Raw genomic sequence first — 114,496 nt, 5'->3', positions numbered from 1 at the left:
CCTTGGCAGCGGCGATCCTTTTCGGGTTCCTATGCCATCTCACCATGATCGGAATGGTGGCAGTCCTCGCAATCTGGACCGCGTGGCTCGCCTGGCAGCGTACGGTGAGGGTCAGCCGTGTCGTTGCGGATCTGGCGTCGATCTTCCTGCCGGCCTTGCTTGCCGTGCTGCCGCTGGCTGCCTGCGTGTTTATCGGCGGCAGGCTGTTCGGCTTCAGTGTCGGTGGTGTTTCGCCGTTCTCGATTGCCGCCTTCGCGCAGGGCTATGGCGGAATGATCCGCTCTCTGTTCGGGCTGCCCCCCTGGTTCGGCGACTGGCCGTATATCGTTGCCGCCTGCGGTCTTGTTGGCCTCTCCGCTGGTGTCTGGTGCGATCGCCGGGCCAGCCTCTATGTCATCGGGATTATCGGACTGCCTTTGCTCATGGCGGCGACACATCTGCCCAATCTCGAGTTTCCGCGCTATTTCATCATCAGCGGAACATTGCTGCTGCTCTGGGCCGGCGAGATGATCGGTCGCGGCTTGGCTGCTCGCGGGACTGCCAGGCTATTTGCGGTGGGAGCACTGGCGATCGTGGTGAGTGGAAGCATTTCGTCGCTGCTCCAATTCTATCAGTACGGACGCGGCTCGTACGCTGCTATGGTCGATGAAATGACCAGGAACGGCGCTGCCGCCTATGCGAGCAACAGTGATTTCCGCACCGCCATGGTCGTCGATTATTTTGCGGCGCGGACGGATCGTCGGGCTTGGCTGGTTCCGGAAAACAGGATGTGCGCCGACCGGCCGGCTTGGCTGATCCTCGAGGGGGATGTGGACAAGCAAGCCGAACATGTTGAACCGACGGCCGCATGCGCTTTGGCGTATGAACGGGCCGACGCGTCGAGACACTGGGGGTTTTCAGGCCTGAGCTGGACGCTCTACCGGCGACAGGATTGAGACAACTTTGCCCTCCTCAAGCACCCTCAGGTGCTGAGCGACGTGGACGCGCGCAGGCTGCAGCCGGTGATCCGAAAGCTGCCGTCAGGCTGTAGTTCGAGCGTGTAGACCGCCTCATAGTCCTTGCCATCCGGGCCGACGATCAGCACCTGCTGGATGATCGAGGTCGGGCTCGTCTCGCGAACCTTGCCGAAGGAGTAGGTCTGCGGTTGGCGCACCGGCGGGTAGCCGTTGGTCACCATGTTCATGAAGGTATCGACAGTTGGAAAGATGCGTTTCACATTTGGTGCGGCAAAGCTGTAGGCCGTCGCTCCGTCGTTGGCGATGAAGGCCTTCAATTGACCATCGATGACCGTTTGCGCCGCCTTGACTTCGGCGTCGCCAGCAAAGGCCTGGGATGCGAAAATGAATGGAACGACTGCGAATGCGAAAAACGCGCGGCGCATGGCCTGTCTCCGTTGTCCCTGAGAAATCGCTGTCCGAGGTACATGATACTATACGCTTTGCAGTGCTCGAGGGTTTCAGCCGAGCGCAAACATTCGGCGCCGCGAGCTGTGTCCAGACCGAGAAAGCATTGTCGAGGCTAGAACAGCCTGAGCGATGGCCGATGCTTGAAAGCCGGGCGGCAGTCTGCCACAAGGGCCGCTCGATTTTACCTAGAGCGTGCGATGTTGGGCAGGACCAGGCAATGAAAGCATTTTTCGTGCAGATAAAGTGCGATCTGGGCAAGGCCTATGACGTTGCCAGCGCCCTGGCCGATGCCGAGATCGCTTCCGAAATCTACTCGACAGCCGGAAACTACGACCTGCTCGCCAAATTCTATGTCGACGACGAGGAAGACATCGGCCACTTCGTCAACGAGAAAGTGCAGATTCTTCCCGGCATCAAAGACACGTTCACGGTCGTCACCTTTCGCGCGTTTTGATCCGCATCCGGCATCTGCCCGGACACGAAGCAAAGCCTGACTACGGCCCTATCGGCACTGCCTTAATTTTAGGCAAGAGCGATATACTGATCGCCGGCGCCCACCAAATCACCGATTGCGCTTGATTTTCTCCAGCGAGGCCAGTGAAATGGCGCCACAGGGGAGTATGCGATTGGCAGCGTTCGATGAAATGCTTCCGGAAGTTTCCGGGCTGAGAAAACCGTATTCGGCTTACGATCGCTGGCTGAAGGAACAGGACCCGGCCAGGCTTAACGAGAAGATGCAGGACGCCGAACGCGTCTTTCGCAAGACCGGCATCACATTCGCCGTTTACGGCGAGCAGGAAGCATCGGAGCGGCTGATACCCTTCGACATCGTTCCGCGCATCATTTCCGGCAACGAATGGCGACGGCTGACGCAAGGCATCGAGCAGCGCGTCCAGGCGCTGAACGCCTTTCTCGACGACATCTACCATCGTCAGGAAATCTTGCGTGCCGGCCGCGTGCCGAAGGAGTTGATCGCCAAGAACGAGGCGTTCCTGCCCGAAATGATCGGGGTGCGGCCGCCGGCCGGCGTCTATACCCATATCATCGGCGTCGACATCGTACGCATCAGCGAGAACGAGTTCTACGTGCTGGAGGACAATGCGCGCACGCCGTCCGGCGTCTCCTACATGCTGGAGAACCGCGAGACGATGATGCAGCTCTTTCCCGAGTTGTTCCAGCAGATCAAGGTGCGGCCGGTGGAGAATTATCCGCAGCTCTTGCGCCAGTCGCTGGCCGCAGTGCGGCCGCAAAGCACCAAGGGCGCGCCGACCATTGCCGTGCTGACGCCGGGCAGCTTCAACTCGGCCTATTTCGAACATGCTTTCCTTGCCGACCAGATGGGGGTGCAACTCGTCGAAGGGCAGGATCTGCGCGTCGTCGATGGCCATGTCGCGATGCGCACGACCGAGGGCTACAAGCAGATCGACGTGCTCTACCGGCGCGTCGACGACTCGTTCCTCGATCCGCTGACCTTCCGCCCGGACTCAGCCCTTGGCGTGCCGGGCATTATGGACGTCTACCGCGCCGGCAATATCACGATCGCCAATGCGCCCGGAACCGGCATTGCCGACGACAAGGCGATCTATTCCTACATGCCCGAAATCGTCGAATTCTACACCGGCCGCAAGGCGATGCTCGGCAACATCCCGACCTGGCGCTGCTCGGAACCGGACAGCCTGAAATATGTGCTGGAGCACATCGACGAACTGGTGATCAAGGAGGTCCACGGGTCCGGCGGTTACGGCATGCTGGTAGGACCTGCGGCGACCAAGAAGGAATGCGAGGATTTTTCCAAAAAGCTCGCGGCAAAACCGTCGAACTACATCGCCCAGCCGACGCTGGCGCTGTCGACCTGTCCGATCCTGACGGACAAGGGGCTGGCGCCGCGCCATGTCGATCTGCGCCCCTATGTGCTGGTGTCCGACCGTATCCAGATCGTGCCCGGTGGACTGACGCGAGTAGCGCTCAAGGAAGGCTCGCTGGTCGTCAATTCCTCGCAAGGCGGCGGCACGAAGGATACTTGGGTGTTGGATGATTAGAGCGAATAGCGAATAGTGAGTAGCGAATAGCGAATAGTGAGTAGCGAATAGGGAAGAGGGCACCAACACGACTATTAACTCTTACAGGGACTTGATTGTTTGGAAGGCGGCCGTTGAATTGGCTGTAGATTGCTATTCGGCAACGAAAGCCTTTCCGAGCAGCGAAGTTTACGGGATGACGTCTCAGATACGGCGATCATCTGTATCGATTGCGGCAAATGTCGCCGAAGGGCACGGGCGAGAAAACACGGGATCGTTCGTTCAATATCTTCGCATAGCGCAAGGTTCTCTCAAAGAGTTGGAAACGCACCTAATCTTGTCTGGAAGGGTAGCGCTGATGATTGAGCAGGACGTATTGCGTTTGCTTGGCCAGGCCGATGAGATCGGGAGAATGCTGCGTTCGATGATCAGGAGTCTGCAACAGAAATCATGAAGCCGATTTTCCCCTATTCGCTATTCGCTATTCGCTACTCACTCAGCATCGAGGCACGTTGACATGCTTCTCGGCCGCACCGCCAACGGGCTCTATTGGATGAACCGCTATATCGAGCGGGCGGAGAACATGGCGCGGTTGGTGGATGCCGGCCTGCGCATGGCGCTCACTCGCACGCAGAATGCTTCGGAGGAGTGGAATTCGGTGCTGCTCAGCGCCGGCTCGGACGCCAGCTTCACGCAGAAATATTCGGACTACACCGCCGCCAATGTCGCCGACTACCTGCTGCGCGATACGTCGAACCCGTCGAGCACGATGTCGTCTATCGAAACGGCTCGTAACAATGCCCGCATGGTGCGCACAGCATTGACGCGTGAAACCTGGGAAAGCATCAACGAAGCCTGGATGTCGCTGAAACGGATGTTGGCCAAGCCGATCGACGAGCGCGACCTGCCCAGCGCGCTCGACGCAATCAAGCGCGAGACGGCGCTGATCCGCGGCTCGTTCTACGGCACCATGCTGCGCAACGAGATCTTCGATTTCTCGCAGCTCGGCACCTATGTCGAACGCGCCGACAACACCGCGCGCATCCTGGACGTGAAGTACTATGTTCTGTTGCCGTCGATCTCCTGGGTCGGCTCGACGCTCGACAACTACCAGTGGGAATCGATCCTGCGCTCGGTGTCGGCGCACCGCTCCTACCGCTGGGTCTATGACGCCGACTACAAGCCGAGCAACATCGCCGACTATCTGATCCTCAATGTCCGCATGCCGCGCTCGCTGACCTTTTGCTACCGCTTCCTGACGGAGCATCTCAAATTCCTGGGTGACGACTATGGTGAGCGCCACGCCTGTCATGCGACGGCCGCCAAGACCCATTCCATGCTGACGGCCGGCTCGATCAAGGATATTTTCGACGCCGGCCTGCACGAATTCCTGGCCAATTTCATCCGCGACAACACCAGGCTCGGCGATGAGATCGCGCAGGATTACAGGTTCTATTGAGCATGATCCCAAAAAACGAAGACCGGTTTTCGGTAAGGCTCATGCTCCAGGGACGAGAGCGATGCGGCTGAAGATCACCCACCGGACCGAATACCGCTACGATGCGCCGGTGCATTATCTGTTGCAGCGTTTGCGGCTGCTCCCGGTGAACGGGCGCACCCAGACGGTGCTGTCCTGGGCGCTGAAGATCGAAGGCGCGCGCGAGGAAGTGCGGTTCACCGACCATTTCGGCAATGATACCCGGCTGTTGAGCGTCGAGGGCGAGCGCGACTTCATCACAGTCGAAGCAGCTGGCGAAGTGGTGACGCGCGATACCGCCGGTGTCTGCGGACCGCATCAGGGTTTCGCGCCGCTCTGGCTGTTCGGCCATGAAACGCCGCTGACGACGATCGGCAGCGGCATTCGTGAGCTTGCTGCCTCGGTGGGCAAGGGCACCGACATCGAAAGGCTGCACCGGCTAATGGCCGTGATCGGCGAGCGTGTCGCTTATACACCCGGCACCACCAACGCGACGACGCCGGCCGAAGAGGCCCTTGCGCTCAAGACCGGCGTTTGCCAGGACCACAGCCATATCTTCGTTGCCGCGGCTCGCGCCATGGATTTCCCGGCGCGCTACGTCAGCGGCTATCTGATGATGGATGCAGCGATCGAGCAGGCGGCAAGCCACGCTTGGGCCGAGGCGCATGTCTCGGGCCTGGGCTGGGTCTCCTTCGATGTCGCCAACGGCATTTCTCCCGACGAGCGCTATGTAAAGGTGGCGATCGGCCGCGATTATCGCGACGCCACGCCGGTATCGGGAATTCGGCTGGGACAGGCGGAAGAACAGCTTGCGGTCACCGTCACCGTGGAGCAGTAATCCCGGCAAGATTGTTGCCAAAGAGATTCGATGACCTATTGCGTCGGCCTGAAGATCGATCGCGGGCTCGTGTTCATGTCGGACACGCGCACCAATGCCGGCATGGATTCGATCTCGACCTTCAGGAAGATGCATGTCTGGGAGGAGCCGGGCGAGCGCGTCATCGTTTTGATGTCGGCCGGCAATCTGGCGACGACCCAGGCCGTAGTCAGCCTGCTCGACGAACGCACCAAGGCAGTGGCGGAGCGCCATGCCACGCTGCTCGAAACGCCCTCCATGTACCAGACAGTCCGGTTGGTCGGAGACACCGTCAAGGAGGTCATCGCCAGTTCGTCGCCGGCCGGCGAAAAGGCGGATTCCTATTTCAACGCCTCCTTCATCCTCGGCGGTCAGATCAAGGGCAGCGCGCCGCGCCTGTTCATGATCTATCCGGAAGGCAATTTCATCGAATCGACCGACGATACGCCGTTCTTCCAGATCGGTGAGACCAAATACGGCAAGCCGATCATCATCCGGGCCTACGAAAAGACGATGAGTTTCGCCGAGACGGTAAAGCTGTTGCTGGTGTCGTTCGATTCGACGCTGAAGTCGAACCTGTCGGTCGGCCTGCCGCTCGACCTGCTGTTCTATGAAAAGGACACTTTCAAGGTCGGCCTCAAAAAGCGAATAAACCATGACGATCAATATTATCGCACGATCTCGGATAGCTGGTCGAACGCGCTGAAGACCGCCTTTGCGAGCTTGCCTGATTTTCCCGAATGAAAACCTTCGTTTTTCGTGCTCTTTGATCGCGGCTCGCTGAGGCGCTACGGAGGCGAAGATGAATAGCAACGAATTCCGCGAATGGTCGCTGCGAGCGGCTGAATGGGGCGCCGACTACAGAAACAGCCTTCGCGAAAGACCGGTGCGGCCGCTTGTCGAGCCGGGCGAAATCTTCAAAAGCATCGATGTCGCGCCGCCGGAAGACGGCGAAACGATGCAGGCAATCTTCGCCGATTTCGAGCAAAAGATCCTGCCGGGCATGACGCACTGGCAGCATCCGCGTTTCTTCGCCTATTTTCCGGCCAATGCGGCCCCGGCCTCCGTCGTGGCCGAGTATCTGGTTTCCGCGATGGCTGCGCAATGCATGCTCTGGCAGACCTCGCCGGCCGCAACCGAGCTCGAGATGCGGGTCGTCGACTGGATGCGGCAGGCGCTTGGTCTGCCGGAGGGATTTTCCGGCGTCATGCAGGATTCGGCTTCATCGGCGACGCTTGCCGCCGTGCTGACCATGCGCGAGCGCGCGCTCGACTGGCAAGGCAACAAGAGCGGCCTGCAAGGCCAGCCGATCGTGCGGGTCTATTCTTCCGACCAAGTCCATACTTCCATAGACCGGGCGATCTGGGTGTCGGGCATCGGCGAGGCGAACCTCGTGCGCATTCCGGTCGCCGGACGCTTTCGCGCCATGCAGACGGCGGCTCTGGAAGCGGCGATCGTCACCGACCGCGAAAACGGCATGCTGCCGGCCGGCATCATCGCCAGCGTCGGCGGCACCAGTACCGGCGGCACCGACGATGTCGCGGCTGTTGGCGCGGTGGCGAAGCGGCACGGGCTCTACCTGCATGTCGATGCCGCATGGGCCGGCTCCGCCATGATCTGCCCCGAGTTCCGGCATTTCTGGGCCGGCGCCGAACATGCGGATTCGATCGTCTTCAATCCGCACAAATGGCTGGGCGCACAGTTCGATTGCTCGATGCAGTTCGTTCGCCAGCCGGAAGACCTCGTGCGTACGCTGGCGATCAAGCCCGAATTCTTGAGAACACATGGCCGCGACGGGGTCATCAATTATTCCGAATGGTCGGTGCCGCTCGGACGGAGGTTCCGCGCGCTGAAACTTTGGTTCCTGCTGCGTGCACATGGCTTGGAATATCTGCGAACCATGATCCGCAATCATGTCGCCTGGAGCGAGAGCCTTGCCGCGCGGCTGGCTCGGGAACCGGATTTCGAGATCGTAACGGAGCCGATGCTGTCGCTGCTCTCGTTCCGGCATCTTACGGCTGCGGGCATCGACTCTGACGAGCACAATTTGCGGTTGGTCAGCGCGATCAACGATGACGGCCGCATCTACCTGACGCAGACTCGGGTGGACGGGCAGGTGGCGATCCGCTTTCAGGTCGGGCAGTTCGAAACGACTGCGGCGGACGTCGATACTGCTTTCGAGGTCATCACTGAGATCGCGCGGGGCCTGAGTTGATAGCCTCGTCGAGATTGCGCCGGAGCTTTTCTCTCTGCAGTCGCCCGATTTTCATTAGCCGGCTCATACCTGTTCATGGCTTTCGTTTTCAGCTATAGACGAGAAAAACGAAAATGAGAGGTTGCTAGATGTATCTGTCGCCGCGTCATTCCGAAATCATCCAGATGGCCAAGGACCACGGCCGCGTACTGGTTGAGGAGCTGGCGACGCATTTCAACGTGACACCGCAGACGATCCGCAAGGACCTCAACGATCTCTGCGACCAGCGGCTTTTGTCCCGCATCCATGGCGGGGCATTGTTCCCGTCCGGCATCGAGAACATGGAATATGAGGCTCGGCGCAAGATCGCCGCCGAGGAGAAGGAAGCGATCGGCCGTGCGGCCGCCCGGCTGATCCCCGACAACGCCTCTCTGTTCATCAATATCGGGACCACGACGGAAGCTGTCAGCAAGTCGCTGCTCGATCACAGCGGCCTGATGGTCATCACCAATAACATCAATGTTGCCAATAGGATGCGCATATATCCTTCGATCGAGGTGGTGATCGCAGGCGGTGTCGTGCGCGGTTCCGACGGCGGTGTGGTCGGCGAGGCAGCGGTCGATTTTATCAGGCAGTTCAAGGTCGATTTTGCGGTGATCGGCGCCTCGGCCATCGACCATGACGGCGCGCTGCTCGACTTCGATTTTCGCGAGGTGAAGGTGGCTCAGGCGATCATCGCCAACGCCCGGCATGTGATCCTGGTGTCGGACCAGACCAAATTCGAGCGCACCGCGCCCGTCCGCATCGGCCATCTGTCGCAGGTCAACACCTTCATCACCGATCGTTGCGACATCCCGTCGGTGCGCAAGATCTGCCAGGAGGCAGAGGTTCAGCTGATCGAAACGTCGCTCTCCTAGAGATGCCGCTGCGGCATCTGCCGCCGATCATATTTCGTTTGACATTCGTTATCATTTCGAAATAATCCCGCCACGGTTTCGCAAAACTCAAAAATGCTGCAATGCGAAATCGAGGGAGGACTTCTTTGGGCGCATCACCGATCCATGACATTTTCGTCATCGGTGGCGGCATCAATGGCTGCGGCATTGCCCGCGATGCCGTTGGGCGTGGCTTTTCGGTCTTCCTTGCCGAGATGAACGATCTGGCCAGCGGAACCTCTTCCGGCTCGACCAAACTGATCCATGGCGGCTTGCGCTATCTCGAATTCTACGAATTCCGCCTGGTGCGCGAAGCGCTGATGGAACGCGAGATCCTGTGGAGGAACGCGCCGCATATCATCTGGCCGATGCGCTTCGTGCTGCCATACGCCAAGGGGCTGCGTCCGGCCTGGCTGATCCGGCTCGGGCTTTTTCTCTACGACCATATTGGCGGGCGCAAATTGCTGCCGCCGACGAAAACGCTGGACATGGCCAAGGATCCGGCCGGCAAGCCGCTGAAGCCGCTTTTTCGAAAGGCGTTCGAATATTCCGACGGTTGGGTCAACGATGCCCGGCTGGTTGTGTTGAACGCCCGTGACGCTGCCGAGCGCGGTGCAACCGTTCGAACCCGAACAAGGGTCGTCAGCGCACGCCGCGAAGGCAATCTCTGGACGGTCAGGCTTGAAAACGTGCGGACCGGCGATACCGAGGAGGTCAAGGCGCGGCTGCTGGTCAATGCCGCCGGCCCGTGGGTCGATCAGGTGCTTTCAGCCACCGTCGGCTTGAACGACGTGCACAATGTCCGCCTCGTGCAAGGCAGCCACATCGTCGTTGGCAAGAAATTCGACGACCCACGCGCCTATTTCTTTCAGAACAAGGACGGGCGCATCATTTTTGCCATCCCATACGAAGACGAGTTCACGCTCATCGGCACCACCGACCGGGACTATCCCGGCGATCCGCACGACGTCAGGATCAGTGATGCCGAGATCGACTATCTCTGCGCTGCGGCAAGCGAATATTTCGCGCAGCCGGTCAATCCGTCGGATATCGTCTGGACCTATTCCGCGGTGCGCCCGCTCTACGACGATGGCGCCTCAAAGGCGCAGGAAGCCACCCGCGACTATGTGCTGAAGGCCGATGGAGGCGAGGGTGCCGCCCCGATCGTCAACGCCTTTGGCGGCAAGATCACGACCTACCGCCGATTGTCGGAATCGATGCTCGAGAAGATCGAGGGTTTTCTCGGCAAGCGCGGCAAACCATGGACGGCAAACGCGCCGCTGCCCGGCGGTGACTTTCCCGTCACCGGCTTCGATGCCGAGGTGGCGAAACTGAAAACGGCGTACCCGTTCCTCGACGCGCGGCTGGCCCGCGGGTTGACTCGGCTCTACGGCACCCGCGCAAGGAAGCTGCTGGGCCTCGCCAAGTCGAACGTCGATCTTGGCCGCAACTTCGGCGCCGATCTCTACGAAGCCGAGGTGCGCTACCTCGTCGAAAACGAATGGGCGATGACCGCCGAGGATGTATTGTGGCGCCGGACCAAGCGCGGCCTGCGTCTCAGCCGTGAGCAGGCGGCAGTGCTCGACGAGTTCATGCGCGGAATAAGCCGGCAGCACGTAGCGGCTGCCGAATAGGGACGGCCGACTGATGCAGAAAGCCTGGGAGGAGGCATCATGCTTGAACTGAGAAACGTGACGAAGACGGTGGGTGCGGCGGAACATATCCGCGACGTCTCGCTGACGCTTCAGCACGGCTCGCTCAACGTCCTGCTCGGGCCGACGCTCTCCGGCAAGACCAGCCTGATGCGGCTGATGGCGGGCCTCGACGTGCCGACCTCCGGCTCGGTCTGGTTCGATGGCAAGGATGTCACCGGCATGCCTGTGCAAAAGCGCAACGTCGCCATGGTCTACCAGCAATTCATCAACTATCCGGCGATGACGGTCTACGAAAACATCGCCTCACCGCTGCGGGTGGCCGGCACGGATCAGGCAACGATCGACAGGGAGGTGCGCAATGCCGCCGCCCTTCTCAAACTCACGCCCTATCTCGATCGCACGCCTCTCAGTCTGTCGGGCGGCCAGCAGCAGCGCACCGCGCTGGCCCGCGCCATCGTCAAGAATGCCAGCCTCGTGCTGCTCGACGAGCCGCTCGCCAACCTAGACTACAAGCTGCGCGAAGAATTACGCGCGGAACTGCCGAAGATATTCGCGGCCGCCGGCACAATCTTCGTTTATGCCACGACCGAGCCGCACGAGGCCTTGCTGCTCGGCGGCAACACGGCGACGCTTTCCGAAGGCAGCATCACCCAGTTCGGGCCGACCATCGAAGTGTTCCGCAAGCCGGTCGATCTGGTGACGGCGAGAACCTTCGCCGATCCGCCGCTCAACACCATCGTGCTTGCCAAGAAGGGCCTGGATTTCCTGCTCGAGGGCGGCGTGAAATTGCCGGTGCCGGCCGAACTCTTCGGCATTGCCGATGCGATCTATACGATCGGCTTCCAGCCTCATCATCTTTCCCTCGATCGGCCCGACGCCGCCGCGGTGCCGGTGCGCGCAAAGGTGACGATCACTGAGATCACGGGATCGGAAAGCTTCATCCATCTCGATTTTGCCGATGCGCGCTGGGTCATGCTGACCCACGGCATTCGCGCCTTCGAGCCGGACGAGGAGGTCGAGGTGTTCATCGACCCGCGCCACATCATGGTCTTCGACGAGCACGGCCGCGCCGTGGCCGCGCCGAGGCTGGCGGCTTAGGAGGAAGCGATGGCGCGCATCGATGTCAATCATATCCGCCACTCTTATCTGCAGAACCCCCGCACGGATGCCGATTTCGCGCTGAAGGAAGTGCACCACACGTTCGAGGATGGCGGCGCCTATGCGCTGCTAGGCCCGTCCGGCTGCGGCAAGACTACGCTGCTCAACATCATTTCGGGATTGCTGCATCCCTCGCACGGCCAGATGCTGTTCAACGGCAGGGACGTGACCAATCTGTCGACCCAAGAACGCAACATTGCCCAGGTCTTCCAGTTCCCGGTGATCTACGACACGATGACCGTCTACGACAATCTGGCGTTCCCGCTGCGCAATCGCGGCGTGCCGGAGGCCGACGTCGACCGCAAGGTGCGCGAGACGCTGGAGATGACCGGGCTGGCCGATATGGCCAAACGAAAGGCGCGCGGACTGACCGCCGATCAGAAGCAGAAAATCTCGCTCGGACGCGGGCTGGTGCGCTCCGACGTCAATGCCATCCTGTTCGACGAGCCTTTGACCGTCATCGACCCGCATATGAAATGGGTGCTGCGCTCGCAGTTGAAGCAGCTTCACCGCCGCTTCGGCTACACCATGGTCTATGTCACGCACGACCAGACCGAGGCGTTGACCTTCGCCGACAGGGTGGTCGTCATGTATGACGGCGAAATCGTGCAGATCGGCACACCGGCGGAGCTGTTCGAGCGCCCGCGCCACACCTTTGTCGGCTATTTCATCGGCTCGCCCGGCATGAATGTCATGCCGGTGGCGATCGACGGCAAGACCGCGAAGCTGGGCTCGCAGCAGATCGAACTGCCGGGCGTGCCCAAGGCGGGCGGCCGCGCCATCGAGCTCGGCATCCGTCCCGAATATGTGCGCCTGGGCAGCCAGGGCATGGCCGTCCGGGTCAGCAAGGTCGAGGACGTCGGCCGCCACAAGGTGGTCCGTGCCAATCTCGAAGGGCGCGAGATCGCCGCCATCATCGGCGAGGACGAGACAGTTCCGGCTGATCCGAAGGTGCGGTTCGACCCGGCCGGCATCAACATCTATGCCGATTCCTGGCGCGTCGAGATGGGAGCCTGAAGTGGAAAAGACCTGGAACAACAGAGCCTGGTTCCTGGTGCTGCCGGTGCTGCTGCTGGTGGCGTTCTCGGCGGTCATACCGCTGATGACGGTTGTCAATTATTCGGTGCAGGACACTTTCGGCAACAACGTCTTCTTCTGGGCCGGCACCGAGTGGTTCGAGGAACTGCTTTCCTCCAGCCGCTTCTGGCAGGCGATGATCCGCAACCTTGTCTTCTCCTTCATCATCCTGGCGATCGAAGTGCCGCTCGGCATCTTCATTGCGCTCAATATGCCGAAGAAGGGTTGGGGCGTGCCTGTTTGCCTTGTTTTGATGGCGTTGCCGCTGCTGATCCCGTGGAACGTCGTCGGCACCATCTGGCAGGTGTTCGGGCGCAACGACATTGGCCTGCTCGGCTATTACGTCAACGCGCTCGGCATCGACTATAATTATGTGCAAGATCCTTATGACGCCTGGGTCACGGTCATCATCATGGACGTCTGGCATTGGACCAGCCTCGTCGTTCTGCTCTGCTATGCCGGCCTGGTCTCGATCCCGGATGCCTTTTATCAGGCGGCCAAGATCGACGGTGCCTCGCGCTGGGCGGTGTTCCGTTACATCCAGCTGCCGAAGATGAACCGCGTGCTGCTGATCGCCGTGCTGCTGCGCTTTATGGATAGCTTCATGATCTACACCGAACCGTTCGTGGTGACCGGCGGCGGACCCGGCAACTCGACGACCTTTCTTTCGATCGATCTCGTCAAGACGGCGCTCGGCCAGTTCGACCTCGGCCCGGCGGCGGCGATGTCGCTGGTCTACTTCCTTATCGTCCTGTTGTTGTCATGGGTGTTCTACACCGTGATGACCAATTACGACGCGGAGCGCTGAGATGAGCCGCGCTGACGAAAGAGCCGACAGAGTGAGCGAGACGACAGCTTCGCAAGGATTAGCCAGCACGCTGCGGCAGGACGAGATCGCACGGCTGATGCGCCGTCGCGGCGAGGAGTCGCGTTGGTGGTGGATCGTGCCGACGCTCTACATCATCGTTCTGCTTTTGCCGATCTACTGGCTCATCAATATGAGCTTCAAGACCAATGGCGAGATCGTCTCGTCGCTGACGCTCTACCCGCACGCACCGACATTGGCGAATTACCGCACCATCTTCACCGACGCGTCCTGGTATTCGGGCTACATCAACTCGATCACCTATGTGGTTATGAACATGGTGATTTCGGTGGCCGCAGCACTGCCTGCTGCCTATGCTTTTTCGCGCTATCGCTTCCTCGGCGACAAGCATCTGTTCTTCTGGCTGCTGACCAACCGCATGGCGCCGCCGGCGGTGTTCGCGCTGCCATTCTTCCAGCTTTATTCGGCCTTCGGCCTTATCGACACCCATATCGCCGTGGCTCTGGCGCATTGCCTGTTCAACGTGCCGCTGGCGGTGTGGATCCTCGAAGGCTTCATGTCGGGGGTGCCGAAGGAGATCGATGAGACCGCCTATATCGACGGCTATTCGTTCCCGCGCTTCTTCATCAAGATCTTCATGCCGCTGATTGCGAGCGGCATCGGCGTGGCGTGCTTCTTCTGCTTCATGTTCTCGTGGGTCGAGCTGCTGATCGCCCGCACGCTGACGACCACGGACGCCAAGCCGATCGCCGCGACCATGACCCGCACCGTTTCGGCCGCCGGCATGGATTGGGGGCTGCTCGCCGCAGCCGGCGTGCTGACGCTGATTCCCGGCGCGCTCGTCATCTGGTTTGTGCGCAACTACATCGCCAAGGGCTTTGCCCTGGGGAGGGTATGATGGAGCAGGTCGACAGAAGCCCATGGTGGTGGGCCGTGCTGTTTCTCGCCCTGGTCGTCGTGGCCTGGGTGGCCCTTCAAATCGATTTCGTGGCAATAACGGTAGGCTTCAGCGATCCGGCCAATATCCGCCTGTGGGGATTTAACCTCTCGTCCAACCTCGATTTTTCGTGGATGGCCTGGACGTGGCCGACCGCGGCCTTCTTTGGAACCATCTTTCTGCTGCTTTGCGGCATGGCGGTGTGGGAATACGTCTCGCCGGGCGGCAATCCGCGCGTCGGCGTGCTGCGCTTCGAAACGACGCGCGGCGACCGCTTGTTCCTGTCGCTGCTTGGCAGTGCCTTTATCCATCTCGCTTGGCTGGGTCTAGTCGGACCCAATCTGTGGTGGGCTCTCGCTCTCTCCGTGGTCTACGCCGCCGGCGTGTTCCGCTACGTATAGAGGGGGAAACTGTTGGAACGGCGGCGTGCCGGCCGCCGATCCAGATCGCACTTTGAACTTAACAGTGGAGGAAATACATGCGACGGCAATTCTTGACATCAACAACTGTGCTTGTCCTGTTGCTCGGGGCAAGCAACGCCTATGCCGGAATGGACGAGGCCAAGGCCTTCCTGGACAAGGAAATCGGCGACCTGTCGACGCTCGACCGCGCCGGCCAGGAAGCCGAAATGCAATGGTTCATCGATGCCGCGAAACCTTTCGCCGGCATGGATATCAAGGTGGTTTCCGAAACCATCGCCACGCATCAGTATGAATCGCAGGTGCTGGCGCCGGCCTTTACAGCCATCACCGGCATCAAGGTTACGCACGACGTCACCCAGGAAGGCGACGTTGTCGAGAAGATCCAGACCCAGATGCAGACCGGCCAGAACCTCTATGACGGCTGGGTCAACGATTCCGATCTGATCGGCACGCACTGGCGCTACCAGCAGGTGCGCAACCTGACCGACTGGATGGCAGGCGACGGCAAGGATGTCACCAATCCGAATCTCGACCTGAAGGATTTCATCGGCACCTCGTTCACCACCGCGCCCGACAAGAAACTCTACCAGCTTCCTGACCAGCAGTTCGCGAACCTCTACTGGTTCCGTTACGACTGGTTCAACGACGAGAAGAACAAGGCGGACTTCAAGGCCAAATACGGCTACGACCTCGGCGTGCCGGTGAATTGGTCGGCCTATGAGGACATTGCAGCGTTCTTCACCGGGCGTGAGATCGACGGCAAGAAGGTCTACGGCCATATGGACTATGGCAAGAAGGACCCGTCGCTCGGCTGGCGGTTCACCGATGCCTGGCTGTCGATGGCCGGCAATGGCGACAAGGGCATTCCGAACGGTCTGCCCGTCGACGAATGGGGCATCAAGGTCGACGAGAATTCGCGTCCGGTCGGTTCCTGCACGGCGCGCGGCGGCGACACCAATGGTCCGGCTTCCGTCTACTCCATCCAGAAGTATCTCGATTGGCTGAAGGCCTATGCACCGGCGGAAGCCCAAGGCATGACCTTCTCCGAATCGGGGCCAGTTCCGGCGCAGGGCGCGGTTGCCCAGCAGATCTTCTGGTACACCGCCTTCACCGCCAGCATGGTCGACGCCAGCGCCAAGGCCGTGCTGAACGACGACGGCACGCCGAAGTGGCGCATGGCGCCGTCGCCGCATGGCGTCTACTGGAAGGACGGCATGAAGCTCGGCTATCAGGACGTCGGTTCCTGGACGCTGATGAAGTCGACGCCGACCGACCGCGCCAAGGCCGCCTGGCTCTACGCGCAGTTCGTCACCTCGAAGACGGTCGACGTGAAGAAGAGCCATGTCGGCCTGACCTTCATCCGCGAGAGCACGATCCACGACAAGAGCTTCACCGAACGTGCGCCAAAGCTCGGCGGCTTGATCGAGTTCTACCGCTCGCCGGCGCGCGTCCAGTGGTCGCCGACCGGCACCAACGTGCCGGACTATCCGAAGCTGGCACAGCTCTGGTGGCAGGCGATCGGCGATGCTTCGTCGGGCGCCAAGAGCCCGCAGGAAGCGATGGACTCGCTCTGCGCCGAGCAGGAAAAGGTGATGAGCCGCATCGAGAAGTCGGGCGTCCAGGGCGATATTGGCCCGAAGATGGCCGAAGAGCATGACCTCGCCTACTGGAACGCCGACGCGGTCAAGAAGGGCAATCTCGCTCCTCAGCTCAAGATCGAGAACGAGAAGGAAAAGCCGGTCACCATCAACTACGACGAGCTGGTGAAGAGCTGGCAGCAATAGGACCGTTTGATGCGGGCGTCCGCGCCCGCATCGCCATGCTCAGGGGAGGCGGCATGTTGCCGTCTCCCCTGTTTGCGTGAACGGCTCCGCGCCGTCTGGCGTCGAGACACCGTAGCACCTTTGAATTCGCTTCGACGGGAGAGAGAATGACCGGATACATCCTTGCAATCGACCAGGGGACGACATCGAGCCGGGCGATCCTGTTCGACGAAAAGATGAAGGTCGTCGCCAGCGGGCAAAAGGAATTCACCCAATATTACCCGGCCTCCGGCTGGGTCGAGCACGATCCCGAGGAGATATGGGCAAGCGTCGTGGAAACGGTGAAGGCCGCGCTGAAGACAGCCGGCCGCAGCGCAGCTGAAATCACCGCGATCGGCATCACCAACCAACGCGAAACCGTCGTCATCTGGGACAAAGAGACCGGCAAACCGATCCACAACGCGATTGTCTGGCAGGACCGCCGCACCGCGCCGCTGTGCCAGAAACTGAAGAAGCTGGGGCTGGAGAAGAAATTCACAAAAAAGACCGGCCTGCTACTCGATCCCTATTTCTCCGGCACCAAGATCGCCTGGATGCTGGACAAGGTGAAGGGCGCCAGAAAACGCGCCGAGAAGGGCGAACTGCTGGCCGGCACCATCGACAGTTTTCTGATTTGGCGCCTGACTGGCGGCAAGGTCCACGCCACTGACGCCACCAATGCCTCGCGCACACTGGTCTACAACATCGAACAAAATGCCTGGGACGACGAGCTGCTGGCCATTCTTGGCATACCTGCAAGAATGCTGCCGCAGGTGAAAGATTGTGCCGATGATTTTGGAATCACAGACAAAAGCCTGTTTGGTGCAGAGATCAGAATCCTCGGTGTGGCCGGCGACCAGCATGCGGCGGCGATCGGCCAGGCCTGTTTCGATCCGGGCATGATGAAATCCACCTACGGCACCGGTTGCTTCGCGCTGCTCAACACCGGCAGCGATCTGGTGCGTTCGAAGAACCGGCTTTTGACCACCATCGCCTATAGGCTGAACGGCAAGACCACCTATGCACTGGAGGGCTCGATCTTTATCGCCGGCGCCGCCGTACAATGGCTGCGCGACGGCATCAAGGTGATCGGCAAGGCCGAGCAGAGCGGCAAATTGGCGGCGGAAGCCGATCCAACGCAGAACGTCTATCTGGTGCCGGCTTTCGTCGGGCTCGGCGCACCGCACTGGGATGCCGAGGCGCGCGGCGCCATCTTCGGGCTGACCCGCAATTCGGGGCCGGCGGAATTTGCCCGCGCGGCACTGGAATCCGTTGCCTTCCAGACCCGCGACCTGCTTGACGCCATGCGAAAGGACTGGAAGGGCGCCTCGGCCAAGACCGTGCTCAGGGTCGATGGCGGCATGGTGGCGTCGGACTGGACCATGCAGCGGCTGGCCGACATTCTCGATGCGCCGGTCGACCGGCCGACAATTCTCGAGACGACGGCGCTTGGTGCGGCTTGGCTGGCCGGCTCGAAGGCGGGTGTCTGGCCGAAGGCCGCGGAATTCGCCAGGAGTTGGGCGCTCGAGCGCCGGTTCAAGCCGGACATGGATGCTTCGACACGTGCCGCCAAGCTGGCAGGTTGGCGCCACGCTGTACGCAGGACGCTCAGTACTCAATAGGCAGGGATGCCACCGGATACGCGCTAATGAAACACCCGCGCCGTTTCGGGCGCGGGCCTGCAGCCTCTAATCTAATGCATGTCGCGCAAACAGCGGTTTTGCGATAGCGCGTCGCATGAGGCCGATCGAACGCGACGCGCTTTAGGACTCAGTAAGGCGACCGGCACTGCCGGCGCGGACCGTAGTTGGGCTGGTAAGTGTTGTCAGAAGCGCGATAGCTCCGATAACGGTCGTAGCACCACTGCACGTGGGCATCGCCACGATAGACACGATTCTGGCTGTTGACGATGGCGCCCGTAATCAGCGCTCCGGTGGCGAAGGCGGCCAGCGGGAACCAGTAGTCACCGTGACGGCGATAGCCGCGACGATATTCGCGATAGCCGCGATGGCCACGCCAATACATGCCATCGTCACGCGCAAAACTGCGCCGGGAGAAATCGCGACGCGAGAAATCGCGGTTGAAACTCCGGTGCCTCCGCCACGGCTCGTACTGGACGGTCTGGACATTCGAGGTGATCCCCTGGGCCGGGGGCGCATAGCTGGGCTGAGCGTTGACTGGCACGATCTCCGCGGCAGCGAATGAGATCGAAAGAGTGGTCGCCAGCAGGCCCGACATGATCCTATTCATGGTCTTCTCCTTGAAACGCATGTCCCTTATCGCGGGAAACGGGCAGGCTGCGCAAATTGTTCCGCCAAAAATCCCAAGTTGCTGATCCGCAAAGGTTCTCCCGATTTGCTGCTTGCCTTTGTCGCCATAGAGGGCGAGCTTCGGCCTTGTGCGAGAGGGAGGCAGTTCCGTCAACGCCGAAGCGCTCCGCAAGGCATGATGACACTGCTGGAAAGCCCGGTGTGCGAGCCGTCTTTTTCCGGTTGACCGGCAGAGGCACTCTCCCTATGTTCCGCGCAATTTCGAGGGCGGCCTTTCTGAGCCCGCGGGAGCGCGTAGCTCAGCCGGTAGAGCAACTGACTTTTAATCAGTAGGTCATGGGTTCGAATCCCATCGCGCTCACCAAAATCCAGATGTACGGCCCGGAGACATGGGTAACAGTTTGTACCTAAGAAATGGGTGACAACCTCGTGCCGAACGCATGCGGTGGCCTTAACCACCCGCCCCATCGTCCATCATCGTGCCGGTGAGCGCCTCATAGGCTCTGCTGCACAGCTGCGAATGCGGACAATCCTTCACGATAAGCGCCGGCACCACCGTGAGAACCGCTGCGGCAAGGATTTGCGGGCAAAGACCGACGGCGCTTACCTTTCTGCCGAACACGCCGGCCAGGAAAAAGTAGAGACCCTGGGCCATGCAGGCTGCCGTCAGAATGCCCAGAAGCGTGCTCGTCCCTCTTGCGAAGGGCGTTGTATAGCTGTCGGGAAAACCCAGCGTGCCGAGATCCATCGACCATTGCAGCGCCAGCACGACGCTCAATGCCGCCCAAACGAAGGCCGTCTTACGAGTGAACAGCGTCCGCTTTGGTTTGTTGCTTAGATCGGTCATGAAATCACGTCTGAATGCGCGCCGGGACATGCGCAAGCTCCCGGTCAAATCAGCGAGACACTACCGCCGGCATGGCGTTCGAGCCGGCCGGCGAGGTCGAGCTCCAGCAGCACCATGAACACTTGGGCGGGATGCAGGCCGGTGTGGCGGATGATCTCGTCGACTGCTACCGGCGTCGGGCCGAGTGCCTCGACGACGCGGTCGCGGTCATCCTCACGCGGCGGCGGCGTTGCCGAAAAGTCGGGCGGCTCTTCAAGCGGCGATGTCCTTGGCGCCCAGGCGCCGACCAGCGGCCCGATCGCACTGGTGACATCGGCAGCCTCGGTGACAAGGGTGGCGCCGTCCTTGAGCAGGCCATTGGCGCCGGCGGCGCGCGGATCGAGCGGCGAACCGGGAACGGCGAAGACCAGTCGGCCCATCTCACCGGCAAGCCGGGCGCTGATCAGTGAGCCGGAGCGCTGTGCCGCCTCGACCACCACCAATCCCAATGCAGCGCCAGCGACAAGCCTGTTGCGGCGTGGAAAATCCTGTGCGCGCGGCTGCCAGCCAAATGGCATTTCGGAGATGATGGCGCCACCGCGCTCGGCGATCTCGTCGCACAGCCCGGCATTTTCGGGCGGGTAGGGCAAATCGAGGCCGCCGGCGAGCACGCCGATCGTGCCGGTCGAAAGGCTGCCCTGGTGGGCGGCCGTATCGATGCCGCGCGCCAAGCCGGAGACGATGCCATAGCCGTCGCGGCCGAGATCCGCCGCCAGCATCCGCGCCATCTTGATGCCGGCCAGCGAGGCGTTGCGGGCGCCGACGATGGCGATCGCGGGCAAGCGGAAAACCGCACTATTGCCCCTGACCGCGAGCAACGGCGGCGGATGGTCCATGCTCTTCATCAGCGGCGGATAATCCGCCTCGCCGATGCCGACGAAGCGGGCGCCCGCACGCCTTGCTGTCTCCAGCTCCGCCTCGGCTTCTCCAATGGACTGGATGCGGACGATTTTTTTGGCGCCGCCCGAAATCATCAGTTCGGGCAGCATCGCAAGTGCTGCTTCGGCCGAACCGAACCGGTTGATCAGGTCGCGAAAGGAAGCTGGGCCGACATTCGGCGTGCGGATCAGGCGAAGCCAGCTCAGCCGCTGCCGGTCGCTGAGGCGCGGCCCGGCGGCGGGCTCGCTCACTCCTTGGCCCCGATCTTACCCTCGGTGCCGGCAAGCAGCCGCGCAATGTTGGCGCGGTGCTTTATGATGACGATCAGGCTCATCGCCGCGAAAAGCCCGGCAATCTGCGGCGTGCTCAGGAAGTACAAGGCCACTGGCACGACCACAGCTGCCGTCAGTGCCGCCAGCGAGGAGTAGCGGAACAGGAAAGCCACCGCCAGCCAGACAACGGCGAAGATCACCGCTACCTGCCAGGCAAGGCCGATCAGCACGCCGAGGTAAGTGGCGACACCCTTGCCGCCCTTGAAGCCGAGCCAGACCGGAAAGAGGTGGCCTAGAAAAGCACCGAAGCCGGCCCAGGGCCCGAGCTCAGGTGCAAAGCGGCCGGCGATCAGCACAGCCGCGGTGCCCTTAAGGGCGTCGAGCAGCAGGGTGGCCGCCGCCAGACCCTTGTTGCCGGTGCGCAGCACATTGGTGGCGCCGATGTTGCCGGAGCCGATGTTGCGCACGTCGCCGAGGCCGGCGGCACGGGTGATCAGCAGCCCGAAGGGGATCGAGCCGAGAAGATAGCCGAACACCAATGCCAAGACGGGACTGTAAGCCATTGTTCCCCCCGAACTTTCCTTGGCTGAGCGGATTTCAAGGCGCGATGCCTGTTCCGTCCTAGGCCGAAAACACTGTGCGGCCCGCCACCATCGTTTGCAAGACCTTGCCTTGCAGCCGCGCGCCTTCGAAACAGGTGTTTTTCGAGCGCGAGCGGATGCCGCTCTCGCTGACGATCCATGGCTCGTCCAGATCGACGAGTGCAAGGTCGGCCAAAGCCCCCGGTTTCAGCGTGCCGCCGGGCAGGCTGAACAATCTTGCCGGCGCGGTGGATAAGGTCTCGACCAGCCGGAGCAGCGTCACGTCGCCATTGTGATAGAGCCGCAGTGCCGCGCCCAGCAGCGTTTCCAGTCCGATGGCGCCGGCCGCAGCATCGGCGAAGGGCAGGCGCTTGGTGTCGACGTCCTGCGGGTCGTGCGAGGAGACGATGAGGTCGATGGTGCCGTCCTTGACCGCCTCGATCATCGCCAGCCGGTCTTCCTCGGCGCGCAGCGGCGGCGTCAGCCGGAAGAAGGTGCGGTACTCGCCGACATCATTCTCGTTGAGCGACAGATTGTGGATCGACACGCCTGCTGTGACGTTGGCGCCGTCGGCTTTTGCGCGCGCTACCGCGTCTGCCGCCATAGCCGTCGAGATCTTGGCAGCGTGATAGGAGCCGCCGGTCAGGCGAGCCAGCGCGAGATCGCGCTCCAGGGGGATTGATTCGGCCTCGCGAGGAATGCCGGCAAGGCCAAGCCAGCTTGCGTAAAGGCCTTCGTTCATCACGCCGGCCGAGGCGAGATCGGCGTCCTGGGTTTCATGCGCGATGACGCCGTCGAAATCGCGCGCGTAGGTCAGCGCGCGACGCATCACCAGCGCGCTGGCGATAGAATGCCGGCCGTCGGTGAAGGCGACCGCTCCAGCCTCGCGCAATAGGCCGAATTCGGTCATCTCGCGGCCTTCCAGCCCCTTGGTGATCGCTGCCGCCGGAAAGATGTTGACGATTGCCGTGTCCTTGGCGGTGCGCAGCACAAACTCGACCAGTGCGACATTGTCGATCACCGGGTCGGTATCGGGCATCATGACGATTGAGGTGACGCCGCCCGCCGCCGCAGCAATGCTCGCCGATGCGATGGTTTCGCGGTGTTCGCCGCCCGGTTCGCCGATGAAGACACGTGCATCGATCAGGCCGGGGATGATCGCGTTACCAGCGCACTCGATGATCGTGGCGTCTTCGGGCGCGCCCTGGTTCAAGGCCGCCTTGCCGGCGGCAACGATTTTGCGCCCTTCGACGATGACGGTGCCTATCTCGTCGATGCCGCGCGATGGGTCGACGATGCGGGCGCGGCTGAAGACCGTTATGCTCATGCGCCGCGGCCCTCGTGGTTTCGACGGGGGTCGAGCAGCGCTTCCATCACCGCCATGCGCACGGCGACGCCCATCTCAACCTGTTCCTGGATAACGCTTTGCGGGCCGTCGGCGATCTCGGAGGCGATCTCGACGCCGCGGTTCATCGGGCCGGGATGCATGACCAGCGCACCGTCCTTGGCCGCTTTCAGCTTCTCGGCGTCGAGCCCGAAATAGCGGAAATATTCGCGCACCGAGGGTACGAAAGCGCCTTCCATGCGTTCGCGCTGCAGGCGCAACATCATCACCACGTCGGCGTCCTTCAGGCCTTCGGCCATCGAGCGGGTGACGATGACGCCCATCTTCTCGATGCCGGCGGGCAAAAGCGTCGAAGGGGCTACGACCCGTACCTGGGCACCGAGCGCGTTGAGCAGAATGATATTGGAGCGCGCCACGCGCGAATGCAGGATGTCACCGCAGATCGCCACGATGAGCTTCGACAACGGACCCTTGGCGCGGCGGATGGTCAGCGCGTCGAGCAGCGCCTGCGTTGGATGTTCATGAGCGCCGTCGCCGGCATTGACCACCGAGCAGCCGACCTTTTGAGCAAGAAGTGCCGCCGCGCCCGCCGATTGGTGGCGGATGATCAATATGTCGGGGCGCATGGCGTTCAGCGTCATCGCGGTATCGATCAGCGTCTCGCCCTTCTTCACCGACGAGCTTGCCACCGACATGTTCATGACGTCGGCGCCGAGCCGTTTGCCGGCCAGCTCGAACGACGATTGCGTACGGGTCGAGGCTTCGTAGAAGAGATTGATCTGGGTGCGGCCGCGCAGCGTCGATGTCTTCTTGTCCGATTGCCGCGAGATGGCAACGGCCCGGTCCGCCCGGTCGAGCAGAAGCTCGATGTCGGCGGGGGAAAGATCGCGGATGCCCAGAAGATGGCGGTGGGGATAAAGTGGCAGGGACGATGCGTCGGTCATCTCAAGTCGCTGCTATAGGGGGGAGGCTCCGCGGCTGCAAGCACAGGCTTGGGATTGGATCGGTTCTCCCCGGTATTTTCGTCGCGCGCCGCCGGCCATAGGCTATAAACCGCGATGACTTTGGATTCGCAGACTTCAGGTGATAAGGACGAAGCGTGACCGACGACGTGACCAACCAGCCGCCGCCGCTGGCCGGCGGCAACGCCTGGCGGGGCGATCCGTTGCTGATCCAGCTTGCCGAGCGCTTTTCCGATCCGGTGCGCAAGGACCTCGACGGGCTTGGCCGTTTCGTTTTGACGCATGAGGCGCAGGAGCTGGCCCGTCTTGCCAATGTCGAGACGCCGAAGCTCAGGACCCATGACCGCCAGGGCCGGCGCATCGACCAGGTAGAGTTCCACCCCGCCTATCACGCGCTGATGCGCCGCTCGGTCGCCAACGGGCTGCATTCGTCGGTCTGGGAGAATGGCGACGCCGAGATCGGCCGCCGCCACCAGGTGCGCGCCGCGCGCTTTTACCTCACGGCTGAGCTCGAAACCGGGCATCTTTGCCCGATCACCATGACCAGCGCTTCGCTGGCAGCGCTGATGGCCAGCCCGAAACTGTTTCGCGAATGGGCGCCTCGGGTGACGACGCGCAAATACGATCAGGGCCAAAAGCCGCCGGTCGAAAAAGCCGGGCTGACGCTCGGCATGGGCATGACCGAGAAGCAAGGCGGTACCGATGTTCGTGCCAACGTCACCAAGGCCGAGCGCGCCGGCAGCGGTTTTTATCGCCTGACCGGCCACAAATGGTTCATGTCGGCGCCGATGTCGGATGCCTTCCTGGTGCTCGGACAGGCGCCGGAGGGACTGTCGTGCTTTCTGGTTCCCCGCTTGCTTGGCGACGGATCCGGCAACGGCTTCCGCTTTCAGCGGCTGAAGGACAAGCTCGGCAACCGCTCCAATGCGTCCTCCGAGGTGGAATTCGTCAATGCCATCGGCGAGATGGTTGGCGAGCCCGGCGCCGGCGTGAAGACGATCATGGACATGGTGACCCTGACGCGGCTCGACTGTGCCGTCGCCTCCTCGGCGATCATGCGGGCCGGACTGGCCGAGGCCGTCCACCACACGCGCCACCGCCAGGTGTTCGGAACCAATCTGATCGAGCAGCCGCTGATGCAGCGTGTGTTGGCCGACATGGCGCTCGACGTTGCCGCCGCTACCGCGCTGTCGTTCCGGCTGGCGCGCTCCTTCGACGAGGCGGCCGGCGACCGCGGCGAGGCGGCCTTCGCCCGCGCCATGACGCCGGTCGTCAAATACTGGGTCTGCAAGATTGCGCCGCCGCTGCTCTATGAGGCGATGGAATGCCTCGGCGGCAATGGCTATGTCGAGGAGGGGCCGCTCGCCCGCTACTATCGCGAAGCTCCGGTCAACGCGATCTGGGAGGGTTCAGGCAACGTCATGGCGCTCGACGTGTTGCGAGTGCTCGGCCGCGCGCCAGGCCTGTTTGATGACGTGCTGGCCGGCATCGACCGCGATCTCGGCGCTGGCGGACGCGGCACCGTCGGCGTGCTCAAGGCAGCAATGCAGGTCGCTGCAACCGACGAGGGCTCAGCGCGGCTGTTGACCGAGCAATTGGCATTGTCGGCGGCGGCGGCAGAGCTTCGCAGGCTGGGGGCAGGGCGGATCGCCGACGCCTTCGTCGAGACGCGCCTCGCCGGCCAGTGGCGCAACACCTATGGAATGCTCGATTCGCGCCACGATGCGCGGATGATCATCGACACGCTCTACCCGCCGATCAACTAGTGCCGTCGCCCGGGTCGCAGCCGCTTTTTTTCGCGCGCCCTGTGGATGATCGTTAACCTTAACAAATGGTTTCCATTGCGGCGGCCGGTGGCAAAGCCCAGTGTTATGGTTAAGGCAAGGACTGTTCGGCTGAGCGGTCTTTGTCCTGCGAAGCAGGAGCGTCATGCGGCATATTTTGAGCTCTTTTCTGGCATTGCATTGGGCGGCCGTTTTCGCCCTGCTGGCGTTCATCTGCATCGATGGGAATCGTGGCGTCGCGGCGGCCCTTGGCGTGCTCGGCGTTCCCGTCCAGAACACTCGCTTTGCCGATCTTGAAAACGCCGTCGTCGTGGCGCCGCTCGCCGTGGCATTGCTTGTCGTCGCGGTGCTGTTCTGCTGGGCCTTTGTTGAAGCATTGACCAGCGACGCCACCAACCCGGACCCAGCCGACAGTGTTGTGCGGATCGCCTTCATCTCGGCCTCGGGCGTGCTGTCGTTGATCGTCATCGGCGGCGCTGCGCAAGGCATCAATGGGCTGTTCATGGTTGTCGCCGTGCAATTGGCGGCACTTCTGGCGTCATATGTCGCGATGCTCGCCGAGCGGCGCTCAGCCGCTGCCGCGGCAGTTCCAGTGACCGGCGAAATCCGCGCGGCCGCGCATATCATGGCCAAGGCAGCGGCGTACAATTCCTCGCTTGCGCGCATTTCGGGCCGGCCGGATTCGAGGGACGATCGCTGATGCGCACCTTGTTCGCGCTGTGGGCGGCTCCGCTCCTCCTGTTCTGGGGCTGGTTCTTTCTGTCGCTCAACGACATCAATTTCGGCTATGTCATGCTGAGCCGCCAATTGCACGATCTCGTTTTCCAGCTTTATGGGCAGATGCTCGGCGTCGATCCGGCGCTCATCCCGGGCATGGTGGCGAAGGCTTGCGTCTTCGACGGCCTACTGCTGATGGCGTTCTGGGCATTTCGCCGCCGCAAGGCGATCGGCAGCTGGATCAAGGCAACGCGCAATCGCTATTTCGACCAGGCATCGACTCCGAGCGCCTGAAGCCGGTCGAGAACACCCTGCAGGATGAAGGCCGCCGCCGCTGAATCGATCTTGCCGGCGCGTTTCTTGCGGGAAAAATCCATCTCGATCAGTGTCCGCTCGGCCGCCACCGTCGACAGCCTTTCGTCCCAAAAGACGAACGGCAGATCGGTCAATCCAGCCATGTTGCGGACGAAAGCGCGGGATTTTTGGGCGCGTGGGCCTTCCGAGCCGTCCATGTTGATGGGGAGGCCGATCACCACTGCGCCGGCATTTTCCTTCTGCAGCAGAGCGAGCAGCACCGCGGCATCGAGCGAGAATTTCTTGCGCATGATGACAGGGCGCGGGTGCGCGAAGGACAAGCCGCGGTCCGAAACCGCCACGCCGATCGTCTTGTCGCCGAGGTCAAGCCCAGCCAGGGTCTTGCCGCCGCCGAGCCGGCCCGGCAACTCCTCGATCGTGATGATGCCCAACGGCTTTTCCTTTGACCGCGACGCCGCACTTCCTATACGCGCAACATATGCCGCGGCACTTTAATTTCGCCGTCGGCGTTCTAGCCTCTACCGAAGCAAAAATCGAGGAAGGCATTGATGAAACTTACCTGGTACGGACACTCGGCATTCCGCGTCGAAATCGAAGGCGCGAAAATCCTCATCGACCCGTATCTGGTCGGCAATCCGTCATGGACAGGCGGCTGGGAAGAGCCGGCCGAAGGGGTCACGCACGTGTTGCTTACCCATGGCCACAGCGACCACATCAGCGGCGCCGTCGAAGTGCTCAAGAAAAGCGGCGCGATGCTTGTCGCCAATTTCGAGATTTGCATGTACCTGGTCGGCAAAGGCGTCAGTGACAAGCAAATCAATCCCGGCAATATCGGCGGTACCGTCGATTGCGGCGGCTTCACCACCACTTTCGTTCAGGCTCTGCATTCATCGTCCTTTCTAGGCGAGAGCGGCCAGAACACCTATCTCGGCAATCCGGGCGGGCTCGTCCTGCACTTCCCCGAGGATAAGACGCTCTACCATATGGGCGACACAGACATCTTTTCCGATATGGCGCTGATCAACGAGTTGCATGAGCCGAAGATCGGCATCGTGCCGATCGGCGACCGCTTCACCATGGGTGGCGCGGTGGCAGCTCTTGCCTGCCAGCGTTTCTTCAAGTTCGAGACGGTCGTTCCCGCTCACTTCGGCACATTTCCGATGATAGATCAGACCGCCGACAAGTTTGTGGCCGGGCTGGACGGATCGGGTGTGAAAGTGGCGTTGCCGAAGATCGGCGAGACGATTACGCTGTAGGAATAGCGAACCGGAATGACGACATGGGTCTGAGAAACTCTCTTTGCATTTCTATGCTGGTTGCCGCATCGCCGGCGCTGGCCGCCGAGGATTTCATCGAGGGCATCTATCTGCAATCGGAGGATCTCTGCGCGCAGGCCAAAAAGGATACGCTGCAGACGGTGATCGAGGGCGGCAATATCGTACTGTCGGCAAACGGACTGGAAAGCATCGAATATAACTGCGAGTTCCTGCAGATCACCAAGGCGGCACGCTCGCCAAGCTGGGCGGTGACCGCCATCTGCCAGGAGCCGGGCTACGTCTTTCCGGATGTTCTCTCACTGACTCAGATGAACGCGAAGCAGATCGACCTGGTTTCGGTTCGGCCTGCCGCGGACGAAAGCGAGCAGAGCGGCAACGGCGGCAGCTATTTCCTCTGCGACGGCGTGGCAATGCCGTAGGGCAGTTGTCGGCACGATGCATGTTGCGCGGCACGCGCTGCGCCGCTATAGCGCTGGTTTTCCCCGAGGCACAAACATGTCCGTTGATATTAAAACCGTGAAGCGCGTCGCGCACCTTGCCCGCATTGCGGTGAGCGAGGAGGATGCAGAGCGCATGACCGGCGAATTGAACGCCATTTTGGGCTTTGTCGAGCAGTTGAACGAGGTCGATGTTTCCGGCGTCGAGCCGATGACCTCGGTCACGCCGATGGCAATGAAGAAGCGCCAGGACGTCGTCACCGACGGCAGCAAGGCAGCCGACATCGTCGCCAACGCGCCGGCAACCGAAGAGAACTTCTTTCTCGTGCCAAAGGTCGTGGAGTAGCTGGCCGATGGGAATCGAGATCGCCGCGGAGACGCCGCTGCAGGACGATGTGCGTGGGCTGGTCGAGGAGCTCAACGCCACATTGCTGGAGTTGACGCCGCCGGAGCATTGCTACCATTTGACGGTCGAGCAGATGGCGGACCGCGAGACGACCGTCTTCATCGCCCGCGACGACGGCCTTGCCATCGGTTGCGGCGCGCTGAAGCGCCACGACGCTGTCGTCGGCGAGGTCAAGCGTATGTATACGCGGCCTTCGCATCGCGGCCGCAAGATCGGTGCGATGATCGTCGAGCGGATCGAGGGCTTGGCGCGCCAAGAAGGGCTGAAGCGTCTGGTGCTGGAGACGGGCGACCGTCATCCCGCCGCCTGGACCGTCTACGAACGCGCCGGTTTTTCGCGCTGGGGGCCGGTGCTGAATTACCCCAATTCCGAGTGGTCGGTGTTTTACGAAAAGAGCCTTGCCTGATGAGCGACCTGACCCAACTGACGATTTCGCAGGCCCGCGCCAAATTGCGCTCCAGGGAGATCACCGCCACCGAAGTCACCGAGGCTTATCTGTCGGCGATCGAGCGAGCCAATCCTGCGCTCAATGCCTATATCGTGGTCACCGGCGACAAAGCGCGCGACATGGCCAAGGCCTCCGACGCGAAACTGGCCAAGGGCGAGGGCGGGTCCCTCGAGGGTATCCCGCTCGGCATCAAGGATCTGTTCGGCACCGAAGGCGTCCACACCCAGGCCTGCAGCCACGTGCTTGACGGGTTCAAGCCGCGCTACGAATCGACTATCACCGCCAATCTGTGGGCGGATGGCGCCGTCATGCTCGGCAAGCTCAACATGGACGAGTTCGCCATGGGCTCGTCCAACGAGACCTCGTATTACGGGCCTGTCATCAACCCGTGGCGGCGTTCGCGGCTCGACACGGTGGTAATGCCGACGACACATCAGGGCGAGGGCGGCTTCGTTTCGGCGGGCGGCACCAGGACCGCGCGCACGTTGGACAATGCCCAGCTGGTGCCGGGCGGTTCGTCCGGTGGCTCGGCATCAGCCGTCTCGGCCTTCCTGTGCGCCGGCGCTACCGCCACCGACACCGGCGGCTCGATCCGCCAGCCCGCCGCCTTCACCGGCACGGTCGGCATTAAGCCGACCTATGGCCGCTGCTCGCGTTGGGGCGTCGTCGCCTTCGCCTCGTCGCTCGACCAGGCCGGGCCGATCGCGCGCGACGTGCGCGATGCCGCGATCCTGTTGAAGTCGATGGCTTCGGTCGACCCGAAGGACACGACCTCCGTCGACCTGCCGGTGCCGGATTACGAGGCCGCGATCGGCCGCTCGATCAAGGGGATGAAGGTCGGCATCCCCAAGGAATACCGTGTCGACGGCATGCCCGAGGAGATCGAGGCGTTGTGGCAGAAGGGCATTGCCTGGCTGAGGGATGCCGGCGCCGAGATTGTCGACATCTCGCTGCCGCACACGAAATACGCGCTGCCGGCCTATTACATTGTTGCGCCCGCCGAAGCCTCGTCCAACCTCGCCCGTTACGACGGCGTCCGCTATGGATTGCGCGTGCCCGGCAAGGACATTGTCGACATGTATGAAAAGACCCGCGCCGCCGGCTTCGGGCGTGAGGTCAAGCGCCGCATCATGATCGGCACCTATGTGCTTTCCGCTGGCTACTACGATGCCTACTATCTGCAGGCGCAGAAGGTTCGTAACCTGATCAAGCGCGATTTCGAAAATGTGTTTGTCGCAGGTGTCGACGTCATCCTGACGCCGGCAACGCCGTCCGCCGCCTTCGGCATCGCAGACGAAGACATGGCCGCCGACCCGGTCAAGATGTATCTCAACGACATCTTTACGGTGACGGTGAACATGGCCGGCTTGCCCGGCATCGCGGTTCCGGCCGGGCTCGACGCCAAGGGGCTGCCACTCGGCCTGCAGCTGATCGGCCGGCCTTTCGACGAGGAAACGCTGTTCCAGACCGCCCATGTCATCGAACAGGCGGCCGGCACATTTCAGCCGGAAAAATGGTGGTAGGATCGTTTCTCATCTGAGGGGGTGAGGGATGTTCTTCTATGTCTCCAAGGTCCTGTGGCTCTTCGTCCAGCCGCTTAATCTCGCGATCATCCTGCTGCTGGCTGGATTGCTTGCGGCATTGGTCGGGCGCAAAAGGCTATTTGCCACCGGCAGCGTGCTGGCCTTCCTTGTCCTGGCAATGTCAGCATGGACCTCGCTCGGCGCAGTGATGCTCAATCCGCTCGAGGAGCGTTTCCCTAAGCCACCCCTGCCGGAAAGGGTTGACGGAATCGTTGTGCTCGGCGGCGGTATGGACGGCGCCATCAATTTCGTTCGCGGCGGTTATGAACTCAACGCCAGTGGCGATCGAATTGTCGAGGCAGCCGTGCTGGCGCGGCGTTTTCCGACAGCGAGAGTCGTCATTTCAGGCGGCCCCGTTGCAATAATCGGTGAGGACGAAGGCGACTCAACCACGGCGCCACGCGTACTCACTGCGCTCGGCGTGGCGGCCGATCGTCTGATCCTGGAAGACAAGTCACGCAACACCTACGAGAATGCCGTCTTCACCAAGCGGCTGATTACGCCGAAACCCGGCGAGATCTGGCTGCTGGTGACCTCAGCCTTCCACATGCCGCGCGCCAAGGCGCTGTTCGACAGAGCCGGCTTCCCGACGGTTCCATGGCCGGTCGACTACCGCACCTCCGGTAAGGAAGGTATCAGCCTGTTCCGCAAATCTACCAACGAAGCGCTGCAGACCACGACCATCGCGATTCGCGAATGGATCGGGCTCGTCGCCTATTGGCTGTCGGGCCGCATTGATCAGCCTTTTCCCGGGCCGGGCGGCTGACCGAGCACCGCCTGCCGCGCCGCCGAGAAAAATTGGCGGCGCACCAGCACCGCCAGAAGCAGCAGCGTCGATAGCACGAAAACGGCGGGATCGACGAACCAGCCAAGATAACCGATCGAGAAGAACACGCCGCGCAGCCCGGAATTGAAATGCTTCCCGGCCAGCATGTTCATGCGGGCCGCGCGCCACACCGCCGTTTCGGTGACCGGATTGCGCGACGCCTCGCCATGCGGAATCGGCACCGCGCCGATCAGGATCGAGCAATAGTTGAACAGCCGGTAAGCCCAGCCGAACTTGAAGAAGGAAAAGGCCAGGATCAGAACCAGCCCGAACACCTTCGTCTGGAAGGCGGCGCGTGAGGATGTGGCGCCAAACGGCAGGTCGCTCAGCACAGTGAGAACCTGATCGGAAGCGCCGAGCAAGGCAAAACAGCCGCCGATCGCAATCAGCGAACTGGAGGCAAAGAAGGCGGTCCCCTGTTGCAGGCCGCTCATGATGGCGGTGTCGACGATGCGGATCTCGCGTTCGGCCATGGTCCTCATCCAGGCCTCGCGCTGCGCGTTCATCGCCCTCGTCAGCGACATGCGGCTGACCAGCATTCCGTCGGCGGCGAGCGTATGCAGCACCCACGCGGCGAGGAAGAACCCCAGCGCTGCAAGGTCGGCCGTCGATAGATGAAAGGAATCGCTCATGCGGTGCTTTTACCACAAGCCGAGGCAACGCTTCGATGGCCGAAGCCGGAATGTCGCTGCCGGAGCAAACAAGGTCGGCAGGCGCAGCGCCGCAATCTTCAAAACAGCGGAAAACATCATGGGAATTCCTATATATAGAGCTCAACAGGGTCCCAGGAGAAAACGCCCACGTGTTCCTTTCGGTTTTCGACCTGTTCAAGATCGGCATCGGCCCATCGAGTTCGCACACGATGGGGCCGATGACGGCTGCGCGGCGGTTTCTCGACGAGATTGCGGGAGACGACTGGCCGCGTCCGGCCGGCGCCAGGGTCGACCGAATCGCGGCCAGCCTGCATGGCTCGCTCGCCTATACCGGCATCGGCCATGGCTCCGATCGCGCCGTGGTGCTCGGCCTCGCCGGCCAGACGCCGCAGACGGTGGATCCTGACCACGCCGACGGCATCGCCGCTCGCATCGCCGCCGAGAAGCGGATTTCGCCGCCCGGCCATCCGTCCTATCGTTTCGACCCGGCAACGGATCTGGTGCTGGATCGCAAGACGCCGCTGCCGGGTCACGCCAATGGCATGGCGTTTTCTGCCTATGATGCCGGAGACCGGTTGCTGCTGAGGCGCGTCTACTATTCGATCGGCGGCGGCTTTGTCGTTTCCGAGGAAGAATTGCAGCGGATGAAGGCGAGGGGCTCGGCGACAACCGAAGGCAAGAAGGTTCCATATCCGTTCAAGAACGCCGTCGAAATGCTCTCAATGGCAGCGAAAAGTGGCCTTTCGATCGCCGAGATGAAGCGCGTCAACGAGGAGACGCAGATGTCGCGCGAGGAGCTCGACGCCGGCCTCGACGGCATCTGGAGCGCCATGAAGGGATGCATCGAGCGCGGCCTGTCGCAAGACGGCATCATGCCCGGCGGACTGAAGGTGCGCCGCCGTGCCCGGATGCTGCACGACAAGTTGCAGGAGCAATGGCAGCAGAACCGGCCCAACCCGCTGCTCGCCAATGACTGGCTGTCGATCTATGCAATGGCGGTCAACGAGGAGAACGCCGCCGGCGGCCGTGTCGTCACCGCGCCAACCAATGGGGCGGCCGGCACTCTGCCCGCGGTGTTGCGCTATTGGCTGCATTTCCATCCCGAAGCCGACCAGCCGAGTATCCGCGATTTCCTGCTGACGGCGGCGGCCGTTGGCGGCATCATCAAGACCAATGCTTCGATCTCGGGGGCCGAGGTAGGCTGCCAGGGCGAGGTCGGTTCGGCTTCGGCGATGGCTGCGGCGGGATTGTGCGCCGTCATGGGCGGCACGCCCGAGCAGGTCGAGAACGCTGCCGAAATCGCGCTGGAACATCATCTCGGCATGACCTGCGATCCGGTCGGCGGCCTGGTGCAGGTGCCGTGCATCGAGCGCAACGCGCTTGGCGCTGTCAAGGCGGTGACCGCCGCTTCGCTGGCCATCAAGGGCGATGGCGTTCATTTCGTGCCGCTCGATGCGGCGATCGAGACGATGCGCCAGACCGGCCTCGACATGAACGAAAAGTACAAGGAAACCAGCCTTGGCGGATTGGCCGTCAATGTCGTGGAGTGCTGAGCGCCAGTCTGGCGGCCTGGACCACCACTGTGGAGAAGTCGATCAGGCCGTTGACGCGTTCGCGTGCTGGGCTAAACCTTAAACGATGTCTCTCAATCTCATAAAGCTTTGCGTCGGCTGTGACAGCGTCGAGGATCTGGAAGAGTGGATTGCCTTCCGCCTCGACGAGCGGCGCCGCGCCGGCGAACCGGCCGAACACTACCACACCACCCGCATGGTGCCGACGCGCGGCGCCGAGATCACCGACGGCGGCTCGCTCTACTGGGTGGTCAAGGGCAATGTCCAATGCCGTCAGCTGATCACCGAAATCCGGCCCTTCACCGATGACGATGGCATCGGCCGCTGCCATCTGATCCTCGATCCCGAGGTCGTGCGCACCGACTGGCAGCCGCGCCGTGCATTCCAAGGGTGGCGCTACCTGAAGCCTGCGGACGCGCCGGCCGATCTCGGCAAGGGCAAAGCCGGGCTGATCGAAATGCCGCCGAAGCTCAGGCGTGAGCTTGCCGATCTTGGCCTACTCTGACGCCAAGAACCGTAACGCCAAGGGCACCGGCCGAACGCTTGTCCGCAGTTGCCATCATCACCGGTCCTGCAGGTCGCCTGATCTGGGCTTGCAAGCTGGGGAACAACGCCACATCTTGAATGTCATGAGCGACAAGAAGCAGCCCGTGCCTGCAAAGGCCAATCCTGCGCCGGTCGAGTCCCAATCGAGCACCGGCGAGATCGACGCCTTTCTCCGTCAGGCAAGGACGCTCGCTGCATCCGCCACCGGTTCAGGCAGGCTGATCCTGTCCCTCGACGCTACGATGAGCCGCCAGCCGACCTGGGATCTCGCCTGTGCGCTGCAGGCCGAGATGTTCGACGCCGTCGGCAAGGCTGGGGTGCTCAAGGTTCAACTGGTCTATTTCCGCGGGCTTGGCGAGTGCCGTTCCTCCGCATTCGTCACCGATACCGAAGCTCTGAAGCAGCTGATGACGCGCATCGACTGCCGTAGCGGCCACACCCAGATCGGCAAGGTGCTCGCCCATGCGCTGAAACAGACGGCGGCGGCCAAGGTCAACGCGCTGGTCTATATCGGCGATGCGATGGAAGAAAACATAGATGATCTGGCCGAAAAGGCCGGTAGCCTAGGTCTGCACGGCGTTCCTGTCTTCGTTTTTCAGGAAGGCCATGATGCCGGTGCAGAAAAGGCGTTCAAGGAAATTGCACGGCTGTCCAAAGGGGCCTGGTTCCGGTTTGATCGGCGGGCTGCCGCGACCTTGGCCGGCCTGCTTTCGTCCGTCGCCGTGTTTGCGACCGGCGGTCTGAAAGCACTGGAGGACCGGGGCAGGCCGGAGGACCGGCTGATGATCGAGCATCTACGGGGCGGCGGAAACTGATGGGCGCGATTATCGCTTTTGTAGCATTGCTTCTGGTGCTTCTCGGCATGCTCACCATCTTCCTGCGCGCCGATCCGGGGAAGCTTGCAGGCGGCATGAGGACCCTTGGACCCGTGCTGCTCGGGCTGGTCGGCGTTGCCGTGCTGCTGGTCGGGCGCGAGGGCCTCGGCGGCTTGATCCTGTCGGCCGCGCTCGCCTGGTATGGCTCCATGCGCATGAATCAGCCGGCCGCAAAACTGGCACCGGGCAAGCGTTCGACGGTGCGTACCGCGGCGCTTGAGATGGAACTCGATCACGACACCGGCGGCCTCGAAGGCCTCGTGCTGGCTGGGCGCCATGAAGGCAAGATGCTTGGCTCGATGGGGCTTGCCGAATTGCAGCAACTTTATCGCGAGCTCTCCGGCGATCCGGAGAGCCGCCAGCTGCTAGAGACGTATCTTGACGGCAGATTTCCCATCTGGCGCAAAGACGCTGATGCGAATGGTGGCGAAGGGCTGGGTGTTGCGCCAGGTTCGGGCGCCATGACTAAGGAGGAGGCCTACAAGATCCTTGGTCTTGAAGCGGGGGCTGCCGCGGCGGATGTCCGCAAGGCGCACCGCCGCCTGATGCAGCGCCTGCACCCCGATATCGGTGGCACGTCTTTCCTGGCGGCGCGGATCAACGAAGCCAAGGACGTCTTGCTCTCCAATCACAACTAGTCTCCTTCGACGCAGAACTTTCGGGAAAGATATCGTTTCGCGCCCTTACTGCTGGACGGCGTAGCACTCGATCTTCTTCTTTTTCAAAGCGTTACAAGCCTTCCAGGCGGCGGTCTTCGAACCAAAACCACCGAACCGGGCGCGGTAATAGGTGACGCCGTCCTTGTCGAAGGCGACGGTGAAACCGGAGGCATCGGCCAGAACGGAGGGCACCTGCTTCGTCGCCTTGTCGAGGAAAGCCTTTGCTTCGGATTGCTTTGGCGAAGAGGCGACCTGTATTGCCCAGCCGGATGGCACCGACGCCGTGCTGACCGGATCGACCTCTGCAGCCGGTTCGGCATAGGCTGCGGCGACCCGGGCCGTCGCCACATCGTCCGCTGTCGCCACGGCCGCCGTCTTGACCTTTCTGGTCTGAACGACCGGAGTGGTTTCTTCAACGACGGGAGCATTTTCCTCGACGAGGGAGGCAACGGCATCGTCGTCCGGCTTACTATCCGGCGTCGGCGCGTCATGCTTCGGCAGAAGCACCTTGGCCAGGGCTGAAATCGGATTGCCGCCACCGGCTTTGGCAATCAGCATGCCGCCGCCGCGCGACGACGCCTTCGGCATGTAGGCATTGATCAACCCGGCCATCTGGCTGTCGCGGCTGCCGCCGGACCTGCCGCCCATGACCACCGCTACGATGCGCCGGTCGCCATCCGATACCGAGGAGACCAGGTTATAGCCGGAGGCGCGGGTATAACCGGTCTTGATGCCGTCGACGCCCTTGATGCGTCCGAGCAGACGGTTATGGCCGTTGATGCGCTGTCGCCCGTAAAGAAAGGAGCGCTGCGAGAAATAGCCGTAATATTGTGGAAAATGCTCTCTCAGGGCGATACCGAGCAGCGCCATGTCGCGCGCCGTCGTGAACTGCCCGGGATCAGGCAAGCCGTTGGCGTTGCGGAAAACGGTTCCCCGCATGCCCAGCGCCCGCGCCTTGGCGGTCATCATGCGGGCGAAATTGGCCTCATTGCCGCCGAGCATCTCGCCAAGCGCAGTTGCGGAATCGTTTGCCGATTTGGTCACCATCGACAGGATGGCGGTCTCGACCGTGACCGAGCCGCCGCGCTTGACGCCGAGCTTTGTTGGCGGTTCGGCAGCGGCATTGGCCGAGAACACGACCGGAGAATTCCTGCTGATCCTGCCCTTCGCCAATGCCTCGAACGTCAGATAGAGCGTCATCATCTTGGTAAGCGAGGCCGGATAGCGCCGGCCATCGGCATCCGACGAATAAAGCACCTTGCCGGACTTGGCATCGATGACGATGGCCGCCGACTTGGCCGCCATGGATGAAGCCGCGTCCGCGACGACGAAGCTCATCGCCATAGCGAGAATCATGATCGTTTTGAGGGGGGACGCGGATTTGGAAACGAAGCCCGACAACGCCTTACGCACTGATAGTTCCTTTGAATTTCCGTTGCCTTGGAGGCGGCAAAGGGTCCTGCCTCACCTCGGGCCACGCTAACGCGGGCAGCGTTACCAATCCGTTTATGGTAACCGCCGCGTTCACCATTTTCTGCGGGATTGAGCCTCTCTTTATTCGAATCTTAGCGATTGCCGGCGGCTCACGATGCGCATTGCCGCGGAAATCTTGACTTTTTGTGCACTGCACAATATATTTACACGCATTGCACAACGCGGCCCGGACAAGGCGCGTCCATCGTCCAAAGGCAACCGTTCAAGGGAATGCGTGAAATGACCCAGACCTATGAAGATTTCAGCAAATACGGCAAGGAATTTGCCGACACCGGATTGAAGAGCTTTGCATCGCTGTCCAAGGGTGCGCAGGCCATCGCCACCGAGGCGGGCGAGTACACCAAGAAAAGTTTTGAGGCCGGCAGCGCCGTTGTCGAGAAGCTCTTCTCCGCCAAGTCGCTGGATAAGGCGATCGAAATCCAGTCCGACTACGCCAAGCAGTCCTATGAGAGCTTCGTCACCGAGGCCACCAAGCTTGGCGATCTCTATGCCGAACTCGCCAAGGAAGCCTACAAGCCGTTCGAATCGATTGTCGCCAAGGCGAAGTAAATTCGACGAACGTTCCAAGCCGGCCCTTGGGCCTCAAAAGACAGACCCGGTCGCGAACGCGCGGCCGGGTTTTTTCATGCCAGCTCGAAATCGGGGTCCTTGCGGTCTTCACGATTTGAAAAATCGGTCAAGTTTGGCCACCTAGCCATATTGTCAGCTAAACAGAAGGGCTTAAAATCGTCCATCGAGCACCTACATGTCGAGCATGCATGAGGATTCGAAAGAGGCAGGACTACGTGACTACAGGTTTGACTGCCACGGGCTACGTGGTGCGAATGCAGAACGGCAGCAACGGCAATGAGGCCGGTCGCGGCACGGCCGTCATCACGCGCACAAAAACCAAGACCAAGAAGCCCAGTCTGTATCGGGTCCTCATCCTTAACGACGACTACACACCCATGGAGTTCGTGGTTCACGTGCTGGAGCGTTTTTTCCAGAAGGATCGCGAAGCCGCCACACGCATAATGCTTCATGTTCACAATCATGGGGTGGGCGAGTGCGGGGTCTATACATTCGAGGTGGCCGAGACCAAAGTGTCTCAGGTCATGGATTTCGCCCGACAGAATCAGCATCCGCTGCAATGCGTGATGGAGAAGAAGTGAGGTAACATGCCGGCTTTCTCCCAAGGCCTGGAAAAGGCGCTTCACCAAGCGCTGACGCTCGCCAATGAGCGGCACCATGAATATGCAACCCTTGAACATTTGCTGCTCGCCCTGATCGACGACACCGAGGCGGCCGCAGTCATGCGTGCCTGCAACGTCGATCTCGACGAGTTGAAGCATACGGTTCTCACCTATATCGACACCGAGCTCGACAATCTCGTCACCGGCTACGATGAAGATTCCAAGCCGACGGCCGGTTTTCAGCGCGTCATCCAGCGCGCGGTGATCCATGTGCAGTCGTCAGGCCGCGAGGAGGTGTCCGGCGCCAACGTGCTCGTCGCCATCTTCGCCGAGCGCGAGAGCCACGCCGCTTATTTCCTGCAGGAACAGCAGATGACCCGCTACGACGCGGTCAACTACATCTCGCATGGCATTGCCAAGCGCCCAGGCGCTTCCGAGACGCGGACGCCGCGCGGCGCCGACGACGAGCAAGGCAGCCAGGGCGGAGCTGAGCCGCAAGAAGAAGGCGGCAAGAAGAAGCAGCAGCAGGACGCGCTGACTGCCTATTGCGTCAACCTGAACAACAAGGCCAAGGCTGGCAAGATCGATCCGCTGATCGGTCGCGAGAGCGAGATCAACCGGACTATCCAGGTGCTGTGCCGCCGGTCCAAGAACAACCCGCTCTATGTCGGCGATCCCGGCGTCGGCAAGACGGCGATCGCCGAAGGCCTCGCCAAGCGCATCGTCGAGGGCGACGTTCCCGAAGTGCTGCACAATGCCACCATCTTCGCGCTCGACATGGGCACGCTGCTGGCCGGCACCCGTTATCGCGGCGATTTCGAGGAGCGGCTGAAGCAGGTCGTCAAGGAGCTCGAGGACTATCCCGGCGCCGTGCTGTTCATCGATGAGATCCACACCGTGATCGGGGCAGGAGCCACCTCTGGCGGCGCCATGGATGCGTCGAACCTGTTGAAGCCGGCGCTGTCGTCCGGCGCGATCCGCTGCATCGGCTCGACCACCTACAAGGAGTTCCGGCAGTTCTTCGAGAAGGACCGCGCGCTGGTGCGGCGATTCCAGAAGATCGACGTCAACGAGCCGACCGTCGAGGACGCCATCGAGATCATGAAGGGACTGAAGCCCTATTTCGAGGAGTTCCACAAGGTTCGCTACACGAGTGAAGCGATCAAGGCTTCGGTCGAGCTCTCGGCGCGTTACATCAACGACCGCAAGCTGCCGGACAAGGCGATCGACGTGATCGACGAGACCGGCGCCTCGCAGATGCTGGTGCCCGAAGCCAAGCGCAAGAAGACCATCGGCATCAAGGAGATCGAAGCGACGATCGCCACGATGGCGCGCATCCCGCCGAAGACGGTTTCCGCCGACGACGAGAAGGTGCTGCAAGGTCTCGACATCGAGTTGAAGCGCGTCGTCTATGGCCAGGACACCGCGATCACCGCGCTGACTTCGGCCATCAAGCTGGCGCGGGCCGGCCTGCGGGAACCGGAAAAGCCGATCGGCTCGTACCTGTTCTCCGGTCCGACCGGTGTCGGCAAGACGGAAGTGGCCAAGCAGCTCGCCGCCTCGCTCGGCGTGGAGCTGATCCGCTTCGACATGTCGGAATATATGGAACGCCACACCGTTTCGCGGCTGATCGGCGCGCCTCCCGGCTATGTCGGCTTCGACCAGGGCGGCCTTCTGACCGACGGCGTCGACCAGCATCCGCATTGCGTGCTGTTGCTGGACGAAGTCGAAAAGGCGCATCCGGACCTGTTCAACATCCTGTTGCAGGTCATGGATCACGGCAAGCTGACCGACCATAACGGTAAGCAGATCGACTTCCGCAATGTCATCCTGATCATGACCACCAATGCGGGCGCATCCGACGCGCAGCGCGCGGCGATCGGTTTCGGTTCGACCAAACGCGAAGGCGACGATGTCGAAGCGATCAACCGGCTGTTCACGCCGGAGTTCCGCAACCGTCTCGATGCGATCATTCCGTTCGGCTCGCTGCCGGTGCCGGTCATCCATCAGGTGGTGCAGAAGTTCGTCATGCAGCTGGAAGCGCAGCTTTCCGAACGCGGCGTGACCTTCGACCTGTCGCAGGATGCAATCGCCTGGCTGGCCGACAAGGGCTATGACGAGCGCATGGGTGCGCGGCCACTTGGCCGTGTCATTCAGGAGCACATCAAGAAGCCGCTGGCCGACGAGGTGCTGTTCGGCAAGCTCAAGAAGGGCGGCACGGTGCGTGTCACCGTCGAGAAGAAGGAAACCGGCGAGACCGGCCTGAAGCTCGAATCGCTCGCCGACGAGGCGCCGGTGAAGCCGAAGAAGGAAGAGCCGGACGACGTGCCGAAAGCCAAGAAGGCGGTGGCGAAAAAGCCCGCCGGGAAAAAGGCGGTGGCGCAGAAGTCGGAGCCGAAGGGCAAGGATGGCGGCAAGCGCAGCCTGGTGCCGCAACTGCCGCGTAAGAACTGACAATCCTGCAAGTAAAAAAGCCCCGGCAACGGGGCTTTTTTCATGAAGCTTGTGGTCGAGTGTCGGCCGAGCGGCTTCGCCCCGATTCAGTTTGCCAGCGCCGTCCGTATCTTGCCGGCGTTCTCAGCCAGGACTTCAGGCTGTTCCATCTGTCCGCTGTGCGGCTTCAAGGGGATGCCTTCGAAGCGCGGAATGACATGGACATGGAGGTGGTAGACGGTCTGGCCCGAAGCTGGTTCGTTGAACTGCATGACCGTGACGCCATCGGCATCGAAGGCCTTCTTTACTGCCCGCGCAACTTTCTGCACGTGAGCGAAGAGGGGGCCAAGCACCGCCGGATCCGCGTCGAGCAGGTTGCGCGACGGCGCTTTCGGCACGACCAGCGTGTGACCCGGTCCTTGCGGCATCACATCCATGAAGACGATGACCGCATCATCCTCGTAGACGCGGTGCGAAGGGATTTCTCCGCGCAGGATTTTTGCGAAAATGTTGCTGCTGTCGTAGGTTGCTTCGGCCATGGCGCACGCTCCGGTTCTTGGCTCGCGGTCTCGTGTAGCGAAGCTGTTGCGGGCGGGCAAGACGATCGGTCGACATCGGCCATGCAGGCTCGAACGTGGTTGAGCGATCGGGCGGGTTTTGCTACTCCGCCATGTCCTTGCGGAACGGGGTGTGCTCTTCCAGATATTCGCTCATCCGCTCGACTTCGCGCCGCTCGCGCTGGAGGTAGTCGGCCACTGCAATGCGCAGACCTGGATGGGCGATGTAGTGCGCCGAATGCATCGTCACCGGCCGGTAGCCGCGCGCCAGCTTGTGCTCGCCCTGCGCACCGGCTTCAACCACCTTCAGCTTTCGCGAGATGGCGAAATCGATCGCCTGATGGTAGCAGACCTCGAAATGCAGGAACGGGTGGTCCTCGATGCAGCCCCAATTGCGGCCGTAGAGCGCGTCTGAACCGATGAAGTTGATGGCGCCGGCTATGTAGCGCCCGTTGCGTTTGGCCATCACCAGCAGGATGTCGTCGGCCATGCGCTCGCCGATCAAGGAGAAGAAATCGCGGTTGAGGTAGGGCCGGCCCCATTTCCTGCTGCCGGTATCCATGTAGAACGCGTAAAAGTCGTCCCAGGCTTTTTCGGTCAGATCCTTGCCGGTCAGCCAGTCGATCGAGATGCCGTCGGCAAGCGCCTCACGCCGCTCCTTTTTCATCGCCTTGCGCTTGCGCGAGGCCAACGTCGAGAGAAAATCGTCGTAGCTCGAAAAGCCTTCGTTGAAGAAGTGAAACTGCTGGTCGGTGCGATGCAGGAAGCCGGCTGCGGCCAAGATCTGGACATCATCCTCCGGCGCGAAGGTGACATGCGCGGAAGACACGCCGAGCTTATCCGTCACCGCCTTTAGGCCGGCCGCAAGGCCGGCCTTGACGGTGGGGCTGTCCTCGCGCTTGCCGACCAGCAGGCGAGGGCCGGTGACGGGTGTGAACGGCACCGCGCATTGCAGCTTCGGATAGTAGCGCCCGCCGGCGCGTTCGAATGCGTCCGACCAGCCATGGTCGAAGACATATTCGCCCTGGCTGTGCGACTTCAGATAGCAGGGGACCGCACCGAGCAGCTTGCCTTGCGCGGTTTCCAGCCTGAGATGATGACCCTGCCAGCCGGTGCGTCGAACGGCGCAGCCGGAATCTTCTAGCGCGCTCAAAAAAGCGAATGAAACAAGCGGGTTGTAGGCGTTTTCTGCCTCGCCCCGCGTAGTGCCACCAAGGCTGTCCCATTCCGCGCTGGTGAAGGCGCCGATGCCCGCGGCGATGCGGATCGACAGCTCCGCATTCGCCGTTTGTCTGTCGCAGTCGTCCCCTTGATCCATGTGGCTTACTTAAGCTCGCTGCGAACCCATACAAGCCCGTTCAAGCAAGCCGCACAAGATCGGGCTCGAATCCTTCGAACGTCATCTGGTCGGCATATTTGAAGGTCAGGTCGACGGCAGATTGGTCATGCACTGTCCAGGTGATCACCGGCATGCCGAGCCTTTCACGTACGAACGACACGAACCGGTTCGGCAGGTCGCCGGCGGCGTAGGAGATAAAGGCGATGTCATGCGCCAGCATGGCGAAATGCGCCTCGATCAGATGGTTGTCGTTGCCGTAGGCGGTTAACCCGCCGGGTATGCCGGGTGCATGTTTCGGGAACTCGCGGATCAGCCAATGGTCGAACGACATGATCGCGGTCTTGCCCTTATAGCGCTTGAGCATCTTGCCGACGCCTTCGACCAGGCCTTCGTCGTGTCCGGCAGCGCCTTTCAGCTCGACAACCATCGGCACACGCTCGTCGACCAGATTAAGCGCCTGCTGCAGCGTCGGCAAATGGTCGGCGGTGCCGCCGACCTTCAGCGCCGTGATCTCAGCAGCCGTACGCTGCCAGACGAAGCCGTCCTCGCCGGTCAGCCGCCGCAGATCGCCATCGTGGATGATGACGGGGACGCCGTCGGATGACAGGTGCACGTCGCACTCGATCGCATAGCCGCGCTCGGCTGCCGCGGCGAAGGCGGAAAGAGTGTTCTCCCAGCGCGCCTTGTTCATGTCGTGGAGGCCGCGATGGGCGACGGGCCGGGCAGTCAGCCAGGAAAGGTCGGTCATGGTCGCAGTCCCGGTCATTCGACTTCGAAGATCGCTTCGATTTCCACTGCGGCATTAAGCGGCAGGGAGGGGGTGCCGACGGCGGAGCGGGCGTGCTTGCCGCGGTCGCCGAGCACGGCGACGAGAAAATCCGAGGCGCCGTTGGCGACCAGATGCTGTTCGACAAAATCCGATGCCGAGGCGACGAAGACGGTGATCTTCACCAGGCGGCGGATCTTGTCGAGATCGCCAAGTGCCGCCTGGGCCTGCGCCAATATGTTGATCGCACAGTATTTTGCGGCTTCCTTTCCGGTCGCGGTGTCGACATCGCGGCCAAGCAGCCCGCTCGCCTGGAGCTTGCCCTCCTTGAGCGGCAACTGCCCGGCGGTGAACAGCAGATTGCCGGTCCTGCAATAGGGAACGTAGTTGGCGGCGGGCGCAGCGGCAGCCGGCAGCGTCACGCCGAGATCGCTTAGCCGCTTTTCGATTGTTTCGCTCATGCTATTTCCCTATTGCTTGAAGGTGCCGCGCAGGCCGGGCCGAAATTGCTATTTTTGCCTCGCTTCCGCCACGACTTTTTTTAAGCTGGACCATCTTTCCATGCGGCCTGCCATTAGCCGCGATGATCGGAGCACCCCATGCGCGCAACGCGCCTCGCATTCAACGCCGTTCTTCTGACAGCGGCTTCCTGGGCGGCTCCCGCTTTTGCGGTGCCGGCGCTGCAGGCGCACCGTGCCGTCTATGATATCACCCTGGACAAGGCGTCGGATCGCTCGGGGATCACCGGCATATCGGGCCGTATGGTCTACGAGTTCAATGGCTCGCCTTGCGAGGGCTACACGGTAAAGTTCCGCCTGGTCACCCAGATCGTCACCAACGACAATACTAGGCTGACCGACCAGCAGATGACCACCTTCGAGGATGCCGAAGGCAAGACCTTCTCCTTCGTCAACAAGTCCTTTGTCGACCAGAACCTCGACAAGGAGGTCAAGGGGACGGCAACGAAGGAGGCCAATGGTCTCAAGGTCGAAATCGACAAGCCCGAGAAGAACAGCCTGGAACTCGCCGCGACCCAGTTCCCGACCCAGCAAATGGTTGAAATGATCGGCAAGGCGGAAAAGGGCGAGCGTTTTTACGAAACCAACCTGTTCGACGGCTCGGAGGATGCCAACAAGGTGATGACCACCACCGTCGTCGTCGGCAAGCAAGCCAATGCCGACAAGACTGATCCGGAAGTGCCGGCGCTGGCCAAGCTCGCCAGCGACAAATACTGGCCGGTTGACATCGCCTATTTCGACGATACCGACAAAGGCGGCGAGGAAGTGCCGGAATACCGGATCAGCTTCAAGCTGCACGAGAACGGCATCACGCGCGGTCTCGTAATGGACTATGGCGAGTTCTCGATGACCGGCAAGCTGGTCAATCTGTCGCTGTTCGATCAGCCAAAGACCTGCCCGTCGAAATAGGCTCGAACCGACGGCAAGCTGCTGCCGGCTGCTCTCCGCGATAGTGGCGCTTGATCTTGCGGGCATGTTGCACCGACTTGAGCATGCCGCAATTGCATATCAACGTCTTACGACGGTAAGCGCCGCGGGGGGAGCAGGTTGAGCAGGATCGACGTTTTTGTGGCGCCGCGGCCCAATGCGACGCTGATCAAGGCCATGACATTCGTCAACCGCATTGTCATGCTGCACGGCATTCCGGGGCTTCGCGACCTGTTGCCGTTCAACCGTCTGGCCGGTCTGCGCGGCGTCGCCAATGTCCGCCACATCGATTTTCCGGAGGACGACCGGCAAAGGTTGAAGGCTTGTTGCGGCGCGGGCAAGGCGACGTTCATCACGCCCAACCATCCGGAGTTCTTTACCGACTGGATGATCGACAAGGAGGTCGTCTCGCGGGTAAGCCCGCTGGCGGCATCCTGGGCCACGCACGGCGTCGTCAACGGGCTTGGCCGGCTGATGCAGAAATTCTGGCTGGCCAACAATCTAATCGCCCAAATCCCGGGCAATAGCGGGGCCGCCAAGGAACATTCGGTGGCCTGGGCGCTGAAAGGGCACGGCGTTCTCCTGCATCCCGAAGGCGGCGTCGGCTGGCATGCCAACATCGTTGCCCCGCTGCTGCCGGGCGCGGTCGAGATGGGGCTCGAAGCGCTGAAGCGCGGCCGCCTGACGGATCCGGATTTCAAAGTTTGGATCGCGCCCGTGATCTGGAAGCTCGCTTTCACGGGGAATGTCGAGGCAGCGCTGGCAAAGGAGTGCGCCTACGTCGAGCGCAGCCTGAAGATCGAACGCCATGCCGCCGATTCGCTGCCGGAGCGCGTCCATCATATCTATGCGACATTGCTGTCGCGCGATGAGGCTGCATATGGCCTGCGGTCCGATGAGCGGGTTTCGTATGACGCACGTCAGAAGGACCTGCTCGTGGAACTCGGCCGTCGCCTTGCTGAACTTGTCTCGGTCGGCGCCGGCACGCTCGACAGTGCCGAGCTTTTGCGCCGGTCGCGCCGCTGGCTGCGAGAAAACACGGATGATACCGGAAGCCGGAAGCAGGTCCGAACGCTGGCGGATACGATCCAGCGCTTGCGGCGTGTCGGGCCCTGGGCTTCAGCCAATCCGCGCATCACGCAGGAGGAGATCGCCGAACACTTGAAGCGGATCCGCAACGATTATTGCAAGGGTACACTGCGCGATACGATCGACCGTTTCGTGCCGCAGCCGGCAGGCCCACGCCGCGCCCATATCCGGGTGCCGGACCCTTTAGGCTTGCACGCCTATAAAGGCTCCGTCGAGGCGGCACTCGTCGAACTGCACGACCGCATGCAGGAGACCATCACCAGCACCATAGCGCAACTCCAGGCCGGCGGCGGCTTCATTTTCTATGCTAATCCCTTCTATCATCGTTAGCGGCGTGTTGGTCGGCGCAAGATGAAGGAGTGCGGCAAGCCCCATGGCGGTCTATGTCGATGCGGCGATCTGGAAATGGGTCGGCCACCGCTGGTGTCATCTGCTGGCAGACGACACCGACGAGCTGCATCGCTTCGCCGCGCAGCTCGGCATCAAGCGCTCGTCCTACCAAGGGCCGCCGAAGACATCGGCGCCGCATTATGACATAACCGGGTTCGAGCGCGACCGCGCGGTGCGGCTCGGCGCCATCGAGTGCAGCCGCGAGGAGATCGTCGCTGTTTTCCGGCGTGTGCGCGTGCCGAGGGGGAAGATGCGACGATGACATTGACGGCATTTTTGGCTTACTGCGCCGCGATCACATTTGCCGCCGCCACGCCTGGTCCGGCGATGTTCACGGTTATCGCCAATGGCGTCTCGCTTGGCTTCGTTCGCGCTTTCCTGGCTGGTCTCGGCATCGCCGCAGGCGACGCGGTGCTGGTCACCTTGGCACTGCTCGGTCTCGTGGCGCTGGTACAGGCCTTCGAATGGGTTTTTTTAATCCTGAAGTATGCGGGTGCTGCCTATCTGGTGTTTCTCGGCATCCGGATGTGGCGATCGGCCGCCGCGCGATCGCATGGACAGCACGCAACCCAGGCAAGACTGTCTCGATCGTTTTTCCTCGGTATCTCCATCGCATTGGGCAATCCCAAGGCGATCCTGTTCCACGCCTCTATAATGCCGCTGATTCTTGACCTCAATACGATGACCTTCGCCGATGGGCTGCTCGTGGTTGCGGTCGTGATCTGCGTCAACATCGTCACCATGGGCTTCTACTCAGCGCTCTCCGGGCGGGCTTCGAGCTGGTTCAAGACGCCAAGGCGCATGCGGCTGATGAACAGGTTTGCCGGCGGCGCCATGATAGGCACCGGTGCGCTGATCGCCGCACGCTGAGCCGCAAGACGCCACAGCGCTTGCGTTTGTCGCGCATCCCCTCTATATGCGCGCACATTCCACACACGGACTTTGGTGTCTGCCCGGGAGAAATCCGGCGGAAACCTCCGGTGGCGTTCGAGGACCAAGTCCAAAAAATGCCTGTGTCCGTGGAGGCTAACCGGAAAGGAAATAAGAATGGCTCTGCCTGATTTCAGCATGCGCCAGCTATTGGAAGCTGGCATTCACTTCGGCCACCAGACCCACCGCTGGAACCCGAAAATGGCGCCCTATATCTACGGCGCCCGCAACAACATCCACATCATCGACCTCTCGCAGACGGTGCCTTTGCTGCACCAGGCGCTGAAGCAGGTTTCCGACACTGTTGCCAAGGGCGGCCGCGTGCTGTTCGTCGGCACCAAGCGCCAGGCCTCCGACATCGTCGCCGATGCCGCGCAGCGCTCGGCTCAGTACTATGTTAACTCGCGCTGGCTCGGCGGCATGCTGACCAACTGGAAGACGATCTCGAATTCCATCCAGCGCCTGCGCAAGCTCGACGAGATGCTGGCCGGCGAGGCTCAGGGCCTGACCAAGAAGGAGCGCCTCAACCTCGACCGCGAGCGTGAGAAGCTCGACAAGGCGCTGGGCGGCATCAAGGATATGGGTTCGACGCCCGATTTGATGTTCGTGATCGATACCAACAAGGAAGCGATCGCCATCCTCGAGGCCAAGCGTCTCGGCATCCCGGTCGTTGCAATCATCGATTCCAACTGCGACCCGGACAAGATCGACTTCCCGATCCCCGGCAATGACGATGCGGCCCGCGCCATCCAGCTCTATTGCGATCTGATTGCCAAGGCTGCGATCGACGGCATCGCCCGCCAGCAGGGCGCACTCGGCGTCGACATCGGCGCATCGGTCGAGGCTCCGGTCGAGCCGGCGCTCGAACCGACCCCGGCCGCCGAGAGCCCGGCAACCCAGACCCCGGAAGCATAATAGCGAAGGCCGGCTGCGGCCTTCATCTTTCCAATATGTTGGCGCGGTAAGCGCTACCGGCACCAGGCGCATCATCGAAACTCGATGGTGCGTCGGTGCATTTAGACAAAGAGGCGACAATGAGCATTTCGGCTGCACAGGTCAAAGAACTCCGCGACTTGACCGGCGCGGGCATGATGGACTGCAAGGCGGCGTTGAACGAGACCAACGGCAACATGGAAGAAGCCATCGACTGGCTGCGCAAGAAGGGCATTTCCAAGGCCGACAAGAAGGCTGGCCGTACTGCTGCCGAAGGCCTGATCGGCGTCGATTCCGGCGTCCGCGAGGCAGCGATCGTCGAGGTCAATTCCGAGACGGATTTCGTTGCGCGCAATGCTGCGTTCCAGGAGATCGTCGCCAATGTCGCGAAGGTCGCGCTTGCCTATGGCGGCAAGACCGAGGCCGTTGCCGCTGCTCCCTATCCGGGCTCGGGCAAGTCGGTCACCGAGACCATCAAGGACGCAGTCGGCACCATCGGCGAGAATCTGGGCTTCCGCCGCTCGGCCAAGCTCACCGTCGAGCACGGCGCTGTCGCAACCTACGTCCACAATGCGGTTGCCGACGGCCTTGGCAAGCTCGGCGTGCTGGTCGCCATCGAGACGACAGGCAACGCGCAGGCCGCCAACGCCTTTGCCCGCCAAGTCGCCATGCATGTCGCCGCCACCAACCCGATGGCCTTGACCACCGAAGAGCTCGATCCGGCCGCGGTCGAGCGCGAGAAGGCGATCTTCGCCGACCAGGCGCGCCAGTCCGGCAAGCCGGAAGCGATCATCGAGAAGATGGTCGAGGGCCGTTTGCGCAAGTTCTACGAAGAGGTCGTGCTGCTCAAGCAGGCTTTCGTGCTCAATCCCGACATCACCGTCGAGAAGGCGCTGAAGGATGCCGAAAGCGAGATCGGCGCGCCAGCCAAAATCGCCGCCTATCTGCGCTTCGCGCTCGGTGAGGGCATCGAGAAGGAAGAGACCGATTTCGCGGCGGAAGTCGCGGCAGCGGTCAAGAAGTAAACTGTTGGGTTGAAAGGCTTTTTCGGCCGGGTGTCCGCGAGGATGCCCGGCCGATTTCTTGCGCGGTGTCGATAAAGGCGCGGAGCTTCGGGGCCATCGCGGCGCGGCGCGGGAAATAGAGGAACAGTCCCGGTTCCTCGATCGATGCCTCGCCAAGGACTTCGACCAGCCGGCCTGCCTCGATGTCGGGCTTGACAAGCGGCTCGAACAGATATGCGAGGCCGATGCCGGCAAGGGCCATGTCTTTTGCCGACAGCGGTTCGCTGACGACGACGCTGCCGCGCGTCTCGACGCCGATATCCTTGCCCTGGTCTGACAGATCCCAACGGTAGAGCGCACGTGATCGCAACAGCCGATAGCCGATGCAGTTGCGGGTGGAGAGATCAGCAATTGTTCGCGGCTTTCCGTGGCGGCCGATGTAGGCCGGAGAGGCGACAATGGTCGTCCGGAACGGCTGAGTCAGCCGCACCGTCACCATATCCTCGGCGATCATCTCGCCCAGCCGGATGCCGGCGTCGAAACCCTCGCCGACGATATCGCTCAGACGTTCGTCGGTGACGATCTCCACCGTCACGTCAGGGTAACGTTCCGCCATCGCCGTCAGGATGGGCATCAGCGCCAGAGGCAGCGCCAAACGCGGCGCGTTGATCCTGAGCAGTCCGCTTGCCCGGCCTTTGACAGAGCGGATGCGTTCGATCCGGTCGGCAATGTCTTCCAGCGCCGGCTCCGCCGCAGCGACGAGGGCGGTGCCAGCCTCGGTCAGCGAGACGCTGCGTGTGGTGCGGGCAAACAACGGCTGGCCGATTCGCTCCTCCACCAGCCGCACCGCATGGCTGACCGCTGACGGGCTCATGCCGAGCTCGGCGGCCGCCGAGGCGAAGCCGCCACGCCGCGCGACGGCAACGATTATAGGTAGGTGGCTAAGCAGATCGCGATCCATTCATGCATGGTATCGCATAGTCCATTCGGATAATGCAATCTTATCGGATAGGGAAGAAGAACGCATCTTTGGCTGCATCACACGGCAATCGCCGAGCAGCCAAGGAGACGTCCAATGACCGACCTCAAGTCCGAACGAACCCGTAATCTCGAGACAGTGCGTAAATTCTTTGACCTGATGCACCGCAAGGACATTGAGGCATGGGGCAACCTTTGGGCTGAAGATGGCCGAATCCTTGTCTTCTACCCGCCGGCAGGATTTGGAAGCAGCATCGATGGTAAGGCCGCGATCCTGGCGGCCTTCCGAGGCCTCTTCGGCAATTTCGAATCCTTCGACTCCCAGCTGACAGCCGTCTATCCGGCAGCGGATTCGGACGCGATCGTCGTTGAGTACAAGAACCGCGCGATGCTGATTGGCGGCTCTGAATACACCAACAGCAATATCGCGATCTTCCGCTTCGAGAGCGGTCTGATCAGCGCCTACCACGACTATTTCGATCCGCGTCGGTTCCAGGTGGTGGTCGATGCGCTGGCCAAGGCCTGACTGCATATCCCAGGCAAGGACCTCAATCCCGTTTTTCAAATTTCAGGAGAAAATCCATGACCATGTCCTACTACACGCTCGGCAACAGCGGGCTGCGTGTCACTCGTCTGGCGCTCGGCACCATGACGTTCGGCACGGAATGGGGCTGGGGCGCGGAGAAGGAAACGGCGCGCGCCTTGGTTGATGCCTATGTCGAAGCCGGTGGCAATTTCTTCGATACCGCCGATCTCTATACCGGTGGCACGGCCGAAACCTGGCTCGGCGAATTCATCGCCGAGCGTGGGCTGCGCGACAAGGCGGTGATCAGTACCAAATTTACCTACAACGCCGAACCGGGTAATCCAAATGCCGGCGGCAACGGCCGTAAGAACATCCTGCGGGCGGTAGACGGTTCGCTGAAGCGGCTCGGCACCGATTACATCGACCTCTACATCCTCCATACCTGGGACAGGCTGACGCCACCGGAGGAGGTGATGCGGACGCTGGACGATCTGGTGCGCGCCGGAAAGATCCGGCATGTCGGTCTGTCCGACGTGCCGGCCTGGTACGCAAGCCGGGCGCAGGCGATCGCCGAGCATCGCGGCTATGAACCGGTTTCGGCGCTTCAGCTCGAATATTCGCTGGCCGAGCGCAACATCGAGCACGAGTTCGTGCCGTTCGGCACGCGCTATGGCGCTGGAATCATGGTCTGGAGTCCGTTGGCCAGCGGCCTGCTCAGCGGAAAATACCGTTTCGATACAATCGTCAAGGATGGTGGCCGGCTGGAGACAATGCGTGGTTCGACCAATCCCGGTTTCCAGAAATTCACCGACCGCAACTGGCAAATCGTCGCCGAACTGGAGAGGGTTGCCGGCCAGCTCGGCCGCAGCATGGCCCAGGTCGCCCTGAACTGGGCGGCAAACAGGCCAGGCATTGCGTCCGTCATCGTCGGCTCCACCAGGCTTGACCAGCTCAAGGACAATCTCGGCGCGCTTGATTTCGACATTCCCGAAGACCTTCGGGCACGGCTCGATGCGGTGAGCCGGCCGGTCACGCCCTTTCCGTATTCGTTCTTCGGCCCTGAAATGCAAGGCGGCTTGACCGGTGGGCAGGCGGTTGGCGACAAGCCGGCAAGCTATCTGCCGGATCTGCTCATGCAAGGCACTTTTGCCGGCGTGAGCTGACGGCTATCCCAGTCCACGATCTCAACTTTCCGGCTCGGGCGCCGCGTCCCCCCGCGGCGCCCTTCGTGTATCGGAACGCCCAGTGTTTCGGGGCGCCACCGAAGCGCGTCACACGCATGATGACGAGGACCAGATGACGGTGAAGCCCCTCTACCGACGTGTCTTGCTGAAAGCGTCGGGCGAAGCGTTGATGGGCGAACAGCATTTCGGCATCGACGTATCGGTGGTCGACCGCATCGCCGCCGACATTGCCGAGGCCCGCGCACTGGGCATCGAGGTCGGTGTCGTCATCGGCGGCGGCAACATCTTTCGCGGCGTCGCGGTTGCATCAAAAGGCGGAGACCGCGTCACCGGCGACCATATGGGCATGCTTGCCACGGTCATCAATTCGCTGGCGCTACGCACCTCGCTCAACAAGATCGGCGTCGACGCCGTGGTGTTGTCGGCGATCGCCATGCCCGAGCTGTGCGAAAGTTTTTCGCAGCGTCAGGCAACCGCCTACATGAACCAGGGCAAGGTCGTCATCTTCGCCGGTGGCACCGGCAATCCGTTTTTCACTACCGATTCGGCTGCAGCCCTTCGCGCCGCCGAGATCGGCGCCGATGCTTTGTTCAAGGGCACTCAGGTCGATGGCGTCTATTCGGCTGATCCCAAGAAGGACCCGAACGCGACACGCTTCGAGCGCATCAGCCATAGCGACGTCATAAAACGCGGGCTTTCGATCATGGATACCGCGGCGATTGCACTTGCGCGCGAAAACAACATTCCGATAATCGTCTATTCGATCCACGAGAAGGGTGGTTTCGGTGATATCCTGCGTGGCGGCGGCCGTTGCACGGTTGTCGCCGACGATTAATCCGGACCGTGAACCCGAAAGAGGGACCAGTTCGCGGATTGAGGCTCGAACAGGGTTTTACCCTCAAGGCAGTGAACCCGGGCTAAACGGGTCGAGGAGACGATGATGAGTGGCGAATACGACGATCTCAAACGGCGCATGGACGGGGCGATCGCCGCGTTCAAGCATGATCTGGCTTCGCTGCGCACCGGCCGCGCGTCGAGCAGCCTGCTCGACGCCATCCAGGTGCAGGCCTACGGCACCGCCATGCCGATCAACCAGGTGGCAACCGTGTCGGTGCCGGAGCCGCGCATGATCTCGGTTTCGGTCTGGGACAAGTCGATGGTCAGTGCCGTCGACCGCGCCATCCGTGAATCCAATCTCGGCTTCAATCCTATCGTAGACGGCACCAATCTCAGGATCCCGTTGCCTGAACTCAACGAGCAGCGCCGCAAGGAGCTTGTCAAGATCTCGCACGGCTATGCCGAGAATGCCCGCGTCGCTGTGCGTCACGTTCGCCGGGACGGCATGGACTTTCTGAAAAAGGCGGAAAAGGACGGCGACATCAGCGAGGACGACCACCGCAAACGGGCCGACCAGGTTCAGAAACTAACCGACGAGACAATCAGCACGATCGACCACCTGCTTTCCGACAAGGAAGCGGAAATCATGCAGGTCTAGGGTCTGGCCACGGCTGGCCCGGAAGCGAGAACATGGCAACGCCCGCGCATGTCGCGATCATCATGGACGGAAACGGACGCTGGGCCAAGGCGCGCGGCTTGCCGCGGCTCGCCGGTCACCGCGCCGGCGTCGAAGCGCTGCGCAAGACGGTGCGCGCCGCCCCTAACCTGGGCATCTCCTTCCTGACCGTCTACGCTTTCTCGTCGGAAAACTGGTCACGGCCGAAATCCGAAGTCAGCGACCTCATGGGCCTGCTGAAGCTTTTCATCCGACGCGATCTCGCCGAGTTGCACCAGAGCGGCGTCCGAATCAGGGTCATCGGTGACAGGGCAGGGCTGCAGCCCGACATAAGAGGCCTGCTCGAGGAAGCCGAAACGCTCACTCTCCGCAACGAGGCGCTGACGCTGGTCATCGCCTTCAATTATGGCGGGCGCGACGAGATCGTCCGCACAGCGCGCAAGCTCGCCGCGGCGGTGGCGCGTGGCGAGATCGACAGCGAAGCGATCACGGCAGAGTCCTTCGCCAACTCGCTCGACACAGAGGGCATCCCGGATCCGGAACTGGTCATCCGCACCAGCGGCGAGCTTCGGCTGTCGAATTTCCTGTTATGGCAGGCCGCCTACAGCGAACTTGTTTTCCTGCCTTGCTACTGGCCCGACTTCAGTCGCGAGCACCTGTCCGATGCACTGCGCGATTTCGCCGGCCGCGAGCGCCGCTTCGGCGGACTTGCCGCCCAAGACGTCGCCTCGGGCTGAGGGATGAGCAACCTTCAGCTCCGCGTCATTTCGGCCGTCGTGCTTGCCATCGTCACGCTCGGCCTGACCTGGCTTGGCGGACTGCCCTTCCGGTTGCTTTGCGCTGCCATGGCGGCGGTGATCTTCTACGAGTGGACGCGGATGAGCCGTCCAGCTGCCCCGACCGGTGTTAATGCTGCGACAGGTCTTGGCTTTCTGCCCGAGGCGCTGATCGTGGTCTTTATCGGTGCCCTCATCGCCGGCCTGTCAGCGTCTTTGCTGCTGCCGCTCGTCGCGGCTCTGGTTGCTGTCGGTGCCATCGCGGCGTCGATGCGCAAGGCAGGACCGTGGGAAGCGTCCGGCCTTGCCTATGCGGCGGTTTCCGGCCTGTCGCTGGCCTTCTTGCGCGACGGCGACCGTTCCGGGCTGCTGGCCATCCTCTTTCTGTTCGCCGTGGTTTGGGCGACCGATATTTTTGCATATTTCGTCGGCCGCTCCGTCGGTGGTCCAAGGCTGGCGCCGTCGATCTCGCCGGGCAAGACGCGGAGCGGGGCGCTCGGGGGGGTGGTCGGCGGCGTGGTGGCCGGGCTGCTTCTGGCCGCTGTAGCCGGAACGGGCAACCTTGTCGTGCTTGGCGTGATCGCACTGGTGCTTTCGATCGTCGCGCAAGCCGGCGACCTGTTCGAATCATGGGTCAAGCGACGCCACGGCCGTAAAGATTCCGGCACGCTGATACCCGGCCATGGCGGCATCATGGATCGGGTCGATGGGCTTGTCGCGGCGGCTTTCGCCCTATACGTCATCGGCTGGATTTCCGCGACCGCCGATCATCCCGCGCAGGGGCTGTTTCCGGTTTGAACGGCATCGTCGGTGGGCCGGTGCGGGGCTGCGCCATGGATTCGCCTGGATTGATGTCACAGTCGCGGCGTGACCTGCGCCGTGGATGAATTTGAGGGCATGAATTGAACGAGATTCTTCACGCGGTTTTCAGCACAGAGGGCTTTGTCCTCGGCACGCTGGTGCCTTTCCTGTTCGTGCTGACCGTGGTCGTTTTCGTCCACGAAATGGGCCACTACCTCGTCGGCCGCTGGTGCGGTATCGGCGCAAAGGCCTTTTCGATCGGTTTCGGCCCTGAAATCATCGGCTTCAACGACAGCCGCGGCACGCGCTGGAAGCTTTGCGCCATACCGCTCGGCGGCTACGTCAAGTTCGTCGGCGACATGAACGCGACGTCGAGCCAACCCAGCTCGGAGGAGATCGAGGCGCTGAGCGACGAAGAACGCAAGGTCGCCTTCCACACGCAGCCGATCTGGAAGCGCGCGGCGACAGTGGTGGCGGGGCCGCTGTTCAACTTCCTGCTGACGATCGCTGTCTTTTCCGTGCTTTTTTCTGTCCATGGCCGTCCCGTGCTGGAGCCGATGGTGGCTGAGGTTACCGTCGGCAGTCCGGCGGCGGCGGCCGGCATCATGCCCGGCGACCGATTCGTCAGCGTCGACGGCAGCAAGGTCGAGACCTTTGCCGACGTCCAGCGTCTGGTCTCCGGCCGTGCCGGCGACAGCATCACCTTCGTCATGCTACGCGGCGGCAAGGAAATCACCGTCACGGCGACGCCGCGCTTGATGGAACAACAGGACGCACTGGGCAACAAGGTCCAGGTGGCCGTGATCGGCGTCGTCAACAACAAGGAACTCGGCCAGCCACGGCTGATCACCTACAGTCCGGCCGGGGCGGTCGGGGCAGCGGTCCAGGAAACCGGACACGTCATTCAGCGCACCGGCCAGTTCCTGCAACGTTTCGTTGTCGGTCGCGAGGACAAGTGCCAGCTGGGCGGCCCTATCAAGATCGCCAAGATGTCGGGTCAGGCGGCAAAGCTCGGCTTTGAATGGCTCGTACAGCTTGTTGCATTCCTGTCAGTCGGGATTGGGATTCTCAACCTTTTGCCGATTCCCCCCCTCGACGGAGGGCATCTTCTGTTCTACGGCGTGGAGGCTGTCATCCGGCGGCCGGTGTCCGAACGGATGATGGAAATGGCTTACCGAAGCGGCCTCATATTGGTGCTCGGCTTCATGGGCTTTGTTTTCTGGAACGATCTGTTTGGGTGCTGAAATCATGAAGGAATTTGGCTTCGGCACGAGCAATGTTGAGACGCCGTTTACCATGCGTGGGGATATGCGTGACGCGAAAGCCACGCCACAGGGTTAAGTAAATACAAATTAACCAGAAGCCTTGCGTGTAGGGAAAATCCGGTTAATACGGTAGGGGAAATTACCGCACGTCCGGTTTTCTCGCCGTGGGGACTTCGAGAAAAGGTACAAAAGCCCGATGAAGGCAGCATCCAAGTTTCTGAGCGCCGCGTCCGCGGTGGCTATGTCCGCCGCTCTGGTTGTACCAGGCGCGCTCGCAGTGCAGTTCGTTGCCACATCGGCCGCCGAGGCGGCTGTCGTCTCCAGAGTCGAAGTCACCGGCAATCAGCGTGTCGACGCGGACACCATCCGCAATTACGTGACGATCAAGCCCGGCAAGGCATTTTCCAGCTCGGACATCGACGATGCGGTCAAGGCGCTGTTCGGCACCGGGCTGTTTTCGGACGTGCAGATCAACCAAGTCGGATCGACGCTGGTCATCAAGGTTTCCGAATACCAGGTCGTCAACCAGGTGCTGTTCCAGGGCAACAAGAAGCTCAAGGACAACGCGCTTGAAGCTGCGGTGCAATTGAAGCCGCGCAGCACCTTCTCGCAACAGCAACTCGACACCGACGTTGAGGCGGTCAAGGCCGCTTACAGGCGTATCGGCCGCGACGACGCCGCCGTGACCACCCAGATCATGGATCTCGGCGACAACCGCGTGAACGTAGTCTTCAACATCAACGAAGGCGGCCGCACCCAGATCGCAGCGATCAATTTCGTCGGCAACAGCGCCTATTCGAGCCGCCGTCTGTCGGACATCATCTCCACCAAGCGCTCGTCCTTCCTTTCCTTCGTGCTGCGCGACGACGTCTATGACGAGGACAAGCTGCGGGCCGACCAAGAGCTGTTGCGCCGCTTCTATTACAATCACGGCTATGCCGACTTCCAGGTCGTCTCGGCTGTCGGCGAACTCGACGACACCACCAACAAATACACCGTCACCATCACGGTGCAGGAGGGCGAGCGTTATACGTTCGGCGATGTCAGTGTCGAAAGCACAATCCCCGAGGTCGACAGCAAGTCGCTTGAATCGGTAGTCCAGACCCACAAGGGCGATGTCTATAACGCCAAGGACGTCGAGGACACGATCATCGCGCTGACCGAGAAAGTCGCCGGTTCGGGCTATGCCTTCGCCCAGGTGACGCCGCGCGGCGATCGCAACTTCGAAAACCACACGATCTCGGTTGTGTATACAATCGACCAGGGCACCAAGGCCTATATCGAGCGCATCGAGATCCGCGGAAACGATCGAACGCGCGACTACGTCATTCGCCGCGAATTCGATGTCAGCGAAGGCGATGCGTTCAACCAGGTTCTCATCCAGCGCGCGAAGAGGCGGCTGGAAGCGCTCGATTATTTTGAGAAAGTCGAGATTTCCACCGTTCCGGGCTCTGAGCCGGACCAGGTCGTGTTGGTGGTCGACGTGGTCGAGAAGTCGACCGGTGAATTTTCGATCGGTGCCGGCTATTCGACTGGTGGCGAAACGTCAGGTCCGTCCGTCGAAGGTTCTATCAGTGAGCGCAATTTCCTCGGTCGCGGCCAATTCATCAAGGTGGCGGCGGGCGGCGGCAAGAACTCGCGCGACTACAGCTTCTCTTTCACCGAACCTTATTTCCTTGGGCGGCGCATCGCGGCCGGCTTCGACATCTACAAGCAGAGCCGAAACTACGACCATTACGACAGCGATACGACGGGCGCGACAGTGCGTTTCGGTCTGCCGATCACCGACAACATCACGACGCAGCTCGCGTACAATATCGCGCAAGAGAAGTACGAGTTCGACGAAGACTGCGACCCAATGGCCGGTTGCAACGTCTCCCAGGCGATCCAAAACGGAGTTAACGAGAGCCCATGGCTCAAGTCGTCGGTCAGCCTCGGCCTGATCTACAACACCATCGACGACATGAAGAACCCGCATGACGGGCTTTATGCCAATGTCAACACCGAAGTGGCCGGCGTCGGCGGCGACGCCAAGTTCATCAAGGTCACGGCGCGCGGCAGCATCTATCAGACGTTGTCCGAACAATTGGATCTGGTAGGCCTCATTTCCGGCGGCGCCGGCCATGTCCAGGGATATGGCGGCGGCGATCTACGTGTCTTCGACCATTTCCAGAGCAGCGACCGTATGATCCGCGGCTTCGAATATGGTGGCATCGGTCCGGTTGCCTTGGACAACCGCAACGACCATCTCGGCGGAACCACTTATTTCAACGCCTCGGCCGAAGCCCAGTTCCCGCTGCCGGTTATCCCGGAAAGCTTCGGCCTCCGCGGGGCAGTGTTTGCCGATGCGGCAACGCTCTACGGCAGCAAGATTGCAAGTGGCCTTGTCGATCCGTCGACAACCGGAATGGAATGGCGCGCTTCTGTCGGTGTCGGCCTGATGTGGGCATCGCCCTTCGGTCCGATCCGCATCGACTATGCGATCCCGGTCAAGAAGGAAAAGACCGACGACGTGCAGGAATTCAACTTCGGTATATCGACCCGCTTCTGATGTGCGGGTAACGATGCTTCCGGCTCGTTTGGATCCGGATGGGCGGTGATCCGACACTACAGCGCAGCGCGTCCTATTGGACACGCAAAGGATGTTGTAGCACTTTGTTTTTGCGCATGATCCTTTCCGAGGATCGACTTCCGATTTCCGGGGTCATGCGCTAGCTGGATATTGCTTCTGGAATGACCGATCCGGTGTTCTTCGCGCCCTCACGCCGGTATACGGCCGGCGAAGTCGCGAATCTGACCGGCTCGACGCTTGTCGATTCCGGTCTCTCCGATGTATCGATCGAGGCTCTGGCGCCCGCCAACGAAGGCGGCGAGAACGCGCTTGTCTTCGTCGATGGGAGGCGCAATTTCGCGCTGATGCAGTCACTGCGGGCGGCAGCGGTTCTCTGCCCCGCCGAATTTGCCGGCAAGGCGCCGGCGGGCATTGCGGTGCTGGTGCATCCGCGCCCGCAGCAGGCTTTCGCAATGGTCGGGCGCCTGCTTTTCCCGGCGGCTGCAACGCCTGGACCGATGACCGGCGAAACCGGTATCTCGCCGCACGCCCATGTCGATCCGACCGCCCATGTCGAGGCCGGTGCGATCATCGAAGCAGGCGCGGTCATCGGACCGCGCGCTGCCATCGGCAGCGGAACCGTCATTGCCCCGCATGCGGTTATCGGTCCTTCCTCTCAGATCGGCCGCGACGGCTATGTCGGTCCAGGTGCAAGCGTGCAATATGCGTTGATCGGCAATCGCGTCATCATCCATGGCGGTGCCAGGATCGGCCAGGATGGCTTCGGTTTCGTTGCCGGCGCCAAGGGTCCGGAGCGGGTTCCGCAGATCGGCCGCGTCATCATTCAGGACGACGTCGAGATCGGCTCGAATACGACCGTCGATCGCGGCGCCATGTCCGACACGATCATCGGCCAGGGCACCAAGATCGACAATCTGGTGCAGATCGCCCACAACGTTCGCATCGGCCGCAATTGCATTATAGCCGGGCTTTCGGGTATTTCCGGTTCCGTGACGGTAGGCGACAACGTCACCATGGGTGGCGGCGTCGGCCTTGCGGATCATTTGACCATCGGGTCCGGGGCCAAGCTTGCCGCAAGAAGCGGGTTTATGAGCAATGTGCCTGCAGGTGAGATTTGGGGAGGATATCCGGCGCAGCCGATGGCGGAAGCCATGCGCGAGATAGCGGCCTTGCGCAGACTTGCACGGACGCGCAAACAGGGTGAGGGGGGAAATGGCTGAGATCGCAGCGGCGACGCTCGAAGCGGTTGACATAATGCGGCTGATGAAGCTCCTGCCGCACCGCTATCCGTTCTTGATGATCGACCGCATTGTCGACATAGATGGCGACGAATCCGCCATCGGCATCAAGAACGTCACCATAAACGAGCCGCATTTCCAAGGTCATTTCCCCGACCAGCCGGTCATGCCCGGCGTGCTCATCATCGAGGCGATGGCGCAGACGGCCGGCGCCATCTGCATCCGCAGCCTCGGTACGGAAAAGCCGTCGTTGGTTTATTTCCTGACCATCGACAACGCCAAGTTCCGCAAGCCGGTCGTTCCAGGCGACCAATTGAAAATTCATGTGAAGAAAATCAAGAAACGCGGCAATCTTCTCAAATTCGCCTGCGAGGCCCTCGTCGATGGCACCAAGGCGGCGGAAGCCGAGATCTCGGCAATGATGGTCGCAAGCGGCTGACAAACGAATGCTAATGAAAATCCAGACAGTCATCCATCCATCGTCGGTCATCGAGGCAGGCGCCCAAATCGGCGAAGGCGCCCGCATCGGACCCTTCTGCTACGTCGGCCCCGACGCCGTGATCGGCGACCGTGTCGAACTGGTCAGCCATGTGTCGGTGATGGGCGCGACCACCATCGGTGCATCGACCAAGGTCTATCCGATGGCGATACTGGGCGGGCCGCCGCAGAACACCAAGCACAAGGGCGGCCGTACCACGCTGGTGATCGGCGAGAACTGCGCGATCCGCGAAGGCGTCACCATGCATCTCGGCACCGATTCCAGCCGCGGCGAAACGACGATCGGCGACAACGGCAATTTCCTCGCCTATGCCCACATTGCACATGACTGCGTGGTCGGCAGGAACGCCACCTTCGCCAATCAAGCGACGTTAGGCGGGCATTGCGAAGTCGGTGACAATGTCTACATCGGCGGCCTTACCGCGGTTCATCAGTTTGTCCGCATCGGCGATAACGCCTTTCTCGGCGGTTGCTCGGCGATCGTCGGCGACGTCATTCCCTACGCCATCGCCGTTGGCAACCGTGCCAGCCTTCGCGGCCTCAACATCATTGGCCTGAAGCGCGCCGGCCTGCCGCGTTCCGAGATCCACTTGCTGCGCAAAGCCTACAACACGATCTTCGATCGCTCTCGGACCGTCGGCGAAAACATCGAGTTCGCCAAGGCGGAATTCGCCTCGTCGCCGACGGCCATGAAGATCGTCGATTTCATCGCTGGCCGCGGCAAGCGGCACTATGCCGTGCCGTCGCTCAAAGGTGGCGACGGCGACGATACCGATGATGAAGACTGAGGGCAGATGACGAAGATTGAGGCTGCCGGAAAGGGCCTTGATCTCGCGCCAGATGCCAAGGTCGGCATCATCGCCGGCGGCGGCAGTCTCCCGGTCGAAATTGCCCGAGCGCTCGCCCGGCAAGGCAAACCTCCCTTCGTCGTCATGGCGGCGGGCGAGGTCGACCGCATAGTCGATTTCGAGCCCTATGAGCAGGCAAGCTTGAGGCTGGAGGACGTCGGCTCGCTGCTGCCGATGCTCAAGCGGCATCACGTTACGCATCTGGTGACCGCGGGACATATTACGCGCCGCCCCAGGCTGAGCGCCATGCGCCTCAATTTGGGCCTGCTCGCCTGGCTACCCAGCCTTCTCGTCGGTGTAACCCGGGGGGACGATACGGTGCTGAAACTGTTCGTGCGCAGGATCGAGCGCAGCGGCATCAAGGTTGTCGGCGCTCACGAGATCGTGCCGGAACTGGTCGCCGCCGAAGGCCCGCTGACCAAGATGGCGCCACGCAAATCCGACTGGCGCGACATCGAGGCGGCGCACGCTGCAGCAAAAGCTATCGGCGCGCTGGATATTGGCCAGGCGGCTGTTGCGGTTGGTGGCCGCGCCATCGCGCTGGAAGGCGTCGAGGGCACAGACGGGCTGCTCGAGCGGACAAAACAATTACGCGGGCACGGCAGGCTGGCTGGCAGGAGCCGTGGTGTTTTGGTCAAATGCGCCAAGCCCGGTCAGGAACTGCGTGCCGATCTGCCCTCCATTGGCCCGCTGACCGTCGAGGCGGCGCATGCCGCCGGACTGGCCGGCATTGCCGTCGAAGCCGGCCGCTCGCTGGTGCTCGAAGGTCCTGCCACCATCGGGCGTGCCAACGCACTCGGCCTGTTCGTGATCGGCCTGCCTGCTGCGGAGCCGGCGCATGGCGAATGAGCAGCCGTTGAAGATAGCCGTCGTCGCCGGCGAGGAGTCCGGCGACCTGCTTGGCGCCGACCTTGTGCAGGCGTTAAAGCGCATGACCGGGCGCGAAGTTCGGCTCGTAGGCATCGGCGGCCGCCATTTGCAGGCGCTCGGTTTGGCGCCATTGTTCGACGGCAGCGAGATCGCGCTGATGGGGCTTAGCGCTATCCTGCGCGACCTGCCGCGCCTGATGCGGCGGATCGGCCAGACGGCAAACGCGATTGTCGATGAAAAGCCCGACTGCCTTATCACCATCGACAGTCCGGATTTCTCGCTGCGCGTCGCCAAGAAGGTGCGCGCCGCCGATCCGACGATCCCGATCGTCCACTATGTCTGCCCGAGCGTATGGGCTTGGCGGCCGGGCAGGGCGGCGGCAATGAAGCCATATGTCGATCACATTCTTTGTATCCTGCCGTTCGAGGTGAAGGAACTCGCTCGCCTGGGCGGGCCGCCCGGCACCTATGTCGGGCATCGCCTTGCACACGATCCGGGCATAGTCAGTGCCGCCAGGGCGCAGGCGCAGCCGCGTGACCTCTCCGCCGACCGTGTGAAAACGTTGCTTGTATTGCCCGGTTCGCGTCGCGGCGAGGTGCGGCGCCTGGTCGGGCCGTTCGGCGAAACGGTATCGATCCTGCGGGCGCGCGGGCACCGCTTGCGCTTGCTGTTGCCGACGGTGCCGCACGTCGCCGACCTGGTCAGGACCTCGGTCGCGAGCTGGAACGAGAAGCCGGAGATCATCCTTGATGCCGAACGCAAATGGCAGACCTTCGGCAAGGCCGATGCGGCGCTGATCGCGTCGGGGACGGTATCGCTGGAACTGGCACTGGCGGGCGTGCCGATGATCTCCTGCTACCGGCTCGATCCGGTCATGCGCATGGCGCAGGGACTGATCAAAGTTTGGAGCGCAGCCTTGCCCAATCTCATCGCCGACCGGCCGGTCGTGCCGGAACACTACAACCAATATGTGCGTCCGCATTATCTGGCGCGCCAGCTGGAGGCGCTATTCTCCGATACCGCCTACCGCGCCTGGCAGAAGGACGGTTTTGCCGACATCGCCGGGCGTATGGCAACCGACAAGCCGTCAGGCGAGATGGCGGCGGGGGTGGTGATGGGTATGGTGAGGAAGTGAGCGAGTAGTGAGTAGCGAATAGGAAATGGTGCTGGCCGTAACAGCCAAGCTGCTTCAGCTACTACTCGCTACTCGCTACCTTCACCGCTTCGCGATCGGCACGTAATCCCGTTCCGGCGCACCGGTATAAAGCTGGCGCGGACGGCCGATCTTCTGGTGCGGGTCCTCGATCATCTCCTTCCACTGCGCAATCCAGCCGACGGTGCGGGCAACCGCGAACAGCACGGTGAACATGGTAGTGGGGAAGCCCAGCGCCTTCAGCGTGATGCCGGAATAGAAATCGACGTTGGGGTAGAGCTTCTTCTCGATGAAATAGGAATCGGTCAGCGCGATCTTTTCCAGCTCCATGGCGATGTCGAGCAGCGGATCGTCCTTGATGCCGAGCTCGCCCAGGACTTCGTGCGCGGTCTTCTGCATGATCTTGGCGCGCGGATCGTAGTTCTTATAAACGCGGTGGCCAAAGCCCATCAATCGGAACGGATCGTTCTTATCCTTGGCGCGCGCAATGAATTCCGGGATGTGATCGACATGGCCGATCTCGCCCAACATGTTCAGGGCTGCCTCGTTGGCTCCGCCATGTGCAGGACCCCACAGGCAGGCGATGCCTGCAGCGATACAGGCAAAGGGATTGGCGCCCGACGAGCCGGCGAGGCGGACGGTCGAGGTCGAGGCGTTCTGCTCGTGGTCGGCGTGCAGGATGAAGATGCGCTCCATGGCGCGCGCCAGCACCGGATTGATCTTGTATTCCTCGCAAGGCACGGCGAAGCACATATGCAGGAAGTTGGCTGCGAAATTCAGTTCGTTCTTCGGATAAATGAACGGCTGGCCGATGTGGTATTTATACGCCATCGCCGCGATCGTCGGCATCTTGGCGATCAGCCGCATAGAGGCGACCATGCGTTGATAAGGGTCCGAGATATCGGTGGAATCGTGATAGAAGGCCGACAGCGCGCCGACCACGCCGCACATCACCGCCATCGGATGCGCATCGCGGCGGAAGCCGGTGAAGAAGCGCGACATCTGCTCATGCACCATGGTGTGGCGCGTCACCCGGTAGTCGAAATCGTCCTTCTGCGCCTTGGTCGGTAGTTCTCCGTAGAGCAAGAGATAGCAGACTTCGAGGAAGTCGCCGTGCTCGGCCAGCTGGTCGATCGGGTAGCCGCGGTGCAAGAGAATACCGGCATCGCCATCGATGAAGGTGATTTCCGATTCGCAGCTCGCCGTCGACGTAAAACCGGGATCGTAGGTAAATACGCCGGTGGTGCTGTAGAGCGAACCGATGTCGATGACATCAGGTCCTACCGAACCACTTCGTATCTTGAATTCATGGGTTTTGCCGTCGAGTTCCAGTTTTGCCGTCGACGCCTGGGTTTTGCCGCCAAATTCCATCTTTGTCGCAGGTTCGGTCATAGCAAACTCCTTTTTGTTTCCTCAGGCCGGCAACGGCAAAATATCTGAACCCAACACGTCAAAAGCGTCGGAATACGCACATTTGCGCCCGCAACTGAATCTGCGCGCCAGATTAGGCCAAGACCCAATGTTGCACTGCGAAACACACCTTTCAATGCCAATCTTCTTGGGCCAGTTTCCTAATCGATTTGATCAGCGATCCGCGCCAGGCTTTCCTCGCGGCCAAGCACGGCCAGCACATCGAAGACGCCGGGCGAGGTGCTTTTGCCGGTGAGCGCGGCGCGCAATGGTTGGGCCACGGCGCCGAGTTTATGGCCGCCGGCCTGCGCATAGTCGCGGATCGCGGCTTCCGCCGAGGCGGCAGACCATTCCGAAACCGTGGCCAGCGCCGCATGAGCGCCCTGCAGGATCGCGCGCGCGTCACCGCTGAGCAGCGCCGCCGCCTTCTCGTCGACCGGCAGCGGCCGCTCGACGAACAGGAATGCAGCCCCTTCAACAAGTTCGACCAGCGTCTTGGCGCGCTCCTTCAGGCCCGGCAAAGCGGCAAGCAATTGGGCCTTGCGTCTGTCGTCGAGGCTAGCTGCGATCGCCGGACCGCCTTCGAGATAGGGCAGAGTGGCGATGAAGATATCGAGCAGCGTCGCGTCGTTCATGCGGCGCATGTGCACGCCGTTCAGCGCCTCGAGCTTGGCGAAGTCGAAACGGGCGGCGCCTTTGTTGACGTCGCCAATGTCGAACCACGCGATCATGTTGGCGATCGACATGATCTCATCGTCGCCGTGGCTCCAGCCAAGCCTCGCCAGATAATTGAGCAGCGCCTCCGGCAGGTAGCCCATGGCGCGATAGGCCTCGACGCCGAGCGCACCGTGACGTTTCGACAGCTTGGCGCCGTCGGCACCGTGGATCAGCGGGATATGCGACATCGACGGCACCTCCCACCCCATGGCATGGTAGATCACCGTCTGGCGGGCGGCGTTGGTCAAATGGTCGTCGCCGCGGATGATGTGGGTGACGCCCATGTCGTGATCGTCGACGACGACGGCATGCATGTAGGTCGGGTTGCCGTCCGAGCGCAGAATAATGAAATCGTCGAGATCCTTGTTGGGAAAGCGCACGTCGCCCTGGACGCGGTCATGCACAACCGTCTCGCCGTCTGTCGGCGCCTTGATGCGGATCGCCCCCTTGGCGCCGGCCGGCGCCTCCGAGGGGTCGCGATCGCGCCAGCGGCCGTCATAGCGGGGAGGCAGCCCCTTGGCCCGTGCGCTCTCGCGCATTGCCTCCAACTCGGCAGGCGTCGCGTAACAATAATAGGCCTTGCCCATGCGAACGAGTTCCTCGGCCACCTCGCGATGGCGCGGCGCACGCTCGAACTGCGACACCGGCTCACCGTCCCATGTCAGGCCAAGCCAGGAAAGCCCGTCGAGGATGGCCGCGGTTGCCGCATCGGTGGAACGCTCGCGGTCGGTGTCCTCGATGCGCAGCAGCATCGTGCCGGCTGTGTGCTTGGCATACAGCCAGTTGAACAGCGCCGTGCGCGCCCCGCCAATATGCAGATAGCCTGTGGGCGAGGGGGCAAAACGGGTGACGACCTTGTCGGGCATGGAACTCTCAGGCAGGCGAAGGAAGTGGGTTGCGGACTTTCGCGCGTTGCGCGTTCATGTAGCATAGGAGGTCGAGGGCGCAAGGGGCAGACCCGATGGCTGTGCGAGGCCGTGGTGCGGGCGAGGGCGAGGACGTTGGCAGCGGCGTCAGCGAACGCTTGCTGTTTGCCGCGCCCGTGCCTGTCCTGCCGGCACCGGCATTGCTGCCGGCTCCACGCTTTGATGCCCCGTCGCTGCCGGCGAGCGACCCAGCAACGGTTCCCGTGCCCGCGGCCGAGCCCATCGTGCGCCTACGCCGGCGTTTCCGCCTCCCGTCACCGTCCCGTATCCGCAACGGCGTAACCTCGGCAGCCGGCCTGGAGCTCGACCGTGGGGTCGCCTTCCTGCTGGTGCCGGTGTTCCTCGCATGCGGGGTGGTCGTATATTTTGCGCTGGCGGTGGAGCCGGCCTTTCCACAGCCGATCGCAATCGTCGCCTTGGCAGCCCTCTGTGCCGTCGCCTCGCGGTCGTGGCCCAGAACCCGCCTGTGCTTCATGGCGGCGTTGCTCTGCGCGCTTGGCGTGCTTGCCGCCAAGGTCGAGACCTGGCGTGTCGGAACGCATATGCTCGGTTCCGAAATCTCAACGCGCCTCACGGGTCGCGTCGTATCGTTCGAGCCCATGGCGAGCGGCCGCATCAGGCTGACGATCGATGTGATCTCAACCGCCAGGCCGACACTGCGCTACATGCCGGAACGGGTCCGCGTTTCGGCGATGAAAATACCGGCTGAGCTGACCGCCGGTTCCGAGATCGCCGGCTATGTGCGGCTGCTGCCGCCGACCGGGCCGGTGCGGCCCGACAGCTATGATTTCTCCTTCGACAGCTATTTCGCCGGTATCGGCGGCAGCGGCTTTTTTCTCGGCAATCCGAAAGTCGTGTCGTCGGGCAGCATGCCGCTTGCCGCGCGGCTTTCTTCCTCGATCGAAGACGCGCGCGAATCCATCGCCGACCATATCCGCAGCCGCATCGGCGGCGCCGAGGGCGAGATTGCTGCTGCGCTGATCGTCGGCGTGCGCGCCGGCATTCCCGAGGAGATCAACGAAGCGATGCGGCGTACAGGCATCTATCACATCATCTCCATCTCGGGGCTGCATATGGCGTTGGTCGCCGGCACCATCATGGCGCTGCTACGCGGCACCTTTGCGTTGTTTCCCGATTTCTCATCGCGACGGCCGGTCAAGAAATATGCCGCGGCCGCCGCGCTTTTTTCGATTGCGGCCTACCTCGTCTTTTCCGGCATTGTGGTGGCGGCCGAACGCAGCTTCATCATGCTGGCGGTGATGCTTATCGCCGTGCTGTTCGACCGGGCCGCGCTCACCATGCGCAACCTGGCGATCTCGGCCATCGCGGTCATTCTGGTGTCGCCGCACGAGGTGGTCGGTCCGAGCTTCCAGATGTCCTTCGCCGCGACGGCGGCCCTTGTCGGCGCCTATGCAGGCTGGTCCGATTACCGCGCCGGCAGGGCCACCACGCCGCCGCCGCGGTTGTCGCCGCTACGCTTTGCCGCTCGAAAGGTCCTGCTGGGCATGGGCGGCCTGGCGATGACCTCGATCATTGCAGGGAGCGCCACGGCGCTTTTCGCCATATGGCATTTCCAGCGCGTGGCGCCGCTCAGCCTGTTCGCCAATCTGGCCATCATGCCTATCGTCTCACTGGTCGTCATGCCCTTCGCCGTCCTCAGTGCGCTGGCGATGCCGTTCGGCGCGGATGGGCCTTTCCTCTACGTGATGGGCAAGGGGCTGACGGCGATGATCGCCCTGTCCGGGTGGATCTCCGAGCGCTCGCCGATCGATGCGGTCGGGCTGATTTCGCTGAGATCTGTCCTTTTGGTGACGATCGCCCTCGTCATTGCCAGCATGGCGACGACCTGGTTGCGGCTCGTGGCCCTTCCTTTTGCGCTCGCCGGCTTGCTGACGACAACGCAGACGCGCGTACCCGATGTATTGATCTCGGAGGACGCACGGCTGGTCGCGCTGCCAATCGGCAGCGGTGAACTCGCGGTCAACCGGGCACGCCCGAATGAGTTCACCATCGACAACTGGAAACGCGCGCTCACATCAGAGGCTATCGTCGCGCCAGAAACACCTGGAAAGAACGATCCGCAATTCGACATTGCCGATCCGGCCGACCTACCGCCGGGCATGCCGTTCATTTGCACGGACGGTCTCTGCCTTGCCAGGCATCCATCCGGCGCGATCATCGCGCAAGCCAAGGACCGCGATACTGCACGGCCAGCCTGCGCCTTTGCCAGCTTGATCGTCATCGACGACGCCACCGCCCATAATCCCTGCTACTACGACCGGCTGGTCCTCGTCGTCACCAAACGGCAACTGGCGCGCGCGGGAAGTGCGGCCGTCTATTTCGATCCACAAGCGGCAACATGCGCCGAAATCCGCTTCGCCGTCGAAAAATCATACCGGCCCTGGCACGTGCAGCGGAAATTTTCACGCACGGCGCGGGGCATGCCGCCATACCGCAGAGCCGACAAGCCAAAAGCCGGCGCCAAGGGCGCAACTCAGTAGCGGCGGATCAACCCGACGAGCTTGCCTTGTACCTTGACCCTGTCTGGCCCGAAGATGCGCGTCTCGTAGGCCGGATTGGCCGCTTCCAGGGCGATCGAGGCGCCTTTGCGGCGGAACCGCTTCAGCGTCGCTTCCTCCTCGTCGACCAGTGCCACCACGATCTCACCAGGGCTCGCCGTATCGGCATTGCGGATGATCACCGTGTCGCCGTCGAAAATGCCAGCCTCGATCATCGAATCGCCTTTGACCTCAAGCGCATAATGCTCGCCGCCCATGATCATGTCCGGCGGCACCGAGATCGAATGCGTCTGGTGCTGGATGGCATCGATCGGCACACCAGCGGCGATGCGGCCCATCACCGGGATAGACACGGCGGCAACGACATCGTCGTCATTGCCGGCTGCAGGGACGCGCGACGATGTCGGCTTGCCCTGCCGAGGACCTTGCCCAAGACTGCCCTGGATGACACTCGGCGAGAACTTGCGTGCCGCATTGAGGCCGGGGGCGATCGAATCGGGCAGGCGCAGCACCTCCAGCGCACGGGCCCGGTTGGGCAAACGGCGAATGAAGCCGCGCTCCTCCAGCGCCGTAATCAGCCGGTGGATTCCCGATTTGGAAGCCAGGTCGAGCGCTTCCTTCATCTCGTCGAAGGAGGGCGGGATACCGCTTTCCTTCAGCCTTTCGTGGATGAACATAAGCAGTTCGTGTTGTTTGCGCGTCAGCATAGCGACCCCCAACAGAATCAGAAAAACAAACCCAGAACAAACACTATCTGTTCCAGTTGTGTTCCGCAACTGTTTAAAGTTTAATGAATGTGTTAGGGCTCGGGAAACGATACCACTCACCAAACCGGAACGCTGCATTTTCACCGCCGCGGGCCTCATCGCCTTGATTCTGCTTTCGTTTTCGGCCTCTGGGTTCCCAGAAGGCGGCACTGGTATCGGCCGTCAGCCGGCAAAGGGGCACGGAATTGAAGCCGTATCGACTGTGCGGTTGGCCAATGCACCGTGAACGAAACGAACTCAAAACGCCAACCTTGGGTTGGCTTGGCTCCTGGTTTCCACCGCGTGGTCAGGCAACTTGTCGCCGGTGGGGCCTTGCTGCGCGATACCAGGTAATGGAGAACCGCTCGTGACCGATGGATGCCGTCGATGCGTGTCCGGCGTAGCGGTGAATCTTGGGGGAGCAGACAAATCATGACAGGAATTCCCGATCTCGTGGCCACAAAGGCGTTGGATGCTGCAGATCCGCTGCGCGCGATGCGCGACCGCTTTGTGCTGCCGCAAGGAGTGATCTATCTCGACGGCAATTCGCTAGGGGCCGCTTCGCGTGCCGCTTTCGATGAATTGAGCAAGGCAGCGACCGAAGAATGGGCGCATGATCTCATCCGCGCCTGGAACACGGCCGGCTGGTTCAACATGCCACTCGAACTCGGCGACCAGCTCGGGCGCCTGATCGGTGCCGCGGCCGGCCAGACGGTGGTCTGCGACACGACATCGGTCAACATCTACAAGCTGCTGCACGCCGCCATGGCCATGCGGCCGGAGCGGCAGGTCATCGTCGCCGAGGGCGACAGTTTTCCGACAGACCTCTATATGGCTGACGGTGTGGTTTCGATGCGAAAAGATACGCTGCTTCGCCTCTCGGGGGTCGACGCGCCGAGCATCGAAGAGCTGATCGACGAAGGCACCGCCGTGGTGCTGGTCAACCACGTCAACTACAAGTCGGGCGAACTGCGCGACATGCCGGCGCTGACGCGCAGGGCCCAGGAGGCCGGGGCGATGATCGTCTGGGATCTCTGCCACACCGCCGGTGCGATGCCAGTCGAGCTCGACAAGGCAAACGCCGATTTTGCCGTTGGTTGCACCTACAAATATCTGAATGGCGGACCGGGCGCGCCTGCCTTCATCTATGCGGCTGAGCGGCATCTTGCCGACATCCAGCAGCCGCTCACCGGCTGGTGGGGCCATGCACGGCCCTTCGCCTTCGAGCCAGGCTATGCGGCCGGCACCGGCATCCGCCGGTTTCTGTGCGGCACCCAGCCGGTCCTGTCGATGCGCACGCTGAAGGGCGCGCTCGACATCTGGAACGATGTCGACATGACGGCGGTGCGCAAGAAGAGCATCGCGCTGGCCGATCTGTTCATCGAGCTTGTCGAGGCAAAGTGCGGCACTTACGGGCTAACGCTCGAAAGCACGCGCGACGGGGAAAAACGCGGCAGCCAGATTTCATTCATGCACGAGCATGGCTACCAGATCATGCATGCGCTGATCGAACGTGGCGTGATCGGCGATTTTCGCGCGCCATCGACCATGCGCTTCGGCTTCACCCCGCTCTATGTCGGCTATGCCGATGTCTGGCAGGCCGTCGAAGTGCTTGAGGACATCCTGCGCACCGGTGCGTGGAAGGATGCGCGCTTCGCCATCAAGGCGGCTGTCACTTGAGATTGATGCGAGAGCTGGAATCGTGAGGCTGGCGACGACGCGCCGCGCGATGCTCACGCTCGTTGCAGGGCCATATTGCCAGGGGAGGGCGCAGGGTGTTCGAACGTCACATTGCCGATTGGGACAACGCCTATGCCAACGGCGCCAACATAGCCGGCAGCGATCGCTGGCCGGCGGCCTGGGTCGAGCCCGCGCGGGTTTTTCGCGACGTGCTTTCGACCGAGGGCCGGGCGCGGCTCGACATGGCCTATGGCGATGGCCCACGCAACCGGCTCGATCTTTTCCTGCCGGCCACCAAGCCCAAGGGGCTCGTGGTGTTCGTCCATGGCGGCTACTGGATGGCATTCGACAAGAGTTTCTGGTCGCATCTTGCCGCTGGCGCTGTTGATCGCGGCTATGCCGTGGCGATGCCGTCCTACACGCTCTGTCCGCAGATGCGCATTGGCGGCATCGTCAAGGAAGTCGGCGCGGCGATCGGCAAGGCGGCGGGGATGGTCGCAGGGCCGCTGATGCTGACCGGACACTCGGCCGGTGGCCATCTTGTTAGCCGGATGGTTACGACGACGACGCCGCTGGCGCCCGAAATTGTCCGGCGCATTCGCCATGTCGTATCGATCTCGGGTGTGCACGATTTGCGCCCGATCATGCGCACCGGCATGAACGAGACGCTGGCGATCGATGAGGCCGAGGCGCAGGCCGAAAGCCCGGTGCTGCTGCGCCCGATGGACAAGGCCCGCCTGACCTGCTGGGCCGGCGGCGGCGAGCGCGCCGAATTCCTGCGCCAGAGCGCGTTGCTGGCCAACATCTGGATCGGCCTGGGTGCCGCGACCAGTTCGGTGGTCGAGCCTGACCGGCATCATTTCAACATCATCGACGGTTTGGCCGATCCAGACCATCCGCTGACCCGGACCTTGATCTCGGAGTGAGGCAGGTTCAGCGTAGCATCAGCACGTCGCAAGCGGCGCCCGCCGCCGCGGCGGGCGTGAACGGCGCACGGACGATCAGCCCGTTGGCATCGGCCAGCATTTTCAGCATCGAGGAATCCTGGATGCTGAACGGCGTCGCCACGAGCGTGCCGGCGTCAGCGCTGACAACAGCCCGCACATAATCCTGCCTGAGATCATTGGCCGGCATGGCAGCACCGAGCCGTGCCTGACGCATATCCTGCTGAAAGGCGCGGCCGCCGAGCCGCGCCAGCAGCGGCTTCAGGAAGAGCTGGGTGCAGACCAGGCTCGCCACCGGATTGCCGGGCAGGCCGATGCAGCGGATGTCGCCCAGCCGCCCGAACATCAGCGGCTTGCCGGGCCGCATGGCGATCTTCCAGAAATCGAGCGTCATGCCTTGCCCGGTCAGCACGTCATGGACGAAGTCGTGGTCACCGACCGAGGCGCCGCCCAGCGTGACGATGACGTTCGCGCCAGCCTTCACGGCCTTTTCCACCAGCGCAGCGATCGCCTCCCTGCGGTCCGGCGCGATGCCAAGGTCGAGCGCGCGCGCACCGACCGACTGTGCGGCGGCGGCGACGCCATAGGCGTTGGAGGAGATGATCTGGTCGGGGCCAAGCTCGCTGCCCGGCGGCAGCAATTCGTCGCCGGTGGCGATGATGGCGACCAGCGGCCGTTTGACCACGCCGACCTCGGGGTGGTTGGCCGATGCCGCCAGCGACAAGGCCGCAGGGTCGAGCAGGCGGCCTTTGTGCAGCAGGACGTCGCCTTTGGCGAAATCGAGCCCGAGGCGGCGGATGTTTCGCCCCTGCACGGTCGGCTCCGTCACTTCGACGACACCGCGGCCGAGATCGCGGACGTTCTCCTGGATGACGATGGTGTCGGCGCCTTCGGGAAGCGGCGCGCCGGTGAAGATACGGACGGCCTGCCCCTGCTGCACCGTCCCGGCAAAGCCGCTTCCGGCCGGCGCCATGCCGACCACCGAAAGCTTTGCTGGTAAGGACGCGATATCAGCCGCCCGCACGGCATAGCCGTCCATGGCGGAGGCGTTGAACGGCGGCTGGGTGCGGAGCGCCACAACCGGCTCCGCCAGCACGCGGTCGGCGGCATCCAGCAGCGCGACGCGTTCGCCCTGCAGTGCAGCTGCGCCGTCCAACAGGCGCTCGAGCGCCTCAGCAACTGGGACCAGCGCCATCAGCGGCCTGCCTCGGTGACCCCATCTTCGGTGATCTTGTAGTCGCCGGATTTGCCGCCGGTCTTTTCAACCAGCCTGATGCCGGAGATGACCATGGCGCGGTCGACCGCCTTGGCCATGTCGTAGATGGTCAGGCAAGCGACCGAGACGGCGCTCAGGGCCTCCATCTCAACGCCGGTTTTGCCGGTGACGCGGGTCAATGCTGTGACCTTCAGGCCGGGCAAAGCTGCGTCCGGCTCGATATCGACAGATATCCTGGTCAGCAGAAGTGGATGGCAGAGCGGGATCAGTTCATGCGTCTTCTTGGCCGCCATGATGCCGGCGATACGCGCGGTACCGAGCACGTCGCCCTTCTTGGCATCGCCGGCGAGGATCATGTCCAGCGTCTCGGGCCGCATCGACACGAAGCCCTCCGCGACTGCCGTGCGCACCGTCTCAGCCTTGTCGCCGACATCGACCATGTTGGCTTCGCCGCGCGCGCCAAGATGGGTGAGGGCGGCCGCCATCCTCAGATCGCCTCTGCCGGGGCCTTGCCCGTCAAAAGCAGGCGCGTTGCAGCGGCCACGTCCTGTTGACGCATCAGGCTCTCACCGACCAGAAAAGTGGCGATGCCGCTCCGCTCCAGCCGGCGGCAATCGTCATGCGAAAAGATACCGCTCTCGCTGACCAGAAGGCGGTCGGCGGGCACCATCGCGACCAGCCGTTCCGAGGTCTCGAGGCTGGTTTCGAAGGTCCGGAGATTGCGGTTGTTGATACCGATCAGCCGCGACGACAGCTGCAGCGCGCGTTCCATCTCAGCCTCGTCATGCACTTCGACCAGCGCGTCCATGCCGAGCCCGAAAGCTGTCGCTTCGAGTTCTCTTGCCAACGCGTCGTCGACGCTGGCCATGATGATCAGTATGGCATCGGCGCCCCATGCCCTGGCCTCGTAGACCTGGTAGGGATCGAACAGGAAATCCTTGCGCAAGGCAGGCAACTCGACGGCAGCGCGCGCATCGCTGAGGAACGCGGGCGCCCCCTGGAAAGAGGGTGCGTCGGTCAGCACCGAAAGACAGGCGGCACCGCCTTCCGCATAGGCCCTGGCCAGCGCCGGCGGATCGAAATCGGCGCGGATCAGGCCTTTGGATGGGCTAGCCTTCTTGATTTCGGCAATCAGCGCGAACCTGCCGGATTGGCGCTTTGCTTCAAGGGCGGAAAGAAAGCCGCGCGGCGCTTCGGCGTCCGTTGCCCGTGCCTTGATCTCGGCAAACGGCACTTGCGCCTTGGCCGCCGCGATCTCGTCGCGCTTGTAAGCCTCGATCTTGCGCAGGATGTCGGACATAGTTCTAACCGTTCGAAATCTCGACCAGCCTGTCGAGCACTTTCAGCGCGCGGCCGCTGTCGATGGCCTGCGCCGCCGTCACCATGCCGTCGGCAAGTGTCGTCGCCTTGCCGGCCACCACCAGCCCGGCGCCGGCATTCATCAGCACCGTGTCGCGAAAGGCGCCGGCGGCGCCGCCCAGCATGTCGCGCAGTGCCTGGGCATTGTGGGCGGCGTCGCCGCCGCGCAACTCGTCCTTGGTGTGACGCTTCAGCCCGACCGCTTCCGGGGTCAGCACAAAGCTGCGGATCTCGCCGCCGGCCAATTCGGCGACCTGCGTCTCGCCGGTGGTGGTGATCTCGTCATAACCGTCGCCATGGACGACCCAGGCATGGTCGGCACCAAGCTCCTTCAACGTTTCTGCCACCGGCATGATCCATTCGGGCAGGAACACGCCGACCATCTGCCGTCTGACACTGGCCGGATTGGAAAGCGGACCCAGCAGGTTGAAGATGGTGCGGGTGCCGAGCTCGACCCGGGTCGGGCCGACATGCTTCATCGCCGGGTGGTGCGCCGGCGCGAACATGAAGCCAACTCCGGCCTCGTGGATGCAGCGGCCGATCGTCTCCGGAGGGATGTCGATCTTGACGCCCAACGCGATCAGAACATCGGCGGCGCCGGTCAGCGAGGACAGTCCGCGATTGCCGTGCTTGGCGACGGGCACGCCGCTGCCGGCGATGACGAAGGCGGATGCGGTCGAAATATTGACGCTGTGCGAATTGTCGCCGCCGGTGCCGACAATGTCGATGGCGCCCTCGGGGGCTTCGACGCGCAGCATCTTGGCGCGCATGGTGGCGACGGCGCCGGCGATCTCGCTGACGGTCTCACCGCGCACCCGCAATGCCATCAGGAAGCCGCCGATCTGGCCGGGGGTGGCGTCACCGGACATGATGATGTCGAAGGCCTCGCGCGCCTCCTCGAAGGAAAGAGCGCTACCGGCGGCGACCTTGGCGATGTGGATCTTCAGCGCGCTCATCTGGCCAGGGCTTGGGTTACGGCCGTCTGATCGATGCGGACGTCATATTGCGTCTGCAACTGCGCCACCAACTGGTCGAGCAGGTCGTCGGACATACCGGAGGTGAAGGATTTCTGCGCGTCCTGGGGTACTGAGTTGGCGTCGGCCCCGGCGGGCTCGAATACCTCGGCAACCTTGAACAGGATCTGTCCGTCGCCCGTGGGCGAGGGGATTAGCCCGGTGCCGCCTTCGCCGACGCCGAACATCGCGGCGGCCCCTTCCTTGCCGAAATCGACGTCGTCAGCATCGCGCTTGACACCGCGCTTGGTCTGCTTTTCGAGCTTGAGCTCACCGGCGATCACCTCGAGCGTGGCGCCGGCCTTGAGACGCTTCTCGAGCTCTTGTGCCTTTGCGGTAAGCCGTTTGGTGGTCTCCGCCGCGGTCCAGTCGGCCACGACCTTCTGGCGGACTTCGTCCAGCGTGCGGTCGCGGGCCGGCGTGATCGCGCTCACGTCGTAGAAGACGAAGCCGTTATCGGCGGTGGTGAGGCCTTCATTGTCGGTTCCGGGTTCGGATTCGAACACCGCCTTGATGAGCGCCGGCGATTCCGGCAGGTCTTTGACGATGCTTTCATCCGGCCTTCGGCCGGTGCGGTCGATGGCGTCGATGGTAACGACCTTCAGCTTCAATTTGGCAGCTGCCTCAGCGAGCGAACTGCCGGAGGCGCGAGTATCCTCGTAATTGTCGTGCACGTCCAGCAAGATGCGACTTGCCTCGCCCAGTGCCAGATCCTTGCGGATCTGCTCGGACACTTCGGCCAGCGGCTTCACCACTTCGGGCTTGATCTCGGTGACGCGCAGCAGAACGGGGCCAAAGGCGCCCTGTACGACCGGGCTGACTTCATTGGCGTTGAGCTTGAAGGCAGCATCGGCAACCGCCTTGTCAGCGATCTTGTCCTTGGCCAGCGTGCCGAGCAGGGTGTCGGCCGGCGTCTTGCCTTCGGCGGCGACGATCTTGTCGAAGGTCGCGCCGGTCCTGAGCGAATCGAGCGCCGCCTTGGCAGCATCAGGCGTCTTGAACACAAGCTGCTCGATGGTGCGCATCTCGGGCGTGGTGTAGCGCGCCTTGTTCTTGTTGTAGTCGTCGCTGACCTGTTGATCGGTCACTGCGCTCAAATCCATGATGTCTTCCGGTTCGAGGCTGACATAGGAGAACTTACGGTATTCCGGCGCGGCGTAGGTTTTCTTGTTCTCCCCGAAATAGGCCGAAAGCACGCTGTCGGACGGCGCTTCTATCGGTTCGACCAGCGATTTCGGCAAGGTCAGGTAGTCGATTGTGCGATCTTCGCCGCGATAGAGCGCGACCGCCTTGAAGAATGTATCCGGGGCTTTGAGGCCATCCGAAACCGCCTCGACGATCTGCTGGCGGACCGCCACCTGGGCGCGGTTTTTCAGATAGTCCTCCGGCCGCATGCCGATCTGCCGGAGCAGGTACTCGAACGTTCGCCTGTCGAAGGTTCCGCCAGGCCCTTTGAACGCCGGGTCTTCGCGGGTCAGTTCGGCCAGCCGGTCCTTGGACAGGCCGAGGCCGAGCTTGCGGGCCTGCTCGTCGAGGACGGCGCCCGAGACGAGTTGCGCCAGCACCTGGTTGTCGATGCCGAGCGCCGTCGCCTGCTCACGGCTGATGCGCTGGCCGAATTGCTGCGACATTACGCTGAGCTGGCGATCGTAGGCGAGGCGGTATTCGTTGATCGAGACCTTGGTGCCTCCGGCCGTAATCACGGCGTCATGGCCGGCAAGACCGCCCATCAGCCGCCCCGAGATGCCCCAGACGGCGAAGCTCAACACCAACAATGACAGCAGCAGTTTCGCGACCCAGGTCCCCGCCGCGCTTCTCAACATACCAAGCATGAGTACTTCCGATTTTTGCGCATTTCGCATGCGCCGAGTCTGAAACAAGCGCAATAGCGCCCTTCCTGCTCACTGTCGATTGCTTTGTGGCCTGATTTTGATAGTGAGAGCCAGCTGGAAATTGCCCGGAGAAACAAATCCCATGACGCCTGGAATCCGCCCGCTCGTCGCCGGCAACTGGAAAATGAACGGGACCAGCGCCTCGCTCAACGAGCTCAGGATGATCGGCAACGGCTTCATGAGCGGGCTCGACGCCGAGACCGAAGCGGTGGTCTGCGTGCCGGCGACCTTGCTTGCGCACGCCGCCGAGATTCTGTCGCGCACGCCGGTCCGGGCCGGTGGTGAGGATTGCCACACCGAGGAAAGCGGCGCCTATACCGGCTGTATTTCGGCGGAGATGCTGAAGGATGCAGGCGCCAGCCATGTCATCGTCGGCCATTCCGAATGCCGTGCTGATCGCAAGGAGAACGATGCCATAGTGCAGGCCAAGGCCTCCGCCGCATGGCGCGCCGGGCTGGTGGCTATCATCTGCATTGGTGAGACAAGAGCCGAACGCGAAGCAGGAGCCACGCTTGACGTGCTGTCGCGCCAGGTTGCGGGCTCGGTACCGCCAAACGCCACGGCGTCCAACAGCGTCATTGCCTATGAGCCGGTATGGGCGATCGGCACCGGCTTGACCCCGACCGCCGCCGACGTCGCCGAGGCGCATGCGCATATCCGTGAAGAACTGGCGCGGAAGCTTGGCAATACGGCGGCCAAGATGCGCATTCTCTACGGCGGCTCGGTCAAGCCGTCCAACGCCGTCGAGTTGCTCGGCGTCAGGAATGTCGACGGCGCGCTGGTCGGCGGCGCCAGCCTGAAGGCAGCGGACTTCCTCGGCATCGCGGAAGCCTATCGAAACATCGCTTGATACCGGGACTGCTTGCTGGATTTGAGCGGACGGCCGGCGCCGGAATCGTTGCAAAGGACGCATTGCTTCCCATATTCCGGCCACGGGCTTGGAAATGCCGTCAAAGCATTGTATTGAGCCGCCTCCAAATCAGCGGCCGCGCAAGGCCTTGCCAGGATAAATTATGGAAACCGTACTGATCGTCGTCCACCTCATGGTCGTGCTCGCGCTTGTCGGCGTGGTGCTGCTGCAGCGCTCCGAAGGCGGCGGTCTCGGCATCGGCGGCGGATCGGGCTTCATGACCGCGCGTGGCGCCGCCAATGCGCTGACGCGGGCGACAGCGATCCTGGCCGCGGCTTTCTTCGTCACTTCGCTGACACTGTCGATCGTTGCGCGCTATGGCGAGAAGCCGATCGACATTCTCGATCGCGTCCCGGCGACCTCGGGCGGGGCAGGCAAGGGCGTACTCAACCAATTGCCCGGCACCACGACGCCGCCTTCAGGCAACACGGCGCCGACCCCGCCGTCCGGCAATGGCGCGGCAACGACGCCTCCGGCAACAGCTCCGGCGACGCCGCCAGCGACAAACGGCGCCACCGCGCCGGCCACGCCGCAGGTCCCCAACCAGTAATCGGGCATCTGATGCCGCGATCTGTTGTCGTTTGAACACAGTCGCGGCAAATGCCACACGATCACGAAGATTCGACCGCGCCCTACGCTTGAGGCGCTTCCGGCTAATCGATTATACATTGCGCGCGGCATTTTCGGCGTCCTTGGGGGGCGCCGGGCGACGCCGTGGGCAACAAGCATTGAACGATCGGATCTTCCCCATGCAGCTTCGCAGCTTCATTTTTGCCGGCCTTTGTGCCGTGCTCAGCCTAGGTGCGCCCGCTTACGCGGCCATGCCGGCGGCAAATTCGGCTCATAAAGCCGCGACAACAACTGACGTCGTCAACGTCGCTGCCAAAAGCGATGCGGCGCAATTGAAGCTTCTCAAGAAGAAGAAAGATCCGACGCCGGACGACCTTGCGCAGATCCACAAGATCGAAACCAAGATCGCAGCCGACAAGGAAGCCGTTCGCGCCAAGGCACTCGAAGCCAGGAAGCTGGCGATGCGCGAGGCGGCGAAAGCCAAGGCCGATGCGGAACGGCAGGCATTCCTTGCCAAGAAGAGCCAGCCGGTCGCGGCGGTCAAGGTGGCTGATGCCAAGCCGGCCAAGAAGAAGACCGTCAACATCATCGAACCGATCGCACCCATTGCGCCGATCCAGTCGGCCGAGCCGATCCCGGCCGAGGCCATGAACGTTGCACTGACCGGCAACAATGGCGAGTTGCGCAGTGAACCGGTCGGGCAGAAGCCGCAGAGCGTCGGGCTGTTCGCGGGACTGTTCGGCGGCACATCCTCTTCGTCGATGTTGCTGCTTCCTGAGACGCGCGCGCTCGACGCCGCGCTCGAAAGGAAGCAGGCCAAGCGCCAGTTCAAGGTCAAGCCGGAATTCGTGCCGCAGGAGGTCGAATTCACCGGCTACAACCCCGGCACCATCGTCATCGACACCAGCGCTCGCCGTCTCTACCTCGTCGAATCATCGTCAACCGCCCGCCGTTATGCCATTGCGGTCGGTCGCGAAGGCCTGCAGTTCAAGGGGACGGTTGCCGTCGGCGACAAGCAGGAATGGCCGCGCTGGATTCCGACGCTGGATATGCAAAAGCGTGAACCCAAGCATTATGGGCAGTACAAGGACGGTATGCCCGGCGGCGGCGACAACCCGCTCGGTGCGCGCGCCATCTATCTTTACGACGGCAAGAAGGACACCCATCTGCGCATCCACGGCACCATTGCGCCGCAGTCGATCGGAACCAGCGCCTCCAATGGCTGCTTCCGCATGATCAACGAGCACGTCATGGACCTCTACCGCCGGGTGAAAGTAGGTACCAAGGTCGTCATCATCTGACGCCTTGACAGATCGTGCAAAAAGGGCCGGCCTCGCCGGCCCTTTTGTTTTGATACGCCAATGACCAGAGCGCCTTCTTGGGAAAAAGCCTTCGCGGCGGTTTTTTCTCTGGCGGAATCAATTCGGCCGCGTTAAGCGATGACTCCCATGGCGCGATATGTATTCATCACAGGCGGCGTGGTTTCCTCGCTTGGAAAAGGCATTGCTGCAGCGGCCCTTGGGGCTCTCTTGCAGGCGCGGGGCTATCGCGCACGCATCAAAAAGCTCGATCCCTATCTCAATGTCGATCCCGGCACGATGTCGCCCTACCAGCACGGCGAAGTCTTCGTGACCGACGACGGCGCCGAGACCGATCTCGATCTTGGCCATTATGAGCGCTTCACAGGCCGCTCGGCCAACCAGCAGGACAACATCACCACCGGCCGCATCTACAAGAACATCATCGAGCGTGAGCGGCGCGGCGACTATCTCGGCGCCACCGTGCAGGTCATTCCGCACGTCACCGACGAGATCAAGAACTTCGTCCTCAACGGCAATGACGACTACGATTTCGTTCTGTGCGAGATCGGTGGCACGGTCGGCGACATCGAGGCGATGCCGTTCCTGGAGGCGATCCGCCAGCTCGGTAACGACCTGCCGCGCAACAACGCCGTCTACGTCCACCTGACCTTGATGCCTTACATTCCGACGGCGGGCGAACTGAAGACCAAGCCGACACAGCATTCGGTCAAGGAGTTGCGCGGCATCGGCATTGCGCCTGATATCCTGCTGGTTCGCGCCGACCGGCCGATCCCCAAGGAAGAGCGCAGAAAACTGTCGCTGTTCTGCAATGTCCGCGAAAGCGCCGTCATCCAGGCGCTGGACGTGCCGCATATCTACGACGTGCCGATGGCCTATCACAATGAAGGGCTGGATTCGGAAGTGCTGGCCGCCTTCGGCATCGATCCGGCGCCGAAGCCGCGCATGGAACGGTGGCAAGCGGTGTCCAACCGCATCCACAATCCGGAAGGCGAAGTGACCATTGCCGTCGTCGGCAAATATACCGGCCTCAAGGATGCCTACAAATCGCTGATCGAGGCGCTGTCGCATGGCGGCCTCGCCAACCGGGTCAAGGTCAAGCTCGACTGGATCGAAAGCGAGATATTCGAGAAGGAAGACCCGGCGCCGTGGCTGGAAAAGGTCCATGGCATTCTCGTCCCTGGCGGTTTTGGCGAGCGCGGCTCGGAGGGCAAGATCCTGGCGGCGAAGTTCGCGCGCGAGCGCAAGGTGCCGTATTTCGGCATCTGCTTCGGCATGCAGATGGCCTGTATAGAGGCGGCGCGTTCGTTGGCCGGCGTCGAGCACGCGTCATCGACCGAGTTCGGTCCGACCGAGGAGCCGGTCGTCGGCTTGATGACCGAATGGCTGAAGGGCAACATGCTGGAAAAGCGCAGGGAAACCGGCGACCTCGGCGGCACCATGCGGCTCGGTGCCTACCAGGCCGACCTCGCCAAGGGATCGAAGATCGCCGAGATCTATGGCGATACGCAGATTTCCGAACGCCATCGCCACCGCTATGAGGTCAATGTCGACTACAAGGAGCGGCTCGAGGATTGCGGCCTGGTGTTTGCCGGCATGTCGCCGGATGGCGTGCTGCCGGAAACGGTCGAATATCCCGACCATCCCTGGTTCATCGGCGTGCAGTATCATCCCGAGTTGAAAAGCCGGCCGCTCGATCCGCACCCGCTGTTTGCCAGCTTCATCGAGGCGGCGGTAGAGCAGTCGCGGCTGGTCTAGACTAGCCGCCGATGCGAACTTACGTCGCGCTGCTCTACAGCATCATCCTGGGCGAGGGGCGGCGGGTCGTCATGTCCGATCTCAAGGCGATGGCCGAAGGCCTGGGCCTGAACAACCCGCGCACACTGGTGGCGACCGGCAATCTGGTCTTCGAGGCGCAGGAGACAGAACTCGCGGCGTTGGAGCAGCGGCTGGAGGCGGCGTTCGCAAAGACTTTTGGCCGCCATGTCGACATCATCGTGCGCCGCGCCGACGGCTGGCTGAGGCTGGCGGCCGGCAATCCGTTCCCAGCCGAATCGGCTAAAGCCGCGGACCAGGTGGCGGTGCGCGTGATGCGGGCGCCTGTTTCCCCCGATGCGGTCTCTGCGCTGCAGGCCTATATCGGCAGGAATGAAAAGCTGCAGGCGGTCGGCGGCGACATCTGGATCGTCTTTTCGCGCGAGACGCAGAGTTCGCGGCTGCTTGCGGCGGTGAGCCACAAACGCCTCGGCATCGGCACGTCGCGCAACTGGAACACCGTGCGCCGCCTGGCCGAGATGGTCGCAGAATGAACGGGGCGGCTTGCGCCGCCCCGAATCCGTTTAGGCCTTGGCCATCTTGGCCCAGGCGCCGAGTGCCATCGTACGCAGCACGTAATAGATGACGCCGGCAATTGCCACGCCGAAAAACCAGCCATAGACGCCCCACCAGGACGGCAGCAGGCTGGTGAAGTTGGGCAGGATCGACGAGAAGACCGCGCCAATACCGGCGGCGATGAAGGCATTGACATGCCAGCCGCCCTGGAAGCGGAATTCGCCATTCTCCCTGTAGAGCGCCTCGACATCGACCTCGCCCTTCCGGATCAGGTAGTAGTCGACCATCATCACGCCGAAGATCGGCCCCATCGTCGCGCCAATGATGTTGACGAAGGAGGCGGCACTGCCTTCCCAGGGCGCGAAGGGATAGAGCACCAGCGCGATCAGCGCCGCGATGTAGCCGCCCTTCTTGAAGTCGATCTGACGTGGAAAGACGTTGGAGAAGTCGAAGGCCGGCGACACGAAGTTTGCCACCACATTGATGCCAAGCGTCGCTACGGCAAAGGTCAGGGCCGCGAGCGCCGCCAGGAACCAGCTGTCGAATTTCGCCGAGATCTGGTCAGGATGCAGCAGCACCTCGCCATAGACGTCGAAGGCGGCGATCGTGGTGACGCCGGCGACCAGCGAGAACAGGATGAGATTGACCGGCAGGCCCCAGATGTTGCCCTTGCGCAGCGATGCCTTGTCCGGCGCATAACGGGCGAAATCGCAGAAGTTGAGGTAGAGCGCTGAGAAATAGGTCACCCAGATCGCCGCCACAGCAAACAGCGAGGTCCAGGAGCCCGGCGTGCCCGGCACGCCCGCGTCCTTGGTCTTTTCCAGCAGCACATCCATCGGGATGTCGCTGGTGAAGGCGAAGGTGCCTGCCTTGATGCAAAGATAGATCGCCAGGATCAGCATCATCACCCACACCGCCGGTCCGGCCCAATCCTGGAAGCGGCGCACCGTTTCCATGCCCCTCTGGATGATCAGGAGCTGCAGCGCCCAGATGACGGCGAAGCAGATCACCTCGAGCCCGGAGTGGCCGAGGAAATGTGTGCTCTGGTTGAAGTCGGCGAACCATTGCGAGCGGATCAGCAGGGCTACGATCGCGCCGGAGGCCGCCGCCGTCTGCGCGCCGTACCAGAAGCAGGCGACGATGGCACGCACCAGCGCCGGTATGTTGGCGCCCCAGATGCCGAAGGAGGCGCGCGCCAGGACCGGGTAGGGCACCCCGGTCTTCACGCCGGCATAGCCGACCATGTTCATCAACGCATAGATGATCAGCGAACCGATACCGATGGCGATGATGAAGTTGACGAAGCCGCCGCAGAACAGGAACAGGCTGGCAGCGAGATAGTAGCCCCACAGGCTGTGGACGTCCGACGTCCAGACGTTGAAGATCGAGAACGGTCCCCAGTTTCGAACCTTCGCCGGAGCGAGATCCTCATTGTACAGGTCCGGTGATGCGCCTTGTATGGTCATAGAGATGTCCTCCCCTTGTTACCGCACGCGCCTCCACGCGTGGCACGCAGGTTAAGCCTGACGCAGGGGAACCGGCAAGCAGACGATTTGCCGGCTTTGGGCTTAAAGATATTCAATGAGAAACGCGCTTATCGACCGGACGCTGCCGTGGCTGCGATATTGAGCTTCGCCCTTGATTCGGTCTCTGCCTTGTTGTCGGCCGGTCGAGCACCGGAGACCGGCGAGACTTCGAAATTGGCCCCGAGCCAGGCTATTGCGCCGGTCACGCCATCGAGGACATAGGTTGCGGCCGTCGGTCCGTTCGGCTTCACGCGGATCGAGATGCCGCCAATTTCGTTGATGGCCTCGAAACCGTGTTCGTCCGATGTGTCGTCTCCGAGGAATATCGGCCGCCGGCCGACAAAGGGCGGAATGTCCATGAAACGCCGGATGGCAGCACCTTTGACGGCTTCCAGAGGCATGAGCTCGACGCCGGCGTTTCCGGGAAGCACCCGATAACCCTTCGGAAGCCGGGCCAATGCCTGTTCGATCAACTGGATTGCCGGCGCAAGCAGTTGCGGCGCTGCTCTTGTATGGACGGCAAGGACCGGACCCTTGCGCTCGACATAGACCTTGCCGCTGCCCAGTTCGGCCTCGATCTCGTCGGCAAGGGCGGCGATGTCGGCAGGCGCGTCGGCGGCATCGATCGGACCGGTCGGCGTCAGCCGGTGCTCCAGCCCATACAGTCCGGCGATCCTCAGCTTCAGCGGATGGAACAGCTTGTCCACGGCGGGGATCGAGCGGCCGGTGATGAAGGCGACCGCACCATCCAGCCGCCGTTCGATGCGTCCAAGCAGACTACGCAATTCCTCGCCGACCGACACCGCGTCTGGATGGGCAGCGTGTTCCAGCAGTGTTCCGTCGATGTCGAGGAAGAGCGCCCATTGCCCTTCCGGCAGGTCCGGCGCCGGCGGTTGTTCAAAGCTTTTCACGACGCTGCCCTCCGTGCCCGTTCGAACATCGAGATGACATTGTTGGTGTTCGATGGCGGCCGCTCGCCAGTTCCGGTCACCCGGTCGAGATCGCCGCGTTTGCGCAGGCGCGCGGCATCCAGCAGCATGCTGCCGGCCCAGCGGTAGACATTGTTGTCTCGGACCATCTCGCGCATCGGCCGCAAACGCTCGCGCTGCTCTTCCGACGTCATCGTCAGCGCCTGCAACAGCGCCTCGCTCATCATGGCCGCGTCGTAGGGGTTGACGATCAGTGCTTCCAGCAATTCGCGCGAGGCGCCGGCGAAGGTGCTGAGCAAAAGCACGCCCTGTTCGTCGTCGCGCGCCGCGACGAATTCCTTGGCGACAAGGTTCATGCCGTCATGCAGGCTGGTGACCATGCAGATGTCGGCGGCGCGATAGACCTCGTAGACCTGCTCCTGCCGATGATGTTCGGCGACCATCAGGATAGGGCTGTATGTCTCGCTGCCATAGCGCCGATTGAGCTCCTCGGCACAGCGGCGGCATTCGTCATGGAGTTGCTGGTAGGCCGGCAATGTCCCCCGGCTCGGCGCCGCGATCTGCAGGAAAACCACCTTGCCTATCCATTCGGGATATCTGGTGAACAGTTCGTCCAAGGCATGGAAGCGATCGAGAATGCCTTTCGTGTAGTCGAGGCGCTCGACGCCAACGCATAGTTTGGTCTCCGCAGACAGGCCGAATCTGTCACGGACGCGGGCGCGGCACTCCTCGACAGACGGCAAACTTGCCAGCAATTGGGCCGGCCATTCTATGGAAATGGGATAGGCGTGGACCAACGTGGTCTGTCCGCCATAGGAGATCGCCGCGTCGGCCCGTTCTATGCGGCTCTCCAGAAAGCGGTCGACACTTTCGGTGAAGTTGTTGGCATGGAACTGGGTATGAAAGCCGATGATCGAACTGCCGAGCAATCCCTCCAGGATCCGCTCACGCCAAGGACAGATACTGAACACTTCCGAATTGGGCCACGGGATGTGCCAGAAGGTGATGATGATGGCGTCCGGCAGGCGCTGACGGATCATGCGCGGCAGCAGCGCGAAGTGGTAGTCCTGCACCAGCACGATCGGCCGCTCGTTGCGTGCTTCGGCAACCACCGTATCGGCGAACTTGCGGTTGACGGCCTCGTAGGCGTCCCAGTCCGAGGCGCGAAAGATCGGGCGGGTGAAGGCGATATGGCAAAGCGGCCATAGGCCCTCGTTGGCGAAGCCCAGATAATAGCCCTGATATTCCTCCTCCGTCAGCCAGACCCTGCGCAGCGTGTAGGACGGATTGCCTGGCGGCACCTGCACCCGGTCGTCCTTGTCGACCGTGAGACGGTCTGCCGTTCCGCCGCCATAGGCGATCCAGGTTCCGGCACAGGCGCGAGTGATGGGCTCGAGTGCCGAAACCAGCCCGCTGGCCGGCACCAGAAGTTGGACCCCGTCATCCTTGATGTTGTGGATGTAAGGTTCGCGGTTGGACACGACGATGACCTGTGCGTCCGGCAGGTCGTCGGCCAGGATCTTACGCAATGTGTCGGGCGACCATGTGACCAGCGCCGCGTCGGCCGACTGGCCGTTCTTTTCGAACTCGCGCAGCACCTTGCGTGCCGCTTCCGATGCGACATCCTCGCTCGGCGTGTATGCGGCCGCCGTTGCGCGGCCGCGGCGCTGGCGGGATATCGATAGGAGAATGGCAAAAGCGGAAAAGCCAAAACTTGCAATCAGCAAAACCCAGAGCAGGTCTACAGTATAATCTGACATGGAATGTGATCTCGCCTCCGGCCGCCGATAGCCGTTTTTATTGGTTTTTCTGGTTCGCTGCCGTGCGAAAACAACAGCGTTCCCACGCCGCCCATTTTTGCAACGCACAAAGAGGCTATCGGTTCCGGACGATTGCGGTGCCTCGCGTCGTTTTCGATGCGCCGCAGCGAGGCGGCGTCAGGTGCGCACGATGAGCGGTACCATCCCCTCATACCGATCGGCGAGAAAGGCGACGACCCGATCGCCGACACGCTGGAATGTGAGGTCGACCACCACCGAGCCGACACCCAGATGCCGCAGTGTCAGCGTGTCGATGCCGATCGGCAGCCTCGGGCGGGTGACCCGGATTTCACCGTCCCAGCCATCGATTTCCAGGCCAAGGCAGGCCTGCATCAACATGAAGGCCGATCCCGCCGACCAGGCCTGCGGCAGGCACGCGACGGGATAGGCGATCGGCGCTTCGCCCGGCGACCTGGTAAAGCCGCAGAACAGTTCCGGCAGCCGCATGTTGAAATGGACAGCCGACTCGAACGTGCCGCTCATCAGCCGCACCACGCTGTCGCGTACGCCATAACGTGCCAGGCCGGCACCGCACATGGCAGTGTCGTGCGGCCAGATCGAACCGTTGTGGTAAGACATGGGATTGAAGAATATCGCATCGTCGGCCAGCGTCCTGACGCCCCAACCCGAGTGGAACGACGCCGAGAGCAGCTGATCGGCGACCAACTGCGCCCGTTCCGGCTCGGGCAGCCCGACATAGAGGAGATGGCCGGCATTCGACGTCCGTACCTTGCAGACCTCGCCGGCACCGTCGATCGCCATGGCGTAGAAATTGAGATCGTCCATCCAGAAATGGCGTTCGACCGCGGTGCGCATGGTTTCGGCGCGTTCGTCCCAATGATCGGCCTTGTCGTCCTCGCCACGGCGGCGGGCGAGCGCTGCCAGACCACGGAACGCAGCAAAGACATAGCCTTGCACCTCCACCAGGGCGATCGGCCCCTTGGGCATGCGACCGTCGGCATGGAAGACCGAATCGAAGCTGTCTTTCCAGCCCTGGTTGGCGAGGCCGGACTCGGCGCCGCGCTGATAGGTAACGAAGCCGGTCGCGCGGCTTATCTCTTCGGTCCATTCGGCCGCAGCACAGAGCGATGGCCACAGGCTGTCGAGGAACGCCATGTCGCCGGTACGATCCGCATAGGCACAAGCGAGATGAATGTAGAGCGGCGTGGTGTCGACACCGCCGTAATAGCGGCCAAACGGGAGCTCCCGCAGTGCCGCCATCTCGCCCTTGCGGGTCTCGTGCATGATCTTGCCCGGCTGTGAATCGCTGAACGGCGACGTTTCGGTTGCCTGATGCTGGGCGAGAAAGGCGAGCACGCCACGCGCCAGCCCGGGATTCAACCACAGCATCTGCAGTGCGGAGATCACCCCGTCGCGGCCAAACGCCGTCGAGAACCAGGGTATGCCGGCATAGGGGTAAGGTCCGGTTGCAAGCTCGGTGGTCAGCAACGCCACGTCCGCGCGCGCGCGCTCGATCCAGTCGTTGAAGACGCGGCCAGAGCTGTGCACCGTCGCGCCGTGGCGGCGTTTGGCGCGCATGCCGAAGCGAGCGCGGGCGGCGGCAGCCCGAAAACGGTCGCGGTCGGGTGTCTCCGCCACTTCCGGGCCGACTTCGATATAGAGGACCTCGCTGCTGCGCTTAGTCACCGCAATCAGGAAATCCGCACGGTTGGTGGTCAAATTGTCCGGGGCTTGCGAGAACGAGATCGCCGACAGGCGCACAAGCTGGTCCAGCCCGTCATATCGAAGCACCACGGACGTCGGACTGGTCTCGGCGGCATGGGCTATCCCGCGCTTGGGCCGGGTCGAGCCGCGCACCTCGAACATGTCACGGAAATCTGCTGCGAAATGCAAGGAAACCCGAATGGCCGACGATTCCTGGCTGTAGTTGGAAAGGGTGATGCGCTCGAACAGCCGGTCCTGCCAAAGCAGCCTGACGCGTTCTATGTGGATCGCGCCCTGCGGAATATCCCGGCCACCGACACTCTGAATCGGCAGATTGGTCAGGTTCGAGGTGAAAAGCACATTGTCCTGGCTGAGCGATGCGCCGAGCAGTGACATTTGCCGGCCACCGACCGTCAACCGAAATTCCGAAAGCACACGCGTGTCGTCTCGGAAAAAGCCGTCGCCGGCGCCGCGGATGTCGCCATAGGCGTCGGCCACCGCGAAGCAGTCGCCTTGCTTGAGGGCGAACAGCCGGTGCGGCTCCCGAGGCGCGACCTCGTCGAGAGAGGCAAGGGCTACGGCGGGATCAAGCTTACGCTCGTCGAGTTGATTCATTCGTCACAAACTCTGTCGTTTCGTTCTCAACTTCCACAATGACGCCGATCAGGACGCTCTCGCTTCACCGGGAGCACCGATCAGGTGCGCATAGGCTGCCACATAGTCGTGGGCCATTCTCGTGGCAGAAAAACGGTTCTCGAATACGGCTCTCACCTGACGCCTGTCGAGGCGTAGCAATTCCGGTATCGAGGCGACCGCAGCGTCGACTGTATCGACAAGGAAACCGGTCACGCCGTGGTCGATGATCTCCGGCAGGGCACCGCAATTCCAGGCGATTACCGGCGTGCCGCAGGCCATCGCCTCTATCGCGGCAAGGCCGAACGGCTCCGGCCAATCGATCGGAAACAGCAGGCCGGCCGCCTTGCCGAGGAATTCCGCCTTTCCGTCCTCTTCGATCTCGCCGATATAGTCGACACGGTCGCCGTCGATCAGCGGCTCGACAGTGTCGTGGAAAAACGCGCGGTCGTCATCGCCGATCTTTGCGGCAAGCTTCAGTTTCAGCCCGGAGCGCAAGGCGATCTCGATGGCACGATCGGGGCGCTTGTCGCGCGACAGCCGGCCCAGGAACGCCAGATACGGCTCGTCCGCATCCGTCTCGAAAGTCGGCTCGTAGATATCGATCGGCAGCCCGTGATGGATGGTCGCCAGCCAATTGGCCTTGGCGAGCCCGGCTCTCTGGCTGCGGGAAATCGAGATCATCGGAAAGCGCGGAAAACGTTCGTAGGCCGGCGCCAGATCGACATAGTCGAGCCTGCCATGCGGTGTTGTCACCGTCCGGTCGGGCATGTGTTCGAAGAAAGGAAAATGCAGGAAGTGGCTGAGATGGAAGTGGATGACGTCGAACTGCTGCGCACGGTTCCTCACCTCGGCAAGCATCGAGAGATGCGCCGCGGTTTCGGATTTGTGGGGACGCGGATCGAGACGCAGCGCACGCTCGCGACACGCCACCAATTTCGCCGACGTCTCGGTATCGCCGCTGGCGAACAGGGTCACGTCATGGCCAAGCTCGACCAATCCTTCGGTCAGATAGGAGACGATGCGCTCCGTCCCTCCATAGAACCGGGGTGGCACGGATTCATGGAGCGGCGCCACATGGGCTATTCTCATGTTTTGGCATTTCCCTCAAAAAAAGACTGCTCGTGGGATCGAAATGCATCAGCCGCGCTAACGTTCCCGTACAACGGCAAGATGTCGCGCAATTGGGACTGCTGGAACTTCTCGTCCAGCCAACATTTTTCACGGCAAGCCTCTTTTGCCGGGAACCAAAGGGCCAGTTCGCGAGTTTAGTGGGGTTCGATCGTACGCATCCGGTCGACGGGGAGGAAACGATGGACCGCTTGCAATTCTTTTCGCCCGTGCGGATTTTGCGCGGACAGGGACAGCCTGTGGAGGAGATCGACAGCGTTGCCGAAGCGATGGCATTCCTGCGAAAATGGCCGGCCGGGCGGCGCGGGCCGGTTTACCAATGTGCGGTGAATTGCTGTGCTGCGGCCATGGCCGGCCGGATGTCGGCCGAGGAAGCGAGAAAGGCTTTTGCCGGCTTCGCCCGGATCACCCGCCTGCTCGAGGGCGATCGGCCGTTGCCGGTGAGCGGCGAGGATCGGCATCGCGCGGATGCGCTGCGACGATAGCGCCAGCTGCCGCTAACCCTCAAAACAAGATATCATTCAGCCGGAACGCCCGATCGGCGACCGACTCGCTTTCGCGAACAGTCGTTTGAACTGGGCTACAGCACCGTTCTCGGCGATGTAATCGCAATAGGCGGCGTAATCGGGGTCGCGTGACAGATGGCGTTCCTCGGTGATGGCGCGAAGTGCATAGACGGCGTTGAGCCCGAGCAGGATGGCGGAGTGCCGCAGCGCTTCAGCGGGTCCCGTAGCGGTGAGGAAAGGGACGGAGACCAGCCACCAGGAGAGGTTTTTCGAAACATAGGCGGGGTGCTTGATCCAGCGATACGGTCCGCAGGTGATGATTCCGCGGTTGGTGAGATTGGAAAATCTCAGGCCAAAGCTCACGGTGGACCAGACAAAAATCAAGACGCAGAAGACGATCGCCGATCCCCAGAAAACCTGGAGCGCCGGTGTGGGCATCACCGCCGTCCAGTTGGCGCCCGTTTCGTAATTCAGGTAGGCACGGGTGGCGGCATTCATGGGTTCATAACAGGCAAGACAAACCAGCCAGCCGAACACAGTGGGCTCGACGGTGCGGATATGGTTGTCGAGGACGCGCAGCGTGAAAATGTAGCCGACGACGGCGACAAGGACATCCACCATGAACAGGAGATCGATTGCAAAAGCGTGCCAGCGCATGATGTCGAATTGATACGGTTGTTCCAGTCCGGCCAGGATCGAACCTAGCGCGGAGCACAGATAGACGAACATCAGCGGCAGGAAGAAGCCTTTGACGATCCAGCCCCGCACATGCTGGCGTATCTGCTCAGTCCTTTGCGGCACGGCGCCGCCGAGGACGAATGCACCGATTTCGGCATATGAATCTTCCGGATCGGTTTGCCGGCGATCGACATAAGCAACATAAAACGGCGCGGCGACGAGCAGCGCCGGCAAGGTGTCGTAGAGAGCTGCCCAGTAGGGGGCGTAAAACTCACGCCGGTATTCCGGCAATATCCAGTAGACTGCGGCGCTCGTCGTGAGCGTGACGATGAAGCCGATGAGTTTGCGCATGACGCGCTCGACTTCAAGCGCTCGCATCGGCTTTGCCTGCAATCCCGTTGAACGCCTTCGAAACGTCTGGAAATAGGCCGTGTCGACCGCGATCATCGCTGCCGCGGTAGCTGCAATGACAGTCATGGCCTGCAAATGCACAGGCCAGCTTCTGTCGACGAGCACCCCGACGGCCAGCGCAAGACCAAGCAGTCCTGCAAGGCCGGTGAGGGGCGCGGTCGCGGATTTCGGTTGGAGCGTCAAGCTACTACTCCCGTTGTCGTGAGGGTTTGATCGTCGTGGGCGGCCGGCACGGGTCACGTGGTGTGCCCACCCGCCGCCGCTGGAGCCACTTGAGCAGCTGCTACACTCCACCGCTGCCGTTGGATCCGCCGCTGCTTGTTCCGTCATTGCCGCCGCTTGAACCACTGCTGCCACTCGAACCGCTGCTGCCGCTTGAACCACTGGTGCCGCTCGAGCCGCTGCTGCCGCTTGAACCACCGCTGCCGCTTGAACCACTGGTGCCGCTCGAGCCGCTGGTGCCACTCGAACCACTGGTGCCGCTCGAGCCGCTGGTGCCACTCGAACCACTGCTGCCACTCGAACCACTGCTGCCGCTTGAGCTGCTGGTGCCGCTCGAACCACTACTGCCGCCTGAACTGCTGGTGCCGCTCGAACCGCCGATGGGCCCCTTGTTGACGTTGCGCGGGGAGGGATGGTTGTTAGCGCCCTCGCTTACATTTTCGCAGGTGCACTTGCGCTGATATTTGGTGCCGAAAGCACTGCGTTCATTGCTCGCCTTCTGGCAGACCACCCTATGGCAAATCAAAGTCGCTTCGGTTGTCTCGGGGGTAAGGCCTGTGATGACTATTGCGGTTGTCGTGGCCGCCATGCCCATGATTGTGAACCGGAGTAAATTCCGAAAATTTTGCATAGATACCTCGCTTTCTGACGCCTCGCTTCTCGGGCTTTCGCCCAAGCTTCCTCATTGTCGAGCGGGTGTTTGCAACAAGGCCGCATACGGATCGCTTACGCCTCAGCGGTCGGGCTCAGGGGCGGCGTAAAAACGTTGGACAAAGCGCAGACAATGGTGCCGCATTGCGGTATTTCGATCAGAAAAAGACCAAAGATGCGCTTTTCGGGGGAAACAGATAATGTCGAAACGGCTTAGACTGGTGTTGGGAACGGCCGGCGCAATTGCCGTCGCCATCGTCTGGGGGATCATCGCCACGTCGATGGGGCTGCCATCGATCCTGATAACCGTAGGAGCGGTCGCGATCGGCGCCGGCATCTACAGCTATCAAAGCCGGAGCTGATCCGGCATCCGGCGACGGCGGCTTAGCCCAAAAAATCCCACAGTCCCGGACTGCCCGCGGCAATGTTCAGTGTACGAAAATTACCAACGGCAGCGTCCTGTGGAACGTGTGGCCTCTCGAAGCTATTGTGGTGGCGGTCCGAGACACCCCCGCCTCGGGCCGTTGGCTCACCCAGCCGAGTGGTCCGCTGCTACCCAATGGCGGCGGACCGTTCACCCGCAAGACGGACCCCGGAAGACGGACATTGTGCCGAATCGAGGGAGAACCATGGTCGTTGACGAGATTGCAGCGCGGCGCCTGAAAATTCTGATCGAGCAATATATCGAGACCAGGAAGAGGCGCCACGATGAGGTTTCTACCGCAGCGGCTGAGATCGCCATCAGGGCTGTCATGCCGAATTGCCCGGTCTCCGGAAAAGCCTTGGACGACATGATTGCGGCATGTGCGTTCGAACATGGGCTGGGGGTGCTGTTCGATCGACCTGACGCATGAAGGCTAAAATTAGATAAACCGACCAACCGGAACCGGCATGCCGAGATATTTTTTTCACTTCCGAAACAATGACGGCCGCTTGACGGAAGATTTCGAGGGTCAGGAGTTGGACGGTTTGTCCGCGGCTCAGGATAACGCCATGGCTTCGGCCAAGGAAATCCTGGCCGAGGGCCTGCTCAGCGGCAGCCCGGTCCTGACAGGTCTTTCCTTCGAAATCTGCGACGAGAACCGGAAGCTGCTATTCCGATTTCCCTTCTCGGAAGCTGCCGAAAAGGCTGGCACTCGACCGTGATTGGCCAAAGGCCCGCAATGCGGGCGAGCTTTGTCGAGCCTGGCTGAAAAACCGCATGTCGCGGCAAGGCGGTCGTTGGCGCAAATCAGCACCATAAGCAAATTAGTAGCATAGCTGCCGGCACAAAGCAAGAACAAACATGGCTTGCCTTGCCGACAGGGGAACTATTTATGCTCCCGTTTGTCGGCCCAGGGCTACCGTAGCGTTCCAGGATCTCGAGGGCAGGGGACTGACCAAGGCGAGCGCGGCGAGACTGATCCGCGATCGCGACGGCCTGATCTCCCTGGTCGCCGAGTTGGGCTCTCTGACGCTCCAGGCGCGACGAGGGCGCCTGACACTTTCGACGCACATCTGCTGCGGGCATTGCCCTGCTGTGCGCAAATATGTGATGAGGAGGTGCCGCGCCATCGTTGCGGCGCGCAGATTAAGCCGGGCAGTGTGCTAACTTCCGCTGGCAATCGACCAATTTCCGGACCGGCCTGGTACGTGACCGTGATCTTGAGTCGCAGTGCATGGGAGTTCCATTCCCGATCTTGGCTTATTACTTGCACCGGAAGCGCTTCGTTGCGGGATAAGGCCATGTCCTTCAGTCGGAACTCGACGTCATTTCGCGTCTGATGACGGCAGAGTTTCTCTCTGCCGTCATCAGAACACATACCGAATGCTGGAGGATACAGGTGAAATTGAGAGACGCGGCACTTGCGGTTTTTTCAAACAAACGCCGAGGCGTGGCTTGGTATAAGATCGCACAGAAGAAGGCGGACAGATACGGCTTCTATGTCTATTCCAGCCATATGGTCTGGAAGGACCAGCCATTTTTCCGCAAGGCACTGCAGCGGGTCAAAAACATCCGCGGGATTCCAGATCCGCGAGCTTTTGTCCTGCAAAGCTGCCTACGATCGATCGAGCGGATCGACGGCGATGTGGCCGAATGCGGCGTAAGGCAAGGCCGGTCGACGATATTCATGCTGATGAGCGATCTTCGGCCACGGCACTATCACCTTTTCGACTCGTTCGCCGGCCTCTCGGAACCGACCGCAGAGGATCGCAAGCGAAACGGCCAAACGCCGTGGAAGTCCGGCGATCTCAGCACTGACGAGAGGGTAGCCAGAGAGAATATTTCGGACTTCGGCAACACAACTTTTCATGTGGGATGGATACCGGAAACTTTTCCCAGCGTAGCCGACCGGCGTTTCGCCCTGGTCCATATTGACGTCGATCTATACGAGCCGACGCGTGACGCGCTTGCCTTCTTCTACGATCGGGTGTGCGCACATGGCATCATCATATGCGATGACTACGGCTCCGCGCTCTGTCCTGGAGCCCGAAAGGCCTTTGACCAATTCTTCGAAAACCGCCCGGAAGGCATTATCGAACTTCCAACGGGGCAGGCGATTGTCGTAAAGGCAAGCTAGTCCTGAATGGTTGCGGCGGCTCTCCATCGGATGAAGCGAGGACGTCGCCGAAAGCCATGATGGAAATCGGCAGGGCACGGGTATCAATTCTCGCTTGATGGCACCTGAGACGGAGCAAAATAGGCATTGAAGAACTGCTCAACGATCTCGTCGACGACTGAGTTCTTTACGTGCCGCAAGTCCTCTCTGTAGCTACGAGCAAGGCCCCCATAGGTGACAAGCTCGAACGAGGGAAGATAATGGACATTGTCCCGTTCCCGGCAGACTTGACCAAGCACGGCGCGAAGAACGGACTTGCCTTCAGTGCTCGCGGTGACGACATCCGCGTCCTGAAATGTGCGCGCCAATGCAACCGGTGAGACCGTGAGAATTATCGGCGCATCGGGTTTGCGTTCACGGACCATGTCCACGGCAGCCATCACGTTGGCGTAGTTTTCCTGAAAGCTGCTGACGTGAAGCGTTGTTTCCTGCATTCCGCCGCCGCCGAGATAGAGCGGCTTCTGCGCTGCTGCTTTGCCACTGGCCTTGTTGATGAAGACCTCGGTCATTCCAAAGGTGAATATGAATGCCGTGGCGGCATCGAAGCCAGCCCGCATCTCCCGGTTTACGCTCCCGATCACCTCTTTGAGAACTTCCGGAGATTTGGCGAAAATACCGCGCCGATACGGGTCCTGAAAGCTGGCCGAGCCCCAAGGGACGCGTTTCTTGACCTGCCACCAGTCGTCGTCTGCCTGATCCCACACGCCAAGCATTTGCTCGAGCTGGAGGCGAACAGTGAAAGTGTTGTAGAAGTTCATATGTTCCTGCCGAGGCAGCTCATCTACAATGGCCTCCGCGGGGTCGAAGCTGATATTTCCGTAGGACGGGACGCATGCGATGCGTCTGTTTGTCAACGCGCGTCGAATTTCCTGCGCAAAGCAACTCCCCATCGTGAAGAATATATCGTCAGAAGTTAATACGGGGGTTTTGCGTATAGTAATGGCGCCAGAGCTTACAAAGTCGCCATACTTCGCGTTCAATTTATCCGACGCCATCAGACGGACGGGTTTGGCGTATCCGAGTCGATTGCGTATCCGAAGGTACCTTCGTTTAACTCGCTCCAGAAATGGCACAGTCGCTCCATAGTGGTCACAGCTGGCCCCAACCGCAATGCCGGACATGTAGTCCGCTTCGCGGCTAGCTGCAATCAGAAGGATTCAAGATTGACTATTCGAACGACGTCAGACCTCAGATGCGGTTCTTTTGGCGCATGTTGTCGCGGCGCAGTCTGGTCCCGCTTCACGCTTCATTGAGGCGTCTGTCGGGCTGTCCGCTGACCCCGACAGTTGTGCAGAAATCGCCTTTGGTGGATCGGCAACGCAACATGAGCCGCGCCCTTGGGACCGGGGGATCTCTCTCGCGCACGTCTGGCGTAACCCAAGGCAGACCGAGGGATTAGGGCCTACCAGAGAGGGTAATTGTCCTCCGGCTCAGCTTCCTCGTCAGCTTTTCCTCGTTTTTTTATGACCATCCGCACCAATGCTATTGCGGCTACAACCAGCAAAGCAGCGGATGTCCAAAAAAATATACTATTCATGGAAAACATTCATAGTTTTTCTCTCGTATACGTCAGTATATTAGACGTTTCTCTTTGGAAAAGTTCAGAAGACCCTGTTCCATAATCGCGTTGGCAACAATCCTGGCAGCAGAATCCGCTCCCTTCTCGGTGAAATGCACCTCGTCGTAATAATTTCTATCCAAAGTCTCGCTGCGTTGGCAAAGGTAAGGCAACGATCCATGGAGATCAACGACCGAGGCGCCGGTTCGCTTGGCTATGTCTTCCACAATGCGTCTGTGTTCCCAAACCGCGTTTGCAGCGGGATCGTTTGGGTCTTCCTGCCGATAATTGGGGTTTACGAAGAGAACCGAGGCTCCGGCTGCCTTTGCGAGGACGATCAGTGCACTAAAGTTCGCACGAAACGCGTCTGGTGGATTGTGCGCAATGTGCTTCGAATTTCGACGTCCATCGCCTCGACGTCGAACAATGTTCCCGACATACGCGGTCGCCAGATTTTGCCGTCTTTTGAACCAACCCGAAAGCCCGCCACCTGACGGTGGCTCGAACCAGGAGCAGGAATACTGGTTGTAGTCTCGAGACAGTCCTTCCAGTCGGCGAGGATGAACATCATTGTGGGTATAGTAGTATACGATAAGATTAGGTGACAATGGTGCTACGTGGAAAAGAAGTCTCAAAACGTTCTCGACCGAGGTATATCCGCCAACTCCTGCGTTGACGATGTCAATTTCGACTCCCGGTTTCAGATCCCTCAGGTATTCGCCCAGCCGGTGCGGATAAGTACGGCTATCGTCTTCTATTCCGGTACAATAGGTAGACGATTCTCCCATACAGACAACTCTTAGACATTGCTCCGGCTTCGGCATGGCGGTTTCCGGGCCCCGGAAGCCCAGGCTATTGTGTCTCGATCTGCCGTTGCCCGAGTGCCACACAGGATTCAGCTCATATAGGGTATAGGGGTTTGGCCGAACCAAAGGTGTCGGGCAACCAGCCCATTTGGCAATCAAGCCTGGGAAACCGATCTGGAGCAGCGCCCTATCGCCTAGAAGCATAATGAGGCCTTTGCGCAAAGTGCGCCGCGCTCTCCAAAGTTGCTTTTTAACCACGTTCATCTCGACACCATGTAGCAACGCCTTTCGTGCGCGTGCTCAATCGGGCTCAAACTCACCGCGGTAGTCCATTGCGAGGGCGGAATCCTGCTTCGGCTTATGGAGAACGCAGTTACCAGCCACCAGCACGTCCAGATCCGTTCCCATGAAGCAGCGAAAAGCATCCGTCGGGGAACATACGATCGGCTCGCTGCGCACATTGAAACTGGTGTTCACCAAGACAGGACAGCCGGTAAGCGCTTCAAACCGGGTGATCAACGCGTGGTATAGCGGGTTGGTCTCGACGTGCACCGTCTGAATCCTGGCCGAATAGTCGACATGCGTGACGGCAGGAATCTCGGACCGACGGACGTTCAGCTTGTCTATTCCGAACATAGCGGCCTCGGATGCAGTCATCGCGCGGTGACGGCTCTGCTTAACCGGAGCAACGAGGAGCATATAAGGCGATTCACCCTCCAGATCGAACCAGTCCGACACATGTGCCGACAGGACTGAGGGGGCGAACGGACGAAAACTCTCGCGAAACTTGACCTTGAGATTGAGCGTCTTCTGCATATGGTCCGACCGCGGATCTGCAAGGATGGATCTGTTGCCAAGCGCCCGTGGTCCGAATTCCATCCTGCCCTGGAACCACCCCACCGCCTTGCCGTCGGCCAGCGCCGCAGCCGTGGCATCGATCAGTTGGTCGGTTGGCATGACTTCGAAAACGGCTTTGGCTCGGCTGAGTTGCGCTTCGATCTCGCTCTGACCGAATTCCGGACCGAGATAACTCCCTTTCATGGAATCTTGCTTGGCTATAACCCGCTCACCACCGAGTTTAAGATGCCAGGCGGCGAGTGCGGCCCCAAGCGAGCCTCCTGCGTCGCCGGCTGCGGGCTGAACCCAGATTCTCTTGAAGGCACCATCTCTGAGCACTTTGCCGTTCGCCACGCAGTTAAGCGCCACACCGCCGGCCATGCACAGATTGGGAATTGCAAAATCTCGTGCCAAGCTGCGGGTCAGCCGAAGAACGATCTCATCGGCGACGGCTTGGATGGACGCGGCAACGTCCATGTGAAAATCAGTTAACGGATCGGTATCAGGGCGCCTTACCGGCTGTCCGAAGAGGCTGGCGAACCGTGCGTTCGTCATTTTCAGTCCAGTGGCATACGCGAAATAGCTTTGGTCGAGACGGAAGGTTCCGTCCTCCTTCAGGTCGACCAGCTTTTCCAGGATCAGCGATTTGAACCGAGGCACACCATAGGGGGCCAGCCCCATCACCTTGTATTCGCCACTGTTTATCTTGAAGCCGAGATAATAACAGAACGCTGCGTATAGAAGCCCGAGCGAATGCGGAAACCGCAATTCCCGCACGACATCGAGAGTTGCGCCCCTGCCGATCGCAACTGTCGTGGTTGCTTTCTCGCCAACGCCGTCGAGAGTCAAAACCACAGCTTCGTTAAAGGGCGACGGGAAAAACGCGCTGGCCGCGTGGCTCACGTGGTGTTCGGAAAAAAGGATCCGGGATGGATCCTTGAAGCCGCGGTCGATTCTGCGGAGTTCGTCGAAAATGATCCTCTTCTGAAATAATTTTCCCGTCAGCCAAGCGGGCATCGCCTTTCGAAATGAATCGAATCCGCTAGGAGCGGCGTCGAGATAGGTTTCAAGCAGACGCGAAAATTTTAGCAGCGGCTTTTCATAGAATACGACGTAGTCCACATCCTTCAGCAAGACACCGCCGGTCTGCAAAACGGACCGAATGGCGTTTGAGGGGAAGCGTTCGTCGGCTTTTCGACGGGTGAACCGCTCCTCCTGGGCCGCCGAAATGATGGCGCCGTCGACGACGAGGGAGGCCGCGCTGTCGTGGTAGAAAGCCGATATGCCCAATATATTGGTCATAATATTGTCTTCAAAACTGATTGGTCATCGAGTTCAAATCGTTCTTGGTTCTTCGTTCAATCCAAAATGTATCATTGGAATGCGTTCTTTGGAGCCGTCGGCAGATCACTCTGACCAACCGGCGTGCAAATCCGACGGGAAATACCACCCCAAAGAACGTCGATGCACACACCAAGTCGGAAAACCAACCATTGGTCGCAGCCCTCTTGGAGGGCACGTTGTGAATGTCAGACACTATTTTCGCCCACCACGAGAATGCACCCAAGCTATTGGCAAACGATTGAGCCGAAGGAACAAAGCTTGTCAAGGACGCGGCGTATCACCGAGCCGATTGAGCCCGTGCGGCAGCCTTGACGGTCGCCATTCAATGAGTCGGGTTCGGCATTGACTGCGGCTCCGAACGAAGCCACAGACATGGAATAGGATATGAACTATCGCGGATGCTCAAGCGGCGTCCCGAAATCGTGCGGGTCGGCAGAGAGCAGAGGCCCTCCGGTACCAACGCACATCGCATCGGGAAATGGAATGAGCGCAAAGAGACGAATTTCGGCGGTGCTGGCATACCCGCTGGTTAAGCGTCTGATCATCGAGAACCTGCCGCCGCACAAAACGCTGTATCTCGCCGGTTTGCTGTGTTCGATCGCCGTTGCGGCGACGACCGCCGCGTCGGCTTGGATCATGAGCACCATGGTCAATAGCATCTATGTGGAACGCAACGCTGCCGCCGCATGGGGTATCAGCGCCGTAATCATCGGCATTTTCCTGGTTAAGGGCATAGCCGCCTATTGCCAGACCATCACGACGGGAAAGATTCGCCGGGCTATCGTCTCGGACCTGCAAAACCGCCAGTTTTCTCGAATGGTGCGTTTCGACATCGGTCGTTTCGCCAATCAGCATCCGGCGAAATTCGTCTCCAAGATCATGTTCAACGCGCGCGCCGGGTCATCCGTTATTCTGACGCTCACGAGCAGCACCGTCTCCGATGTGCTGACGCTGATTGGCCTGGCAAGCGTCATGGTCAAGCAGGATCCGATGATGTCGCTGATATCCGTGGCGGTTCTGCCGCTGCTGTTCCTGTCGGTGGGCGCCATAACCAGGAAGCTCAAGGCGCTGGCAAGGGGCGAGACGGAGTTGGCTGCACTGGTCCAGTCGATCGGCACGGAAGCCGTCGAAGGTATCCGGACCATCAAGTCCTTTCAGCTCGAAGACAAGGCGGTCGCCAGCTTCGCAAAGGCCGTCGGCAAGATGGAAAGGCGCGGCATCCAGATAAACCGGACGTCAGCGTTGATGAGTCCGTTGATGGAGACCGGCGGCGGCGTGATCATCGGGCTGTTCGTCATTTATGCCAGTTGGCAGACCCTCGGCAACGGCAAGACCCCGGGCGAGTTCATGGCCTTCATAACCGCCTTTCTGCTTGCCTATGAGCCCGCCAAGCGGCTGGCCCGCGTCAATGTCGATATCCAGAAGCAGATGGTGGCGGTTGAGCAGATGTATGATTTGATCGATACGCCCGAGCAGCGACAACTCGCAACCGCCGGCGAGCGCCTCACCGATGTCGAGGGCGGTATCCGTTTTGAAGATGTGGCCTTCTCCTACGAAGGCAACAGCCCGGCGCTGCACGGCGTTTCCTTCGAGGTACGGCCCCGTGAGAAGCTGGCGATCGTCGGCCGCTCCGGCGCCGGCAAGACCACCATCGTCAATCTGATCCTGCGCCTCATTGAGCCGGACAAGGGCCGGATCCTCATCGACGGAAAGGACATTTCCAAGATCGGCCTCGCCGACGTTCGCGACAATATCGCACTGGTGTCACAGGATGTCTTCCTGTTCGAAGGCTCGATCCGCGACAACATCCGCGACGGACGCCCGGGCGCCACCGATCAGGAAATCGAGTCCGCGGCGGACCTCGCCCGGGTCACCAGCTTTTCCTCCAGCCTTGAAAACGGGCTCGACACTCTTGTCGGGCCGAGTGGCACCAACCTGTCGGGCGGGCAGAAACAACGCGTCGCCATCGCGCGCGCGCTGCTCAAGAATGCTCCGGTAATCGTCTATGATGAAGCAACGTCCGCGCTTGACGGCGAAAACGAACGGGCGGTCATGGAGGCTGCTTTCGACGATGCATTCGAGCGCACGGTGATCTGCATTGCGCACAGGCTTTCAACCATCAAGGCAGCCGATCGCATCCTGGTGTTTGACGCTGGCATTCTGGCGGACGCCGGGACTCATGACGAGCTTGCCAGGCGCAGCGAAATTTATCGCTCGATCTTTCACCTGGAGGCGTCCGGCCCGATCGTCGAGGGCAGCAAGCAGCTGCGGCAAAGCGTTTTGCGCTGACGGCGATGACCAGTTTTTATCACGGTTCCTATGTCAGGTATGTGATTGCTGGGATAGGCCTGCGATTGCGCCGATACACAAAGGCCGCGCGGACATTGTTTGCCGGCTCCAAGCCTCATTCCGTTCTTGAGCTGCAGGCCAAGGCCGACGCGCTGATCGCGCGCAGGGACTGGACAGGCCTTGAAGCAAGTATCAATGAAATGGCCATCATGGCTGACCGTTCCCGCAACCCCGAGCTGATGCAGAAGGCAGGACAGGCCTTCGAACGGCTGGGCAACTTCGCCCGGGCGGCCGAGCTTCGGCTTACCGCTCGCCGGCTGCGGAAGGGGAAAAATGCCAACGAGTGGACCGGGGAGAACCTCGGTTCGGATACACTGCTGATCGATCTTGTGGAGGATGACCCGCGCAGCCTTGGCCGGGTTATCCGCCACGCGCGACTGGCCGGCGCCGCCGCTGCCTATGCGCAAAGTGCAACAATTCGGGCAGAGCCGCGGCTCATATCAATTCTGCAGCGAACGTTCCCGAAGGCGACCGTGGTCCCGGCGCAGCAGGATGTGATCGGCGACAAACGTGCGACCTTCGAAGATCTCGCCTGGGTGTTCGGACGCGATGCCGAGAAACTTGCCGCCGACTTCGTGCCGCTGCGAGCAGATCCTGGGCTCGTCGAGACATTCCGCAAGCATTATCGCTCGATCACGGATCTGCCGCTGGTCGGCCTCTCCTGGGGTAGCAAATCCCACACCAAGGACGTGCCTGACTTCCCCGAATGGGCACGGTTCATCGCCCAGACACAAGCGACATTCGTTTCGCTTCAGTACGGACAGATCAAGCCGGCGCTGCGGCGCCTGCGCAATGGCAATGACGCGCGTCTTATCTATGACGACAGCGTTGACCAGATGGTCGATATGGACCGGTTCGCTGCACAGGTCGCAGCGCTCGATGCCGTCGTGACGATCAGCAACACGGCGGCTCATCTATCCGGAGCACTTGGTATTCCGACTATTTTCCTGATCGACGACAATTTTCAGACGGCGTGGCCAGTCATCGGCGATCGAACGCCTTGGTATCCGAAGGGCGTCGTCATTCGTAAGGAAAGGCGCGCGTGGTCGGTGGTGCTCGACGAGGTTGGTCAAAGACTCTCGTCGATCTTGACGACGCATTCCGACGCTGCCTGTTGAGGATCGCCGTGCCGAACAGACGATCCGTCCTTCAAAAAGCAAAAGCTGCGGACCTGCGCCCGCAAGCAGGCGCGGGCAAGCGGCTACAGACACTTTTTGATCGAGCAAAGGAACTTCTTAAACGGCCCTCGCGTCATGCCGACGAAAGCGTCGAACGGCATATGAGGCTGATGGCGGAGAGCGTCGAGCGAAGCGACTGGAAGGCGGCCCGGGACCATGCGCTGGCACTCGGCCTGCTGGGTGAGCAGCTTGGCGATCGCGGGCTTGTCAAGAAAGCCGGGCGTGGCCTCAGACGTCTCGGCGGCGGGAACCGTGCCTGGCAGTTGATTGCGTCGAGCAAGCAAATGCCAGGCAGGCCCGAATGGGATGGCAGTGATCTTGCGGGTCGCAGGCTTGCCGTCGAGCGCCGCGAAGGCGATCTTGCGATTTTCCTTCAGTTCGCGTCGTTGCTTGGCCCGGTGATCGCGGCTGCCGAGCGATGCATCGTCTCGGTCGAGCCGCGACTGGTGCCACTCTATCGCCGAACATATCCTGCGCTCGATCTCAGGCTGGAGGAACAGGGGGAGGTGGCGGCGGTGGACGCCGATGTCTTCGCCTGCTTCGAGACACTGGCGAAGCACTTCTGGCCGGATGAACCGGCAGCACGCGCGCCCTTCGTCCCGTTGGAGCCGGACCGCCGATTGGTCGCCGAGTTGCGCAGCACCTACCTCGATCGCGGCCCCGGTCCTCTGATCGGCTTTGCCTGGGGAAGCCTGAACAAGGCCAAGGACCTGCCGGCCCTGGACGATTGGCGGGCGTTGCTCGGCAGCCTGCCGGGACGTTTCGTCAGCCTGCAATATGGCGATGTCGGGCCGGCGCTTTCCGAGTTCGAGCACTGGGCGCCGGGACGCATCATCCATGACGCTTCCGTCGACCAGTTGTCGGATATGGACCGCTTTGCCGCGCAAATCGCTGCGCTCGATGCCGTGGTGACGATCAGCAATACCGGCGCCAATCTGGCGGGGGCGCTTGGCGTCCCAACGGTCGTCATGCTCGACGACGGGTTTCGGCTGTCGTGGCCCGCCTTCGGCGAGACCGTGGCCACATATCCAAGCGTTCGACTGGTCAGAAAAGGCGGCCAGGCATGGGCGTCCGCAATGCAGGAAGCAGGTGGACGGATCAGGCAAATCATCAGTGGAGTTGCTGATGGCCGATAGCCGATTTCTTCTCCGGTTCCGCCGCGCTATCGCGCTTGCCGGCTACAAATACAAGGTTTGGTTCCGCAGTCATCGGCGGCAGCTTTTCCTTCGCTGGCGTGACGGCGATATTGCCGATCAGATGGCGGATTATCGGCGAAGCATCGAGGCGCGCGATTGGTCGGCCGCGCTGCCGAAAGCCCTGGCGCTAGCATCGATCGCGAAGTCGAGGGGCGAGGTACATCTGCTCGACGAGCTCGGCAAGGCGCTGATGCGGATGGGCGCTTACGGCCCGGCGGCCGAACTCAAGATCGCCCGGCGCCATATCGTTGAAGGCCGTGTCGAGCGTGAGTGGCTCGGCCAGGATGTCTCGGGCCAGGTACTGCTCGTCGACCTGATGGAGACCGAGAAGCAGGGGCTGGCCACCGCGATCCATCATGCGAGTTCCGTCGGCCGCGCGCTCGCCCGCGCCGCACGATTGATCGTGCTCGTCGAGCATCGGTTGGTGCCGTTGTTTCAGCGGACATTTCCCATTGCCGATGTGCGGGCTGTCGGTCCCGGGAACAAGGCCGCCTACGCCGAGGCGCAGGCCTTTGCCGGCGTCCAGCATCTGACTGCTGTGTTCGAAACCAATGAGGCGACGATCCGGGAGCATTTCGTCCCGCTTAAACCGGATCCGGCGCGGGTCGCTGAACTTCGCGCCCGCTACAGCGAGGACGGCCGGCCGCTGGTCGGCGTCGCATGGGGCAGCTCCAATCCCGGCAAGGACCTGCCGCCGCTGGCGGCGTGGCGTCCCCTGCTTGGCCGACAGGACCTTCGGTTCGTTTCGCTGCAATATGGCCGGACCGAGTCAGACCTGAAAATCTTGACCGATGGCGACCCGACACGTGTGTTGCACGACCCTACCGTGGATCAGCTTGTCGACATGGACATGTTCGCCGCGCAGGTTGCAGCGATGGACGCCGTCGTAACCATCAGCAACACCGGGGCCCACCTGGCGGGCGCCCTCGGCGTCCCGTCGGTCTTCATCCTTGGTGACGGCTTCAAACGTTCGTGGCCAGTGGAGGGCGACCGCACGCCCTACTATCCTTCGGCCGTGCTGGTCTCAAAGCGCGAACGGCCCTGGGCCGAGGTGATGGACGAGGCGCGACACCACATGTGCTCACTCATCGCCTCTAGTTGACTCCGCCACGCCTGGCATCGCGAACGCACTAGGAAGGCCACAGCAGCCAAGTGGTCAAGGGCCTTTTTTTACGGCGAGAACGCTGTAAACTGCCGGCTGGCGGCTGGTTCAAGACTTGGAGGGCGATGCATATCTTTGGGTAGGTCGGGGAACAAGTCGGCTTCTCTTATCAGCGAAGACTTTGTGCAGCGGCTCCTCGCGGTGTACAGGCTTGTGCATCCAGGAAACCTGTTCAGGCGGGGGCGTATCTACGCTCGCGGCAGGGCAGAGACGAGGACGGTCTACTTCGTCCCACACAATCGCAACAATGTTCGTCTGCTGGCTGATGCGGCTCAACTTCTGGTCGACGGCGGCATTCAATGCGTATTCGCGCATATTGACGGATTGAAACGCGGCGGCGTCGCACGCCCTGAACTAAACGCCCGGGGAATGTCGCATATCAGCTTTGCTGAGCTCAAGCGGACGATCAGACCCTGCGACATGCTGGTGACTGGAAATGACTATGCACCGCAATTTTTTAGGCGGTTCATAGATTCTATCAACTTCGGAATGGTCCGTGTGGTCGGCCTCATCGGAGGTGCGAGACTGCTGCAGCCGCATCGATTTGTGAGAGCTGACTACATCCTGTCGATGGGACCGGCAGCGCTGCAGCAACGACGACAACCGACCTACATTGTCGGCTCCCCGGTAATTGAGCGAGCCGTCGAAAACGCGGGCGCCAGGCACGATGAAGGGCTTTTCGTGCTGGTGAACTTCAAGGGGGATATCGAAGACCTCGCAGACCGCCAATCGATTGAAGCGGTGGCAGCCGCATGTGCGAAACTCGGCCTTTCCCATGTCGTTAGTGTCCATCCCACGATGTTCGCAAAAGTCGACATGCCGAACAAATCGCCCGTAGACTTCGCACAACTGCTCCCGGACGCCCTGGCGCTAGTAACTCGCCCAAGCACCACGGTTTACGAAGCGATCGCCTGCGGCATTCCGGTGGTGCTCTTTCCGCTGGTTTCGCCGATGGTCGAGTTCGACAGTCCTATGGGCGCTTTCAAACCAACATGGTCGGAGCATCAACTCGTCGACGATATCCTTGCTGCGGTCAGGTCAAGACCGACCTATTTTGAGCAAAGCCGGGACTTCCTCAATGCCAATCTGTCGATTGATCCAAAGATGCCAGCTTCGCAACGGATCGCCAATGCTTTGATCGATATTTACAACCGCTGATTTGCGCAATCAAAGTGCTCGCAATCGGAGGCCTAAGTTGAGATTGTTGTCCAACTTCTTTGCAAAAAGGCCGCCACTCCTTGTCGTCTCGTTTCCCAAGTCCGGGCGGACGTGGCTGCGCGTAATGCTTGACGATCTGGGCGTCAATGCGGCTTACACGCATGATGGTTCCGACCACAAGGAGCTGCGTGACATTGCACAGATCAGCACCGACAAATCACGCTACAAACGGCAGCGGATCCTATTTCTGACGCGAGACCCCCGCGACACTGTGGTGTCTGGATATTTTCAGGTTTGCAAACGCCATCAGCTGGGAGCAGGTCCGATAGGCGAATGTGTAAGGAGCCCCAAACACGGCGTCGAGAAGATTGCCCTTTTCAATCTGCAGTGGTTCGCAGCCGCAAGTTACATGCGAAAAATTGCGCTTCTGCGCTATGAAGATATGCAGCGGGATACAAACGACGCTTTGCGCAGTGTCGGAAACTTTGTGGGAAAGTCCTTCGACGAGTCCAACCTTGCTGATGTGGTCGTCAGTAGGTCGTTCAAACGAATGCAGCAATCTGAAATCTCAGGAGAACTGGGTGCGCGCTATGGCGGAAAATTGCGACCACGCAATCCTGACGACCCGGAAAGTTTCAAGGTTCGAAAAGGTAAGGTCGGTGGTTATTTGGACTACCTCAGCGTAGATGATGTAGCCTTCTGCGACAATGTACTTGCGCGGCTCGATTACTGGAAGCGGCTCGATGAGGCCTTCCTGCGGCATGGCATATCTTATATCGGCGACAGGGGCAGGTGTGAATTGATCCGATGCATCGGTTTGTCTGCGGATGCGGACATAGCGGCACGACGCCGATAGCTACGATTTTGCCTCATATGCCGATGCCTTTTTTGCCATCTAGGTTCTGCTCTCCGGTTCGAGAAGGCCGAGAAGCAGGTCTGGCTGGCCACAGCGATCCATCATGCGAGTTCTATCGGCCCGCGCGCTCGGCCCGGGCCGATCCCCAGATCACGGCCGCCTACGGCCCTGGGCCGAGGTGATGGACGAGGCGGAGAAGAACATGAGGCGCCTGCTCGAGGCCGCTCGAGCCTGACCGTACAAATCAGCAGGGCGGTTGAGCATCCAGGCAGTTTCCTATACTGGTCTGGCCCGGCTGGCGGAGCCGGCAAAAAGCTTTCGAACCGAAGATCTTCCTGCGGAGCCAATGATGTGCGGATTGTTCGGCGTCTATCGTGCCGAGGGCTTTTCGCCCGACGATATCCATCGTGCCGACCAGGCCCGCGACACGCTTGTGCACCGCGGCCCGAATTATGGCGGCGCACGTGTCACCAGCGATCTCTATCACGGGTTTCGGCGCCTCAGCATTATCGACCTCTCGGCGGCAGGCAATCAGCCCATGGTCAGCGCCGACGGGAAGTTCGCGATCACGGCCAATGGTGAGATCTACAACTATCGCGAGCTCCGCGCCGATCTGATTGCCAAAGGCTGCGTATTCACCTCGCAGTCCGATTCCGAAGTTGTGCTGCATGGCTATCGGGTGTGGGGGCTCGAAGGGCTCTGCGAGAAGCTGGACGGCATGTATGCGGCGGTGATCCATGACGGGGAACGCCGCAAGCTGCATGCGATCCGCGACCGGCCGGGCATGAAGCCGTTCTTCTACTTCCATTCGGGACGCCGATTTGCCTGGGCGTCGGAACTCAAAGCGCTGCAGGCCTGGCTCGGCGACGATCTGCCGCCGATCGACGAGACGGCTGTCCTGGACTATCTCGCATGCCGCTATATTCCAGCGCCCAAAAGCCTCTACCGCAATATCTTCAAACTTCCGGCCGCAAGTCGGCTGACATTCGATCTGGAAACCGGCCGCGTCGATGTCGGGCGTTACTGGACCATGCCTACCGAACTCCGCTCGGACAATGACGACCGCCTGGCCGACGGGCTGCGGGGCCGCATGCAGGCGAGCGTCGCCGCTCACATGGTGAGCGATGTGCCGGTCGGCTATTTTCTGAGTGGCGGCATAGACTCGGCGGTTGTCCTGTCGCATGCCGTTGCGGTGAACCCCACGGCAAAGGCGTTTTCGATCGGCTTCGAAGATCCAAGATTTGACGAGAGCGCGCAGGCGGCCAAGGTCGCGGCGCTGTTCGGCGCCGAACACGCGATCCGGATCCTGCAGCCGACAGAGCTCGATGACGTCTTCGACCGCACGCGGGAATGGTATGACGAGCCGCTTTCCGACAAGGCCGCCATCCCGGCGTTTCGTGTCTGCGAATTTGCCAGCCGCGACAGGACCGTCGTGCTGACGGGCGATGGCGGGGACGAGCTTTTCGGCGGCTATCGCTCATACAAGCGGTTTAGCGGCATTCGCAGGAAGCAACGTTTCGTCCCGTTCGGTTCACAGAGCGGGTGGCGCCTGAAGGACCGCAATTTGCGCCTGATCACCACGCGTGACCCGGTCGAGCTCTCCATCGCCATTGGCTCCGGCAGAACGAGATGGCAGCGCGACGTCTATCGCGAACGCCTTGCCATCGCTGCTGACTATGATGAACTCGCCCATCTCAGGGCGTGGTGGAAGCCGGAACTCGGACCGTTGCGCAGCCTGCAATATCTCGATTTTCATACCAGTCTGCCCAACAATATCCTGACCAAGGTCGATCGGTTGAGCATGTCGGTTTCGCTCGAAGCGCGTATCCCGTTCCTGTCGCGAACGATGATCGAATATGCGTTCAGCCTGCCGGAGTCGTTTCTTTACAAGGATGGCCAGCTTAAGGGCGGGCTTAAATACGCATATCGCAATGTTTTGCCGGCAAGCACGCTCAAACGTAAGAAGCAGGGATTTGGTCTTCCACAAAGCTGGAAGCGAACGGCCGTGGCTTCGCAATCCGAGGAAAGCTATCAGGAGGCGGTATTGTCCGGTTTCCTGAAAGGCGCGAAGTTTTCGAATGCCTCCGCATAGCCACCCTCAAGGCTGCCAGCATTTCTTTTTCGCCGTGACGGAGCGGGGTCGGGCCATGGGAGCACTGCCGACATGGTGATGCGGACCGGATTCATATGCGGCTGCGGTCATAGCGGCACGACGTTGATCGCGACGATCCTCGCAGCCCATCCCGACGTCTACCTGCCGTTCCAGGAAACCAATGTCTTCTTCAAATGGACGCCGCTGGCGATGTTTCGCTATTGGAAGCTGAAGCGCGCGGCGCGCGGTGCCGGAAAGACCTTGCTGCTTGAAAAAACGCCGCGGCATATCCGTCGCGTCGGCCGTATTCGCCGCCTCGTGCCCGGGGCGCGTTTCGTGATGCCGGTGCGGGACGGGCGCGACGTCGTGGCGTCATTGGCCAAGCGTCTTGGCGATCCAAGGGAGGCGCTCGACCGCTGGATCGGCGACAATGCGCTCGTTCTCGCCGAACAAGGACAGCCGGATGTACTGATCTATCGCTACGAGGATCTGGTCGAGGATCCGGCCAAGATCGTCGAGCGCATCTGCGGCTTTCTCAACCTGCCCTTCAGCCCGGACCTGCTCGACTATCACAGGAAGCCGCAGCAATGGTTCAAGCCGGCCGAAGTCGAACTTGAGAAGCAACATACTGCACTCCGCAACCAGCAGGTCAATCAGCCGATCTATGACGGGCGCGGACGATGGAAGACCGACCTTGGTCAGCAGGAATTGGCGGAGCTCACCGAGGGCCGTGGGAAGCCCCTGATGCAGGCTTTCGGGTACCTTTGAGCGATACGCCCGATATTTTCACTCTGGAAGCGCGCGCGGATAGCCAAACTGATCGAAGTCGCGCTCATATGCGCGATAGATGGAATCCGCCAGTTCTGGCGTGAAGTAGTCGGCAAGCCTGCGACGCGAGGAGGTGTGCAGGGGCGGCATCGCCGCGCGCCGCATATCGTCGCCTGCACCGACATGATCGAGAACCCGTTCGAAATCCTTTGCGAAAGTCTCGGTCTTGCCGATGAGGTCGAACGCAACTCCTGGAACTTCGACAATGTCGCTTTGCCTCTGCCAATGTTTGTCGATGCGCCATGTGGACGTCTTGCAGGCAAAGGCGACGAAATCTGCAAAGGACAGGCTCTTGTCAGCGCCGACAGGCAGCGCCGGATCGGCCCGTTCGCGGTGGGCCAGATAGACCTCGACCCTGCCATAGCCAGGCACAAGGGGACGGTCGCGATATTGGTCGGCCCAGCACGACAACAGCCTGGTGTAGGGATTGCGAACGAAGGTAAATCGCAAGGCTTCAGCACTTGTCGCCATGTGGTGGAACTGCACGATGCCATGGCGAGGCGCCTGCAACCGTGACGCCTTTCGGTTGTGGACCTTCCAGTTCTGGTCGCTGCGCCACCCCGACACGGTGTCGTTGCCGATCATGGCTGCAAGGTTGCTTCGAATGCGGCTGCTGGCCGCCTTCGGCGTTGCCAGGTACAGGATCTTGAGTTGCGGGACCACGTCGATCAGGTCGTCCGGCAGGTATGCGGTTGCCACGGCCCTGCGGTAGAAGGCGAGGGCTTCCGGATGCGCCCAGGCAAGAAACGGCTCCCTGACTACGTCGCGAAGGCTTTGCAGCCGTGGCCGCAACGAGCGCTCGAGGCGACGGAATGCGCCGAGCTGGGGTTTGCCCGGCACGACATTATCGGGCGAAACATGGCTGGTCGTCATCGGCAAAAACCCTCGCCTTGAAATCAGTCTACCTGTCGTGGCATAGGCCTGTAAGCAGGCAGACTGTCTTTACCGCATTGCCCTATCCAAGGCTGGCTTACGGCGCTTAATAGACTGCGAAGAAACTCCCGCCAAGTTCGAAAGCTCAATTGAGGTGGATAGAGGCATCGCGCGTCGCACGGGCTTGTCACAGCACGACCAACGCTTCCGGCCCTGGTGCAGGACAATGATCGCCTTTTGTGCTGCGATGTTTTTCCGGGGGTGGGAAGGCGTTAGACAACGCAAATGTTCCGCCAAATTTTTTACATTCAATCTCTAACTTGGCAGCGTCGACAGACTTACGCTATACGCCGCGGTGGGCACGGTAAACGGGGGACGAAACCACTCACGGATCGAGCTCGAATGTGCTGAAACGATTTCGGAAAATCAAAACAAAGGTTGGCCGAACGGTCGCCAAAAGGACCATACCGGCTTCTCCGTTTTACAAGCGATACCCGTATGGCGGCAAATTGACGATACTGACCGCCGATCGGCAAGGATTGTTTGATCCCGATCACGGATTTTTCTACAATCGCATTGCGAAGTCGGCCAACTCTACGGTCACAATAAACTTGGCCCAGCTTAAATTTCGCGAAAAGTTCCAGCTCGCCGGCGCGAAGAAACAATTGCTGCAGAGCGACACCCTGTTGCGTCCGTCGCAATTGACCGTCGATCAGGTTGATTCGATTTCGAACGTGTTCGCGTTCACGTTTGTGCGGAATCCCTACAGCCGCGTGCTGTCGGCCTATTTGGATAAGGTCGCGACGGGAAAGAAAAACATCGGTAAGCGCGGCAATATCCCGACTTTCTGTGAATTTTGTGATCTCCTGGAAGATGGCTGGCTGTATGCGGACCTCCATTGGGCTCCGCAGACATCGTCGCTTGTCATGCCCACGTCCGAGTTTGATTTTATCGGTCGTGTCGAAAATTTCGCCGAGGACTTCCAAAAGGTGTGGGATCGGATCAGTGGCGGCAGGCAAATCAGCAACACCATCCACCGCAGCCAAAGCCGAACGGATGCGACGAGCAAGGCCGACGATTACTATGATAAAAGATCGCGCGGGATCGTCTCTAGCCTCTATGCCGAGGATTTTGAGGCTTTCGGCTACTGACGGCAATGCGCGGCTTCTGCTCGGCGGCGCACAGTCTACCTCAGGAAAACGACACTCCAGTCGATCATGTGCAAATCTTCACGGCGTAGCGAGGTCAAATGGCTCTGTCTCAGCATGATCGGCAGGTCCAAGCCGAACCGACAGTGCCGATCCTGTTCGTGCGCCAGCGTTATGCGCCTTTCGGTGGAGGCGAGATCATGCTGGAAAACATCATGGCCGCGTTCGCGGCGCGTCAGCGGCCGGTGGCCGTGCTCTCCGGCGACTGGCCGCGTAATGAAGGGATAGAGTTCATCCATTGCGCCGGCCGCCGCTTTCCGCGTTCGCTGCGGGCGACGTCCTTTGCTCAAGCCGCCTGCCGCAAGATCGCCGAGATGCCACGGGCGCTGGTGCAGAGCAACGATCGCCTCCCGTGCTGCGATGTCTTCCGGGCCGGGGAGGGCGTTCATGCCGCCTATCTTGCCGAGCGGCGGCGTTTCCAGACGCGGCTTGGCAGGGCGGCAATGGCGCTGAGCCCTTTTCACCGCCAGACGCTGCGCCTCGAGCGCGCAACCTATGCCAGCCCACGGCTCAAAGCTGTCATTGCGATTTCGAAAATGGTCGCAGACGACATTGTCCGTCACTACGATTATCCGGCGGAAAATGTGCACCATATCCCCAACGGCGTGGACCTCGACCGCTTCAATCCGCAACTGCGCCAACAGCATCGGACCGCGGTCCGCGCGCGGCTCGACGTCGACGATAACAGGTCGGTCGTCCTGTTTGTCGGCTCGGGCTTTGCGCGAAAGGGGCTTCTTGCACTGATGAGGGCTGTCGCCAGGCTCGATGGCGAGCCGGAATTGTGGGTCGTCGGCCACGATTCGCGCGCCAACGCCTTCAGGCAGACTGGTGACAGGCTGGGTCTCGGCGCAAGGCTCAAGATGCTGGGGCCGCAAAAGGACATGTTGCCGTGGTACGG

General features: G+C 61.5%; 109 protein-coding genes and 1 tRNA gene (2 of these 110 only partly in view). 77 read left to right on the top strand and 33 right to left on the bottom strand.

Translation table 11 applies throughout. The features are described 5' to 3' along the window. Positions 1–935 carry the 3' portion of a glycosyltransferase family protein gene (locus NKG95_RS10640; RefSeq protein ID WP_353040598.1) on the top strand. Its footprint begins 445 nt before the window's first position, so 935 of the gene's 1,380 nt are visible here — the last part of the coding sequence; its start codon lies off the left edge, out of view; the stop codon is at positions 933–935. Positions 936–961: 26 nt separating this feature from the next. Here the strand turns inward: NKG95_RS10640 and NKG95_RS10635 are convergent, their stop codons facing one another. Further along, positions 962–1,381, bottom strand: coding sequence for a DUF4864 domain-containing protein (locus NKG95_RS10635; RefSeq protein ID WP_023717782.1), 420 nt, complete (start codon positions 1,379–1,381; stop codon positions 962–964). Positions 1,382–1,623: 242 nt separating this feature from the next. Between NKG95_RS10635 and NKG95_RS10630 the strand changes: the two genes are divergently transcribed. From NKG95_RS10630 to glpK, 16 genes are all read left to right on the top strand, one after another. Further along, entirely contained in the window at positions 1,624–1,860 is a 237-nt protein-coding gene (locus NKG95_RS10630) for an Lrp/AsnC ligand binding domain-containing protein (protein WP_023674883.1), read from the top strand. A gap of 172 nt (positions 1,861–2,032) precedes the next feature. Further along, positions 2,033–3,445 (top strand): circularly permuted type 2 ATP-grasp protein, encoded by a 1,413-nt coding sequence (locus NKG95_RS10625; protein ID WP_023717781.1) that lies wholly within the window; start codon positions 2,033–2,035, stop codon positions 3,443–3,445. A gap of 73 nt (positions 3,446–3,518) precedes the next feature. After that, positions 3,519–3,878, top strand: a complete 360-nt coding sequence (locus tag NKG95_RS10620) for a four helix bundle protein (RefSeq protein WP_353040616.1) — start codon at positions 3,519–3,521, stop codon at positions 3,876–3,878. Between the two features lie 63 nt (positions 3,879–3,941). Beyond that, entirely contained in the window at positions 3,942–4,883 is a 942-nt protein-coding gene (locus tag NKG95_RS10615; RefSeq protein ID WP_023717779.1) for an alpha-E domain-containing protein, read from the top strand. Positions 4,884–4,944: 61 nt separating this feature from the next. After that, the gene (locus NKG95_RS10610; RefSeq protein WP_023717778.1) at positions 4,945–5,739 is read left to right on the top strand and encodes a transglutaminase family protein; all 795 of its coding nucleotides are present in this window, start codon (positions 4,945–4,947) and stop codon (positions 5,737–5,739) included. 30 nt (positions 5,740–5,769) lie between these two features. Continuing rightward, the gene (locus tag NKG95_RS10605; RefSeq protein ID WP_352482263.1) at positions 5,770–6,501 is read left to right on the top strand and encodes a proteasome-type protease; all 732 of its coding nucleotides are present in this window, start codon (positions 5,770–5,772) and stop codon (positions 6,499–6,501) included. 58 nt (positions 6,502–6,559) lie between these two features. Beyond that, positions 6,560–7,972 (top strand): pyridoxal phosphate-dependent decarboxylase family protein, encoded by a 1,413-nt coding sequence (locus NKG95_RS10600; protein WP_353040597.1) that lies wholly within the window; start codon positions 6,560–6,562, stop codon positions 7,970–7,972. 128 nt (positions 7,973–8,100) lie between these two features. Continuing rightward, positions 8,101–8,868, top strand: a complete 768-nt coding sequence (locus NKG95_RS10595; protein ID WP_023674889.1) for a DeoR/GlpR family DNA-binding transcription regulator — start codon at positions 8,101–8,103, stop codon at positions 8,866–8,868. Positions 8,869–8,993: 125 nt separating this feature from the next. Then, positions 8,994–10,520 carry a glycerol-3-phosphate dehydrogenase gene (glpD, locus tag NKG95_RS10590; RefSeq protein WP_353040596.1) on the top strand — a complete coding sequence of 509 codons (1,527 nt, stop codon included), beginning with the start codon at positions 8,994–8,996 and terminating at the stop codon, positions 10,518–10,520. Positions 10,521–10,559: 39 nt separating this feature from the next. Next, positions 10,560–11,639, top strand: a complete 1,080-nt coding sequence (locus tag NKG95_RS10585) for an ABC transporter ATP-binding protein (RefSeq protein WP_353040595.1) — start codon at positions 10,560–10,562, stop codon at positions 11,637–11,639. A 9-nt stretch (positions 11,640–11,648) separates the two neighbouring features. Further along, on the top strand, positions 11,649–12,716 hold the full coding sequence (locus NKG95_RS10580; RefSeq protein WP_353040594.1) for an ABC transporter ATP-binding protein: 1,068 nt from the start codon (positions 11,649–11,651) through the stop codon (positions 12,714–12,716). Between the two features lies 1 nt (position 12,717). Further along, positions 12,718–13,584 (top strand): carbohydrate ABC transporter permease, encoded by an 867-nt coding sequence (locus tag NKG95_RS10575; RefSeq protein WP_023674893.1) that lies wholly within the window; start codon positions 12,718–12,720, stop codon positions 13,582–13,584. 1 nt (position 13,585) lies between these two features. Continuing rightward, a complete protein-coding gene (locus tag NKG95_RS10570; protein WP_023717772.1) occupies positions 13,586–14,500 on the top strand; it encodes a carbohydrate ABC transporter permease in 915 nt (304 codons plus the stop codon). 173 nt (positions 14,501–14,673) lie between these two features. Further along, entirely contained in the window at positions 14,674–14,940 is a 267-nt protein-coding gene (locus tag NKG95_RS10565; RefSeq protein ID WP_353040615.1) for a DUF2160 domain-containing protein, read from the top strand. A 77-nt stretch (positions 14,941–15,017) separates the two neighbouring features. Beyond that, positions 15,018–16,745 carry an ABC transporter substrate-binding protein gene (locus tag NKG95_RS10560; RefSeq protein WP_353040593.1) on the top strand — a complete coding sequence of 576 codons (1,728 nt, stop codon included), beginning with the start codon at positions 15,018–15,020 and terminating at the stop codon, positions 16,743–16,745. Positions 16,746–16,891: 146 nt separating this feature from the next. After that, positions 16,892–18,385, top strand: coding sequence for a glycerol kinase GlpK (glpK, locus tag NKG95_RS10555; RefSeq protein WP_353040592.1), 1,494 nt, complete (start codon positions 16,892–16,894; stop codon positions 18,383–18,385). Positions 18,386–18,533: 148 nt separating this feature from the next. Here the strand turns inward: glpK and NKG95_RS10550 are convergent, their stop codons facing one another. Continuing rightward, on the bottom strand, positions 18,534–19,013 hold the full coding sequence (locus NKG95_RS10550) for a BA14K family protein (RefSeq protein WP_023717768.1): 480 nt from the start codon (positions 19,011–19,013) through the stop codon (positions 18,534–18,536). Positions 19,014–19,321: 308 nt separating this feature from the next. On the opposite strand from NKG95_RS10550, the gene NKG95_RS10545 reads away from it, so the two are divergent. After that, positions 19,322–19,397, top strand: a tRNA-Lys gene (locus NKG95_RS10545). An 87-nt stretch (positions 19,398–19,484) separates the two neighbouring features. Here NKG95_RS10545 and NKG95_RS10540 read toward each other — a convergent pair. From NKG95_RS10540 to NKG95_RS10520, 5 genes are read right to left on the bottom strand one after another with little or no spacing between them, the layout of a single operon-like run. Beyond that, positions 19,485–19,880, bottom strand: coding sequence for a hypothetical protein (locus NKG95_RS10540; protein WP_023717767.1), 396 nt, complete (start codon positions 19,878–19,880; stop codon positions 19,485–19,487). Between the two features lie 44 nt (positions 19,881–19,924). Next, positions 19,925–21,049 (bottom strand): DNA-processing protein DprA, encoded by a 1,125-nt coding sequence (gene dprA / locus NKG95_RS10535; RefSeq protein ID WP_353040591.1) that lies wholly within the window; start codon positions 21,047–21,049, stop codon positions 19,925–19,927. After that, positions 21,046–21,633 carry a glycerol-3-phosphate 1-O-acyltransferase PlsY gene (gene plsY, locus NKG95_RS10530; RefSeq protein ID WP_353040590.1) on the bottom strand — a complete coding sequence of 196 codons (588 nt, stop codon included), beginning with the start codon at positions 21,631–21,633 and terminating at the stop codon, positions 21,046–21,048. Before plsY ends, dprA begins: the two co-directional genes overlap by 4 nt. Positions 21,634–21,691: 58 nt before the next feature. Further along, the gene (locus NKG95_RS10525; protein WP_353040589.1) at positions 21,692–22,978 is read right to left on the bottom strand and encodes a dihydroorotase; all 1,287 of its coding nucleotides are present in this window, start codon (positions 22,976–22,978) and stop codon (positions 21,692–21,694) included. Further along, entirely contained in the window at positions 22,975–23,940 is a 966-nt protein-coding gene (locus NKG95_RS10520) for an aspartate carbamoyltransferase catalytic subunit (RefSeq protein ID WP_353040588.1), read from the bottom strand. The genes NKG95_RS10525 and NKG95_RS10520 overlap by 4 nt, the downstream gene beginning before the upstream one ends. 155 nt (positions 23,941–24,095) lie before the next feature. Between NKG95_RS10520 and NKG95_RS10515 the strand changes: the two genes are divergently transcribed. The 3 genes from NKG95_RS10515 to NKG95_RS10505 all read left to right on the top strand — a co-directional run bounded on the left by NKG95_RS10515 (position 24,096) and on the right by NKG95_RS10505 (position 26,753). Next, complete coding sequence (locus tag NKG95_RS10515) at positions 24,096–25,724, top strand: DNA alkylation response protein (protein WP_023717762.1); 1,629 nt, start codon at positions 24,096–24,098, stop codon at positions 25,722–25,724. A gap of 163 nt (positions 25,725–25,887) precedes the next feature. Next, complete coding sequence (locus tag NKG95_RS10510; RefSeq protein WP_023717761.1) at positions 25,888–26,442, top strand: hypothetical protein; 555 nt, start codon at positions 25,888–25,890, stop codon at positions 26,440–26,442. After that, entirely contained in the window at positions 26,442–26,753 is a 312-nt protein-coding gene (locus NKG95_RS10505) for a DUF6105 family protein (RefSeq protein WP_023717760.1), read from the top strand. Before NKG95_RS10510 ends, NKG95_RS10505 begins: the two co-directional genes overlap by 1 nt. On the opposite strand, the gene ruvX is transcribed toward NKG95_RS10505, so the two are convergent. Next, positions 26,720–27,205, bottom strand: a complete 486-nt coding sequence (gene ruvX / locus NKG95_RS10500; RefSeq protein ID WP_023717759.1) for a Holliday junction resolvase RuvX — start codon at positions 27,203–27,205, stop codon at positions 26,720–26,722. The two genes, NKG95_RS10505 and ruvX, sit on opposite strands and share 34 nt — an antisense overlap. Before the next feature lie 117 nt (positions 27,206–27,322). On the opposite strand from ruvX, the gene NKG95_RS10495 reads away from it, so the two are divergent. The 6 genes from NKG95_RS10495 to NKG95_RS10470 all read left to right on the top strand — a co-directional run bounded on the left by NKG95_RS10495 (position 27,323) and on the right by NKG95_RS10470 (position 31,691). Then, complete coding sequence (locus NKG95_RS10495; protein WP_023717758.1) at positions 27,323–28,030, top strand: metal-dependent hydrolase; 708 nt, start codon at positions 27,323–27,325, stop codon at positions 28,028–28,030. Positions 28,031–28,053: 23 nt separating this feature from the next. Next, positions 28,054–28,470 carry a hypothetical protein gene (locus NKG95_RS10490; protein ID WP_353004235.1) on the top strand — a complete coding sequence of 139 codons (417 nt, stop codon included), beginning with the start codon at positions 28,054–28,056 and terminating at the stop codon, positions 28,468–28,470. Between the two features lie 76 nt (positions 28,471–28,546). Then, complete coding sequence (gene gatC, locus NKG95_RS10485; protein ID WP_023717756.1) at positions 28,547–28,834, top strand: Asp-tRNA(Asn)/Glu-tRNA(Gln) amidotransferase subunit GatC; 288 nt, start codon at positions 28,547–28,549, stop codon at positions 28,832–28,834. Between the two features lie 7 nt (positions 28,835–28,841). After that, positions 28,842–29,300 carry a GNAT family N-acetyltransferase gene (locus NKG95_RS10480; RefSeq protein WP_353040587.1) on the top strand — a complete coding sequence of 153 codons (459 nt, stop codon included), beginning with the start codon at positions 28,842–28,844 and terminating at the stop codon, positions 29,298–29,300. Next, on the top strand, positions 29,300–30,865 hold the full coding sequence (locus NKG95_RS10475) for an amidase (protein ID WP_352494592.1): 1,566 nt from the start codon (positions 29,300–29,302) through the stop codon (positions 30,863–30,865). The genes NKG95_RS10480 and NKG95_RS10475 overlap by 1 nt, the downstream gene beginning before the upstream one ends. A gap of 28 nt (positions 30,866–30,893) precedes the next feature. Continuing rightward, on the top strand, positions 30,894–31,691 hold the full coding sequence (locus NKG95_RS10470; RefSeq protein WP_353040586.1) for a YdcF family protein: 798 nt from the start codon (positions 30,894–30,896) through the stop codon (positions 31,689–31,691). Here the strand turns inward: NKG95_RS10470 and NKG95_RS10465 are convergent. After that, positions 31,664–32,383, bottom strand: a complete 720-nt coding sequence (locus tag NKG95_RS10465; RefSeq protein ID WP_352494594.1) for a DUF599 domain-containing protein — start codon at positions 32,381–32,383, stop codon at positions 31,664–31,666. The genes NKG95_RS10470 and NKG95_RS10465 overlap by 28 nt on opposite strands. A gap of 170 nt (positions 32,384–32,553) precedes the next feature. Here NKG95_RS10465 and NKG95_RS10460 point away from each other — a divergent pair, with 170 nt between their 5' ends. The 4 genes from NKG95_RS10460 to NKG95_RS10445 all read left to right on the top strand — a co-directional run bounded on the left by NKG95_RS10460 (position 32,554) and on the right by NKG95_RS10445 (position 36,034). Then, positions 32,554–33,957 carry an L-serine ammonia-lyase gene (locus NKG95_RS10460; protein WP_352844092.1) on the top strand — a complete coding sequence of 468 codons (1,404 nt, stop codon included), beginning with the start codon at positions 32,554–32,556 and terminating at the stop codon, positions 33,955–33,957. Positions 33,958–34,042: 85 nt separating this feature from the next. Then, positions 34,043–34,480, top strand: coding sequence for a DUF1489 family protein (locus NKG95_RS10455; protein WP_023717749.1), 438 nt, complete (start codon positions 34,043–34,045; stop codon positions 34,478–34,480). A 124-nt stretch (positions 34,481–34,604) separates the two neighbouring features. After that, entirely contained in the window at positions 34,605–35,336 is a 732-nt protein-coding gene (locus tag NKG95_RS10450; RefSeq protein WP_352482282.1) for a vWA domain-containing protein, read from the top strand. Then, positions 35,336–36,034, top strand: a complete 699-nt coding sequence (locus tag NKG95_RS10445) for a DnaJ domain-containing protein (protein WP_023717747.1) — start codon at positions 35,336–35,338, stop codon at positions 36,032–36,034. The genes NKG95_RS10450 and NKG95_RS10445 overlap by 1 nt, the downstream gene beginning before the upstream one ends. 45 nt (positions 36,035–36,079) lie before the next feature. Here the strand turns inward: NKG95_RS10445 and NKG95_RS10440 are convergent, their stop codons facing one another. Continuing rightward, the gene (locus tag NKG95_RS10440) at positions 36,080–37,468 is read right to left on the bottom strand and encodes an SPOR domain-containing protein (protein ID WP_352494596.1); all 1,389 of its coding nucleotides are present in this window, start codon (positions 37,466–37,468) and stop codon (positions 36,080–36,082) included. Between the two features lie 300 nt (positions 37,469–37,768). On the opposite strand from NKG95_RS10440, the gene NKG95_RS10435 reads away from it, so the two are divergent. From NKG95_RS10435 to clpA, 3 genes are all read left to right on the top strand, one after another. Beyond that, positions 37,769–38,098: a phasin family protein gene (locus NKG95_RS10435; RefSeq protein ID WP_023717745.1), complete on the top strand. Its 330-nt coding sequence runs from the start codon at positions 37,769–37,771 to the stop codon at positions 38,096–38,098. A 275-nt stretch (positions 38,099–38,373) separates the two neighbouring features. Beyond that, positions 38,374–38,700 carry an ATP-dependent Clp protease adapter ClpS gene (gene clpS / locus NKG95_RS10430; protein WP_023717744.1) on the top strand — a complete coding sequence of 109 codons (327 nt, stop codon included), beginning with the start codon at positions 38,374–38,376 and terminating at the stop codon, positions 38,698–38,700. Between the two features lie 6 nt (positions 38,701–38,706). Next, the gene (gene clpA, locus NKG95_RS10425; RefSeq protein ID WP_023717743.1) at positions 38,707–41,175 is read left to right on the top strand and encodes an ATP-dependent Clp protease ATP-binding subunit ClpA; all 2,469 of its coding nucleotides are present in this window, start codon (positions 38,707–38,709) and stop codon (positions 41,173–41,175) included. Positions 41,176–41,261: 86 nt separating this feature from the next. On the opposite strand, the gene NKG95_RS10420 is transcribed toward clpA, so the two are convergent. The 4 genes from NKG95_RS10420 to NKG95_RS10405 all read right to left on the bottom strand — a co-directional run bounded on the left by NKG95_RS10420 (position 41,262) and on the right by NKG95_RS10405 (position 44,277). Beyond that, entirely contained in the window at positions 41,262–41,693 is a 432-nt protein-coding gene (locus NKG95_RS10420; protein WP_352482287.1) for an HIT family protein, read from the bottom strand. A 121-nt stretch (positions 41,694–41,814) separates the two neighbouring features. Beyond that, positions 41,815–43,029: a GNAT family N-acetyltransferase gene (locus tag NKG95_RS10415; protein ID WP_353040585.1), complete on the bottom strand. Its 1,215-nt coding sequence runs from the start codon at positions 43,027–43,029 to the stop codon at positions 41,815–41,817. 40 nt (positions 43,030–43,069) lie between these two features. Beyond that, positions 43,070–43,798 carry a glycerophosphodiester phosphodiesterase gene (locus NKG95_RS10410; protein ID WP_353040584.1) on the bottom strand — a complete coding sequence of 243 codons (729 nt, stop codon included), beginning with the start codon at positions 43,796–43,798 and terminating at the stop codon, positions 43,070–43,072. A 14-nt stretch (positions 43,799–43,812) separates the two neighbouring features. Continuing rightward, a complete protein-coding gene (locus tag NKG95_RS10405) occupies positions 43,813–44,277 on the bottom strand; it encodes a RidA family protein (protein ID WP_352908365.1) in 465 nt (154 codons plus the stop codon). A gap of 138 nt (positions 44,278–44,415) precedes the next feature. Here NKG95_RS10405 and NKG95_RS10400 point away from each other — a divergent pair, with 138 nt between their 5' ends. The 6 genes from NKG95_RS10400 to tsf all read left to right on the top strand — a co-directional run bounded on the left by NKG95_RS10400 (position 44,416) and on the right by tsf (position 49,628). Next, complete coding sequence (locus NKG95_RS10400; protein ID WP_023717738.1) at positions 44,416–45,243, top strand: cell envelope integrity EipB family protein; 828 nt, start codon at positions 44,416–44,418, stop codon at positions 45,241–45,243. Positions 45,244–45,381: 138 nt separating this feature from the next. Then, a complete protein-coding gene (locus NKG95_RS10395) occupies positions 45,382–46,680 on the top strand; it encodes a lysophospholipid acyltransferase family protein (RefSeq protein ID WP_353040583.1) in 1,299 nt (432 codons plus the stop codon). 43 nt (positions 46,681–46,723) lie between these two features. Further along, a complete protein-coding gene (locus NKG95_RS10390) occupies positions 46,724–47,002 on the top strand; it encodes a DUF4031 domain-containing protein (protein ID WP_023717736.1) in 279 nt (92 codons plus the stop codon). Continuing rightward, entirely contained in the window at positions 46,999–47,610 is a 612-nt protein-coding gene (locus NKG95_RS10385) for a LysE family translocator (protein WP_353040582.1), read from the top strand. The genes NKG95_RS10390 and NKG95_RS10385 overlap by 4 nt, the downstream gene beginning before the upstream one ends. A 177-nt stretch (positions 47,611–47,787) precedes the next feature. Beyond that, a complete protein-coding gene (rpsB, locus tag NKG95_RS10380) occupies positions 47,788–48,585 on the top strand; it encodes a 30S ribosomal protein S2 (protein WP_023717734.1) in 798 nt (265 codons plus the stop codon). Between the two features lie 119 nt (positions 48,586–48,704). After that, positions 48,705–49,628, top strand: coding sequence for a translation elongation factor Ts (tsf, locus tag NKG95_RS10375; RefSeq protein WP_023717733.1), 924 nt, complete (start codon positions 48,705–48,707; stop codon positions 49,626–49,628). Here the strand turns inward: tsf and NKG95_RS10370 are convergent. Beyond that, on the bottom strand, positions 49,618–50,568 hold the full coding sequence (locus NKG95_RS10370) for a LysR family transcriptional regulator (protein ID WP_353040581.1): 951 nt from the start codon (positions 50,566–50,568) through the stop codon (positions 49,618–49,620). The two genes, tsf and NKG95_RS10370, sit on opposite strands and share 11 nt — an antisense overlap. Before the next feature lie 114 nt (positions 50,569–50,682). Here NKG95_RS10370 and NKG95_RS10365 point away from each other — a divergent pair, with 114 nt between their 5' ends. From NKG95_RS10365 to lpxB, 13 genes are all read left to right on the top strand, one after another. Next, on the top strand, positions 50,683–51,111 hold the full coding sequence (locus NKG95_RS10365; RefSeq protein ID WP_352482295.1) for a nuclear transport factor 2 family protein: 429 nt from the start codon (positions 50,683–50,685) through the stop codon (positions 51,109–51,111). A gap of 56 nt (positions 51,112–51,167) precedes the next feature. Beyond that, a complete protein-coding gene (locus NKG95_RS10360) occupies positions 51,168–52,274 on the top strand; it encodes an aldo/keto reductase (RefSeq protein ID WP_353040580.1) in 1,107 nt (368 codons plus the stop codon). Positions 52,275–52,407: 133 nt separating this feature from the next. Then, complete coding sequence (gene pyrH / locus NKG95_RS10355) at positions 52,408–53,130, top strand: UMP kinase (RefSeq protein WP_023717729.1); 723 nt, start codon at positions 52,408–52,410, stop codon at positions 53,128–53,130. A gap of 105 nt (positions 53,131–53,235) precedes the next feature. Further along, the gene (gene frr, locus NKG95_RS10350) at positions 53,236–53,790 is read left to right on the top strand and encodes a ribosome recycling factor (RefSeq protein ID WP_084642476.1); all 555 of its coding nucleotides are present in this window, start codon (positions 53,236–53,238) and stop codon (positions 53,788–53,790) included. A gap of 32 nt (positions 53,791–53,822) precedes the next feature. Further along, positions 53,823–54,545: an isoprenyl transferase gene (locus NKG95_RS10345; protein WP_023717727.1), complete on the top strand. Its 723-nt coding sequence runs from the start codon at positions 53,823–53,825 to the stop codon at positions 54,543–54,545. A 3-nt stretch (positions 54,546–54,548) separates the two neighbouring features. Then, complete coding sequence (locus NKG95_RS10340) at positions 54,549–55,382, top strand: phosphatidate cytidylyltransferase (protein WP_353040579.1); 834 nt, start codon at positions 54,549–54,551, stop codon at positions 55,380–55,382. Between the two features lie 104 nt (positions 55,383–55,486). Beyond that, positions 55,487–56,629 (top strand): RIP metalloprotease RseP, encoded by a 1,143-nt coding sequence (gene rseP, locus NKG95_RS10335; protein WP_352482672.1) that lies wholly within the window; start codon positions 55,487–55,489, stop codon positions 56,627–56,629. Positions 56,630–56,846: 217 nt separating this feature from the next. Then, on the top strand, positions 56,847–59,201 hold the full coding sequence (bamA, locus tag NKG95_RS10330; RefSeq protein WP_353040578.1) for an outer membrane protein assembly factor BamA: 2,355 nt from the start codon (positions 56,847–56,849) through the stop codon (positions 59,199–59,201). A gap of 182 nt (positions 59,202–59,383) precedes the next feature. After that, positions 59,384–60,442, top strand: coding sequence for a UDP-3-O-(3-hydroxymyristoyl)glucosamine N-acyltransferase (gene lpxD, locus NKG95_RS10325; RefSeq protein WP_352482670.1), 1,059 nt, complete (start codon positions 59,384–59,386; stop codon positions 60,440–60,442). Further along, a complete protein-coding gene (gene fabZ, locus NKG95_RS10320) occupies positions 60,435–60,899 on the top strand; it encodes a 3-hydroxyacyl-ACP dehydratase FabZ (protein ID WP_023717722.1) in 465 nt (154 codons plus the stop codon). Before lpxD ends, fabZ begins: the two co-directional genes overlap by 8 nt. 13 nt (positions 60,900–60,912) lie before the next feature. Further along, positions 60,913–61,746: an acyl-ACP--UDP-N-acetylglucosamine O-acyltransferase gene (gene lpxA, locus NKG95_RS10315; protein WP_023717721.1), complete on the top strand. Its 834-nt coding sequence runs from the start codon at positions 60,913–60,915 to the stop codon at positions 61,744–61,746. A gap of 6 nt (positions 61,747–61,752) precedes the next feature. Further along, complete coding sequence (locus NKG95_RS10310; protein ID WP_023717720.1) at positions 61,753–62,655, top strand: LpxI family protein; 903 nt, start codon at positions 61,753–61,755, stop codon at positions 62,653–62,655. After that, positions 62,645–63,811 (top strand): lipid-A-disaccharide synthase, encoded by a 1,167-nt coding sequence (gene lpxB, locus NKG95_RS10305; protein WP_023717719.1) that lies wholly within the window; start codon positions 62,645–62,647, stop codon positions 63,809–63,811. The genes NKG95_RS10310 and lpxB overlap by 11 nt, the downstream gene beginning before the upstream one ends. Positions 63,812–63,892: 81 nt before the next feature. Here lpxB and gltA read toward each other — a convergent pair whose 3' ends face one another. Together gltA and gltX are read right to left on the bottom strand one after the other, a co-directional pair. Beyond that, on the bottom strand, positions 63,893–65,221 hold the full coding sequence (gene gltA / locus NKG95_RS10300; RefSeq protein WP_023717718.1) for a citrate synthase: 1,329 nt from the start codon (positions 65,219–65,221) through the stop codon (positions 63,893–63,895). Positions 65,222–65,400: 179 nt separating this feature from the next. Further along, a complete protein-coding gene (gene gltX, locus NKG95_RS10295) occupies positions 65,401–66,822 on the bottom strand; it encodes a glutamate--tRNA ligase (RefSeq protein ID WP_352844075.1) in 1,422 nt (473 codons plus the stop codon). Positions 66,823–66,917: 95 nt separating this feature from the next. On the opposite strand from gltX, the gene NKG95_RS10290 reads away from it, so the two are divergent. Then, positions 66,918–69,383: a ComEC/Rec2 family competence protein gene (locus tag NKG95_RS10290; RefSeq protein ID WP_353040577.1), complete on the top strand. Its 2,466-nt coding sequence runs from the start codon at positions 66,918–66,920 to the stop codon at positions 69,381–69,383. On the opposite strand, the gene lexA is transcribed toward NKG95_RS10290, so the two are convergent. Next, complete coding sequence (gene lexA, locus NKG95_RS10285; RefSeq protein WP_084642503.1) at positions 69,377–70,108, bottom strand: transcriptional repressor LexA; 732 nt, start codon at positions 70,106–70,108, stop codon at positions 69,377–69,379. The two genes, NKG95_RS10290 and lexA, sit on opposite strands and share 7 nt — an antisense overlap. A 471-nt stretch (positions 70,109–70,579) precedes the next feature. Here lexA and kynU point away from each other — a divergent pair, with 471 nt between their 5' ends. Both kynU and NKG95_RS10275 read left to right on the top strand, forming a co-directional pair. Beyond that, a complete protein-coding gene (kynU, locus tag NKG95_RS10280; protein WP_353040576.1) occupies positions 70,580–71,827 on the top strand; it encodes a kynureninase in 1,248 nt (415 codons plus the stop codon). 95 nt (positions 71,828–71,922) lie between these two features. Continuing rightward, positions 71,923–72,753, top strand: coding sequence for a hormone-sensitive lipase (locus tag NKG95_RS10275; RefSeq protein ID WP_352482663.1), 831 nt, complete (start codon positions 71,923–71,925; stop codon positions 72,751–72,753). Positions 72,754–72,760: 7 nt separating this feature from the next. Here NKG95_RS10275 and NKG95_RS10270 read toward each other — a convergent pair whose 3' ends face one another. The 5 genes from NKG95_RS10270 to NKG95_RS10250 are packed head-to-tail and all read right to left on the bottom strand — an operon-like array spanning position 72,761 to position 78,191. Next, positions 72,761–73,966, bottom strand: coding sequence for a molybdopterin molybdotransferase MoeA (locus NKG95_RS10270; RefSeq protein WP_353040575.1), 1,206 nt, complete (start codon positions 73,964–73,966; stop codon positions 72,761–72,763). Next, positions 73,966–74,472 carry a cyclic pyranopterin monophosphate synthase MoaC gene (moaC, locus tag NKG95_RS10265; RefSeq protein WP_023717712.1) on the bottom strand — a complete coding sequence of 169 codons (507 nt, stop codon included), beginning with the start codon at positions 74,470–74,472 and terminating at the stop codon, positions 73,966–73,968. The genes NKG95_RS10270 and moaC overlap by 1 nt, the downstream gene beginning before the upstream one ends. 2 nt (positions 74,473–74,474) lie before the next feature. Next, the gene (trpC, locus tag NKG95_RS10260) at positions 74,475–75,287 is read right to left on the bottom strand and encodes an indole-3-glycerol phosphate synthase TrpC (protein WP_352482658.1); all 813 of its coding nucleotides are present in this window, start codon (positions 75,285–75,287) and stop codon (positions 74,475–74,477) included. Between the two features lie 4 nt (positions 75,288–75,291). Next, the gene (gene trpD, locus NKG95_RS10255; RefSeq protein ID WP_352482657.1) at positions 75,292–76,302 is read right to left on the bottom strand and encodes an anthranilate phosphoribosyltransferase; all 1,011 of its coding nucleotides are present in this window, start codon (positions 76,300–76,302) and stop codon (positions 75,292–75,294) included. Next, a complete protein-coding gene (locus tag NKG95_RS10250; protein ID WP_353040574.1) occupies positions 76,299–78,191 on the bottom strand; it encodes a SurA N-terminal domain-containing protein in 1,893 nt (630 codons plus the stop codon). Before NKG95_RS10250 ends, trpD begins: the two co-directional genes overlap by 4 nt. Positions 78,192–78,333: 142 nt before the next feature. Here NKG95_RS10250 and tpiA point away from each other — a divergent pair, with 142 nt between their 5' ends. The 5 genes from tpiA to NKG95_RS10225 all read left to right on the top strand — a co-directional run bounded on the left by tpiA (position 78,334) and on the right by NKG95_RS10225 (position 83,359). Next, positions 78,334–79,101: a triose-phosphate isomerase gene (gene tpiA, locus NKG95_RS10245; RefSeq protein WP_023717708.1), complete on the top strand. Its 768-nt coding sequence runs from the start codon at positions 78,334–78,336 to the stop codon at positions 79,099–79,101. A 163-nt stretch (positions 79,102–79,264) separates the two neighbouring features. Beyond that, complete coding sequence (gene secG, locus NKG95_RS10240; RefSeq protein WP_353040573.1) at positions 79,265–79,711, top strand: preprotein translocase subunit SecG; 447 nt, start codon at positions 79,265–79,267, stop codon at positions 79,709–79,711. A gap of 199 nt (positions 79,712–79,910) precedes the next feature. Then, positions 79,911–81,032 carry a L,D-transpeptidase gene (locus NKG95_RS10235; protein WP_353040572.1) on the top strand — a complete coding sequence of 374 codons (1,122 nt, stop codon included), beginning with the start codon at positions 79,911–79,913 and terminating at the stop codon, positions 81,030–81,032. Positions 81,033–81,179: 147 nt separating this feature from the next. Further along, a complete protein-coding gene (gene pyrG, locus NKG95_RS10230; protein ID WP_352448839.1) occupies positions 81,180–82,808 on the top strand; it encodes a CTP synthase in 1,629 nt (542 codons plus the stop codon). Positions 82,809–82,819: 11 nt separating this feature from the next. Further along, positions 82,820–83,359, top strand: coding sequence for a DUF1697 domain-containing protein (locus NKG95_RS10225; RefSeq protein WP_353040571.1), 540 nt, complete (start codon positions 82,820–82,822; stop codon positions 83,357–83,359). A 30-nt stretch (positions 83,360–83,389) separates the two neighbouring features. Here the strand turns inward: NKG95_RS10225 and NKG95_RS10220 are convergent, their stop codons facing one another. The 5 genes from NKG95_RS10220 to NKG95_RS10200 all read right to left on the bottom strand — a co-directional run bounded on the left by NKG95_RS10220 (position 83,390) and on the right by NKG95_RS10200 (position 91,046). Next, positions 83,390–84,847: an NCS1 family nucleobase:cation symporter-1 gene (locus NKG95_RS10220; protein ID WP_352494608.1), complete on the bottom strand. Its 1,458-nt coding sequence runs from the start codon at positions 84,845–84,847 to the stop codon at positions 83,390–83,392. 128 nt (positions 84,848–84,975) lie between these two features. Further along, positions 84,976–85,818 (bottom strand): trehalose-phosphatase, encoded by an 843-nt coding sequence (otsB, locus tag NKG95_RS10215; RefSeq protein ID WP_353018923.1) that lies wholly within the window; start codon positions 85,816–85,818, stop codon positions 84,976–84,978. Continuing rightward, the gene (locus tag NKG95_RS10210) at positions 85,815–87,596 is read right to left on the bottom strand and encodes an alpha,alpha-trehalose-phosphate synthase (UDP-forming) (RefSeq protein WP_353018925.1); all 1,782 of its coding nucleotides are present in this window, start codon (positions 87,594–87,596) and stop codon (positions 85,815–85,817) included. Before NKG95_RS10210 ends, otsB begins: the two co-directional genes overlap by 4 nt. 177 nt (positions 87,597–87,773) lie before the next feature. Further along, positions 87,774–89,936, bottom strand: a complete 2,163-nt coding sequence (locus NKG95_RS10205; protein ID WP_352816205.1) for an amylo-alpha-1,6-glucosidase — start codon at positions 89,934–89,936, stop codon at positions 87,774–87,776. A 48-nt stretch (positions 89,937–89,984) separates the two neighbouring features. Then, the gene (locus NKG95_RS10200; protein ID WP_023717702.1) at positions 89,985–91,046 is read right to left on the bottom strand and encodes a glycosyltransferase family 4 protein; all 1,062 of its coding nucleotides are present in this window, start codon (positions 91,044–91,046) and stop codon (positions 89,985–89,987) included. Positions 91,047–91,138: 92 nt separating this feature from the next. Here NKG95_RS10200 and NKG95_RS10195 point away from each other — a divergent pair, with 92 nt between their 5' ends. Continuing rightward, positions 91,139–91,570 carry a DUF982 domain-containing protein gene (locus tag NKG95_RS10195; protein ID WP_502897188.1) on the top strand — a complete coding sequence of 144 codons (432 nt, stop codon included), beginning with the start codon at positions 91,139–91,141 and terminating at the stop codon, positions 91,568–91,570. A gap of 36 nt (positions 91,571–91,606) precedes the next feature. Here NKG95_RS10195 and NKG95_RS10190 read toward each other — a convergent pair whose 3' ends face one another. Further along, complete coding sequence (locus NKG95_RS10190) at positions 91,607–93,037, bottom strand: methyltransferase family protein (protein WP_353040570.1); 1,431 nt, start codon at positions 93,035–93,037, stop codon at positions 91,607–91,609. On the opposite strand from NKG95_RS10190, the gene NKG95_RS10185 reads away from it, so the two are divergent. From NKG95_RS10185 to NKG95_RS10165, 5 genes are all read left to right on the top strand, one after another. Then, positions 93,010–93,363 carry a hypothetical protein gene (locus tag NKG95_RS10185; protein ID WP_353040569.1) on the top strand — a complete coding sequence of 118 codons (354 nt, stop codon included), beginning with the start codon at positions 93,010–93,012 and terminating at the stop codon, positions 93,361–93,363. The two genes, NKG95_RS10190 and NKG95_RS10185, sit on opposite strands and share 28 nt — an antisense overlap. A gap of 390 nt (positions 93,364–93,753) precedes the next feature. Then, positions 93,754–93,915 carry a hypothetical protein gene (locus NKG95_RS10180; RefSeq protein ID WP_023717698.1) on the top strand — a complete coding sequence of 54 codons (162 nt, stop codon included), beginning with the start codon at positions 93,754–93,756 and terminating at the stop codon, positions 93,913–93,915. A 267-nt stretch (positions 93,916–94,182) separates the two neighbouring features. Continuing rightward, complete coding sequence (locus NKG95_RS10175) at positions 94,183–94,407, top strand: hypothetical protein (RefSeq protein WP_023717697.1); 225 nt, start codon at positions 94,183–94,185, stop codon at positions 94,405–94,407. Between the two features lie 37 nt (positions 94,408–94,444). Next, a complete protein-coding gene (locus tag NKG95_RS34270; RefSeq protein ID WP_023717696.1) occupies positions 94,445–94,699 on the top strand; it encodes a DUF6894 family protein in 255 nt (84 codons plus the stop codon). A 683-nt stretch (positions 94,700–95,382) separates the two neighbouring features. Further along, positions 95,383–96,114: a TylF/MycF/NovP-related O-methyltransferase gene (locus tag NKG95_RS10165; protein ID WP_198030463.1), complete on the top strand. Its 732-nt coding sequence runs from the start codon at positions 95,383–95,385 to the stop codon at positions 96,112–96,114. An 83-nt stretch (positions 96,115–96,197) separates the two neighbouring features. Here NKG95_RS10165 and NKG95_RS10160 read toward each other — a convergent pair whose 3' ends face one another. The 3 genes from NKG95_RS10160 to NKG95_RS10150 all read right to left on the bottom strand — a co-directional run bounded on the left by NKG95_RS10160 (position 96,198) and on the right by NKG95_RS10150 (position 100,656). Then, complete coding sequence (locus tag NKG95_RS10160; RefSeq protein WP_352640900.1) at positions 96,198–97,133, bottom strand: GSCFA domain-containing protein; 936 nt, start codon at positions 97,131–97,133, stop codon at positions 96,198–96,200. Positions 97,134–97,722: 589 nt separating this feature from the next. Next, complete coding sequence (locus NKG95_RS10155; protein ID WP_353040568.1) at positions 97,723–98,535, bottom strand: SGNH/GDSL hydrolase family protein; 813 nt, start codon at positions 98,533–98,535, stop codon at positions 97,723–97,725. A gap of 282 nt (positions 98,536–98,817) precedes the next feature. Beyond that, positions 98,818–100,656 (bottom strand): carbamoyltransferase family protein, encoded by a 1,839-nt coding sequence (locus tag NKG95_RS10150; RefSeq protein WP_031193594.1) that lies wholly within the window; start codon positions 100,654–100,656, stop codon positions 98,818–98,820. Positions 100,657–101,181: 525 nt separating this feature from the next. On the opposite strand from NKG95_RS10150, the gene NKG95_RS10145 reads away from it, so the two are divergent. The 8 genes from NKG95_RS10145 to NKG95_RS10110 all read left to right on the top strand — a co-directional run bounded on the left by NKG95_RS10145 (position 101,182) and on the right by NKG95_RS10110 (position 111,457). Continuing rightward, positions 101,182–102,987, top strand: a complete 1,806-nt coding sequence (locus tag NKG95_RS10145; RefSeq protein WP_051409617.1) for an ABC transporter ATP-binding protein — start codon at positions 101,182–101,184, stop codon at positions 102,985–102,987. Between the two features lie 65 nt (positions 102,988–103,052). Beyond that, positions 103,053–104,165 (top strand): glycosyltransferase family 9 protein, encoded by a 1,113-nt coding sequence (locus NKG95_RS10140; protein ID WP_353040567.1) that lies wholly within the window; start codon positions 103,053–103,055, stop codon positions 104,163–104,165. 161 nt (positions 104,166–104,326) lie between these two features. Continuing rightward, positions 104,327–105,361 (top strand): glycosyltransferase family 9 protein, encoded by a 1,035-nt coding sequence (locus tag NKG95_RS10135; RefSeq protein ID WP_352482639.1) that lies wholly within the window; start codon positions 104,327–104,329, stop codon positions 105,359–105,361. Further along, positions 105,351–106,523: a glycosyltransferase family 9 protein gene (locus tag NKG95_RS10130; RefSeq protein ID WP_352482637.1), complete on the top strand. Its 1,173-nt coding sequence runs from the start codon at positions 105,351–105,353 to the stop codon at positions 106,521–106,523. Before NKG95_RS10135 ends, NKG95_RS10130 begins: the two co-directional genes overlap by 11 nt. 201 nt (positions 106,524–106,724) lie before the next feature. Further along, the gene (locus NKG95_RS10125; RefSeq protein ID WP_353040566.1) at positions 106,725–107,741 is read left to right on the top strand and encodes a hypothetical protein; all 1,017 of its coding nucleotides are present in this window, start codon (positions 106,725–106,727) and stop codon (positions 107,739–107,741) included. 1 nt (position 107,742) lies between these two features. Then, on the top strand, positions 107,743–108,597 hold the full coding sequence (locus tag NKG95_RS10120) for a sulfotransferase domain-containing protein (RefSeq protein WP_353040565.1): 855 nt from the start codon (positions 107,743–107,745) through the stop codon (positions 108,595–108,597). Positions 108,598–108,946: 349 nt separating this feature from the next. Further along, positions 108,947–110,689 carry an asparagine synthase (glutamine-hydrolyzing) gene (gene asnB / locus NKG95_RS10115; RefSeq protein WP_353040564.1) on the top strand — a complete coding sequence of 581 codons (1,743 nt, stop codon included), beginning with the start codon at positions 108,947–108,949 and terminating at the stop codon, positions 110,687–110,689. Between the two features lie 72 nt (positions 110,690–110,761). Then, the gene (locus NKG95_RS10110; protein ID WP_023717684.1) at positions 110,762–111,457 is read left to right on the top strand and encodes a sulfotransferase family protein; all 696 of its coding nucleotides are present in this window, start codon (positions 110,762–110,764) and stop codon (positions 111,455–111,457) included. A gap of 18 nt (positions 111,458–111,475) precedes the next feature. On the opposite strand, the gene NKG95_RS10105 is transcribed toward NKG95_RS10110, so the two are convergent. Then, positions 111,476–112,390: a sulfotransferase family protein gene (locus tag NKG95_RS10105; protein ID WP_023717683.1), complete on the bottom strand. Its 915-nt coding sequence runs from the start codon at positions 112,388–112,390 to the stop codon at positions 111,476–111,478. A gap of 509 nt (positions 112,391–112,899) precedes the next feature. Between NKG95_RS10105 and NKG95_RS10100 the strand changes: the two genes are divergently transcribed. Further along, positions 112,900–113,541: a sulfotransferase family protein gene (locus NKG95_RS10100; RefSeq protein ID WP_023717682.1), complete on the top strand. Its 642-nt coding sequence runs from the start codon at positions 112,900–112,902 to the stop codon at positions 113,539–113,541. A gap of 98 nt (positions 113,542–113,639) precedes the next feature. Next, a protein-coding gene (locus tag NKG95_RS10095) for a glycosyltransferase family 4 protein (RefSeq protein ID WP_352587202.1) crosses the window boundary here: on the top strand, positions 113,640–114,496 show its 5' portion. The gene runs 313 nt beyond the window's last position; 857 of the gene's 1,170 nt are visible here — the first part of the coding sequence; it begins with the start codon at positions 113,640–113,642; the stop codon falls past the right edge of the window.

The sequence above is a fragment of the Mesorhizobium sp. M1423 genome, from assembly GCF_040317575.1.
In the GTDB taxonomy this organism is placed as follows: Bacteria; Pseudomonadota; Alphaproteobacteria; order Rhizobiales; family Rhizobiaceae; genus Mesorhizobium.
The sequence above is the reverse complement of the archived record's forward strand: the minus strand, read 5'-3'. Positions and strand labels throughout refer to the sequence as shown.

Excerpts from the sequence above, each read along its gene's own strand:
- plsY (WP_353040590.1), bottom strand. The coding sequence starts at position 21,633 with ATGGCTTACAGTCCCGTCTTGGCATTGGTGTTCGGCTATCTTCTCGGC.
- NKG95_RS10600 (WP_353040597.1), top strand. The coding sequence starts at position 6,560 with ATGAATAGCAACGAATTCCGCGAATGGTCGCTGCGAGCGGCTGAATGG.
- glpK (WP_353040592.1), top strand. The coding sequence starts at position 16,892 with ATGACCGGATACATCCTTGCAATCGACCAGGGGACGACATCGAGCCGG.
- NKG95_RS10405 (WP_352908365.1), bottom strand. The coding sequence starts at position 44,277 with ATGAGCGAAACAATCGAAAAGCGGCTAAGCGATCTCGGCGTGACGCTG.
- NKG95_RS10345 (WP_023717727.1), top strand. The coding sequence starts at position 53,823 with ATGGCAACGCCCGCGCATGTCGCGATCATCATGGACGGAAACGGACGC.
- fabZ (WP_023717722.1), top strand. The coding sequence starts at position 60,435 with ATGGCTGAGATCGCAGCGGCGACGCTCGAAGCGGTTGACATAATGCGG.
- NKG95_RS10525 (WP_353040589.1), bottom strand. The coding sequence starts at position 22,978 with ATGAGCATAACGGTCTTCAGCCGCGCCCGCATCGTCGACCCATCGCGC.
- lpxD (WP_352482670.1), top strand. The coding sequence starts at position 59,384 with ATGACCGATCCGGTGTTCTTCGCGCCCTCACGCCGGTATACGGCCGGC.
- clpA (WP_023717743.1), top strand. The coding sequence starts at position 38,707 with ATGCCGGCTTTCTCCCAAGGCCTGGAAAAGGCGCTTCACCAAGCGCTG.
- NKG95_RS10445 (WP_023717747.1), top strand. The coding sequence starts at position 35,336 with ATGGGCGCGATTATCGCTTTTGTAGCATTGCTTCTGGTGCTTCTCGGC.
- NKG95_RS10155 (WP_353040568.1), bottom strand. The coding sequence starts at position 98,535 with ATGCCGAAGCCGGAGCAATGTCTAAGAGTTGTCTGTATGGGAGAATCG.
- NKG95_RS10135 (WP_352482639.1), top strand. The coding sequence starts at position 104,327 with ATGAGGCTGATGGCGGAGAGCGTCGAGCGAAGCGACTGGAAGGCGGCC.
- NKG95_RS10570 (WP_023717772.1), top strand. The coding sequence starts at position 13,586 with ATGAGCCGCGCTGACGAAAGAGCCGACAGAGTGAGCGAGACGACAGCT.
- NKG95_RS10310 (WP_023717720.1), top strand. The coding sequence starts at position 61,753 with ATGACGAAGATTGAGGCTGCCGGAAAGGGCCTTGATCTCGCGCCAGAT.
- NKG95_RS10470 (WP_353040586.1), top strand. The coding sequence starts at position 30,894 with ATGTTCTTCTATGTCTCCAAGGTCCTGTGGCTCTTCGTCCAGCCGCTT.
- tpiA (WP_023717708.1), top strand. The coding sequence starts at position 78,334 with ATGACGCCTGGAATCCGCCCGCTCGTCGCCGGCAACTGGAAAATGAAC.
- clpS (WP_023717744.1), top strand. The coding sequence starts at position 38,374 with ATGCAGAACGGCAGCAACGGCAATGAGGCCGGTCGCGGCACGGCCGTC.
- trpD (WP_352482657.1), bottom strand. The coding sequence starts at position 76,302 with ATGAGCGCGCTGAAGATCCACATCGCCAAGGTCGCCGCCGGTAGCGCT.
- NKG95_RS10110 (WP_023717684.1), top strand. The coding sequence starts at position 110,762 with ATGGTGATGCGGACCGGATTCATATGCGGCTGCGGTCATAGCGGCACG.
- NKG95_RS10385 (WP_353040582.1), top strand. The coding sequence starts at position 46,999 with ATGACATTGACGGCATTTTTGGCTTACTGCGCCGCGATCACATTTGCC.
- NKG95_RS10130 (WP_352482637.1), top strand. The coding sequence starts at position 105,351 with ATGGCCGATAGCCGATTTCTTCTCCGGTTCCGCCGCGCTATCGCGCTT.
- NKG95_RS10200 (WP_023717702.1), bottom strand. The coding sequence starts at position 91,046 with ATGAGAATAGCCCATGTGGCGCCGCTCCATGAATCCGTGCCACCCCGG.
- NKG95_RS10480 (WP_353040587.1), top strand. The coding sequence starts at position 28,842 with ATGGGAATCGAGATCGCCGCGGAGACGCCGCTGCAGGACGATGTGCGT.
- NKG95_RS10505 (WP_023717760.1), top strand. The coding sequence starts at position 26,442 with ATGCGCACCTTGTTCGCGCTGTGGGCGGCTCCGCTCCTCCTGTTCTGG.
- NKG95_RS10540 (WP_023717767.1), bottom strand. The coding sequence starts at position 19,880 with ATGACCGATCTAAGCAACAAACCAAAGCGGACGCTGTTCACTCGTAAG.
- NKG95_RS34270 (WP_023717696.1), top strand. The coding sequence starts at position 94,445 with ATGCCGAGATATTTTTTTCACTTCCGAAACAATGACGGCCGCTTGACG.
- pyrG (WP_352448839.1), top strand. The coding sequence starts at position 81,180 with ATGGCGCGATATGTATTCATCACAGGCGGCGTGGTTTCCTCGCTTGGA.
- NKG95_RS10510 (WP_023717761.1), top strand. The coding sequence starts at position 25,888 with ATGCGGCATATTTTGAGCTCTTTTCTGGCATTGCATTGGGCGGCCGTT.
- NKG95_RS10290 (WP_353040577.1), top strand. The coding sequence starts at position 66,918 with ATGGCTGTGCGAGGCCGTGGTGCGGGCGAGGGCGAGGACGTTGGCAGC.
- moaC (WP_023717712.1), bottom strand. The coding sequence starts at position 74,472 with ATGGCGGCCGCCCTCACCCATCTTGGCGCGCGCGGCGAAGCCAACATG.
- lexA (WP_084642503.1), bottom strand. The coding sequence starts at position 70,108 with ATGCTGACGCGCAAACAACACGAACTGCTTATGTTCATCCACGAAAGG.
- asnB (WP_353040564.1), top strand. The coding sequence starts at position 108,947 with ATGTGCGGATTGTTCGGCGTCTATCGTGCCGAGGGCTTTTCGCCCGAC.
- NKG95_RS10235 (WP_353040572.1), top strand. The coding sequence starts at position 79,911 with ATGCAGCTTCGCAGCTTCATTTTTGCCGGCCTTTGTGCCGTGCTCAGC.
- NKG95_RS10455 (WP_023717749.1), top strand. The coding sequence starts at position 34,043 with ATGTCTCTCAATCTCATAAAGCTTTGCGTCGGCTGTGACAGCGTCGAG.
- NKG95_RS10595 (WP_023674889.1), top strand. The coding sequence starts at position 8,101 with ATGTATCTGTCGCCGCGTCATTCCGAAATCATCCAGATGGCCAAGGAC.
- rpsB (WP_023717734.1), top strand. The coding sequence starts at position 47,788 with ATGGCTCTGCCTGATTTCAGCATGCGCCAGCTATTGGAAGCTGGCATT.
- NKG95_RS10550 (WP_023717768.1), bottom strand. The coding sequence starts at position 19,013 with ATGAATAGGATCATGTCGGGCCTGCTGGCGACCACTCTTTCGATCTCA.
- NKG95_RS10365 (WP_352482295.1), top strand. The coding sequence starts at position 50,683 with ATGACCGACCTCAAGTCCGAACGAACCCGTAATCTCGAGACAGTGCGT.
- NKG95_RS10490 (WP_353004235.1), top strand. The coding sequence starts at position 28,054 with ATGGGTCTGAGAAACTCTCTTTGCATTTCTATGCTGGTTGCCGCATCG.
- NKG95_RS10520 (WP_353040588.1), bottom strand. The coding sequence starts at position 23,940 with ATGACCGACGCATCGTCCCTGCCACTTTATCCCCACCGCCATCTTCTG.
- NKG95_RS10400 (WP_023717738.1), top strand. The coding sequence starts at position 44,416 with ATGCGCGCAACGCGCCTCGCATTCAACGCCGTTCTTCTGACAGCGGCT.
- NKG95_RS10390 (WP_023717736.1), top strand. The coding sequence starts at position 46,724 with ATGGCGGTCTATGTCGATGCGGCGATCTGGAAATGGGTCGGCCACCGC.
- NKG95_RS10340 (WP_353040579.1), top strand. The coding sequence starts at position 54,549 with ATGAGCAACCTTCAGCTCCGCGTCATTTCGGCCGTCGTGCTTGCCATC.
- NKG95_RS10475 (WP_352494592.1), top strand. The coding sequence starts at position 29,300 with ATGAGCGACCTGACCCAACTGACGATTTCGCAGGCCCGCGCCAAATTG.
- NKG95_RS10150 (WP_031193594.1), bottom strand. The coding sequence starts at position 100,656 with ATGACCAATATATTGGGCATATCGGCTTTCTACCACGACAGCGCGGCC.
- NKG95_RS10270 (WP_353040575.1), bottom strand. The coding sequence starts at position 73,966 with ATGGCGCTGGTCCCAGTTGCTGAGGCGCTCGAGCGCCTGTTGGACGGC.
- lpxB (WP_023717719.1), top strand. The coding sequence starts at position 62,645 with ATGGCGAATGAGCAGCCGTTGAAGATAGCCGTCGTCGCCGGCGAGGAG.
- NKG95_RS10565 (WP_353040615.1), top strand. The coding sequence starts at position 14,674 with ATGGCCTGGACGTGGCCGACCGCGGCCTTCTTTGGAACCATCTTTCTG.
- NKG95_RS10225 (WP_353040571.1), top strand. The coding sequence starts at position 82,820 with ATGCGAACTTACGTCGCGCTGCTCTACAGCATCATCCTGGGCGAGGGG.
- NKG95_RS10465 (WP_352494594.1), bottom strand. The coding sequence starts at position 32,383 with ATGAGCGATTCCTTTCATCTATCGACGGCCGACCTTGCAGCGCTGGGG.
- NKG95_RS10105 (WP_023717683.1), bottom strand. The coding sequence starts at position 112,390 with ATGACGACCAGCCATGTTTCGCCCGATAATGTCGTGCCGGGCAAACCC.
- NKG95_RS10210 (WP_353018925.1), bottom strand. The coding sequence starts at position 87,596 with ATGTCAGATTATACTGTAGACCTGCTCTGGGTTTTGCTGATTGCAAGT.
- gltA (WP_023717718.1), bottom strand. The coding sequence starts at position 65,221 with ATGACCGAACCTGCGACAAAGATGGAATTTGGCGGCAAAACCCAGGCG.
- NKG95_RS10415 (WP_353040585.1), bottom strand. The coding sequence starts at position 43,029 with ATGGATCAAGGGGACGACTGCGACAGACAAACGGCGAATGCGGAGCTG.
- NKG95_RS10585 (WP_353040595.1), top strand. The coding sequence starts at position 10,560 with ATGCTTGAACTGAGAAACGTGACGAAGACGGTGGGTGCGGCGGAACAT.
- bamA (WP_353040578.1), top strand. The coding sequence starts at position 56,847 with ATGAAGGCAGCATCCAAGTTTCTGAGCGCCGCGTCCGCGGTGGCTATG.
- pyrH (WP_023717729.1), top strand. The coding sequence starts at position 52,408 with ATGACGGTGAAGCCCCTCTACCGACGTGTCTTGCTGAAAGCGTCGGGC.
- NKG95_RS10180 (WP_023717698.1), top strand. The coding sequence starts at position 93,754 with ATGTCGAAACGGCTTAGACTGGTGTTGGGAACGGCCGGCGCAATTGCC.
- tsf (WP_023717733.1), top strand. The coding sequence starts at position 48,705 with ATGAGCATTTCGGCTGCACAGGTCAAAGAACTCCGCGACTTGACCGGC.
- NKG95_RS10560 (WP_353040593.1), top strand. The coding sequence starts at position 15,018 with ATGCGACGGCAATTCTTGACATCAACAACTGTGCTTGTCCTGTTGCTC.
- NKG95_RS10635 (WP_023717782.1), bottom strand. The coding sequence starts at position 1,381 with ATGCGCCGCGCGTTTTTCGCATTCGCAGTCGTTCCATTCATTTTCGCA.
- NKG95_RS10250 (WP_353040574.1), bottom strand. The coding sequence starts at position 78,191 with ATGCTTGGTATGTTGAGAAGCGCGGCGGGGACCTGGGTCGCGAAACTG.
- gltX (WP_352844075.1), bottom strand. The coding sequence starts at position 66,822 with ATGCCCGACAAGGTCGTCACCCGTTTTGCCCCCTCGCCCACAGGCTAT.
- gatC (WP_023717756.1), top strand. The coding sequence starts at position 28,547 with ATGTCCGTTGATATTAAAACCGTGAAGCGCGTCGCGCACCTTGCCCGC.
- NKG95_RS10580 (WP_353040594.1), top strand. The coding sequence starts at position 11,649 with ATGGCGCGCATCGATGTCAATCATATCCGCCACTCTTATCTGCAGAAC.
- secG (WP_353040573.1), top strand. The coding sequence starts at position 79,265 with ATGGAAACCGTACTGATCGTCGTCCACCTCATGGTCGTGCTCGCGCTT.
- NKG95_RS10495 (WP_023717758.1), top strand. The coding sequence starts at position 27,323 with ATGAAACTTACCTGGTACGGACACTCGGCATTCCGCGTCGAAATCGAA.
- lpxA (WP_023717721.1), top strand. The coding sequence starts at position 60,913 with ATGAAAATCCAGACAGTCATCCATCCATCGTCGGTCATCGAGGCAGGC.
- frr (WP_084642476.1), top strand. The coding sequence starts at position 53,236 with ATGAGTGGCGAATACGACGATCTCAAACGGCGCATGGACGGGGCGATC.
- NKG95_RS10435 (WP_023717745.1), top strand. The coding sequence starts at position 37,769 with ATGACCCAGACCTATGAAGATTTCAGCAAATACGGCAAGGAATTTGCC.
- NKG95_RS10450 (WP_352482282.1), top strand. The coding sequence starts at position 34,605 with ATGAGCGACAAGAAGCAGCCCGTGCCTGCAAAGGCCAATCCTGCGCCG.
- NKG95_RS10615 (WP_023717779.1), top strand. The coding sequence starts at position 3,942 with ATGCTTCTCGGCCGCACCGCCAACGGGCTCTATTGGATGAACCGCTAT.
- kynU (WP_353040576.1), top strand. The coding sequence starts at position 70,580 with ATGACAGGAATTCCCGATCTCGTGGCCACAAAGGCGTTGGATGCTGCA.
- NKG95_RS10220 (WP_352494608.1), bottom strand. The coding sequence starts at position 84,847 with ATGACCATACAAGGCGCATCACCGGACCTGTACAATGAGGATCTCGCT.
- NKG95_RS10145 (WP_051409617.1), top strand. The coding sequence starts at position 101,182 with ATGAGCGCAAAGAGACGAATTTCGGCGGTGCTGGCATACCCGCTGGTT.
- NKG95_RS10360 (WP_353040580.1), top strand. The coding sequence starts at position 51,168 with ATGACCATGTCCTACTACACGCTCGGCAACAGCGGGCTGCGTGTCACT.
- NKG95_RS10410 (WP_353040584.1), bottom strand. The coding sequence starts at position 43,798 with ATGACCGACCTTTCCTGGCTGACTGCCCGGCCCGTCGCCCATCGCGGC.
- NKG95_RS10370 (WP_353040581.1), bottom strand. The coding sequence starts at position 50,568 with ATGGATCGCGATCTGCTTAGCCACCTACCTATAATCGTTGCCGTCGCG.
- NKG95_RS10610 (WP_023717778.1), top strand. The coding sequence starts at position 4,945 with ATGCGGCTGAAGATCACCCACCGGACCGAATACCGCTACGATGCGCCG.
- NKG95_RS10605 (WP_352482263.1), top strand. The coding sequence starts at position 5,770 with ATGACCTATTGCGTCGGCCTGAAGATCGATCGCGGGCTCGTGTTCATG.
- trpC (WP_352482658.1), bottom strand. The coding sequence starts at position 75,287 with ATGTCCGACATCCTGCGCAAGATCGAGGCTTACAAGCGCGACGAGATC.
- NKG95_RS10630 (WP_023674883.1), top strand. The coding sequence starts at position 1,624 with ATGAAAGCATTTTTCGTGCAGATAAAGTGCGATCTGGGCAAGGCCTAT.
- NKG95_RS10420 (WP_352482287.1), bottom strand. The coding sequence starts at position 41,693 with ATGGCCGAAGCAACCTACGACAGCAGCAACATTTTCGCAAAAATCCTG.
- NKG95_RS10175 (WP_023717697.1), top strand. The coding sequence starts at position 94,183 with ATGGTCGTTGACGAGATTGCAGCGCGGCGCCTGAAAATTCTGATCGAG.
- NKG95_RS10205 (WP_352816205.1), bottom strand. The coding sequence starts at position 89,936 with ATGAATCAACTCGACGAGCGTAAGCTTGATCCCGCCGTAGCCCTTGCC.